General features: G+C 71.9%; 92 protein-coding genes and 1 pseudogene. 54 read left to right on the forward strand and 39 right to left on the reverse strand.

The genetic code is table 11. From position 1 onward, the window contains the following. Window positions 1-709 precede the first annotated feature (709 nt). Entirely contained in the window at window positions 710-1,132 is a 423-nt protein-coding gene (locus LB823_RS09875; RefSeq protein ID WP_224646826.1) for a DoxX family protein, read from the forward strand. 15 nt (window positions 1,133-1,147) lie between these two features. On the opposite strand, the gene LB823_RS09880 is transcribed toward LB823_RS09875, so the two are convergent. Further along, window positions 1,148-1,522 carry a YccF domain-containing protein gene (locus LB823_RS09880; protein ID WP_224646827.1) on the reverse strand — a complete coding sequence of 125 codons (375 nt, stop codon included), beginning with the start codon at window positions 1,520-1,522 and terminating at the stop codon, window positions 1,148-1,150. A gap of 34 nt (window positions 1,523-1,556) precedes the next feature. Between LB823_RS09880 and LB823_RS09885 the strand changes: the two genes are divergently transcribed. Further along, window positions 1,557-1,892, forward strand: coding sequence for a hypothetical protein (locus tag LB823_RS09885; protein ID WP_224646828.1), 336 nt, complete (start codon window positions 1,557-1,559; stop codon window positions 1,890-1,892). A gap of 9 nt (window positions 1,893-1,901) precedes the next feature. Here the strand turns inward: LB823_RS09885 and LB823_RS09890 are convergent, their stop codons facing one another. Further along, on the reverse strand, window positions 1,902-2,756 hold the full coding sequence (locus LB823_RS09890) for an amidohydrolase (protein WP_224646829.1): 855 nt from the start codon (window positions 2,754-2,756) through the stop codon (window positions 1,902-1,904). Then, a complete protein-coding gene (locus tag LB823_RS09895; protein WP_224646830.1) occupies window positions 2,729-3,070 on the reverse strand; it encodes an L-rhamnose mutarotase in 342 nt (113 codons plus the stop codon). Before LB823_RS09895 ends, LB823_RS09890 begins: the two co-directional genes overlap by 28 nt. Window positions 3,071-3,245: 175 nt before the next feature. Between LB823_RS09895 and LB823_RS09900 the strand changes: the two genes are divergently transcribed. The 5 genes from LB823_RS09900 to LB823_RS09920 all read left to right on the forward strand — a co-directional run bounded on the left by LB823_RS09900 (window position 3,246) and on the right by LB823_RS09920 (window position 7,923). Then, a complete protein-coding gene (locus LB823_RS09900; protein ID WP_224646831.1) occupies window positions 3,246-4,097 on the forward strand; it encodes a fumarylacetoacetate hydrolase family protein in 852 nt (283 codons plus the stop codon). A gap of 1 nt (window position 4,098) precedes the next feature. Beyond that, window positions 4,099-5,406 (forward strand): enolase C-terminal domain-like protein, encoded by a 1,308-nt coding sequence (locus LB823_RS09905; RefSeq protein WP_224646832.1) that lies wholly within the window; start codon window positions 4,099-4,101, stop codon window positions 5,404-5,406. Further along, window positions 5,403-6,164 (forward strand): SDR family NAD(P)-dependent oxidoreductase, encoded by a 762-nt coding sequence (locus LB823_RS09910; protein ID WP_224646833.1) that lies wholly within the window; start codon window positions 5,403-5,405, stop codon window positions 6,162-6,164. The genes LB823_RS09905 and LB823_RS09910 overlap by 4 nt, the downstream gene beginning before the upstream one ends. Before the next feature lie 62 nt (window positions 6,165-6,226). Further along, window positions 6,227-7,174 (forward strand): aldo/keto reductase, encoded by a 948-nt coding sequence (locus LB823_RS09915; protein WP_224646834.1) that lies wholly within the window; start codon window positions 6,227-6,229, stop codon window positions 7,172-7,174. A 35-nt stretch (window positions 7,175-7,209) separates the two neighbouring features. After that, entirely contained in the window at window positions 7,210-7,923 is a 714-nt protein-coding gene (locus LB823_RS09920) for a FadR/GntR family transcriptional regulator (RefSeq protein ID WP_224646835.1), read from the forward strand. Here the strand turns inward: LB823_RS09920 and LB823_RS09925 are convergent. Next, window positions 7,920-8,837 carry a YafY family protein gene (locus LB823_RS09925; protein WP_224646836.1) on the reverse strand — a complete coding sequence of 306 codons (918 nt, stop codon included), beginning with the start codon at window positions 8,835-8,837 and terminating at the stop codon, window positions 7,920-7,922. The genes LB823_RS09920 and LB823_RS09925 overlap by 4 nt on opposite strands. Window positions 8,838-8,900: 63 nt before the next feature. Between LB823_RS09925 and LB823_RS09930 the strand changes: the two genes are divergently transcribed. The 3 genes from LB823_RS09930 to LB823_RS09940 all read left to right on the forward strand — a co-directional run bounded on the left by LB823_RS09930 (window position 8,901) and on the right by LB823_RS09940 (window position 10,566). Next, window positions 8,901-9,479, forward strand: coding sequence for a TIGR03086 family metal-binding protein (locus tag LB823_RS09930; RefSeq protein ID WP_224646837.1), 579 nt, complete (start codon window positions 8,901-8,903; stop codon window positions 9,477-9,479). 55 nt (window positions 9,480-9,534) lie between these two features. Next, window positions 9,535-10,122, forward strand: a complete 588-nt coding sequence (locus LB823_RS09935; protein ID WP_224646838.1) for a TIGR03086 family metal-binding protein — start codon at window positions 9,535-9,537, stop codon at window positions 10,120-10,122. A gap of 69 nt (window positions 10,123-10,191) precedes the next feature. Further along, window positions 10,192-10,566, forward strand: coding sequence for a VOC family protein (locus LB823_RS09940; protein ID WP_224646839.1), 375 nt, complete (start codon window positions 10,192-10,194; stop codon window positions 10,564-10,566). A 360-nt stretch (window positions 10,567-10,926) separates the two neighbouring features. Here LB823_RS09940 and LB823_RS09945 read toward each other — a convergent pair whose 3' ends face one another. Together LB823_RS09945 and LB823_RS09950 are read right to left on the reverse strand one after the other, a co-directional pair. Beyond that, window positions 10,927-14,160 carry a DEAD/DEAH box helicase gene (locus LB823_RS09945; RefSeq protein WP_224646841.1) on the reverse strand — a complete coding sequence of 1,078 codons (3,234 nt, stop codon included), beginning with the start codon at window positions 14,158-14,160 and terminating at the stop codon, window positions 10,927-10,929. 38 nt (window positions 14,161-14,198) lie between these two features. Further along, complete coding sequence (locus LB823_RS09950) at window positions 14,199-15,116, reverse strand: LysR family transcriptional regulator (RefSeq protein WP_224646843.1); 918 nt, start codon at window positions 15,114-15,116, stop codon at window positions 14,199-14,201. A gap of 121 nt (window positions 15,117-15,237) precedes the next feature. On the opposite strand from LB823_RS09950, the gene LB823_RS09955 reads away from it, so the two are divergent. From LB823_RS09955 to LB823_RS09965, 3 genes are all read left to right on the forward strand, one after another. Beyond that, window positions 15,238-16,599 (forward strand): MFS transporter, encoded by a 1,362-nt coding sequence (locus LB823_RS09955; RefSeq protein WP_224646845.1) that lies wholly within the window; start codon window positions 15,238-15,240, stop codon window positions 16,597-16,599. A gap of 5 nt (window positions 16,600-16,604) precedes the next feature. Further along, window positions 16,605-17,324, forward strand: a complete 720-nt coding sequence (locus tag LB823_RS09960) for a 3-hydroxybutyrate dehydrogenase (RefSeq protein ID WP_224646931.1) — start codon at window positions 16,605-16,607, stop codon at window positions 17,322-17,324. 117 nt (window positions 17,325-17,441) lie between these two features. After that, on the forward strand, window positions 17,442-18,893 hold the full coding sequence (locus tag LB823_RS09965) for an acyltransferase (protein WP_224646846.1): 1,452 nt from the start codon (window positions 17,442-17,444) through the stop codon (window positions 18,891-18,893). On the opposite strand, the gene mftR is transcribed toward LB823_RS09965, so the two are convergent. After that, entirely contained in the window at window positions 18,890-19,516 is a 627-nt protein-coding gene (gene mftR, locus LB823_RS09970; RefSeq protein WP_224646847.1) for a mycofactocin system transcriptional regulator, read from the reverse strand. The two genes, LB823_RS09965 and mftR, sit on opposite strands and share 4 nt — an antisense overlap. 153 nt (window positions 19,517-19,669) lie before the next feature. Between mftR and mftA the strand changes: the two genes are divergently transcribed. The 7 genes from mftA to mftG are packed head-to-tail and all read left to right on the forward strand — an operon-like array spanning window position 19,670 to window position 25,990. Continuing rightward, the gene (gene mftA / locus LB823_RS09975) at window positions 19,670-19,762 is read left to right on the forward strand and encodes a mycofactocin precursor MftA (RefSeq protein ID WP_114515824.1); all 93 of its coding nucleotides are present in this window, start codon (window positions 19,670-19,672) and stop codon (window positions 19,760-19,762) included. Then, window positions 19,762-20,103 (forward strand): mycofactocin biosynthesis chaperone MftB, encoded by a 342-nt coding sequence (gene mftB, locus LB823_RS09980; RefSeq protein ID WP_224646848.1) that lies wholly within the window; start codon window positions 19,762-19,764, stop codon window positions 20,101-20,103. Before mftA ends, mftB begins: the two co-directional genes overlap by 1 nt. Before the next feature lie 5 nt (window positions 20,104-20,108). Continuing rightward, window positions 20,109-21,347: a mycofactocin radical SAM maturase gene (gene mftC / locus LB823_RS09985; RefSeq protein ID WP_224646849.1), complete on the forward strand. Its 1,239-nt coding sequence runs from the start codon at window positions 20,109-20,111 to the stop codon at window positions 21,345-21,347. Between the two features lie 18 nt (window positions 21,348-21,365). Beyond that, a complete protein-coding gene (gene mftD / locus LB823_RS09990) occupies window positions 21,366-22,583 on the forward strand; it encodes a pre-mycofactocin synthase MftD (RefSeq protein ID WP_224646850.1) in 1,218 nt (405 codons plus the stop codon). Further along, window positions 22,580-23,308, forward strand: a complete 729-nt coding sequence (gene mftE, locus LB823_RS09995) for a mycofactocin biosynthesis peptidyl-dipeptidase MftE (RefSeq protein WP_224646932.1) — start codon at window positions 22,580-22,582, stop codon at window positions 23,306-23,308. Before mftD ends, mftE begins: the two co-directional genes overlap by 4 nt. Further along, entirely contained in the window at window positions 23,305-24,717 is a 1,413-nt protein-coding gene (mftF, locus tag LB823_RS10000; RefSeq protein WP_224646851.1) for a mycofactocin biosynthesis glycosyltransferase MftF, read from the forward strand. The genes mftE and mftF overlap by 4 nt, the downstream gene beginning before the upstream one ends. Before the next feature lies 1 nt (window position 24,718). Then, entirely contained in the window at window positions 24,719-25,990 is a 1,272-nt protein-coding gene (gene mftG / locus LB823_RS10005) for a mycofactocin system GMC family oxidoreductase MftG (protein WP_224646852.1), read from the forward strand. 16 nt (window positions 25,991-26,006) lie between these two features. On the opposite strand, the gene LB823_RS10010 is transcribed toward mftG, so the two are convergent. Genes LB823_RS10010 through LB823_RS10020 form a run of 3 tightly spaced genes read right to left on the reverse strand, consistent with a single transcriptional unit; the run spans window position 26,007 to window position 28,545 of the window. Next, window positions 26,007-27,641 (reverse strand): dihydroxyacetone kinase family protein, encoded by a 1,635-nt coding sequence (locus tag LB823_RS10010; RefSeq protein WP_224646853.1) that lies wholly within the window; start codon window positions 27,639-27,641, stop codon window positions 26,007-26,009. Window positions 27,642-27,650: 9 nt separating this feature from the next. Beyond that, on the reverse strand, window positions 27,651-28,082 hold the full coding sequence (locus LB823_RS10015) for a histidine phosphatase family protein (RefSeq protein WP_224646854.1): 432 nt from the start codon (window positions 28,080-28,082) through the stop codon (window positions 27,651-27,653). Between the two features lie 10 nt (window positions 28,083-28,092). Next, window positions 28,093-28,545, reverse strand: coding sequence for a histidine phosphatase family protein (locus tag LB823_RS10020; RefSeq protein WP_224646855.1), 453 nt, complete (start codon window positions 28,543-28,545; stop codon window positions 28,093-28,095). Between the two features lie 40 nt (window positions 28,546-28,585). Here LB823_RS10020 and LB823_RS10025 point away from each other — a divergent pair, with 40 nt between their 5' ends. Genes LB823_RS10025 through LB823_RS10035 form a run of 3 tightly spaced genes read left to right on the forward strand, consistent with a single transcriptional unit; the run spans window position 28,586 to window position 29,693 of the window. Beyond that, window positions 28,586-28,798, forward strand: a complete 213-nt coding sequence (locus LB823_RS10025) for a hypothetical protein (RefSeq protein ID WP_068524038.1) — start codon at window positions 28,586-28,588, stop codon at window positions 28,796-28,798. Between the two features lie 2 nt (window positions 28,799-28,800). Then, complete coding sequence (locus LB823_RS10030; RefSeq protein WP_224646856.1) at window positions 28,801-29,157, forward strand: RNA-binding S4 domain-containing protein; 357 nt, start codon at window positions 28,801-28,803, stop codon at window positions 29,155-29,157. 8 nt (window positions 29,158-29,165) lie between these two features. Continuing rightward, window positions 29,166-29,693 (forward strand): GNAT family N-acetyltransferase, encoded by a 528-nt coding sequence (locus LB823_RS10035; protein ID WP_224646858.1) that lies wholly within the window; start codon window positions 29,166-29,168, stop codon window positions 29,691-29,693. Here the strand turns inward: LB823_RS10035 and LB823_RS10040 are convergent. Genes LB823_RS10040 through LB823_RS10055 form a run of 4 tightly spaced genes read right to left on the reverse strand, consistent with a single transcriptional unit; the run spans window position 29,588 to window position 32,865 of the window. Then, complete coding sequence (locus LB823_RS10040; protein WP_224646860.1) at window positions 29,588-31,213, reverse strand: adenylate/guanylate cyclase domain-containing protein; 1,626 nt, start codon at window positions 31,211-31,213, stop codon at window positions 29,588-29,590. The genes LB823_RS10035 and LB823_RS10040 overlap by 106 nt on opposite strands. 20 nt (window positions 31,214-31,233) lie before the next feature. Beyond that, entirely contained in the window at window positions 31,234-32,007 is a 774-nt protein-coding gene (locus LB823_RS10045) for an enoyl-CoA hydratase (RefSeq protein ID WP_224646861.1), read from the reverse strand. Between the two features lie 16 nt (window positions 32,008-32,023). Then, window positions 32,024-32,509, reverse strand: coding sequence for an SRPBCC family protein (locus tag LB823_RS10050; RefSeq protein ID WP_224646862.1), 486 nt, complete (start codon window positions 32,507-32,509; stop codon window positions 32,024-32,026). Continuing rightward, complete coding sequence (locus LB823_RS10055) at window positions 32,506-32,865, reverse strand: helix-turn-helix transcriptional regulator (protein WP_224646933.1); 360 nt, start codon at window positions 32,863-32,865, stop codon at window positions 32,506-32,508. The genes LB823_RS10050 and LB823_RS10055 overlap by 4 nt, the downstream gene beginning before the upstream one ends. A 152-nt stretch (window positions 32,866-33,017) precedes the next feature. On the opposite strand from LB823_RS10055, the gene LB823_RS10060 reads away from it, so the two are divergent. Genes LB823_RS10060 through LB823_RS10075 form a run of 4 tightly spaced genes read left to right on the forward strand, consistent with a single transcriptional unit; the run spans window position 33,018 to window position 36,736 of the window. Then, a complete protein-coding gene (locus tag LB823_RS10060; RefSeq protein ID WP_224646863.1) occupies window positions 33,018-34,466 on the forward strand; it encodes an ABC transporter substrate-binding protein/permease in 1,449 nt (482 codons plus the stop codon). Further along, window positions 34,463-35,218 carry an amino acid ABC transporter ATP-binding protein gene (locus tag LB823_RS10065; RefSeq protein WP_304941276.1) on the forward strand — a complete coding sequence of 252 codons (756 nt, stop codon included), beginning with the start codon at window positions 34,463-34,465 and terminating at the stop codon, window positions 35,216-35,218. Before LB823_RS10060 ends, LB823_RS10065 begins: the two co-directional genes overlap by 4 nt. A gap of 50 nt (window positions 35,219-35,268) precedes the next feature. Then, entirely contained in the window at window positions 35,269-35,901 is a 633-nt protein-coding gene (locus tag LB823_RS10070; protein WP_224646864.1) for an MSMEG_1061 family FMN-dependent PPOX-type flavoprotein, read from the forward strand. Window positions 35,902-35,905: 4 nt separating this feature from the next. Beyond that, the gene (locus LB823_RS10075) at window positions 35,906-36,736 is read left to right on the forward strand and encodes a PhzF family phenazine biosynthesis protein (RefSeq protein WP_224646937.1); all 831 of its coding nucleotides are present in this window, start codon (window positions 35,906-35,908) and stop codon (window positions 36,734-36,736) included. Here LB823_RS10075 and LB823_RS10080 read toward each other — a convergent pair whose 3' ends face one another. Genes LB823_RS10080 through LB823_RS10095 form a run of 4 tightly spaced genes read right to left on the reverse strand, consistent with a single transcriptional unit; the run spans window position 36,737 to window position 39,832 of the window. Beyond that, on the reverse strand, window positions 36,737-37,159 hold the full coding sequence (locus tag LB823_RS10080) for a PIN domain-containing protein (protein ID WP_224646865.1): 423 nt from the start codon (window positions 37,157-37,159) through the stop codon (window positions 36,737-36,739). Further along, window positions 37,147-37,416, reverse strand: coding sequence for a hypothetical protein (locus tag LB823_RS10085; RefSeq protein ID WP_224646866.1), 270 nt, complete (start codon window positions 37,414-37,416; stop codon window positions 37,147-37,149). The genes LB823_RS10080 and LB823_RS10085 overlap by 13 nt, the downstream gene beginning before the upstream one ends. A 29-nt stretch (window positions 37,417-37,445) precedes the next feature. Continuing rightward, the gene (locus LB823_RS10090) at window positions 37,446-38,600 is read right to left on the reverse strand and encodes an N-acetylglucosamine-6-phosphate deacetylase (RefSeq protein ID WP_224646867.1); all 1,155 of its coding nucleotides are present in this window, start codon (window positions 38,598-38,600) and stop codon (window positions 37,446-37,448) included. After that, window positions 38,597-39,832: a PTS transporter subunit EIIC gene (locus LB823_RS10095; RefSeq protein ID WP_224646868.1), complete on the reverse strand. Its 1,236-nt coding sequence runs from the start codon at window positions 39,830-39,832 to the stop codon at window positions 38,597-38,599. Before LB823_RS10095 ends, LB823_RS10090 begins: the two co-directional genes overlap by 4 nt. 105 nt (window positions 39,833-39,937) lie before the next feature. Here LB823_RS10095 and LB823_RS10100 point away from each other — a divergent pair, with 105 nt between their 5' ends. The 4 genes from LB823_RS10100 to LB823_RS24035 all read left to right on the forward strand — a co-directional run bounded on the left by LB823_RS10100 (window position 39,938) and on the right by LB823_RS24035 (window position 42,878). After that, window positions 39,938-40,165 (forward strand): PTS transporter subunit EIIB, encoded by a 228-nt coding sequence (locus LB823_RS10100; protein ID WP_068524062.1) that lies wholly within the window; start codon window positions 39,938-39,940, stop codon window positions 40,163-40,165. Further along, window positions 40,162-40,617 (forward strand): PTS glucose transporter subunit IIA, encoded by a 456-nt coding sequence (locus LB823_RS10105; protein WP_224646869.1) that lies wholly within the window; start codon window positions 40,162-40,164, stop codon window positions 40,615-40,617. Before LB823_RS10100 ends, LB823_RS10105 begins: the two co-directional genes overlap by 4 nt. Before the next feature lie 159 nt (window positions 40,618-40,776). After that, a complete protein-coding gene (locus tag LB823_RS10110) occupies window positions 40,777-42,051 on the forward strand; it encodes a DUF445 domain-containing protein (RefSeq protein ID WP_102101145.1) in 1,275 nt (424 codons plus the stop codon). Beyond that, window positions 42,048-42,878, forward strand: coding sequence for an Abi-alpha family protein (locus LB823_RS24035; protein ID WP_224646871.1), 831 nt, complete (start codon window positions 42,048-42,050; stop codon window positions 42,876-42,878). Before LB823_RS10110 ends, LB823_RS24035 begins: the two co-directional genes overlap by 4 nt. Here the strand turns inward: LB823_RS24035 and LB823_RS10120 are convergent. After that, window positions 42,875-43,762: a MurR/RpiR family transcriptional regulator gene (locus LB823_RS10120; RefSeq protein ID WP_224646873.1), complete on the reverse strand. Its 888-nt coding sequence runs from the start codon at window positions 43,760-43,762 to the stop codon at window positions 42,875-42,877. The genes LB823_RS24035 and LB823_RS10120 overlap by 4 nt on opposite strands. A 110-nt stretch (window positions 43,763-43,872) precedes the next feature. Between LB823_RS10120 and murQ the strand changes: the two genes are divergently transcribed. From murQ to LB823_RS10135, 3 genes are read left to right on the forward strand one after another with little or no spacing between them, the layout of a single operon-like run. Further along, window positions 43,873-44,772, forward strand: a complete 900-nt coding sequence (murQ, locus tag LB823_RS10125; protein ID WP_224646875.1) for an N-acetylmuramic acid 6-phosphate etherase — start codon at window positions 43,873-43,875, stop codon at window positions 44,770-44,772. A 21-nt stretch (window positions 44,773-44,793) separates the two neighbouring features. Continuing rightward, a complete protein-coding gene (locus tag LB823_RS10130) occupies window positions 44,794-46,275 on the forward strand; it encodes a PTS transporter subunit EIIC (RefSeq protein WP_224646877.1) in 1,482 nt (493 codons plus the stop codon). A gap of 22 nt (window positions 46,276-46,297) precedes the next feature. Next, window positions 46,298-47,341: a MupG family TIM beta-alpha barrel fold protein gene (locus tag LB823_RS10135; RefSeq protein WP_224646879.1), complete on the forward strand. Its 1,044-nt coding sequence runs from the start codon at window positions 46,298-46,300 to the stop codon at window positions 47,339-47,341. Between the two features lie 6 nt (window positions 47,342-47,347). Here the strand turns inward: LB823_RS10135 and LB823_RS10140 are convergent, their stop codons facing one another. Further along, window positions 47,348-48,559, reverse strand: a complete 1,212-nt coding sequence (locus LB823_RS10140) for a DUF418 domain-containing protein (RefSeq protein WP_224646880.1) — start codon at window positions 48,557-48,559, stop codon at window positions 47,348-47,350. Between the two features lie 54 nt (window positions 48,560-48,613). On the opposite strand from LB823_RS10140, the gene LB823_RS10145 reads away from it, so the two are divergent. Continuing rightward, a complete protein-coding gene (locus LB823_RS10145) occupies window positions 48,614-49,318 on the forward strand; it encodes a MerR family transcriptional regulator (RefSeq protein WP_224646881.1) in 705 nt (234 codons plus the stop codon). 9 nt (window positions 49,319-49,327) lie between these two features. Here the strand turns inward: LB823_RS10145 and LB823_RS10150 are convergent, their stop codons facing one another. Continuing rightward, window positions 49,328-50,053, reverse strand: coding sequence for a GntR family transcriptional regulator (locus tag LB823_RS10150; protein WP_224646882.1), 726 nt, complete (start codon window positions 50,051-50,053; stop codon window positions 49,328-49,330). A 37-nt stretch (window positions 50,054-50,090) separates the two neighbouring features. Further along, entirely contained in the window at window positions 50,091-50,684 is a 594-nt protein-coding gene (locus LB823_RS10155; protein ID WP_224646883.1) for an alpha-ketoglutarate-dependent dioxygenase AlkB, read from the reverse strand. Window positions 50,685-50,745: 61 nt separating this feature from the next. Here LB823_RS10155 and LB823_RS10160 point away from each other — a divergent pair, with 61 nt between their 5' ends. Beyond that, window positions 50,746-51,732 carry an LLM class F420-dependent oxidoreductase gene (locus LB823_RS10160; protein WP_224646884.1) on the forward strand — a complete coding sequence of 329 codons (987 nt, stop codon included), beginning with the start codon at window positions 50,746-50,748 and terminating at the stop codon, window positions 51,730-51,732. 13 nt (window positions 51,733-51,745) lie between these two features. Here LB823_RS10160 and LB823_RS10165 read toward each other — a convergent pair whose 3' ends face one another. Beyond that, entirely contained in the window at window positions 51,746-52,903 is a 1,158-nt protein-coding gene (locus LB823_RS10165) for a pyridoxal phosphate-dependent aminotransferase (RefSeq protein ID WP_224646886.1), read from the reverse strand. Window positions 52,904-52,941: 38 nt separating this feature from the next. On the opposite strand from LB823_RS10165, the gene LB823_RS10170 reads away from it, so the two are divergent. Together LB823_RS10170 and LB823_RS10175 are read left to right on the forward strand one after the other, a co-directional pair. Beyond that, entirely contained in the window at window positions 52,942-54,255 is a 1,314-nt protein-coding gene (locus LB823_RS10170) for an NAD(P)/FAD-dependent oxidoreductase (RefSeq protein ID WP_224646888.1), read from the forward strand. A 146-nt stretch (window positions 54,256-54,401) separates the two neighbouring features. Then, on the forward strand, window positions 54,402-56,168 hold the full coding sequence (locus LB823_RS10175; protein ID WP_224646890.1) for a GAF domain-containing protein: 1,767 nt from the start codon (window positions 54,402-54,404) through the stop codon (window positions 56,166-56,168). A gap of 11 nt (window positions 56,169-56,179) precedes the next feature. Here the strand turns inward: LB823_RS10175 and LB823_RS10180 are convergent, their stop codons facing one another. The 3 genes from LB823_RS10180 to LB823_RS10190 form a co-directional block, all read right to left on the reverse strand. Beyond that, on the reverse strand, window positions 56,180-56,692 hold the full coding sequence (locus LB823_RS10180) for a hypothetical protein (protein ID WP_224646892.1): 513 nt from the start codon (window positions 56,690-56,692) through the stop codon (window positions 56,180-56,182). 74 nt (window positions 56,693-56,766) lie between these two features. After that, window positions 56,767-57,732 carry a S9 family peptidase gene (locus tag LB823_RS10185; RefSeq protein WP_224646893.1) on the reverse strand — a complete coding sequence of 322 codons (966 nt, stop codon included), beginning with the start codon at window positions 57,730-57,732 and terminating at the stop codon, window positions 56,767-56,769. Window positions 57,733-57,896: 164 nt separating this feature from the next. Continuing rightward, window positions 57,897-58,472, reverse strand: a complete 576-nt coding sequence (locus LB823_RS10190) for a TetR/AcrR family transcriptional regulator (protein WP_224646894.1) — start codon at window positions 58,470-58,472, stop codon at window positions 57,897-57,899. 119 nt (window positions 58,473-58,591) lie between these two features. Here LB823_RS10190 and LB823_RS10195 point away from each other — a divergent pair, with 119 nt between their 5' ends. Next, window positions 58,592-59,368 (forward strand): SDR family oxidoreductase, encoded by a 777-nt coding sequence (locus LB823_RS10195; protein ID WP_224646895.1) that lies wholly within the window; start codon window positions 58,592-58,594, stop codon window positions 59,366-59,368. Beyond that, window positions 59,361-59,759 carry a heme-binding protein gene (locus LB823_RS10200; protein WP_224646896.1) on the forward strand — a complete coding sequence of 133 codons (399 nt, stop codon included), beginning with the start codon at window positions 59,361-59,363 and terminating at the stop codon, window positions 59,757-59,759. Before LB823_RS10195 ends, LB823_RS10200 begins: the two co-directional genes overlap by 8 nt. A gap of 5 nt (window positions 59,760-59,764) precedes the next feature. Here the strand turns inward: LB823_RS10200 and LB823_RS10205 are convergent, their stop codons facing one another. From LB823_RS10205 to LB823_RS10225, 5 genes are read right to left on the reverse strand one after another with little or no spacing between them, the layout of a single operon-like run. After that, window positions 59,765-60,733 (reverse strand): biotin-dependent carboxyltransferase family protein, encoded by a 969-nt coding sequence (locus LB823_RS10205; protein WP_224646897.1) that lies wholly within the window; start codon window positions 60,731-60,733, stop codon window positions 59,765-59,767. After that, window positions 60,730-61,599 (reverse strand): carboxyltransferase domain-containing protein, encoded by an 870-nt coding sequence (locus LB823_RS10210; RefSeq protein ID WP_224646898.1) that lies wholly within the window; start codon window positions 61,597-61,599, stop codon window positions 60,730-60,732. The genes LB823_RS10205 and LB823_RS10210 overlap by 4 nt, the downstream gene beginning before the upstream one ends. After that, a complete protein-coding gene (locus tag LB823_RS10215; RefSeq protein ID WP_224646899.1) occupies window positions 61,596-62,948 on the reverse strand; it encodes an acetyl-CoA carboxylase biotin carboxylase subunit in 1,353 nt (450 codons plus the stop codon). The genes LB823_RS10210 and LB823_RS10215 overlap by 4 nt, the downstream gene beginning before the upstream one ends. Further along, window positions 62,948-63,196, reverse strand: a complete 249-nt coding sequence (locus LB823_RS10220) for an acetyl-CoA carboxylase (RefSeq protein ID WP_211132844.1) — start codon at window positions 63,194-63,196, stop codon at window positions 62,948-62,950. The genes LB823_RS10215 and LB823_RS10220 overlap by 1 nt, the downstream gene beginning before the upstream one ends. 30 nt (window positions 63,197-63,226) lie before the next feature. Further along, window positions 63,227-64,003 (reverse strand): 5-oxoprolinase subunit PxpA, encoded by a 777-nt coding sequence (locus LB823_RS10225; protein WP_224646901.1) that lies wholly within the window; start codon window positions 64,001-64,003, stop codon window positions 63,227-63,229. A 109-nt stretch (window positions 64,004-64,112) separates the two neighbouring features. Here LB823_RS10225 and LB823_RS10230 point away from each other — a divergent pair, with 109 nt between their 5' ends. Genes LB823_RS10230 through LB823_RS10240 form a run of 3 tightly spaced genes read left to right on the forward strand, consistent with a single transcriptional unit; the run spans window position 64,113 to window position 65,893 of the window. After that, window positions 64,113-65,015 (forward strand): LysR family transcriptional regulator, encoded by a 903-nt coding sequence (locus LB823_RS10230; RefSeq protein ID WP_224646903.1) that lies wholly within the window; start codon window positions 64,113-64,115, stop codon window positions 65,013-65,015. 54 nt (window positions 65,016-65,069) lie between these two features. Beyond that, window positions 65,070-65,351 carry a helix-turn-helix transcriptional regulator gene (locus LB823_RS10235; RefSeq protein WP_224646905.1) on the forward strand — a complete coding sequence of 94 codons (282 nt, stop codon included), beginning with the start codon at window positions 65,070-65,072 and terminating at the stop codon, window positions 65,349-65,351. Then, entirely contained in the window at window positions 65,348-65,893 is a 546-nt protein-coding gene (locus LB823_RS10240; protein ID WP_224646907.1) for a hypothetical protein, read from the forward strand. The genes LB823_RS10235 and LB823_RS10240 overlap by 4 nt, the downstream gene beginning before the upstream one ends. A gap of 1 nt (window position 65,894) precedes the next feature. On the opposite strand, the gene LB823_RS10245 is transcribed toward LB823_RS10240, so the two are convergent. Beyond that, entirely contained in the window at window positions 65,895-66,269 is a 375-nt protein-coding gene (locus tag LB823_RS10245; RefSeq protein WP_224646908.1) for a hypothetical protein, read from the reverse strand. A 165-nt stretch (window positions 66,270-66,434) separates the two neighbouring features. On the opposite strand from LB823_RS10245, the gene LB823_RS10250 reads away from it, so the two are divergent. The 4 genes from LB823_RS10250 (at window position 66,435) to LB823_RS10265 (ending at window position 69,988) form a co-directional block, all read left to right on the forward strand. Beyond that, complete coding sequence (locus LB823_RS10250) at window positions 66,435-66,716, forward strand: hypothetical protein (RefSeq protein ID WP_224646909.1); 282 nt, start codon at window positions 66,435-66,437, stop codon at window positions 66,714-66,716. A gap of 26 nt (window positions 66,717-66,742) precedes the next feature. Next, a complete protein-coding gene (locus LB823_RS10255; RefSeq protein WP_224646910.1) occupies window positions 66,743-67,327 on the forward strand; it encodes a TetR/AcrR family transcriptional regulator in 585 nt (194 codons plus the stop codon). After that, complete coding sequence (locus LB823_RS10260) at window positions 67,324-68,694, forward strand: MFS transporter (RefSeq protein ID WP_224646911.1); 1,371 nt, start codon at window positions 67,324-67,326, stop codon at window positions 68,692-68,694. Before LB823_RS10255 ends, LB823_RS10260 begins: the two co-directional genes overlap by 4 nt. A 142-nt stretch (window positions 68,695-68,836) precedes the next feature. After that, on the forward strand, window positions 68,837-69,988 hold the full coding sequence (locus LB823_RS10265; RefSeq protein ID WP_308011433.1) for a DUF222 domain-containing protein: 1,152 nt from the start codon (window positions 68,837-68,839) through the stop codon (window positions 69,986-69,988). A gap of 9 nt (window positions 69,989-69,997) precedes the next feature. Here the strand turns inward: LB823_RS10265 and LB823_RS24040 are convergent, their stop codons facing one another. Further along, window positions 69,998-70,642, reverse strand: a complete 645-nt coding sequence (locus LB823_RS24040; RefSeq protein ID WP_224646913.1) for a TetR/AcrR family transcriptional regulator — start codon at window positions 70,640-70,642, stop codon at window positions 69,998-70,000. Window positions 70,643-70,680: 38 nt separating this feature from the next. Here LB823_RS24040 and LB823_RS10275 point away from each other — a divergent pair, with 38 nt between their 5' ends. Then, window positions 70,681-71,232, forward strand: coding sequence for a DUF1772 domain-containing protein (locus LB823_RS10275; protein WP_224646914.1), 552 nt, complete (start codon window positions 70,681-70,683; stop codon window positions 71,230-71,232). 1 nt (window position 71,233) lies between these two features. On the opposite strand, the gene LB823_RS10280 is transcribed toward LB823_RS10275, so the two are convergent. The 4 genes from LB823_RS10280 to LB823_RS10295 are packed head-to-tail and all read right to left on the reverse strand — an operon-like array spanning window position 71,234 to window position 74,633. Then, the gene (locus tag LB823_RS10280; RefSeq protein ID WP_224646915.1) at window positions 71,234-72,901 is read right to left on the reverse strand and encodes a DNA repair helicase XPB; all 1,668 of its coding nucleotides are present in this window, start codon (window positions 72,899-72,901) and stop codon (window positions 71,234-71,236) included. Next, window positions 72,902-73,603, reverse strand: a complete 702-nt coding sequence (locus tag LB823_RS10285; protein WP_224646916.1) for a hypothetical protein — start codon at window positions 73,601-73,603, stop codon at window positions 72,902-72,904. Next, window positions 73,600-74,181, reverse strand: coding sequence for a TetR/AcrR family transcriptional regulator (locus tag LB823_RS10290; protein WP_224646918.1), 582 nt, complete (start codon window positions 74,179-74,181; stop codon window positions 73,600-73,602). Before LB823_RS10290 ends, LB823_RS10285 begins: the two co-directional genes overlap by 4 nt. Before the next feature lie 35 nt (window positions 74,182-74,216). After that, complete coding sequence (locus tag LB823_RS10295; RefSeq protein ID WP_224646920.1) at window positions 74,217-74,633, reverse strand: DUF6069 family protein; 417 nt, start codon at window positions 74,631-74,633, stop codon at window positions 74,217-74,219. 190 nt (window positions 74,634-74,823) lie between these two features. Here LB823_RS10295 and LB823_RS10300 point away from each other — a divergent pair, with 190 nt between their 5' ends. Beyond that, complete coding sequence (locus tag LB823_RS10300; RefSeq protein WP_224646922.1) at window positions 74,824-75,186, forward strand: YciI family protein; 363 nt, start codon at window positions 74,824-74,826, stop codon at window positions 75,184-75,186. Beyond that, a complete protein-coding gene (locus LB823_RS10305) occupies window positions 75,183-76,394 on the forward strand; it encodes an RNA polymerase sigma factor (RefSeq protein ID WP_224646924.1) in 1,212 nt (403 codons plus the stop codon). Before LB823_RS10300 ends, LB823_RS10305 begins: the two co-directional genes overlap by 4 nt. 1 nt (window position 76,395) lies before the next feature. On the opposite strand, the gene LB823_RS10310 is transcribed toward LB823_RS10305, so the two are convergent. Continuing rightward, the gene (locus LB823_RS10310) at window positions 76,396-78,573 is read right to left on the reverse strand and encodes a helicase-associated domain-containing protein (protein ID WP_224646926.1); all 2,178 of its coding nucleotides are present in this window, start codon (window positions 78,571-78,573) and stop codon (window positions 76,396-76,398) included. A 39-nt stretch (window positions 78,574-78,612) separates the two neighbouring features. Between LB823_RS10310 and LB823_RS10315 the strand changes: the two genes are divergently transcribed. Genes LB823_RS10315 through LB823_RS10330 form a run of 4 tightly spaced genes read left to right on the forward strand, consistent with a single transcriptional unit; the run spans window position 78,613 to window position 80,209 of the window. Beyond that, window positions 78,613-78,807, forward strand: a complete 195-nt coding sequence (locus LB823_RS10315; protein ID WP_224646928.1) for a hypothetical protein — start codon at window positions 78,613-78,615, stop codon at window positions 78,805-78,807. Window positions 78,808-78,848: 41 nt separating this feature from the next. Continuing rightward, entirely contained in the window at window positions 78,849-79,283 is a 435-nt protein-coding gene (gene moaC / locus LB823_RS10320; RefSeq protein ID WP_255603337.1) for a cyclic pyranopterin monophosphate synthase MoaC, read from the forward strand. Then, entirely contained in the window at window positions 79,276-79,776 is a 501-nt protein-coding gene (locus LB823_RS10325) for a molybdenum cofactor biosynthesis protein B (RefSeq protein ID WP_224646929.1), read from the forward strand. Before moaC ends, LB823_RS10325 begins: the two co-directional genes overlap by 8 nt. Next, window positions 79,769-80,209 carry a molybdenum cofactor biosynthesis protein MoaE gene (locus tag LB823_RS10330; RefSeq protein WP_224646930.1) on the forward strand — a complete coding sequence of 147 codons (441 nt, stop codon included), beginning with the start codon at window positions 79,769-79,771 and terminating at the stop codon, window positions 80,207-80,209. The genes LB823_RS10325 and LB823_RS10330 overlap by 8 nt, the downstream gene beginning before the upstream one ends. Before the next feature lie 124 nt (window positions 80,210-80,333). Here the strand turns inward: LB823_RS10330 and LB823_RS10335 are convergent. Further along, window positions 80,334-80,833: pseudogene (locus LB823_RS10335) on the reverse strand (hypothetical protein); the annotation flags it as partial.

Raw genomic sequence — 80,833 nt, forward strand, 5'->3', positions numbered from 1 at the left:
GGCTGGGGTGGGAGGCCGCTGCTCACTAGGCTTCGCCCCGCTTCGCTAGCGCTTCGGGGGCTGCAGAATCGTTCGCAGCGTCCTCCCACCCCATCCCTCCTAGGCAGTCGGCGCCCGACACCGCCGATTGACTGTCGGCGCTGCCCATGACTGCCGGCGCTGCCGGTAGTCGGCAGCGTTCGCGAGTATCGGCAGTGAGTACCTCCGGCGTGCGCAAATTCGGCGCGATTGTTTGCGGTCTCGGTGGCGGCGACCTGCGAATCGTCCGCCGAACCCGCTGGGAACCGGAGTCGCCGGCGTCGTCCCCCGCGCGGCGTCGACGGGGCGTGGGGGAGAGTCGGTCCCCCATGAGACGGCCGGCTTCCCATGGGGGAGGCGTCGTCCCCCACGCGGCGTGTTCGTCCCCCGCGCCGCATTCCGTCCCCCGCTCCGCACCGATTCGCGGCCCCGGCGGTCCGTCCCCTCCATGAGGCGCCGTTCGTGCGGTGGGGGAGGCGTCGTCCCCCTCGCGGCGCCCATTCCCCCATGAGGAGCCGGCTCTCCCAAACGGAACGCCGATTCCCCCACGAGGAGCCGGCTCTCCCACACCGGACGCCGATTCCCACACCGCACACCGCACCGCCGACCTATTGACGCAACCGATCGGTTGTGTGTACGGTGTGAACATTGCTGATGTTCACGCCGTGAACACCGAACCGAGGAGCCTCTCATGACCGCCGACGTCGCACCCGCAACCGCAGATTCCGCCGCGCAGGGCCGCTCGAAGTCCTGGATCGCGGGCATGGTGATCACCGTGCTGGTCTGGGCCTTCCTCGTCTTCGACGTCGTCGGCAAGCTGACGAAGCCGCAGGCCGTCATCGACGGCACGCTGAAGCTCGGCTTCCAGGAGAAGCACATCCTGGTCATCGGGCTGGTGCTGCTCGTGGGCGTCGTCCTGTGGACGATCCCGCGCACCGCGGTGATCGGCGCGATCTATCTCACCGGCTACCTCGGCGGCGCCGTCGCGATCAACCTGCGTGCGGAGCAGCCGATCGCGGGCTTCGTTCTCTCCGGCGTCTACGTGGGTCTGCTGATCTGGCTCGCGATGATCCTCCGCCGCCCCGACCTGCGCCGCGCGATCCTCGGCCGCTGACCACGGCCTCCGGGGCTACGAGGTCGGCACGATCTCCGAGCCCAAGGGAAGCAGCGACAGCCGGATCATCTTGAAGTTCGCGACGGCCAGCGGGATGCCGATGATGGTCAGGCACAGTGCGATTCCGGTCAGGATGTGCCCGATCGCGAGCCAGATGCCCGCGACGAGCAGCCAGATGATGTTCCCCACCAGCGACGCCGCGCCGGCGCCGGGGCGATCGACGACGGTCCGCCCGAACGGCCACAGCGCGTAGTTGGCGATGCGGAACGACGCCAGCCCGAACGGGATCGTCACGATGAGAAGGCAGCAGATGATCCCGGCGACGGCGTACCCGACGGCCATCCAGAACCCGCAGAGCACCAGCCAGATGATGTTGAGGATCAGCTTCACCACCCCAGTATGCCGACGCGGCTACCGTGGTGTCATGAACCTCTTCCAACGCGGAGCCAAGCTGTTCAACACCGCTTTCACGCCGCTGCTGTCCCTGCCGGTCGTCGGGCCGGCGCTGGGCAAGTCGATGGTCACCATCAGCTATACCGGCCGCAAGTCCGGCAAGCCCTTCTCGCTGCCGGTCGCGTACCAGCGCAAGGGCGACGAGGTCGTCATCGGCGTCGCCATGCCGGAGCAGAAGCAGTGGTGGCGCAACTTCCTCGGCGAGGGCGCCGACCTCACGCTCCACTTCGCCGACGGTGACCGCGCGGGCCGCGCCGTCGCCACCAGCGGGGACAAGGGCACCGTCGTCCGGGTCGCCCTGGCCTGACGGGCCGGGTCACGCCAGCCGGTACACCCGCCGCGCGGTCCCGCCGAGCACCGCGTCGCGCTCGGCGGGCGACGCACCGTCGAGCAGTTCGACGGTGAGCCCGAGCACCTCGGCGTACGAGGCCTGCAGCAGGCAGACCGGCCAGTCGGAGCCGAACATCACGCGGTCCGCGCCGAACGAGGCGAGTACGTGCCGCGCGTAGGGCTCGATGAGCGATCGGCTCCACGGCCGAGGCGGGCACTCGGTCACCAGCCCCGACAGCTTGCACACGACGTTGGGGAGCGCCGCCATGGCGGTGATCCAGGCCGCCCACGGCTCCCATTCGCCCGCACCGATGTTCGGCTTCCCCGCGTGGTCGATCACGAACGACGCGTCGGGCAGCCGGCGGGTCGCCTCGAGTGCCGCGGCGCGCTGCGGTCCGCGCACCAGGAGGTCGACGGCGAAGCGACGGTCAGCGGCGGCGGCGAGTCCGCGGAGCACGGACGGGCGGACGAGCCACCCCGGGTCGGGCTCGTCCTGCACGAGGTGCCGGAGGCCGCGCAGTCGGCTGCCGCCGGGGGCGGCGGCGAGCTCGTCCAGGCGCGTACCGCACCGCGACGAGATCAGGTCCACCCATCCGACGACTGCGCCCACCGGTGCGGCGGCGGCGAGCAGGTCGTAGGTCTCCGCCGACGAGTTCAGGGTCTGCACGGCGACCGTGGTTCGCACCTCGCCCGCGGCGGCCGCGGCGAGGTCGGTGGCAGTGAAGTCCCGCCGGATCGCCTCCAGCCCTGGCGTGTCCAGCCAACGGTGGTCGTGCCGCGCGCGGTCCCACAGGTGGTGGTGGGCGTCGACGATCATGCGGGCCCGAGGGGGAGTGCCCACACCAGCGGGATGCCGCGGTCGTCACCGGAGTAGTCGTCGGGTACGTCCAGCAGTTCCGCCATTCGCGCCTGCCAGGGCACGTTCGCAGGGTGCTCGGCCAGCCGTTGTCGCATGGCGCGGTAGTCGTCGACCTCGACGAGGTGGAAGAGCTCTCGCCCGTCGCGCCAGATCCGCCATGTGCGTACGCCGGCGTCGCGGAGCGCGCCGTCCAGCTCGGCGGGTATCACGGCGTGCAGCCGGTCGTACTCCTCCTCGGCGCCCGCCTTGAGGCGCGTGTGCAGGGCGATGATCTCCGGCACCATTCCTCCGATCACTACTCGGGAACCTTCGGTCAGTCTAGGTCACGGTGGGCCACGATGCGACTAGTTGACCGCAAGACCTCCGATGTTTACAGTCGATAGGTGTGACTCATGACACAGCGCTCAGGCGCGGTCGTGGGAGGTGTCCGACACCGGTCGGACCCATCGCTATGAATGCGGAAGGAAGCCGATGAGACTGCGGCGAGTCGGGGAGGCGGGCGCCGAGCGTCCGATCGTGTCCACGGGCGACGGGCGGTGGTACGACGCATCGTCGGTCGTCGCCGACTACCACCCGGGCACGCTGGGCGACGCGCAGCGGCTGCTCGCGGACGCCCTCGGGGCGGGCCGGCTGCCGGAGTTCGACCCCACGGGGCTCCGGGTCGGCGCCCCGGTCGCCCGGCCGGGCAAGGTCGTCTGCATCGGCGTGAACTACCTCGCCCACGCGCAGGAGACGCAGCACGAGGAGCCCGCGGAGCCGGTGATGTTCCTCAAGACCTCGGGCACGATCGTCGGCCCGCACGATGAGGTGCTGATCCCGCGCGGCTCGGTCGCGACGGACTACGAGGTGGAGCTCGCCGTCGTGATCGGAAGCACCGCACGGTATCTCGACGATGCCGCTCAGGGTCTCGCGTGCGTCGCCGGCTACACCGTCTCCGACGACGTCTCCGAACGCGACTTCCAGATGAACCGCGGCGGCACCTGGGACAAGGGCAAGAACTGCGAGACCTTCAACCCGCTCGGCCCGGAGCTGGTCACCGCCGACGAGGTACCCGACCCGCAGCGCCTCGACATCCGGCTCACTGTCAACGGCGAGGTCCGCCAGGAGGCCAACACGGCGCAGATGATCTTCGGGGTCGGTGAGATCATCCGCTACCTCAGTCATTTCATGGTCCTCGAGCCCGGCGACGTGGTGAACACCGGAACGCCCGCGGGCGTGGCCTTCGGCTATCCGGACCCCAAGCCTTACCTGCGCCGCGGCGACGTGATCGAGACGCACATCGATCTGCTCGGCGGTCATCGCTCCGTCCTCGGGGAGGCCTGAGATGTCCGGTGTGTTCACGGAGTTCCGCACGCTCGACGTGCGTTTCCCGACCTCGGCCGAGCTCGACGGTTCCGACGCGATGAACGTCGACCCCGACTACTCGGCCGCTTACTTGATCCTCGGCACCGACGCCGGCGACGGCCTCGAGGGGCACGGCTTCGTCTTCACCATCGGCCGCGGCAACGACGTCCAGCGCGCCGCGATCGAAGCCCTCACGCCGTACGTGCTCGGACGCGGGGTCGACGCCGTCCTCGGCGACCTCGGCGGCGTCTACCGCGAACTGGTCTACGACGCCCAGCTGCGGTGGCTCGGCCCCGAGAAGGGCGTCATGCACATGGCGATCGGTGCCGTGGTGAACGCGCTGTGGGACCTGCGCGCCAAGCGCGCCGGCCTGCCCCTGTGGCAGCTGCTCGCCGAGCTGAGCCCACGGGAGATCGTCGACCTCGTCGACTTCCGTTACCTCACAGACGCTCTCACGCCCGACGATGCCCTCGCCCTGCTCACGGCGGCGGAGCCGGGCCGGGCGGAACGCGCCGTGGCGCTGCGCGCGAACGGCTACCCCGCCTACACGACCTCGCCCGGTTGGCTCGGCTACTCGGACGAGAAGATGACGCGGCTCGCGAAAGAGGCGGTGGCCGAGGGCTTCACGCAGATCAAGCTCAAGGTCGGCGCGGATGTCGACGACGACGTCCGGCGGTTCGCCCTCGCCCGCGCGGTGGTGGGCGACGAGGTGCGGATCGCCGTCGATGCGAACCAGCGGTGGGACGTCGACGACGCGGTCGCGGCGATCGAGCGGCTGCGCGAGTTCGATCCGTGGTGGGTCGAGGAACCCACCGCCCCCGACGACGTCCTCGCCCACGCCGCCATCCGGCGCCGGGTGTCGCCGGTGCGCATCGCCACCGGCGAGCACGCCCACAGCCGGGTGCTGGTCAAGCAGTTCCTCCAGGCGGAGGCGATCGACGTCGTCCAGCTGGACTCCACCCGCGTCGCCGGCGTCAACGAGAACATCGCGATCCTGTTGCTGGCGGCCAAGTTCGGCATCCCCGTGTGCCCGCACGCGGGTGGGGTCGGCCTGTGCGAACTGGTGCAGCATCTCGCCATGTTCGATTTCGTTGCGGTCTCGGGAACCCTCGCGGACCGGAACATCGAGTACGTCGATCATCTCCACGAGCACTTCCTCGACCCGGTGCGCATCGTGAACGGGGCGTACGCGGCCCCCGCGAAGCCCGGCTTCTCGGCGCAGATCCGGCCGGAGACGCTCGTGCGGTTCGGCTTCCCCGACGGGGAGGCATGGAAGGGAGCACAATGAGCAACGCAGACGCATTCGCCGGATTCCGAGCCATCGTGACGGGCGGCGCTTCGGGGATCGGCCGCAGGACGACGGAGGAACTCATGGTGCGCGGAGCGGTCGTCGCCGTGCTCGACCTGCAGCCCGACGAGGCGCCGCCCGACTCGCTCGGCATCGCGTGCGACGTCGCCGACGATGATTCGGTGGCCGCCGCCGTCGCCACCGCGGCCGAGTACCTGGGCGGGATCGACGGCCTGGTGAACAACGCGGGGATCGGCGCCCAGGGCACCGTCGAGGCGGGGGCGCTCGACGACTGGCGGAAGGTTCTCGACGTCAACGTCCTCGGCACGGTGCGGGTCACCCGCGCGGCGCTGCCCCACCTGCGCGGCTCGACGAATCCCGCCGTGGTCAACACGTGCTCGATCGCCGCTACCGCCGGCCTGCCGGGCCGGGCGCTCTACAGCGCCTCGAAGGGAGCGGTCGAGGCGATGACGCGTGCCATGGCAGCCGACCATGTGCGCGAGGGCATCCGGTTCAACTGCGTCAATCCCGGCACCGTCGACACCCCGTGGGTGCGACGCCTGCTGGACGCGGCCGCGGATCCGGAGGCCGAGGCCGAACAGCTGCGGCAGCGGCAGCCCACCGGCCGTCTGGTGACGGATGCCGAAGTGGCGGACGCGATCTGCTACCTGCTCAGCCCCGCGGCCTCCGCCACCACGGGCACCTCGCTCGCCGTCGACGGCGGGATGAGCGGCCTTCGACTACCGCCCCGGCGGTGACCGTGTCCGGCGACGACGCGTCCCTCGCTCCCGCCCGACCGTTCGGGCGCGGGGGCTTGAAGGTGGCGCCATTGTCCTTCGGCGCCGCGGCGATCGGGAACCTGTTCACCGCGGTCGACGACGCGGAGGCGACGGCCGCCGTGCGTACCGCGGCCGCCGCGGGCGTCGACTACTTCGACACCGCCCCGCACTACGGGCTGGGCCTCTCCGAGCGCAGGCTCGGTGCGGCACTGGGCGACCGCACCGGCGTGGTGCTCTCGACCAAAGTGGGCCGCCTCCTCCGCCCCGCCTCCGACCGGCCGAAGACGGACAGCGGTGCGCCCGTCGACACCGAGGGCGCCGACGCGGAGGGTTTCGCCGTGTCCGCCGACGTGGAGCGCGTCTGGGACTTCAGCCGCGACGGCGTGCTGCGCTCGATCGAATCGAGCCTGGAGCGGCTGGGCCGGGACCGCGTGGACGTCGTCTACGTGCACGACCCCGACGATCACTTCGCGGAGGCGATGGACGGCGCCTTCCCGGCGTTGGACGAGCTGCGCCGACAGGGCGTCATCGCGTCGTACGGCGCCGGGATGAACCGGTCGGCGATGCTGACCCGGTTCGTCCGGGAGACCGATCTCGACGTGGTGCTCGTCGCCGGCCGCTACACGGTGCTCGACCGCAGCGCCGCCGACGATCTGCTGCCGGCGTGCCTGGAACGCGACGTCTCCGTCGCCGCGGGCGGCGTCTTCAACTCGGGCATCACCGTCTCCGCGGATCCGCGGCCCGGCGCCACCTACGACTACGCGCCGGCCACGCTCGCGGTGCTCGACCGGGCGCGCCGGCTCGCGGCGGTCTGCCGGGCCCACGGCACCACGCTGCCGCACGCCGCGGTGCACTTCCCGCTGCGCCACCCCGCTGTGCGGACGGTGCTCCTGGGCATGCGGTCCGCCGACGAGGTCCGAGCCGACCTCGCGCTGCTGGCGGCGCCGCCCCCCGATGCGCTGTGGCCCGATCTCGAGGCCGCGTTGTGAGGCCGTCCGAACCGTCCCGCCGCTAGGATTGACCGATGCCGACCAACGAGGGTGCCGGGCGGATCTCGCGGACGGACGACGCGATCCTCAAGCTCAAGGCGATGATCACCGACGGGGAGCTGCCCGCCGGGAGCCGGCTGCCGCGCGAGGTCGACCTCGCGGCGCGACTCGGGCTCTCCCGCAACTCCCTCCGCGAGGCGATCCGCGCGCTCGCGATGCTGCGGATCCTCGACGTCCGCCAGGGCGACGGCACCTACGTCACGAGCCTCGAACCCACCCTGCTGCTCGACACGATGGGCTTCGTCGTCGACTTCCAGCAGGAGGATTCGGTGCTGCACTTCTTCGAGGTGCGCCGCATCCTCGAGCCGGCGGCCACCGCGATGGCGACGCACCGCATCACCCCCGAGGGGCTCGCGATCCTGGAGGAGACGCTGTCGCTCGGCGGGCCCGACGCCTCCGTGGAAACGCTGGTGCAGCAGGACATCCTGTTCCACCAGACCATCGCGGAGGCGTCCGGGAACCCCGTGCTGCGGGCGCTCATCGCGGGTCTCTCGGCGCCCACCCTGCGCGCCCGGATCTGGCGCGGCACCGAGCAGGAGGACGCGCGCGCCCGCACCATCGCGGAGCACCGGCAGATCTACGAGGCCCTGGTCGCCGGGCAGGCCGACGTCGCCTGCGCGTGCGCGACGGTGCACATCGCGGGCGTCGAGGGCTGGATCCGGCGGGCGATGGCCGACGACGCGTCCTAGCCGATTCCGAGCGCCGCGGCCGCCTCGGCGAGCCGGGACGCCAGCGCGGCGCGGACCGCGGGCGGGCCCGTCACCTCGATGTGCGGCAGCGCGCCCCAGAGCGTCCACACCGCGCGCCCGAAGTCGCTGAAGCCGAGCGTGCCGGCACCGTCGGGCCCGGGCGGCGTGACCACCGTCCCGAACCCGGACAGCTTGGTCCAGCCGTACTCGTCGGCGCGCACCTCGACGACCACCGCGTCGTGCCCGGAGCGGAAGGACGCGCGCGAGTCCTCGAACTCGGCCGCCAGGTCCACCGTCTCCGGGCGGTGCGCGGCCTCGTCGAGCACCGTCACCGCGCAGAACCGCGAGGTGCGGTAGGTGCGCCGCTCGCCGTTCCGCAGGGCCATCAGGTACCAGGCCTGACCCGCGTGGATCAGACCGACGGGGTCGAGCGTCCGCTCGGTGGCGTCGCCCCCGCGCGGCCGGTACGTCGCCCGCACCCGCAGCCCGTCGATGACGGCGCGCTGCAGCTCGCCGAGGTGCGGGTCGGGCTCGGGCGCGCGGGCGAAACCGTCGGGGCGCACGTGGATCCGCTGCGCGGCCGCCGCCGCTTCCCGACGGTGCGCCTCCGGCAGCGCCGCCGCCACCTTCCGCATGGCGCCCGCGAAGGCGGGGGAGTCGGGCGCCCCGGCGAGCAGGGCTTTCGCCTCGTCGAGGGTGAGGCCCGTGAGGTCGGTGCGGTAGCCGGGGAGCAGGCGGATGCCGCCGCCGCGCCCGCGATCGGTGTAGACGGGGACGCCCGCGACCCCGAGCGCCTCGACGTCGCGCAGCACGGTGCGGGTGGAGACCTCGAGCTCCGCGGCGATCTGCGCGGCCGTCATGGTGCCGCGGTGCCGCAGCAGCATGAGGACGGACAGGAGGCGGTCGGCGCGCATGGATCTCAGAATGCCAGGAGAACATGACAGAAGGTGTCATGTTAGGCCGGTTGAATCGCTCCCATGACCAACACAGCCACTGATCCCCGCCCCTCCTACGCCGCCGCCACCGCCTGGGTGCAGTCCCTGCTCGCCACTGTCACCGAGGAGCAGCTCGCGCTGCCGACGCCGTGCGACGAGTTCGACGTCCGCGCCCTCGGTGAACACCTCATCGCCGTCGTGATGCGCGCCGAGGCGCTGGCGACCGTCGCCACGGTCGAGGGGCAGCCCTTCCGCGCCGAGGAGCACGACGCCGCCACGTACGGCGCGATCCGCGAGCGGGCGCTCGCGGCGTGGGACGTCGCCCCGCTCGAGCGCGAGGTCGCCGTCCCCTGGGGCGTCGTGCCGGGCTTCGCGGCGCTCGGCATGTACGTCAACGAGACCCTCGTGCACGGCTGGGACCTCGCCGTGGCCACGGGCCAGACCGCCGAGTTCCCCGAGCCGGCGCTGCCGGAGGGCGTGCTCGCGGTCGTCAAGAGCGTGCTCCCCGCGGACTTCCGCGGGGGCGACGTGCCCTTCGGCCCCGTCGTCGAGCCGCGAGAGGGCGCCGGCCCCACCGAGCGCCTCGCCAACTGGAACGGCCACCACTGGCCCGCGGCCTGACGTCGCGGCGTATTGAGGTCAGGAACTGGCATCTGGGGCGGATTGACTGGCGGGCATGACCGACATCGCCCTTGATCCCCGTCCCGCCTACTCCGCCGCCACGGCGTGGGTGCAGTCCCTGCTGGAAGGTCTCACCGCCGACCAGCTCGGACGGCCCACGCCGTCCGGCGAGCTCGACGTCCGCGCGTTGGCCGGGCACCTGACCGCTCACTGCCTGCAGGTGATCGCGCTCGCGGAGAGCAGCACCGTCGCCGGCCTGCCGAACCTCGTGCCCGAGCACGACGCCGCGACCTACGCCGACGCCCGCGCGCGGGGCCTCGCCGCGTGGGCCGGCGCCCCGCTCGACGGGGTGGTGACCGCGCCGTGGGGCGAGGCGTCCGGCTCCGAGGCCCTCGCCACCTACGTCAACGAAGCGCTGGTGCACGGGTGGGACATCGCCGTCGCCACCGGGCAGCCGGCCGAGATCCCCGACGGTGCGGTCGCCGTGGCCGCCCTCGAGGTGGCGCGGGTCGCGATCCCGGCGGAACTGCGTGCGATGCCGGAGTTCCCGTTCGGCCCCGTCGTGGAGCCCCGCGAAGGCACGGGCCCCACCGAACGCCTCGCCAACTGGAACGGCCGCAGCGCGATCGGCTGGGGCGCATGAGCACCGTCGGCGCCGCGTGGGTCGTGAGCCATTGACATGAACGCCGGTTGAGGTCCTACCGTCGAAAACATGAGCATCGAACTGAACCACACCATCGTCGCCGCCACCGACAACCTCGAGACCGCGCGGTTCCTCACCGAACTGCTCGGTCTCGAGGCTCCGGTGGACGTGGGCGGCGGCCACTTCCAGCAGGTCCGCCTGGCCAACGCCGTGGTGCTCGACGTCATGACCGTGCCCGGGCCCGTCCACCCGCAGCACTACGCCTTCCTCGTCTCCGAGCAGGAGTTCGACGAGATCTTCGCGCGCATCACCGCGCGCGGCCTCGGCTTCTACGCCCAGCCCGACGGCTCCGGCGTCGGGGAGATCAACCACCGCTTCGGCGGGCGCGGCGTCTACTTCCGCTCGCCCGACGGCCACGCCCTCGAGGCCCTCACCGCCGCCTGACCCCGCGGAAATCCGTTGCCCGCCGCTGTCCGCGCGCGCATGGGGAGTCGGTGTCTGGTGGGGGATTCGGCGCCGCGCGGGGGACGACCGAGCCCTCATGAGGAGCACGGCGTGCCGTGGGGGAGCGAACGCCGGAGCCGCGGTTCGGGGCGGCGCGGGGGACGAACGCTCACATGTGGTCGCGAGCCCCGCCGCCGCGCGAGCTCGGGGTATGCGGTTCTTGCATGGGTGATCGCTCGAATATCGCCTCTGACCTGCGTGTTCATGGGTATTCGTGACACGCATGGCTGTTCGGAGCGAAGATCGCCCCGCAGCCGCAGCCGCAGCCGCAGCCGCAGCCGCAGCCGCAGCCGCAGCCGCTCAGTCCTCGAACAGCGCGCGGATGTCGGAGGCGGCCAGGCGCGCGTCGAAGCCGCCCTCGCCGCCGACGACGGACTCGAACAGCGCTGCCTTGCGCTCCTTGAGCGCCATCACCTTGTCCTCGATGGTGTCGGCGGACACCAGCCGGTAGACCATCACGCTGCGGGTCTGCCCGATGCGGTGCGCGCGGTCGATGGCCTGCGCCTCGGCGGCAGGGTTCCACCACGGGTCCAGCAGGAAGCAGTAGTCGGCCTGCACCAGGTTGAGGCCGAAGCCGCCGGCCTTGAGCGAGATGAGGAAGACCTGGACCTCGCCGGAGGTGAACTTCTCGATCGCCGCGGGCCGGTCCGTGGTCGATCCGTCGAGGTAGGCGTACTCGACGCCCTCCTCGTCGAGCCGCTCGGCGGCCTTGCGCAGGAAGCCGGTGAACTGGCTGAACACCAGCACGGCGTGCTTCTCCTCGAGCAGCTCGTCGAGCTTCTCCACCAGGAAGTCGAGCTTGGCGACGTCCTCCACCGCCAGCTCCTCGTCCACCAGCGACGGGTCGAGCGCGAGGCGCCGCAGCATGGTCAGCGACCGCAGGATCTCGAACCGGTTGCCCTCGAAGTCGTCCAGCAGGCCCAGCAACTTCGCCCGCTGATCGGCGAGCACGCGGTCGTAGGTGTGCCGGTGCTCCTCCGAGAGCTCCACCTGCACCACGGATTCCGTCTTCTCCGGCAGGTCCTTCGCGACCAGGTCCTTGGTGCGCCGCAGCATGAACGGCCGCACGCGGCGCCGCAGCCGGGCCAGGCGGTCGTCGTCGCCGCCGCGCTCGATGGGCCGCCGGTACTCCTCCGCGAACCACGACCGCCCGGGGAACAGTCCCGGGACCGTCAGCGCGGTGAGTGCCCACAGCTCCTCGAGGTGGTTCTCCATCGGGGTGCCGGTCACGGCCAGGGTGAACGGCCGGTCCAGCAGCGTCACCGCGGCGAAGGCCTTCGACCGCGGGTTCTTCACGAACTGCGCCTCGTCGAGGATCACGCCCGCCCACGACACGGCGGCGTACTCCTCGGCGTCCAGCCGCAGCAGCGTGTACGAGGTCAGCACCAGGTCCGCGCCGGCGACCACCGAGCTGATCGAGGTGCCCGACTTCCGCGAGGTCTCGGAGACCACCGCCACCGACAGGTGCGGCGCGAACCGCTTGCACTCGGCGGCCCAGTTGCCCACCACCGACGTCGGCGCCACCACCAGGAACGGCCCGGGCCGCCCCGGCGCGCGCTCGTGCGCCCGGCAGATCAGCGCGAGCGTCTGCACCGTCTTGCCGAGGCCCATGTCGTCGGCGAGGATGCCGCCGAAATCGTTGTCGTACAGGAAGGACAGCCAGTCCAGGCCGTCGCGCTGGTAGGGCCGGAGCTCGGCGCGCAGGGTCGACGGTGCCTCCTGCCGCGCCAGGTCGCCCGCGGTCAGGGCGCCCACCCTGCGGGACCAGTCACCGTCGAAGTCGGTGGCGTCCGCGAGGTCGGCGAGGTCGTCGACCAGGCCCGCCTGGAACCGGCTGATCCGCAGCCCGCGGTCGTCGGAGCCTGCGCCGGTCCGTGCCGCGCGGCGCGCGCCCCGCGCCGGCAGGTCCCGCGCCTCGCCGATCAGTTCCCGCAGCCGGTCGAAGCGCTCGCCGTCGATGCGGGCCAACACGCCGCCGGGCGTGACGAGGGTGTCGTGGCCCGCGGCGACGGCCGTGAAGACGTCCCGGAACGGGACCTCCTCGCCGTCGACCTCCACGGCGACCTCGAGGTCGAACCAGTCCGTCGACGGGTTGTCGGAGTCGCCGCGCACCCGCACGGACACCGACGCCGAGCCCTGCGCCCAGCGGAACCCGGGGTCGTCGCTGACCTCCACGACGACCGACGGCACCGACCGCAGCACGGGCGCGACCTCGGCCAGCCACACCGCGGCCTCGGTGCCCCGGTAGAAGCCCTGCGAGTGGTCCACGCCGACGGCCGCCTCGCGCAGCGCCACGGCCATCGCGCGGGTGACCCGCTGCTGCCCGACGGCGTCGGCGAGGCCGGCCGGCTCGCGGCCGAGGACGAAGTCGCGGGTCTCGCCGCCGACGGTGTAGCGCCACTTCCAGTCGACCTCGAGCTCGGCGGCCTCGGGGAAGTAGCGGGCGGTGCACAGCAGCTCGGGGCCCAGCACCTCGACCTCGCCGACCAGCTGGTCCGGGTCGCGGACGGGCGCGACGGCCGCCAGGTAGGGCAGGTACTTCTCGCGCAGCTCGGGCACCGCCTCGGCGGGCACCTGCACCGGGGTGAACCGGCGCAGCGCGGTGGTGTGCTGCGCGGACAGCGGCGGATCGAGCGGCGCGAGGCGCAGCACGTCGCCGTCCTGCTGGAAGACGCCGAGGGCGCGGTGCGCGCCGAGCAATCCCCCGGTGAAGGTCCGCGGACCGTCGCCGAAATCGACCTCCCGGTCCAGCTCCACGCTCCCGTCCACCGAGCGGGTGACGAGCCCGAGTCGCGTCGGCGGGCCGAGGACCACGGTGCCGCGCGCCTTCTTGCTCAGCAGCGGCACGCCCGCGTCGCGGACGGCGCGCAACTGGTCCCACAACAGCGGGGTGTCCACCATCCCGAGATCGGCCCAGGCGTCCACGCCGTACAGCGACCAGGTGATGAGCTGCGCCAGCGGCGCCAGGACGTCGCGCTGCGCGGGCGCGACCCGCGGCGCGGTGGCGATGGTGCGCCACCGCACGTCGCCCGCGACCCACGAGCCGTCGCGCATGCCGGGCGTCGCGAGTCGCACCTGCAGGCGCTGTCCGGAGACGACGCCGCGCTCGTCGACCTCGAACTGCAGCGCCACGGGCAGCACGGCGGCGCTCGCCCGCGGGGCCTCCGGCAGCAGGGCGGCGAGCTGCCGCTCCCACGGGTCCGGCTGCGGGGCGTCGCTCTCCTCGATGTCCTCCGCGGTGAGCTCGAGCAGCAGGGCCGCGCCGTGCTTGCAGTTGAGGGCGACGGGGCAGGTGCACAGGCTGCGCACGGGCCGCCAGCCGGAGCCGCCCGGCTCGATCCACACCTGCGTGTCGTACTCGCGGGATCCGGCGACGACGCCCGTGACGAGGCGCTTCTCGTCGTCCCACTCGAGGTCGCCGATGAGGCCGGTGCCCACGTACTCGCCCGCGCGACGCACGGTCGGCCCCCCGAAGAAGCCGATCAGGTCCTCGGGGGTGAACGAGGGCCCTCCGCCGGCAGTCGATGCGCTCATGGTCAAGCGGACAGTCTAGCGCGGCTCGGTGAACGCCGTCAGGGTCGTGCGCCGGGTCCGGGAACGCCCAGGAGGACGCCGCGCATCGAGTCCACCTGCGCGCGCAGCGCCGTGACGACCGCGGCCACCTCCCGCCGCTGCGCGGCCTCGGGCCGCACCACCATCCAGTACTCCAGCTGCACGGAGACGTCGTCGGGCAGCACCCGCACCAGGTCGGGCCGGGCGTCGGCGAGGAAGCAGGGGAGCAGGCCCAGCCCGGCGCCGGCGCAGGTGGCCTCGACGTGGACGAGCACGTTCGTCGAGCTGAGCCGGTCGGTCATGTCGGGCACCAGCACCCGCGCGAGGTCCAAGTCGTCGACGGTGAGCATCGAGTCGATGAAGTAGACGAGCGGCCGCCCGGCCAGGTCGCGGGGTCGCTGCGGTGCCCCGTCGGCGGCGAGGTACTGCCGCGAGCCGTACAGGCCGAGCCGGTAGGGCGCCAGCAGCTCGGGTTCCACCCGGTAGGTCTCGGGCCGTCCTACGACGACCTCGACGTCCACGCCCGAGCGGGTCGACGGTGCGCGGCGCGTCACCGTCAGCAGGTCGACGGACAGCCGCGGGTGCGCCCGCCCCAGCTGCGCGATCGCGGGCGCGACGACGCGGGCGCTGAAGCCGTCGGTCGCGGCGATGCGGACCTTGCCGTGCAGGTCGTCGGCGGTGTCGGCGTCGAGGCCGTGCAGCACCGCCTCGATCCGCTCGGCGGCGCTCACCCCCGCTCGGCCCAGTTCGGTGAGCTCCCAGCCGGCCGCGCCGCGGGCGAGCAGCGGCCCGCCGAGCGCCTGCTCGAGGGCCGCGACCCGGCGCGAGGCGGTGGTGTGGTTGATGCCCAGCAGGTCGGCCGCGGCGGTGTACCGGCCGGTCCGCGCGACGGCCAGCAGGGTGAGCAGGCCGTCGGCGCTCGGCTCAGGAGTGTGCATGGATGCAGATCCGATCCGCGGATGTGGGCATTGTGTGTGCGATTTTATCCATACATACTGCGTTGAGCATGGCGTGCGTCACATCCGTTCGGCGCCGTGATCCGTCGCACAAGGAGTGGATATGACGCAGACCGACCTGGAGCAGCCGCGCGGGCTCCGGAAGATCGTCGCCGCGTCGATGGCCGGCACGGTCGTCGAGTGGTACGAGTTCTTCCTCTACGGCATCGCCGCCACGGTGGTGTTCAACAAGATCTTCTTCAAGGCCGGCGCGAGCGAGTACGACGCGATCATCGCCGCCTTCGTCACCTACGCCGTGGGCTTCGCGGCCCGCCCGGTCGGCGGCATCGTCTTCGGCCACCTCGGCGACAAGCTGGGCCGCAAGAAGCTCCTGCAGGTCTCGATCCTCATGGTCGGCGTCGCGACCTTCCTCATGGGCTGCCTGCCCACCTTCGACCAGATCGGCTACTGGGCGCCCTTCCTGCTCGTGGTCCTGCGCTTCATCCAGGGCTTTGCGGTCGGCGGCGAGTGGGGCGGCGCGGTGCTGCTCGTCGCGGAGCACAGCCCGAACAAGTCCCGCGGCTTCTGGGCGTCGTGGCCGCAGGCCGGCGTTCCGGGCGGCAACCTGGCCGCCACCGTCGTGCTGCTGATCCTGACCAACGCGCTGTCCGAGGCGGACTTCCTCGCGTGGGGCTGGCGCGTCGCGTTCTGGCTGTCGGCCGTGATCGTGCTGGTGGGCTACTACATCCGCACGCAGGTCGACGAGTCGCCGCTGTTCAAGGAGGCCCAGCAGGAGATCGCGAAGGAGAAGGCCGTCTCGTACGGCGTCGTCGAGGTCGTCAAGCGTTACCCCCGCGGCGTGCTCTCGGCGATGGGCCTGCGCTTCGGCGAGAACATCTTCTACTACCTCGTGGTCACCTTCTCGATCACCTACCTCAAGACCGTCGTGAAGATGGACACCTCCGACATCCTGATGTGGCTGCTCATCGCGCACGCCGTGCACTTCGCGGTCATGCCGCTGGCGGGCGCGCTCACCGACCGCGTCGGCCGTCGCCCCGTGTACTGGGTCGGCGCCGCCCTCGCCGCCACCTGGGGCTTCTTCGCCTTCCCGATGTTCGACACCGGCCACGGCGTGGTCGTGGTCGCCGCGGTCACGATCGGCCTGATGTTCCACGCCCTGATGTACGCGCCGCAGCCCGCGATCATGGCGGAGTCCTTCCCCACCCGGATGCGCTACTCGGGCGTCTCGGTCGCGGCGCAGGTCACCTCGGTCGTCGCCGGCTCGCTGGCGCCGATCATCGCGACCAAGCTGCTCAAGGACTTCGGCTCGTCGGTGCCCGTCGCGGTGTACCTCGCGCTCGCGTGCGGCATCACCTTCCTCGCGGTCTTCTTCGTCCGCGAGACCAAGGGCATCGACCTCGCCACGATCGACGAGGAGGACCGGGCGGCCCTGCAGGCCGAGCAGGCCACCGGGGCCCGCGCGTGAAGGCGATGGTGACCGGCGGCGCGGCGGGGATCGGGGCCGCCGTCGCGCGCCGCCTCGCCGCCGACGGTGCCGCCGTCACCGTCGTCGATCGCGACGGCGCCGCCGCGGCGGCGCTGGCCGCGGAGATCGGCGGCACCGCGCTCGAGCTCGACCTCACCGACCCGGCCGCCCTCGCGGACCTGAGCCTCGACGTCGACGTGCTCGTCAACAACGCGGGCGTGCAGCACGTCGCGCCGATCGAGGACTTCGACCCGGCGTGGTTCCACCGGATCCTCACGCTGATGCTGGAGGCGCCCTTCCTGCTGACCCGCGCGGCGCTGCCGGGCATGTACGAGCGCGGCTTCGGCCGGATCGTGCACGTCTCCTCGGTGCACGGGCTGCGGGCCTCGAAGTACAAGGCGGCCTACGTCGCGGCCAAGCACGGCGTGGAGGGCCTGTCCAAGGTCACTGCGCTCGAGGGCGGCGAGCACGGCGTCACCAGCAACTGTGTGAACCCGGGCTACGTGCGCACCGCACTGGTCGCGAAGCAGATCGCCGAGCAGGCCGCCGCGCACGGCATCACCGAGCAGCAGGTCACCGACGAGGTCTTCCTCGCGCGCCCCGCGATCAAGCGGCTCATCGAGCCCGACGAGGTAGCGGGCCTGGTCGCGTGGCTGTGCTCGCCCGGCGCCGCCATGGTCACCGGCGCCGCCTACACGATGGACGGCGGCTGGACCGCGAACTGATCCCCTGGCAGTCTCCTGGGAGTGCGCTCCTCGAGTTGGAGTGGCGCAGTCGCAACGGCTACCGTACGAAGGGCCTGTGACCAGGTATTGCTGTGGTGTAGTCAGGATTGTTGATCAGTGGGTGTGGACCAGACGATGAGCGAACGCGGCGTCGAGCCGACGCCTGAGCCCGTGGCGGCGACGCCCGCGCCCGAGCGGCCCGAGCCCCCAGCGGCACCGTCGAAGCCCAAGCGCGCCGGCGGGCACCTCTTCGAGCTCGACATCGTGCGCATCGTGACCTTCGCGGGCGTCATCTTCGACCACTGCGTCTCGGGCACGACGTTCCCGTTCAGCGTCGCCTCGAACGCGATCCAGACGATCTTCCACTACACCCGCAACGCCTTCTTCGCGCTCACCGGCTTCGTGCTGGTGTACCAGTACCGCGACCGCAAGCTGGACCCGATCGACTTCTGGCGCCGCCGGTACAAGGCGGTGGGCCTGCCCTTCCTGACCTGGAGCATCTTCTACTGGCTCTATCACATGTACGTGATGTGGCCGCCGGCGTTCTCGAACATCTCGCGCACCTTCGAGACCTGGGAGTCGACGAAGGCCGCGCTCAAGGTGCTGGCGTACGACCTGTTCACCGGCGACGCCTGGTACCACCTCTACTTCGTCTTCGTGACGATGCAGGTGTACCTGATCTTCCCGTTCCTGCTGAAGTTCCTGCGCTGGACCATGGGCTATCACAAGTACGTCCTCGCGGCGAGCTTCGTCTTCCACCTGATCCTGCTGCACTACATGACCACCGCGCGCCCGGAGATGTTCAACTTCGGGCTCCTCGCGAAGCTGTGGAACCACCTGCCGGCGACGATCTTCCCGTACCAGTTCTTCACGCTGCTCGGCTGCATCGCGGCCATGCACATCGAGGAGGTGCGGGCCTGGTTCTCGCGCTTCCGCGGTCGCGTCATCACGATCGCGATCGGCGTCGTCATCGTCACGCTGATCGCGTACGGCTACAAGACCAGCATGGAGGGGATGTTCCCCACCGACGCGGCGAACGTCTTCCGCCCCTACGCCGCGGTGATGTTCGTGATGATCATCCTGGCTCTCTACGCGGCCGGCACCTACTGGTCCGACTACCGGACCGCGGGCTCCTTCTGGGACAAGTTCCTCAAGACCGCCTCCGACCGGTCCTTCGGCATCTTCCTGGTGCACGCCTTCGCGCTACAGGAGCTGGCGCCCACGATCCAGCGCTTCCGGTTCGACGTCTACGCGCCGATCCTCACCATCTGCACGTTCATCGTGACCGCGTTCTTCACCGTGGCGATCAGCGAGGTGCTGCGCCGCACGCCCGTCAGCCTGTGGACCACGGGGCGCAAGATGATCCCGATGGCGAAGCAGAGCCTGAACGTGTCGATCGGCATCGGCGTCGCGATGATCGTGATCGGCGCGCTCTTCTACTGGCCGCTCGACGTGCCCGCCGGCGCGGTCTCGGTGACCCTGGGCGCGGTGCTGCTGGTCTGGCAGGGCCTCGGCCGCACGGTCTTCGCCGGCCCCGCGGGCGCGCGCCCGCTGCCCGCGAAGGTCTAGCGCTCGGCCCCGCCGGTTCCCGCTGAGGAATCGGCGGCGACGATGAGCAGCTCGCCGCCCGTGCGCAGGAGCGCTTCGAGATCGGCGTCGGGCCGCTGCAGCCACTGGTCATAGGCGGCGAGCGCGACGCCGAGCGCCATCCACGCGATGGTCTGCGGCGTGTGGTCTCCGGGTGCCAGCCCGAGTCGCCGTGCAGCGTGCTCCGCGATCACCTGCCGCCAGTCGGCGTACATGATCATCGAATGCGCCTGCAGCGCGGGCACGGTCAGCAGCAGGTGCATCCGGCGGCGATGGTGCTCGCGCTCGGACTCCGGCACCTGGTTGAAGGCGACGATGGCGTCGCGCAGCTCGGTGCCGAGCGTGCCCGTGCCGGCCGCCTCGTCCAGCAGCCCGCGCAAGCCCTCCAGATGGTCGTCGAACTCGCCCCAGGCGAGCGAGTTCTTCGACGGATAGTAGCGGAAGAGCGTGCGCCGGGCGATGCCCGCCGCGGCGGCGATGTCGTCGACGCTGGTCTCGTCGAAGCCGTTCTCGATGAACAGGTCGATCGCGACGCCGCTCAGGTGGCCCCGGGTGGTCGCGGAGGGGCGCCCGCCGAGCGGTCCGCTGCGTCCGCGAGGGGGCATCGTCGCCTGCCTTCTTCTCGTGAGTTCCCGCCGGTCGGGGGCTGTGCGCGATCGTACGTCAGGACCGATTCCGTCGAATCCCTATGATTTTGCACCGAGTGCCATTACTGTGTGACGGGAACCACAACGGCAAGCATGAGGAGGTTGGTTCACATGTCCGACAAGGAGACTGCGACGCAGGACGAGCTCGTGACGGAATCGTTGGTGGAGGAAGTATCCATCGACGGCATGTGCGGCGTGTACTGATGACCACCGCGCACGCGCCGGCTCCCGGCGGCCTCACGGCCGCCGGGGCCGACGCCCCCACCGTGTCCTTCGATCCCGGCGCCCCCTGGGCGATCAACCCCCGCGTCGCGGTCCGGCCCGAGCCCTTCGGCGCGCTGCTCTACGACTTCGGCACCCGGAAGCTGTCCTTCCTCAAGAACCTCGTCGTCGTCGACGTGGTGCGGTCCCTGCACGAGCACCCGAGCGCCGCAGCCGCGCTCGACGCCGCGGGCATCGCCGCCGACGACCGCCCCCTGTACCTCCACGCGCTCGGCGCGCTCGCCCGCTCCGGGATGATCGTCCCGGCCACCGACCAGGAGTGAGAGACATGACCACCCTCGAACGGCCCCGCCCCGCCCCGGTCGGGCGCCTCGTCGACCAGTTCGAACGCGGCCTCGACGCCCCCATCTGCCTGACCTGGGAGCTCACCTACGCGTGCAACCTCGCCTGCGTGCACTGCCTTTCCAGCTCCGGCAAGCGCGACCCCCGCGAGCTCAGCACCGAGCAGTGCAAGGCCATCATCGACGAGCTGCAGCGCATGCAGGTCTTCTACGTCAACATCGGCGGCGGCGAGCCCACGGTGCGCCCCGACTTCTGGGAGCTCGTGGACTACGCGACCGCGCACCAGGTGGGCGTGAAGTTCTCCACCAACGGCCTGCGGATCAACGCGGAGGTCGCCCAGCGCCTCGCGGCCTCCGACTACGTCGACGTGCAGATCTCGCTCGACGGCGCCACCGCCGAGGTGAACGACGCCGTGCGCGGCGCCGGCTCCTTCGCCATGGCGATCACGGCCCTCGAGAACCTCTCCGCGGCGGGCTTCCGCGACGCGAAGATCAGCGTCGTGATGACCCGGCAGAACGTGGCGCAGCTCGACGAGTTCAAGGCCCTCGCCGACCGGTACGGCGCCACCCTGCGCATCACGCGCCTGCGCCCGTCGGGCCGCGGCGCCGACGTCTGGGACGACCTGCACCCCCTGCCCGAGCAGCAGCGCGAGCTGTACGACTGGCTCGTCGCGCACGGCGACGGCGTGCTCACCGGGGACTCCTTCTTCCATCTCTCCGCGTTCGGCGGGAACGACGGTGCCGGTGCCCTGCCCGGCCTCAACCTCTGCGGCGCGGGCCGCGTCGTGTGCCTCATCGATCCCGTCGGAGACGTCTACGCCTGCCCCTTCGCGATCCACGAGAACTTCCTGGCGGGCAACGTCACCGGCGACGGCGGCTTCCAGGAGGTGTGGCAGCGCTCCGAGCTGTTCCGCTCCCTGCGCGAGCCGCAGAGCGCCGGCGCGTGCACGCAGTGCAGCTTCTTCGACTCCTGCCGCGGCGGCTGCATGGCCGCGAAGTTCTTCACCGGCCTGCCGATGGACGGGCCGGACCCGGAATGCGTGCAGGGCTACGGCGAATCGCTGCTGGCGGGGGAGCGCACGAAACCCACTGCCAACAAGGACCACTCGCGCGGCGTGCCGCTCACGCTGATGACCCGGCCGCCGTCGCGCGACTGCGACGAGAACCCGCTCGCCGGATTCGCCCCCACCACCGCCACCGGCTGTTCAGCCACCGGCTGCTCCTGAAACCCGAGGAACACCATCATGTCCCGACTCTCCGCACTCGCCGAGCGCAACCCGTGGCGCCGCAATCCCTGGTTCGAGACCGTCCACGAGGCGCAGAACCGCGCCCGCAAGCGCCTGCCGCGCACGGTCTACTCGTCCCTCGTGGCGGGTACCCAGGGCGGCGTCACCGTCACCGACAACACTGAGGCCTTCGAGGAACTGGGCTTCGCCCCGCACGTCGTGGGAGCCAAGGCCGAGCGCAACCTCACCACCAAGGTGATGGGGCAGGAGCTGTCCTTCCCGGTGATGATCTCCCCGACGGGCGTCCAGGCCGTCGACCCCGACGGCGAGGTCGCCGTGGCCCGCGCCGCCGCCGCCCGTGGCACCGCGATGGGCCTGTCCAGCTTCGCCAGCAAGCCGGTGGAGGAGGTGACGGAGGTCAACGGGCAGATCTTCTTCCAGATCTACTGGCTCGGCAGCCGCGACGACATCCTGGCCCGCGCGCAGCGGGCCAAGGAGGCGGGGTGTCAGGGGCTCATCGTCACCACTGATTGGGTGTTCAACACCGGTCGCGACTGGGGCAGCCCCGAGATCCCGGAGAAAGTGGACCTCAAGGCCCTCGCGCGGCTCGCCCCAGAGATCGCCACGAGGCCGCGCTACGCCCTCGACTGGATCCGCGACGGCCGGATCATCGTGCCCGACCTCACCGCGCCCAACCTGGTCGATCGTGGCGAGACCGGTCCCACGTTCTTCGGCGCCTACTACCAGTGGATGAACACCCCGCCGCCCACCTGGGAGGACCTGGAGTGGCTGCGCGAGCAGTGGGGCGGCGAGTTCATGGTCAAGGGCGTCACCCGGCTCGACGACGCGAAGCGCGCCGTCGACATCGGCGCCACCGCCATCTCCGTCTCCAACCACGGCGGCAACAACCTCGACGGAACGCCCGCCACCATCCGCGTGCTCGGCCCGATCGCCGACGCCGTCGGGGCCGACGTCGACGTGCTGCTCGACGGCGGCATCCGCCGCGGCGCCGACGTGGTCAAGGCCCTCGCCCTTGGGGCCAAGGCCGTGATGATCGGCCGCGCCTACCTGTTCGGCCTCGCGGCCAACGGCCAGGCGGGCGTCGAGAACGTGCTCGACCTGCTCCGTATGGGCGTCGACTCGACGATGATGGGGCTCGGCCGCGCCGACGTCGCCGAGCTCAGCCGCGACGATCTCATCATCCCCGAGGGCTTCGAGCGCTCCTTCGGCGGCTGAGACCCGTGGCGACCGAGCTGAATTCGCTGACCTGGCCGGAGGTTCCGCCGGCCGGGTCGGTGCTCGTCGTCCCGGTCGGCTCCGTCGAACAGCACGGCCCGCACCTGCCGCTCGACACCGACACCCGCGTCGCCGCCGTGATCGCGCGGCGCGCCGTCGAGCGGATCGCCTCCGCACCCGGGCCCGACGGTGCCGTCGTCCTCGCCCCCGCGCTGCCCTACGGCGCGTCCGGCGAGCACGAGGACTTCCCGGGCACGGTCTCGATCGGCACGGCCGCACTGGAACTCGTGCTGGTGGAGCTGGGGCGCAGCGCGTCCCGCTGGGCGGCGCGCATCGCCTTCGTCAACGGGCACGGCGGGAACCTCGACGCGCTGCGCGCCGCGACGGCGCTGCTGCGCTACGAGGGCCGCGACGCCGCGTGGTTCCCGTGCGTCTTCCCGGGCGGTGACGCCCACGCGGGGGAGACGGAGACCTCGGTGCTGCTCGCGCACGCCCCGGCGACGGTGCGCGGGGACCGGATCGAGCCGGGGGAGACGGCGCCGATCGGTGCGCTCCTGGACCGGCTGCGCGCCGGCGGCGTGGCGGCGGTCGTGCCGAACGGCGTGCTCGGCGACCCGACCGCGGCCACCGCCGCGCGCGGCGCGGAGTTGCTCGACGGCGCGGTCGACCGTCTCGTCGGCGCGCTCGGCCGGTGGACCGTCGGCGCCGACGGGCGGTTGCGGTGACCGGCCCCGGATCCGCGCTCCTGCCGGACGGTTTCGCCGTCCGGCTCGACCCGGGGTGCCTGCGCCCCGGCCCGCGGCACCTGCTCGGCGGATCGCCGATGCGGCTGCTGACCCTGTCGTCCGGCGCCGCCGGGTTGATCGACGACCACGGCACCGTCACCGTCGGCGACGCCGCGACCGCGGGTCTCGCCCGGCGGCTGCTGGATTCCGGTGTCGCCGCGCCGATCGCCGCCGCCGAGGAGGGGGCCGGGGAGATCACCGTCGTGGTCCCGGTCCGCGATGATCAGGCCGGCGTCGACCGCCTGCTGCGCGCACTGCCCGGCCTGCCGGTCGTGGTCGTCGACGACGGCTCCACGGTCCCGATCCGCGTGCCCGGCGACCCCGCCGTGCGGCTCCTCCGCCTCGAGGAGAACCGCGGACCCGCGCACGCCCGCAACCGCGGCGCCGCACTCGTCGCCACCGCACTCGTCGCCTTCCTCGACGCCGACACCGCGCCCTGGCCCGGCTGGGCCGACGTGCTCCGCGCCCGGCTCGCCGACCCGACGGTGGCCGTGGCCGCGCCCCGCGTCGTCGGCCTCGAGCGTGCGCCGTGGACGCGACCCGTCGCGCGGTACGCGGGCCTGCACTCCAGCCTGGACATGGGGCCGCGGCCCGGCGCGGCACGGCCGGGGAACCCCGTCGCCTACGTGCCGTCGGCGGCGATGCTGGTCCGGCGCACCGCCTTCGAGGCCGTCGGCGGGTTCGACGACGACCTCCGGGTCGCCGAGGACGTGGACCTGTGCTGGCGCCTCGCCGCCGCCGGGCGGACGGTGCGGTACGAGCCCGCCGCGCGGGTGGGGCACGACCACCGGACCACGGCGCGGGCGCTGCTCGGCCGGCGCCGCTTCTACGGCACCGGCGCCGCGGAGCTGGCCCGCAGGCACGGCGCACACGCCGCGCCGGTGGTCACCTCGGTCCCGGCGGCGCTCGCGGCCGTCGGCGTCCTGTCGGGGACCCGGACGGGGCTCGCGGGCGCCGCGGCGATCCACGGCTGGACCTTCGTGCGCCTGCGCGGCCGCTTGCGCGAGGTCCCCCGCGCCGACGCGGTCGCCGCGCGGATCACCGCCCGCGCCGCGTACTTCGGCGCCCAGCAGGGGCTCGCGGCGCTGCTCCGGCACTACTGGCCGGCGACCGCGGCGGCGGCGCTCCTCTCGCGGCGGTTCCGGCGGCGAGTGCTGATCGCGGCCGCGGTGGAACCCGTCGTGACGTGGGCGGCCGCGGTGCGCCGGGAACCGTCGGCCCCGCACCCAGACCCCGTCACGTGGGCCGTGCTGCACCGCCTCGACGACCTCGCCTACGGCCTCGGCGTCTGGCAGGGGGCCGTGGCGCGCGGCGAGATCGGGGCCCTGCGGCCCAGGATCACGCGCTGACATGGCCGGCGGCGCGCGGCTCACCGCGGACACGGTCGTCGTGGGGGCGGGCAGCGCCGGCCTGGTGATCGCGCAGGCCCTGAGCGGCGACCGGGATGTCGTGCTGCTCGAGGGCGGGCCGATCGCCGCGCCCGCCGCCGCCACGCGGCGTCTCACCGCTCTGCCCCTCGGCGGTGACCGCGTCCGGCGGTACCGCGAGTCCCGCGGTCGGGACGTGGTGCGCGGCAGGGGGCTGGGTGGTTCGGCCGTCGTCAACGGCGGCTACTTCCTGCGCGGTCACCGGAGCGACTACGCGGCGTGGCCGTGGCCGCAGGAGGGGATCGCCGTGGCGTTCGACCGCGTCGACGGCGGCGCCGCCGGAGGCGGCTTCATGCGGGTCTCGGAGTTCGCGGACGCCGAACTGGGAGCGGTGGCGAAGCGCTTCGAATCCTACTGGCGCGCGCAGGGTCTCGATTCGTCGTCGGCTGCGCCGTGGCCGGGGACCGGGCTCAACCGCGTCCGGTCCAATCGGCACGACGGCGGTCGCTGGACCGCGGCCGACGCGCTGCCGCCGTCGGCGAGCGGTACCACGCTCCTTCGCGCCACCGCGACCGCGCTGATCGAAGCCCGCGGTGCGATCGTGGGAGTGCACACGACGGCGGGGCGGATCGATGCCGCCGAGATCGTTCTCGCGGCGGGCACGCTGGGGTCGGGCGCCCTGCTGTCGCCGTGGACGGGGCCCCTGGGAACGTTCGAGCATCCCGAGCGCATCGTCCGGTTCACCCCGCGTGCGCCCCTGCGGCGGGTCCCGCTCCTGCAGACGGTCCTCCACACCGCGGACGGACTCGAACTCCGCTGCTACGGCGACGACTTCGCGTCCTACATCCCGGGCGTGGGGCGCCGCGGGGTGCCGATCGGGGTCGCCGACATGAGCCGCCCGATCCGGGGCGTGCTCGCGCCGAGCGGCGCACTCGACCTCGGCGAGCCCGGCGCGGAGTCCCGGGCGCGGATGGCGCGCGGCGTGGACCAGGTCGTCGCCATGCTCGGCTCGCCCGCGTTCGCGGACGTCGTGGCGCCGGGCTCGATCGTCGTCGATCCGGTCGTCGGCGTGTCCTCGCACGCCTGGGGCACGCTGCCGCTCGGGGAGCGCGTCGATGCCGGGGGACGGATCGACGGCGTCGACGGGGTGCGGGTCGTCGACGGCTCGGTCCTGCCCGTGCTCCTGCGGAGCGGCCCGCACGCGAGCATCCTCGCCGCGGCGTCGCTGATCGCCGGGACGATCCGCGCCGAATGATCAAGGAGCGGGGAAGCTACCGGCCGGCGGCCGCCGCCTCGAACAGCCAGGACATCACCAGCGCACCGGGATCCGGCACGCCGATCACGGCGTCGCCGAGGTAGCTGGCCCGGCCGCGCGAGGCGGTGCTGTCCGCCGTCGCCGCCACGCCCTGCGCCGCCGCGGCCGCCGCGTCGGCGAGCGAGCCGCCGGCGTCGAGCACATCGGCGGCGGGGGAGATCGCATCCACCACCGTCTTGTCGCCGACCCGTGCGCCGCCCAGTTCGACCACCGCGTCGAGCCCGGCGCGCACGCCGCGCGCGAAGCCGGCACCGTCGGCCTGCAGGGCCCGGCCGAGCTCGGTGAAGAAGGTCCCGAAGACGGCGCCCGAGGTGCCGCCCGCGCGCACCAGGTACGACGTGGACATGGCGTCGAGGACCTCGCCGTCGGTACCGCGCAGGGGGAGCGGGAAATGGCCGAGCGCGGCGGCCATGTTGGTGCCGAAGTCGCCGTCGCCGGCCTTGCGGTCCAGCTCCGTCAGCTCGTCCACCGACCGCTGCACTCGGTCGACGAAGTCCGACAGCCAGACGTTCGGCTCGCCGGTGTCGGCGGAGTCGTCCGGCCGGGACTGCGCGAGCGGGTCCAGGTACGACGGCGCCGTGGCCGCGTTCGGCCAGCCCGGCGCGGACGTGGGCGCGTCCCACAGCGCGACGAGCTCGTCGTCGAGGGGGACCACCGTGAGGGAGGCGCCGGCCATGTCGAGGGCGGTGACGAGGCGCCCGACCAGCGAGCGCGCGACCTCGATCCCGCGCTCGCCGAGCTGTTTGACCGCCTCGGCGAAGATCACGCCGGTCTCCAGGTCGGTGACCGCGCCCAGGTTGTTGACCACGACCAGCGCGCGGTCGCCGGAGCCGAGGCCGGTGCCGGGCAGGATCCGCGCCAGCAGGTCGGTGACGATCTCCTCGGCGGCGGTCGCGGGCCGCTCGTCGCGGGCGCGCTCGCCGTGGATGCCGACGCCGAAGGCCATGTGCCCGGCGGGCAGGTCGAACGACGGGGCGTCGGAGCCCGGCACGTTGCAGGCGGAGAAGGAGACGGCCATGGAGCGGGCGCGGGCCGCGGCCCGGCGGCCGACCGCGGCCACCTCCGCGAGCGACGATCCCCGGTCGGCGGCCGCGCCGCAGATCTTCTCCACGATGACCGTGGCCGCGGTGCCGCGCCGCCCGGGGCCGGAGGTGTCCTCGGTGGCGACGTCGTCGTCGACCAGCACGAACTCGGTGGCGACGGCCGGCGCGTCGCCGTCGGGGGCGCCGACGAGGCGGCGGGCGACGGCGAAGTTCATCACGTCGCCGGTGTAGTTCTTCACCACGTGCACGACGCCGGCGCCGGTGTCCACCGCGCGGGTCGCGGCCGCCACCTGCACGGCGTTGGGGGAGGTGAAGATCAGGCCCGGGCAGGCCGCGTCGAGCATGCCCGCGCCGATCAGCCCCACGTGCATCGGCTCGTGCCCGGAGCCGCCGCCGGAGACCACGGCGACGCCGGAGGCCCGGGGCGTGCGGCGGGCGACGAAGCCCGCGTCGTGCCAGGCCGCGTCGGGGTGGGCTGCGAGGACGCCCCGCAGCCCGTCGGTGAAGAGGGATCCGGCGGAGTTCTCGAAGCGCGCGCGATGGGTCACGGCTTCACGTTAGCGAGGTATGTGCAACTCCGCGTGGCCTTCCCGGATGACCGTGAACGCCGACGTGGGGAACTTGGCGAAGGTGAAGGTGGGGTCGAGGATCTGCGCCGCCTCGGCGAGCCCGGGGTCGTGGCCCACCACGAGCACCGTCGTCGCGTCGCCCCGTTCCGCCTCCACGATGTCGAGGATCTCGGCGCCCGTCGCCCCGTACAGCGCGGGCAGGTGGCGCACCGGCGCGTCGACGGCGGCCCGCTCCAGCGTCGCCTGCGCGCGCTCGGCGGTCGAGCACAGCACCAGGTCCACGTCGTGCCCGTACCGGCGGATCGCCTTGCCGGCGAGCCCGGCCTGCCGGACGCCGCGCGGCGCGAGCGGGCGGTCGTGATCCTTCACCTTGTCGGGGTACGCGGACTTGCCGTGCCGCAGCAGGATCAGGGTGTCCATATCGGACACCCTACGGGGTGAACCAGGACAGCATCCGTCCCGAACCGGGCGCCGCCGGGCCGTCGTCGAGGTCCAGCAGCACGACGGTGCCCGGCGCGAAGCCCGGGAGCTCCGCGCCCGGGTCGAGTTGCGCCGCCGCCTCGGGGAGGCCGGGGAAGTGCGCCACCACCAGCAGCACGTCGACGTCCCCGGGGACGCCGTTGATCTCGTCCAGCACGCGGCGGCCCGGGCACTCGTAGAGCTCCTCGGTCGCCGTCATCGGGCAGCGCAGGTCCATCGCGTGGAAGGTCTCGACGGTGCGCCGCGCGGACGAGACGAGCGCGTGACCGGGTTCGAGGCCCTGCTCGGCGAGCCAGGCCGCGGACCGTCGGGCCTGGTCGCGACCGTTCGCGCTGATCGGGCGGGCCTCGTCGGGGATCGACACGCCCGACTCGCCGTGTCGCATGAGCGCCAGCACCGTCATGCCCCGATCTTGCCCTGCCGGGAATGCGTACATTGGTGACATGGCTGGAAAAGAGCTCGATCCCGCGCGCAAGAAGGCCGCGCTGGACGTCGTGAAGCAGCACCCGGGGATGGTCGCGGCGATGGCCGCGCCCGCGCTGGTGGTCGTCGCCGTCGGCTGGTTCATCGGTGGTGCGGGCCTCGGCCTGCTCCTGCTGGTGGCGTTCGGCGTGCTCGGCGCCGTCGGCCTGTCGCGGCTGCTGCGCGCCCGGTAGTCGTGCGGGTCGACGCCTGGCTGTGGGCGGTGCGGCTGACCAAGACTCGGTCGGCCGCCGCCACGGCTTGCCGTGGCGGGCACGTGCGCGTCAACGGCGCCACCGCCAAACCGGCTCAGCACATCGTGGTGGGCGACGAGGTGCGGCTGCGGCTCGCCGGACGGGAGCGGATCGTCGAGGTCGCGACCCTCATCCCCAAGCGGGTCGGCGCGCCCGTCGCCGCCACCTGCTACCTCGACCACAGCCCGCCGCCCCCGCCCCGGGAGATCGTGCTGTCCATGCCGCAGCGCGATCGGGGTGCGGGACGCCCCACCAAGCGCGAGCGGCGCGAGACCGACCGGCTGCTGGGGCGCGAATGACGGCGCCGATGCAGGAGCGCGTGCGTCGCGCGGCGCCCGGCGACGCCGGCGCCGTGGCCGCGCTCGCGGCACGCACCTTCCCGCTGGCGTGCCCGCCCACGCTGGCGCGCGAGCACGTCGCGGACTTCGTGGCGACGCACCTCAGCGAGGCCGAGTTCGACCGCCACCTGGCCGATCCCGACCACCGGGTCCTCGTGGTCGACGGTGCCGACGGCCCCGTCGGGTACGTCCTGGTGCTGCACGGCGCGCACGACGAGGGGCCCGCGGCGCTGCGCGGCGCACCGTCGGCCTACCTGTCCAAGCTCTACGTGGACCCGGACCACCACGGCGGCGGGGTCGCCCGCGCCCTGCTCGACGCCGTCCGCGCCGACGCCGCGGGCCTGCCCGTGTGGCTCGGCGTGAACGCCGACAACGCCCGGGCCAAGCGGTTCTACGCCAAGTCGGGGTTCGTGACGGCGGGGGTGCGCGAGTTCACCGTCGGCGGAACGACCTTCGTCGACGACGTGCTCGTCCTCGAGGACTCCCTGGGGGAGTAGAGGCGGGTGTTCTCGTCGCGGCCGCGCAGCTCCAGCTCGTCCGTGAACCGCCAGTGCTGCGACTCGGCCTCGCGGGCGCCCATGATCGCCGGCTCGGACGCCACCGGCAGCGAGGTGTCGCGCTTGGCGACCTCGGACAGGCGCGCCGACTCGTTGACCGGGTCGCCGATCACGGTGTACTCGTAGCGTTCGATCGCGCCGACGTTGCCCGCCACGACCACGCCGTAGGAGACCCCGATCCCGGCCCGCAGGTCCGGCACCGCCGCGGGCAGGCGGTCCGCGATGAGCCGCGAGGTGCGCAGGGCCCCGCCCGCCGGATCCGGGTGCGGCAGCGGCGCGCCGAAGACCGCGAGCACCGCGTCGCCCTCGAACTTGTTGACCAGGCCGTCGTTCTCCTCGACGGCGGTCACGATGACCTCGAAGAACCGGTTGAGCAGCTCGACCACCTCGGTCGCGGGCCGCTGCCGTGCCAGCGTCGTCGAGCCCACGACGTCGATGAAGAGCACGCCGACGACCTCCTCGGAACCGCCGAGCTGGACGCCCCAGCCGAGCGCCGCTTCCGCGACGTCGCGGCCCACGTGCCGGCCGAACAGGTCCCGCAGCCGCTCCCGCTCGGCGAGGCCGGTGGTCATCTCGTTGAACCCGGCCTGCAGCTCGCCCATGTCGGAGCCGTCGAAGATGCGCACGGCTACGTCGGTCTCGCCGTCGCGGACGCGGCGGATCGCGCCGCCGAGGACGCGCAGGGGCGCGATCAGGGCGTCGATGTTGAGCAGGCTGATGAGCGGTCCGGTGAGCAGCGCGATCGCGGCCAGTGCCGCGACGGCGACGAAGATGTCGAGCTTGGTGGTGTCGTCGCGGAAGGTGCCGAACAGCACCACGAGGAAGATGCCCAGGATCGGCACGCCCGAGCCGATCGCCCAGGCGGTGGCGGCCCGCATCCGCAGCCGGCCCTTGCGCGGTGCGCGGTACCCGGCCTCCAGCGCCGCCGCGGCCGCGGGGCGCAGCGCGAACTCCGTGATCTGGTACGAGATGGCGCACACGACGACCCCGGACAGGCCCGTGACCAGCGCGATCTTGGGGATCAGGTCGGGGTTGATGGCGCCGTAGCCGACGGTCATCACGACGGTGCCGACGCCCCACAGCAGCGCCTCCAGGGCGGTCAGGCGCCACGGCCCGACGATCGCCGCCTTCGCCTGCGCCGCGTTCGGCTCCTCGCGGCGGATCGACCAGCGCAGCGACCGGACCAGCCGGACGGTGCCGATCGTCGCGCCGAGCACGAAGGCGATCCCGATGTACAGCGGCACCACCAGGTAGTTCATCCACCAGGCGTCCCACGGGATCGACGGCTCCGGGATGCCGACGGTGGCCAGCGCGATGGCCAGGCCGACGCCGATGAGGTTGGCGACAACCACGCCGATGGTGATCACCAGCTGCACCCGGACGCGGGTCAGGCGGGAGCTGTCGTCGGCCGACCCCAGGAGGATCGAACCGTAGTCGGCGCGGAGCCGGGGCAGCTTCATGCTGCTAAGTTACCGGGTCATCACCGCCAGACGGGGGCGCGTTTCTCCAGGAACGCCGTCATACCCTCCTGCGCGTCCGGGATCATCGCGTTGGTCGCCATCACCTCGGACATGGCGGCGTAGGCGTCCGGCTCGGTCCGATCGATCTGGTCGTAGAAGGCGCGCTTGCCGATCGCCAGCGTTGCGCCGCTGGATTCCGCGATGCGGTGCGCCAGGCCGGTGACGGTCGCCTCGAGCTGGTCGGCGGGGACGGCGGCGTTGATCAGGCCCCACTCGACCGCGGTCTCGGCGTTGATCATCTCGCCGGTCAGCAGCATCTGCATCGCGCGCTTGCGGCCGACGGCCCGGGTGAGCGGGATCATCGGCGTCGAGCAGAACAGCCCGATCTTCACGCCGGGCGTCGAGAACCGCGCGTCGGAGGTCGCGATCGCCAGGTCGCAGGTCGCCACGAGCTGGCAGCCGGCGGCCAGCGCCATGCCCTGCACCTGCGCGATCACGGGCTGCCGCACGCGGTGCACCGCGGCCATGAGGTCGGTGCAGGCGGCGAAGATCTCGCGCTCCTCGTCGAGGGTGCGGCCGACCATCTCGCTCAGGTCGTGGCCCGCCGAGAACGCCGGCCCCTCGGCGCGGATCACGATGACCCGCACCGCGGGGTCGGCGTCGAAGCCGTCGAGCGCGGCGGTGGCCGCCCGCATCGTGGCGAGCGAGAGGGGGTTGCGCCGCCCGGCGGCCCCGAGGGTGAGGACCCCCAGGCCGTCGGCGACGTGCGTGCGAATCGGTGCGGCGTCCGTCATCCCTCGACGGTAACCACTACACCTCGCCGTCCGCGAGGAGTCGGTCGAGCTTGGCGTAGCCGTCGACGATGCCGACCTCCATGCCGCTGGCCAGCATGCCGTCGCGGCTCTCGAAGCTGTCGAGCAGCGAGACGGCGCGCAGCCGCGTGCGCCCGTCGCCGAGGTCCTCGAAGGTCATGGTCTCCAGCGACACCCCGTCGGGCATGTCGTCGTAGGTGAAGGTCTGCACGATCCGGTCCTCTCGAACGTCGTGGAAGCTGCCGTGGAAGGCGTACCGCTCGTCGCCGCGCTTGCTGACGTAGGACCAGCTGCCGCCGGTGCGCGCGTCCCAGTGCTCGATCTCGGTGTCGATGTCCGACGGTCCCACCCAGCGGGTGTAGATCTCGGGGTCGGTGTGGGCCCGGAACAACTGCGCCGGCGTCGCCTGGAAGTCTCGGGTGATGGTGACCGTGGGGAGGGTGGTGGAGGCCTCGATGCCGGCCTCGGCGTTGACGATGGTCATGATGCTGCTCCTTGTTCGGTGGTGTCGGTGGGGTTCTCTTGTGCGTTCAATTCGGCCAGCACCGCGTCGAGGCGCTGGTAGCGCTGTTCGGCGCGGCGGCGGTACCGCTCGATCCACCCGTTCATGAGGTCGAAGACCTCCGCCTCCAGGTGGGCGGGCCGCGCCTGGGCGCGGCGGGTCCTGCTGATCAGGCCGGCGTTCTCGAGCACGGTGAGGTGTTTCGAGACGGCCTGGATGCTCACGTCGTAGCGCTCCGCGATCTCCGTGAGCGTGGCGTCGCCGTCCGAGAGGCGGGCGACGATGTCGCGGCGCGTGGGGTCCGCGAGTGCCGCGAACGCCTTGGACAGGTCGTCGATGTCGTCGTTCGTGGTGCACCTCCTTCGTGTTCAACCAATCTGTTGAATACGACGGTACGCCCTCTCCTCCCGTTGTTCAACCCCTGAGTTGAAAAAGGTTCGACATGACGGTCCGCGGCGCGCCGGGCCGATGCCGGTGCTAAGAACGACGCATGCGATCAGCCGTCCGCACCGCGCCCCGCGTCCTCCTCGTGCTGATCGCGATGCTGCTCGTCGTCGCGCCGCTGCCGGCGCAGGCCGACCCGGTGCCGCCGTCGGGCGGGGTGCTGCGGGTGGGCACCGAGGGCGTCTACCAGGTGTACAGCTACCACGACGATGCCGGGAAGCTCACGGGCTACGACGTCGAGATGATCACCGCCATCGCCGATAAGGCCGGGATGCGGGTGGAGTTCGTGGAGACGCCCTGGGACTCGATGTTCTCCGCGCTGGAGGCGAACCGGCTGGACCTGGTGGCGAACCAGGTCGCCGCGAGTCCCGCCCGCGCCGCCAAGTACGACCTGTCCGACTCGTACAGCACGGCGAGCGGATCGATCCTGGTCCGCAAGGACGACGATGCGGTGAAGTCCCTGGACGACATCCGCGGCAGGCTCGCCGCCCAGAGCTCCACGAGCAGCTGGTCCGGCGTCGCGGAGAAGGCGGGCGCGCGGATCGAGCCGGTCGCGGGATTCACCGAAGCGGCGACGTTGCTCGCGCAGGGCCGCGTGGACGTGGTGGTCAACGACACGGGCGTGATCCGCAACTACCTCGCGGTCAACCACACGGCGCCGGTGAAGATCGCCGCCGAGACCCCCGACAAGTCCGAGTCGGTGTTCGCGGCCCGCAAGGGATCCGGGCTCATGCCGGCGATCAACCGCGGCCTCGCCGAGATCCGAGCCGACGGCACCGCCGAACGGATCTCGCAGAAGTACTTCGGCGCGGACAGTGCCGCGCCGAAGCAGTCCACCACCTGGGACCTGGTGCGGCGCAGCCTGGTTCCGCTACTGGAGGCCATGGTCACGAAGACCCTGCCGCTCACCGCGATCAGCTTCGCGATCGGACTCGTCCTCGCGCTGGCCGTCGCGCTCGCGCGGATGTCCGCCCGGCGTCTGCCCCGCGCGCTGGCGACGGTCTACATCTCGGTGATCCGCGGCACGCCGCTGCTGGTGCAGCTGGTGATCATCTTCTACGGCCTGCCCGCGCTCGGCCTGGTCTTCGATCCCTTCTTCGCGGCGGTGATCGCCTTCTCGCTCAACGTGGGCGGCTACGCGGCGGAGATCATCCGCGCCGCGATCGGCGCGGTGCCGCGCGGGCAGTGGGAGGCGGCCACCACGATCGGTATGGACTACAGCACCGCGCTGCGCCGGATCATCCTGCCGCAGGCCGCCCGCACCGCGACCCCGCCGCTCGCGAACACGCTGCTCTCGCTCGTCAAGGACACCTCGCTGGCGTCCACCATCCTCGTGACCGAGGTGTTCCGGCAGGCGCAGATCGCCGCGGCACCCACGTTCGACTTCCTCGTCATGTACGTGGTCGCCGCCTGCTACTACTGGGTGGTCTGCCAGCTGCTGAGCGTGCTGCAGTCGCACCTCGAGAACCGATTCGAAAGGTACGTGGCGCGATGACCGACCTGATCTCGGTGCGCGGTCTGACCAAGTCCTTCGGCGAGGTGGAGGTGCTGCGTGGCATCGACTTCGCGGTCCCGGAGGGCACGGTCACGGTCATCATCGGGCCGTCCGGATCCGGGAAGACGACGGTGCTCCGCTCGCTCAATGCGCTCGAGCTGCCGGACGGGGGCACCGTCACCGTCGGCGACGCGACGGTGGACTTCGGGGCCGGCACGCCCGGCAAGGCCGAACTGTCGCGCTACCGCGCGCAGAGCGCGATGGTCTTCCAGTCGCACAACCTCTTCCCGCACTTCACCGCGCTGCGGAACGTGACCGAGGGGCCCGTCGTCGTGCAGAAGCGCCCGGCGGCCGAGGTCGAGGCGGAGGCACGGGAGCTGCTCGCGCGGGTCGGGCTGAAGGACCACGCCGACAAGTACCCGCACCAACTCTCGGGCGGGCAGCAGCAGCGCGTCGGGATCGCGCGGGCCCTCGCGCTGCGGCCACGGGTCGTGCTGTTCGACGAGCCCACCTCGGCGCTCGACCCCGAGCTGGTCGGCGACGTCCTCACCGTGATGCGCGACCTGGCGACCGAGGGCCGCACGATGGTGGTGGTGACGCACGAGATGGCCTTCGCCCGCGAGGTCGCCGACCAGGTGCTGTTCGTCGACCGCGGCACCGTCCTCGAGGCGGGCCGCCCCGCCGACGTGATCGGCGCCCCGCAGCACGCGCGCACGCGGGAGTTCCTCGACCGCATCCTGCGCCCGCTGTAGGGCGGAAACCGGGTCGCGGGCGCACCGCGCGGGTCTCTACGCTCGACGACATGGCGCATGCACGCAGACCGGTGACCACCGAGGCGGAGCTCCGGGCCGTGGTGCCCGAGCCGATCCCGCGGATCCGCGACAAGGCCCGCCCCGAACTGCACGAGGTGCACCGGCTGTTCCTCGCGGCCGCGCGGCTCTACTTCGTCGCCACGTCGGGCCCGGGTGGGCTCGACGTCTCGCCGAAGGGCGATCCGGCGGGCGGCGTCCTCGTGCTGGACGACCGGACGATCGCGCTGCCCGACCGGCCGGGGAACCGCCGCGTGGACGGCCTGCGGAACCTCCTCGTCGATCCGCGCATCGCGCTCGAGTTCGTCATCCCCGGACGCGGCGACACGCTGCGCGTCAACGGGACCGCGGCGGTGCTCGCCGATGCGCCCTACGCACCCCGGATGGCGGTGGGGGAGAAGCTGCCCCAGCTCATCGTCGAGGTCGCGATCGACGAGGCCTTCTTCCACTGCAGCAAGGCCTTCCTCCGCTCGGAGGCGTGGGAACCGTCGTCCTGGGCGACGACGGACGACGACCGCGGCGTGCCCAGGCGCGCCGTCATCGCCAAAACGTTGGAGCGGCCGGAGGACTCGCTCGAAGAACTGGACCGCTACTACGGCGAGGGATACGGCCGTGAGCTCTACTGAACGCATGCACCGCTTCCGCCAGGTCGACGTCTTCTCCTCCGAACCGTTGCTGGGCAACCCGGTGGCGGTGGTGCACGACGCCGACGACCTCGCCGACGAGCAGATGGCGGCGTTCGCACGCTGGACGAACCTCAGCGAGACCACCTTCCTGCTCCGCCCGACGGACCCGGCGGCCGACTACCGGCTCCGGATCTTCACACCCGGCGGCGAGCTGCCCTTCGCCGGGCACCCGACGCTGGGCAGTGCCCACGCGTGGCTGGAGGACGGCGGCGTCCCGGCGACGGCCGGCACCGTCGTGCAGGAGTGCGGCGCCGGCCTGGTGCGCCTGCGCCGCGGGTCGACGCTCGCCTTCGCCGCGCCGCCGCTCGTCCGCAGTGGCCCCGCGGACGCGGACACCGTCGACCGGATCGCCGCGGGCCTGCGAGTCCCGGCCGGAGAGGTCGTCGCCGCCGAATGGGTGGACAACGGCCCCGGCTGGGTGGCCGCGCGGCTGCGGAACGCGGACGCGGTCCTCGCCGTGCGGCCCGACTTCGCGGCGATGGGGGAGCTCAACGTCGGTGTGGTGGGCCGGTATCCGGCGGGCGGCGACGCGGACGTCGAGGTCCGCGCCTTCTGCCCGTCGCTCGCGGTGCCCGAGGACCCGGTGACGGGCTCGCTCAACGCCGGTCTGGCGCAGTGGCTGATCGGCACCGGTGAGCTGCCGGAGCGCTACACCGCGTCCCAGGGCACCGCGCTCGGCCGCCGCGGCCGCGTGCACGTCGAGCGGGACGGCGACACGATCTGGATCGGCGGCGCCACGAGCACCACGATCCGCGGCGAGCTCAATCTGGCGTGATCAATCCTCGATCGCCGAGCCGATGCCGTACGTCGCCGCCCCGGCGCGCAGCCGGGCGTCGAAGGTCGCCACGGCCACCGCGCCGGTCCCGTCCTCTGCCGCGTCGACGGCGGTGAGGATCACCGCGGCGTCGGGGAGTTTCACGCGCGCGTCGTGCCGGATCCGCGCCAGGCGCGGGGCGAAGGACGGGGGAAGGTCACGTCGTCGGAGACCGAGATCCGCGAGTTCCGTTTCGGCGCTGCCCACCTCGCCGCTGCCGACTGCGCCCACGAGGTACTCGGCCACGGTCAACTCGCTCGCGGCGATCTCGTCGCCCCGGCCGATCGCGCCGAGCACCACAGCGGATGCCTTGCCGTGGAAAGGATCGTCGTCCTTGAAGAACGCGATGAGCACGCTCGCGTCGAGGACGACTACTCCGGCCACTCGGACCTCAGCTCCTCGAGGTAGCCGTCCGGGAACCATTTCGTGCGACTGCCCGCGAGTCGCGTCGCGACCGCGAGGCGCCGCTCGATCTCGCTGTCCGACGACTCCTCGACGGCCTCCGCACCTGCGGCGATCAGCTCGCGCAGCAGGCGCGACGGGCTCTCGGCGTGCGCCGGCCACCGCCGTCGGGCGATCTCCAGCGCGCGCGTGACCTCGGGGGTCTCCGTGATCGCGTGGCGCGGCCGGGTCGTGGGCATACCCGAGTGTAACACCGGAGAACGAGGTGTTACACCTGCTCGCCGCCGCGGAGCACCCGGAGGAGCTCCAGGCCGGCGGAGAGCTCCACCACGTCGGCACGCAGGCCGGCGGCGAGCTCGCCGCGGTCCTTGAGGCCCAGCAGCCGGGCGGGCGTGGTCGCCCCGGCGCGCGCGGCGTCGGCGAGCGACACCCCCGAGTGCCGGACGGCGCGCACCACCACGTCGAGCACCGACGAGGTGCCGCCGGCGATGGCGCCCGGCGTCCCGTCGGGCGTGGTCAGGCGCGCGACGCCACCCCCGACGGTGACCTCCAGCGGCCCGAGCGAGTACTGGCCGTCGGGCATCCCGGCGGCCTGCATGGCGTCGGACACCAGCGCGATGTGGTCCGGCCCGACGGTCGCGAAGACCATCGCGACGGTGCCGGCGGCGAGGTGCACCCCGTCGCCGATGATCTCCGCGACCGCGTGGCCCTCGCCCGCCGCCTGCAGCGCGGCACCCACGGCGCCGGGGTGCCGGTGGTGCATCGGGTGCATGCCGTTGAACAGGTGCGTGATGCTGACCGGGCCGTCCGGGGTGCCGAGCGCGGCGGCCACGGTGTCGTAGTCGCCGGCGGTGTGCCCGACGGATACGACGGCGCCGGCCGCGGAGAGCTGCCGCGCCAGGTCGGCGAAGTGCGCGGTCTCGGCGGCGACGGTCATCGAGGAGATCCGGCCGCCCGCGGCGTCGAGCAGCGCCGCGAGCAGCGCCGGGTCGCCGTCGATGATGTACCGCGGGTCCTGCGCGCCGCACACCTCCTGCGCGAGGAAGGGGCCCTCCAGGTGCAGCCCGGCGACGGTGCCGTCGTCCACGAGCGGCGCGAGCGTCGCGATCCGCTCGAGCAGCTTCTCCGGCGCCGCGGAGACCAGCGAGGCGAGCAGTGTCGTCGTGCCGCGGCCGAGGTGGTGCGCGGCGGCCGCGCGGGCACCGTCGGCGTCCGAGTCCGGGAAGCCGAAGCCCCCGCCCCCGTGGCAGTGCACGTCGATCATGCCGGGCAGGTAGACGCGCTCCGACGATGCCGGCAGCGTCGCGGCCGGGAAGGCGGACGCGGGTCCGACCTCCGCGATCCGGCCGTCCGCGAGGGCCAGGACACCGTCGTCGATCGCCCCGGAGGGCGTGACGACGGTGCCGCGCAGGAGCTCGCTCAAGCCGTGGCCTCCGCTTCCATGTCCTCGTCCTCGCGACCGGGGGTCTTGAGGTTGCGCCGCTTGATGATGAAGCTGAACGAGAAGTAGTAGATCACGGCGTAGACCAGGCCCATCGGGATGAGCAGCAGCGGTTTGTTCGCCAGCCCGAAGTTGAGCACGTAGTCGATGGCGCCGGCGGAGAACGTGAAGCCGTGGTGGATGTCCAGCCAGTTCGCGATGAGGAGCGAACTGCCGGTGAGCAGCGCGTGGAGCAGCAGCAGCGGCCAGGCCACGAAGATGAAGGAGAACTCGAGCGGCTCGGTGATGCCGGTGATGAAGCTGGTGAGCGCGACGGACAGCATGATGCCGCCGACCACCTTGCGGTTCTCGGGCTTGGCGCAGCGGTAGATGGCGAACGCCGCGGCGGGCAGGCCGAACATCATGATGGGGAAGAAGCCGGTCATGAACGTGCCCGCGGTGGGATCGCCCTGCATGAACCGGGCGATGTCGCCGTGCACCACGGTGCCGTTCGCGCCCTGGTAGTCGCCGAGGACGAACCAGACCACGGAGTTGATGATGTGGTGCAGGCCGAGCGGTAGCAGCAGGCGGTTGACGGTGCCGTACACGCCGCCGCCGACCACGGAGTGTTCGGCGACCCAGTTGGCGAGACTGGTCAGGCCGGCGTTGAACAGCGGGTAGGCGAAGGACATGAGCACGCCGACGACGATCGCGCCCGAGGCGGTGAGGATCGGGACCAGGCGGCGGCCGGAGAAGAAGCCGATGTAGTCGGGCAGCTTCGTCTTGTAGTACTTCTGCCAGAGCATCGCCGACATGATGCCGATGACGATGCCGCCCAGCACGCCGTACTCGACGAGGGCCTGCTTGCCGTCCTTGTCGAGCTTGCCCGCGAGCACCACGGGCGACATGGCCTTCTCGACGGCCTGGAACGACAGGTATCCGACGAGTGCGGCGAGCGCGGTGGAACCGTCGGCCTTCTTGGCCCAGCCGATCGCGATGCCGACCGCGAACAACATGCCGAGGTTGGCGAACAGCGCGTTGCCCGCGCCGCCGATGACCGCGGCGACGGTCTTCATGGAGTCGAATCTGCCGAGGAGGTCGTCCTGGCCGAGGCGCAGCAGGATGCCCGCCGCGGGCAGCACCGCGATGGGCAGCATGAGGCTGCGCCCGAGTTTCTGGAGACCGCTCAGATCGAGCCGTCGTGCTGATATACCGGATCCGGATGAGGAACTCATTTTTCGCTCCTGTCGAGGGACGAGTCCACTAGGCTGACGACAGGTTATAACCAGTTCGGCCCGGCGTGAGTCGGTTTCCCCGAACCTCTCCGAAAGGCGGCAGGAATGTCGAAGGCGCAGGACATCGTGAACGGGCTCGGCGGGGCCGACAACATCGAAGAGGTGGAGGGCTGCATCACCCGCCTCCGCTGTGAGGTCAAGGACACCGGCCTCGTGGACCAGGCCGCGCTCAAGAAGCTCTCGCACGGCGTGATGGTCGCCGGCTCGGCCGTGCAGGTCGTCGTGGGCCCGACCGCGGACGCGCTCGCCGAGGAAGTGCAGGACCTCCTGTGACCGAGGTGCTGGCACCGGTCGCCGGGCGGCTCGTGCCGCTCTCGGCCGTGCCGGATCAGGTCTTCGCCGGCGAGATGGTGGGCTCGGGGGTCGCCATCGAGCCGGCCGTGCCCGCCGACGGTGCCGAGGCCGTCGTCGTCTCGCCGGTGGCGGGGACGGTGCTCAAGCTGCATCCGCACGCCGCGATCGTGCTCGCGGACGGGGGTATCGGCGTCCTGGTGCATGTCGGAATCGACACCGTGAATCTGAATGGTGAGGGATTCACGCTGCTGGCTGCGGAGAAGGCCAAGGTGGCAGCCGGGGATCCGTTGATTTCGTTCTCCCCGTCGGGTATTCGCGACCGAGGACTGAGTGCGATCTGCCCCGTCGTGGTGATGGATTCCCAACCCGGGTCCATTGCGAATCTTGAAGAACGTGATGTGGCCGCGGGGGATTGGATCTTTACTGTGTGAATGACACGTCGCTCGGGCGTGTTCATCTGGTCACAGTGATCGAATGGAGGCGTAATCCTCTCACTATCTTGAGTACCGTGAGCGCGAATGTTGTCGGTTGGGGAAAGGTGGATGGCCTGTGGTGAGCTCGACGGGACGCCTCGCTGAGGGAGGCGTGCGATGGATGCGAACCTGATCCAGCACCTCATCACCGTTCCGCTATTCACCGGCATCATCGGCTACATCACCAACTGGACCGGCATCCTCATGCTGTTCGAGCCGAAGAAGTTCTACGGCGTCAAGGTGCCCGGGATGGCGACCCTGTATCCGCTGCTGCCGCGCCGGGTCCAGGTGATCCCCGCGATCATGCCCGACGGCCGCGTCGGCTGGCAGGGGATCGTGCCCTCGCGGGCGGAGAAGATGGCGAGCATCGCCGTCGACAAGTCGCTCAACAAGGTGGGCAGCATCGCCGAGTTCTACGAGGTGATGGATCCGGAACACGTCTCCGAGGTGCTCACTCGGGCGTCGCTGCCGATGATCCCGTCGATCGTGGAATCCGTGATGCAGCGCGAGAACCCGCGCCTGTGGTACTCGCTCCCCGAGGACGTCAAGCTGCTGGTCTTCCGCCGCGTGTCCGCCTCGCTGCCCAAGGACGTCCGGAAGATCACGTCGACCATCGGCGAGAACATCGACGACTACATCGACGCCAAGCTGCTGGTGATCCGGTACCTCACGAACAATCCCTCGGTACTGAAGGACATCTTCTACAACATGGGCCGCAAGGAGCTGAAGTTCATGCAGAACTTCGGCTTCTACTTCGGCTTCCCCATGGGCTTCCTGCTCGTGGCGCTGCTGCACTTCTTCCCGTATTGGTGGCTGCTCCCGCTGGGCGGGATCGTGATCGGCTACGTGGTGAACTACATCGGCATCCTGATGATCTTCGAGCCGATCCACCCCACCTGGTGGGTGCCGTGGAAGCAGGGCCTGTTCCTCAAGCGGAAGAAGGAGATCGGCGAGCAGTACGCCATCGTCATGGCGGACAAGGTCATCACGATCGAGAACATCTGCGACGAGCTGCTGCACGGCCCGCGGTCCGACCGCACGCGCGCCACCGTCGAGTCGGTGCTGCGCGATTCGATCGACAACGCGGCCGGGTGGGCCCGCGGCTTCGTCAAGCTGTCGGTGGGGTCCGAGGCCTACGACCGGGTGCCGCAACTGGTGGGCGCCGAGGCGCTCAAGGTCGCGCAGGCGACGGTCAGCGAGCCGAAGTTCGTCGCCGAGCAGCAGTCGAAGGTGCGCGAGTTCGTGATCGAGCGGATGAGCAAGCTCAGCCCGGAGGACCTCAGCGAGCTGCTCCGATCGGCGATCAAGCAGGATGAGTGGCTGCTGTTCCTGCACGGCGCGGTGCTCGGCTCGTTCGCCGGGTTCCTCCATCTAGCGATATTCGGGGTGTGACAGACGTGAGTGAGAAGTCCCGTTCCTCCGCGGCCTCCGGCGACGAGGTCGTCGACGAGAACCGTGAGCTCGCGGTCCGCGACGGCGGCGAGGTCGCCGCGGCGGAGAAGCAGGAGTCCGGCGGGCTCCTCGGCCGGCTGGGGCGCGTCTCGAACTCCGCCTTCAGCGTGACCCGCGAGCTCGGCGGCTCGGCGCAGCGCCTCACGCAGCAGTTCGTGAGCGAGGCCGGCCATCTCGTGGACGTCGCGCTGACCACCGAGGTCGCGCCGCGCATCGTCGTGCACGGGGAGGTCGTGGACGAGCTGCTCGAGCAGGCCCCCGAGCCCGTCGCTACTCCCGACGAGCTCCGCCGCACGGGCGATCGGCTCCTCGCGCAGTCCGCCGAGCCCGCGGGCGCGCAGACGCCGCACCCCGCGTACGAGCACCTCCTGCAGGAGCTGTGCCCGGACGAGGCCCGCATCCTGCGGCTGCTGTTCAACGACGGTGCCCAGCCCGCCATCGACGTGCGCACGAACCGCCCGTTCGGCGTGGGCGCCGAGACGGTGGCCGCCGGCGTGTCGATGATCCCCGAGGTCGCCGGCTGCCGGAACCCCGACCGGATCGCCGAGTACCTCGGCAACCTGCACCGCCTGGGCCTGATCTGGTTCTCCAAGGAGCAGGTCGACGTGCGGCGCTACGAGTTGCTGCAGGTGCAGCCCCAGCTGCTCGACGCGCTGAGCAGCGCGGGCCGGTATGCGAAGACCGTTCGCCGCCGGATCGAGATCACGCCCTTCGGCCGCGCCTTCTACACCACCTGCTTCTCCCCGTCGTCCGGCTTCGCGGACTAGGTCGCGCGGGCTCCGCTCGTCGGCGGCAGGTGCTGGGGATGGACGGCCTCCCGGGTGATCGCGAGAGCCGATTCGAGGTCGCCGTAGCGCAGTTGGGCGACGCGGACGAACAGGAAGTCGACCACGGCGAGCTGTGTGAGACGGCTGGCGAGGGCCGCCGCCCGCAGCGGTGACTCCTGCGCGACGGTGAGCAGGAGGCGGTCGGCCGCCCGCCCCAGGGGGGACTCGGGGGCGTTGGTCACGGCGACGCCGAGGGCTCCGCGCTGGGTCGCGAGCTGCAGGGCGCGGTGCACCTCGACGGTGGTCCCGCTGAACGAGACGGCGACGGCGACGGAGTCCGGAGTCGCGAGCGCCGCGTGGACGAGCTGCATGTGCGTGTCCGGCGAGTACTGGCAGGACAGGCCGATGCGCTGCAGCTTCTGGGAGAGGTCGAGCGCCGCGAGGCCGCTGGCCCCGACGCCGAAGGCGTGGCACCGTCCGTGCTCGGCGATCGCCTGTGCCACGGTCTCGAGGGCGTCGTGGTCGATCAGGCGGGCGGTCTGCTCGAGGGAGCGGGCCTCGTGGAAGGCGATCTTGGCGACGACGGTGGCGAGGTCGTCCGCGTCGTTGATGGCGCCCTCGGCGATGTCGGACCGTTCGAGTTCGACTTGGCGGCGGGACAGCTCCTGCGCCAGGGCGATCCGCAGATCGGGGTAGCCGCCGAACCCCAGCGCGCGGGCGAACCGGACGACGCTGGCCTGCGATGCGCCGGCGGCCTCCGCCAGCTCGGTGATCGTCGCGGCGACCGCGCGCTCGGGGTCGCCGATCACCGTCGCGGCGACCTTGGCCTCTGCCGGGCGCAAGGTCGGAACGACGGATCGTATGCGGTCGATGGTGCCGTCCACAGCTCCCCCTCCAGCGTCTCGGCGAGTATTCCACAGCAGTTCTGAAAATTATCTTCGCATGAGCTCGTTCGTGTGTAATCTTTCGTCATCGCCGGAGCGGAAGGGATGCCGTGCACGAGATCGCCACGACGGAGAGCCGGAACAGCCGGACCATGGAGCTCGACGAGTTCACGGTCGAACAGCTGCTCACGGCCATGAACGACGAGGACCGGCTCGTCCCCGACGCGGTGCGCCGCGTCCTCCCGGAGGTCGAGCGCGCCGTCGAGCTCGCGGTGACGGCGCTGCGGTCCGGCGGCAGGCTCATCTACCAGGGCGCCGGCACCAGCGGCCGGCTCGGCGTGCTCGACGCGGCGGAGTGCCCCCCGACGTTCGGCGTCCCGCCGGGCGTGGTCGTCGGGGTCCTCGCCGGCGGCGACGCGGCGATGTTCCGGTCCGAGGAGGGCGCCGAGGACTCCCCCGAACGCGGCCGGGACGATCTCGTCGCGCTCGGCGTGACCCCCGCCGACGTCGTGATCGGCATCGCGGCGTCCGGCCGAACGCCGTACGTCATCGGGGGCCTGGACCACGCGCGGGCGGTCGGGGCGTCGACGGTGGCCCTCTCCTGCAACCCCGGTGCCGCGATCTCCGCGCACGCGCAGGTCGCCATCGAGGTCGACAACGGCCCCGAGGTGCTCACCGGCTCCACCCGCCTCAAGGCCGGTACCAGCCAGAAGCTGATCCTCAACATGATCTCGACGGCCGCGATGGTGCGGACGGGCAAGGCCTATTCGAACCTGATGGTCGACGTGGCGCCCAGCAACGTCAAGCTGGCGGGCCGCGTGGTCCGCATCATCCGCGAGGCCACGGGCGCCGACGAGGCCGCCGCCCGCGCGGCCTCCGCCGCGGCGGACGGACACGCCAAGACCGCGATCGTGATGATCCTCGCCGACGTCGACGCCCCGACCGCCCGCCGGCGCCTCGCCGACGCGGACGGCCTCGTCCGCGTCGCCATCCGCTCCACCGAATCCTGATCCGTAGGGAGGACTGCTCTGATGGACTACACCGAACTCGGCGAGAAGGTTCTGCGGCTCGTCGGCGGAACCGGCAATGTCGCCTCGCACACCAATTGCATGACGCGCCTGCGGATCAACGTCGAGGACCAGGCGGCCGTCGACGTCGCCGGCATCCGCGCCCTCGACGGCGTGCAGGGCGTCGTCGACGGCCCCCAGCTGCAGATCGTCGTGGGCCCGGGCCACGCCGAACGCCTGCGGGAGGGCTTCGGGGACGTGCTCGCCGCGGCTCGGGCCGCGGAGTCCGGTTCGGAGTCCGACGTCGTCGTGGCGCTCGACAAGGTGGCCGACGACGTGCGCGAGGCCGAGCTGGACTCCCTGGCGACCCGCACGCAGGCGAAGGTGAAGGCACGGCAGACGAGCCGCCTGCAGGTCGCGCTCAAGCACGTCGGCAACATCTTCATCCCGCTCTTCCCGGGCTTCATCGCCTGCGGCATCATCGCGGCGATCGCCAACATCTGGAAGCTGATCGACCCCTCGGTGACGGGCAATCCGTGGTTCCTGGTGTTCGCGGCCATGGGAACGCTCCTCATCGGCAGTCTGAACCTGATCGTCGGCCTGAACACGGCCAAGGAGTTCGGGGGCTCGCCGGTGCTCGGCTTCGTCGCCGGCGGCCTGCCCTACCTGCCCGCGCTCGCGGGCATCGCGGCGAACCCCAAGACCGGCGCCGAAGCGGTCCCGCTGACGATCCCCGTGGTCGGCCAGCTGAGCCCCGGTCTCGGCGGCGTGATCGGCGTGATGGCCACGGCGTGGTTGTTCGCGGCGATCGAGAAGCGGCTGCGCGCACGCGTTCCCGCGAGCCTGGACCTGTTCGTGGTGCCCGTGTTCACCGTGCTGGTGGGCGCGGTGGTGAGCCTGTTCGTGATCATGCCGATCGCGGCGCTCGTGATGCGCGGGGTCACCTGGTTCCTCGTCGACTTCGCGCTCGAGCAGGGCGGCGTCTTCGGCGGCTTCCTGATGTCGGCGCTGTTCCTGCCGCTGGTGATGCTCGGCCTGCACCACGGGCTGACGCCGGTGCACGTGCAGCTGATCGCGGACCTCGGCTACACGCCGCTGCTGCCCATCCTGGCCATGGCCGGCGCGGGGCAGGACGGCGCGGCCATCGCGATCTGGCTCAAGACCCGCAACCCGAAGCTCAAGCGGATCATCAAGGGCGCGTTGCCGCTCGGCCTGGTCGGCATCGGCGAGCCGCTCATCTACGGCGTCTCGCTCCCGCTGTTCTATCCCTTCATCACGGCCTGTCTCGGTGCCGGTTTCGGTGGTGCCTTCGTGGCCTGGGGGATGGAGGTCAGCGGCGGATTCGGTGCCCAGACCATCGGGCTGTCGGGGGTTCTGATGACGGGCGTGATCTCGGCGGGCGGGTGGCTCTGGTACCTCGGGGGCATCGCCGTCGGAGCGCTGGCCGGCTTCGTGCTCACCTACCTGTTCGGCTTCAAGGAATCGATGGAATCGCGCCTGGCCTGAGCCGCGCACCGGAGGGACGACCATGCTGCACTCGCTCTATCCCACGGACGATCCCGCGCTGCGCCGGAGCGTGGCCCTGGCCGCCGCCCGCGCCGGCCGGGGGCTCGTGTTCACCTCTCTGCACATCCCCGAGAGCTCGGGGTTGCGGGCGTTCGGCGCGGAGCTCGCGGGCCTGCACCGCGAGCTCGGCATCGAGTTCTGCGCCGACGTCTCGCCGAAGGCCCTCGCTCTGCTCGGGGTGGATCTCGCGGGGCTGGGGATGCTCCGGGCCTGGGGCGTCACGACGGTCCGCATCGACTTCGGCTTCTCCCCGGACGAGGTGCGCGCCATCGCGGCCGCCGGGCCCTTCCGGATCGCCGTCAACGCCAGCACGGTGACGCCGGAGGAACTGGATGAGCTCGCCGGCCTCGACCCGGTGGGCTGGCACAACTACTACCCGCGTCCGGAGACCGGCCTCTCCGAGGACTTCTTCGCCGGCCAGAATGCGCTGCTGCGCGGGCGGGGTCACGACGTGGTGACGTTCATCCCGGGGGAGCGCGAGTTCCGGGCGCCGCTGCAGCTGGGGCTGCCGACGCTCGAATCGCACCGGCACGCCAACGCCTACGTCAACCACGCACGGGTGCTCGCGGCCTGCCCGGACACCGAGGTGGCCTGCGCCGAGGGGACGGTGCTGCCGCAGCACGAGGAGTGGATCGAACGCCGTGAGCGGCACGGCGAGATCGTGGTACCGCTCGCTTCGGTCCCCGGGGCGATGCGGCACCTGCTCGACGGTCCGCTGCGTCTCCGGCCGGAGGGGACCGCGGCATCGCATCGCATCGAGGGCACGCGCGGCGGCCCCGTCCCGCCGGACGCGGTCAACGGGACGCGGCGATCACGAGGCAGTCTTCAGGTGGACGTCGCGTCCATGGGGCGGTACCGCGGCGAGGTGCACCTGATGCGAGAGGACCTGCCGCTGACCGCCGCGCAGGTCCGGGTCGCCGAGATCGCCGGGCCCTACACCGATCTCGTCGACCTGCTGCGGCCCGGTCAGACCATCCGCTTCGTCGTCGCGCCCGCGGTGGAGTGATCGCGCCTACCGCGGGTACGCCAGGCGCCGGAGCAGGGTCTCGGCGGGGCCGCGCCTGCCCGCGCGTTCGAGCCGCACGGCGATCATGACGGTCGCGACCCAGACGGTGACCGCCAGCAGCGTCGCCGACCAACTGGACAGGTACTGGCCGAGACCCAGCCCCCACGCCGCGAGGAGCGGCGAGAAGACGACCGACTGCGCGAGGTAGCCGCTCATCGACCGCTTGCCCAGCGCCTGCACCGCGGTCGCGAACGCCCCGGCGCCGCCCCGTTCCAGGCGGATCGCGAGCAGGCCGAACACTGCCACGTACCCGAGCCCGCCGAACAGCCCGCCCAGCGTGTGCAGGGCCAGCAGGACCCAGTCCGCCGTCGGGCCGAACGGAAGGGCGTCCAGGTTCTGCAGGGCGAGGAGGAGTCCCGTGCCCCAGCCGATCGCGAGGCCCACCACGGCGCACCGCCGGAGGAGGGCGGCATGCGCGGCGGGGGCGTCGAGGACGCGGTGCCGGGCGGCCAGCATGCCGAGCAGGACCGCGGCGGGCACGATGAATCCGAACACCACCGTCGGGATCATGATCTCGGCCCACGTCGTGACGCGCTCGGCCATCGCAGCTCCGTACTCCGGGATCGCGTTCGCGTCGGTGGTCGCGGCCGCCGTGCCGCCCGAATCCACCGATGCCGCAGCTACCACTGTGAGAACGGAGAATGCGCCGGAGAGCAGGACCAGGACGGACGCCCAGATCGCGAGGGCCCGGTCCGATCGGCGGAGGAACAGCCACACGAGGACGAGGCCGGTGATCGCGTAGGCGCCGAGGATGTCGCCGTACCAGAGCAGCGCGGCGTGGACGAAGCCGAACGCCAGCATCCACCAGTGCCGCCGCCGCAGGATCCGGCGGGCGACGCGTTGCTCCGTGCCCGCCGCGAGCTGGCGGGTGTACAGCTGGACGATGCCGTAGCCGAAGAGGAAGGCGAACATCGGGTACACGCGGCTGTCGATGCCGGTGATCGCGACGGTCTGTACGACGCGATCGGCGACGGAACCGTCGGCGCTGTGCGCACCGGTGCCCGTCGGCCGGCCCCACAGGAAGTACGGCACGTTCGCGACGGCGATGAGGACCAGCATGACGCCGCGTGCGAGGTCGGGAGCGATGCTCCGGCGGCCGGTGACGGAGGTGGGAGCGGCGACGGGCGAGGGGGAGTCGGTGCCCGGGGACGTGGTCATGATGCGACCGTAAACGTTGCCCCAAGGGCACGGTCAAGCCGTACGCTCGAGCGCATGCCCTGGAGCACGCGTGAGCTGGCCGAACTGGCCGGGACCACGGTCAAGGCGGTCCGTCACTACCACGAGATCGGCCTGCTCGACGAGCCCGAACGCCGGTCCAACGGCTACAAGCAGTACGGCGTCGCGCACCTCGTCCGGCTGCTGCGGATCACCCGCCTCAAGGAGCTGGGCGTCCCGCTCGCCGCGATGCACACCGGCGCCGCGGAGGACCTGCCGACCGCGATCCGCGCGCTGGACGGCGAACTCGCGGAGCGGATCGCGCGGCTGCAGCACATCCGGGCGGAGCTCGCGACGGCCCTGGAGCACAACGCCCCGCTCGACACCCCCGCGGCCTTCCACGCCGTGGCCGAATCCTTCTCCGATCGCGACCGCGCCCTCGCGACGGTGCTCGGCGGCGTCTTCGACGACGCCGCCCTCGGCGACCTCGGTGCGCTCATGGCGGAGTCGTCCGACGCCGACGAGCTCTTCGATGCGTTGCCGCCCGACGCCGAGGACGCGGCGATCGAGGACTTGGCCCGCCGGCTCGCGGCGACGATCCGGGAGCAGCACGCGCGGTTCCCGTGGATGGCCGACCCGAATGCGGCGTCCGTCCGCGGGCGGAACGCCGCGGAGCGGGCCCTGGGCGCCGCGTTCCTCGAGCTGTACAACCCGGCGCAGATGCGCGCCCTGGCCCGCGCCGCGGCGCTGCTGGACGAGTGACCCGCGCGGCTACGGCGCGTCGGCGGTCTCGGTGACCGTCATCTGCACCTGATAGCGGTCGGAGCGGTACCAGGAGTAGCTGTGTTCGACGCGCGTGCCTGCTGCGAAGGCGACGCGGTCGAAGGCGAGAATCGGCGTGCCGGGGGAGATGCCGAGCACGCGGGCCAGCTCGCCGTCGGAGGAGATGGCGCCGATGGACTGTTCGGCCCGGTCGATGGCCTGGCCGTACTCGGTGCGCAGCAGGGTGTAGATCGACTGCGTGAGGTCGTGCGCGTCCAGGCCGGGCGCGATCGCCTGCGGGTACCAGGCGTCGTCGACGGAGATCGGCACGCCGTCGGCGAGCCGCAGTCGTTTCACGTGGTACGCCTTGTCGGCCGCGCGGATCTGCAGCGCGGAGGTGGTCGACGGCGGCGGCACCCTCAGTTCGGTCTGCAGGACCACGGTCGACGGGTTTCGGCCCAGGCGCCGCATGTCCTCGTGGAACGAGGCGAGGTGCAGCCGTGAGCGGGCGGGCCGGTCGGCGACGAAGGTGCCCTTGCCGCGGATCCGTACGAGCGTGCCCTCGGCGACGAGCTGGCGCAGGGCCTCGCGCACCGTGATGCGGGAGACGCCGTACTCCTCGCAGAGCTGCCGCTCACTGGGAAGCGCAGAACCGGGCTCGAGCCCGTCCGTACAGCGCTGTTCGAGGAGCGCCCGCAGCTGCTCGTGTTTCGGAATCGGGCCGTCCGCGATCATCGACCCATCTTGTCACACCAGGTCATGACCAGTGGGGCTATCGGACCCCGGAGGCGCGGAACTGCACGCTGATCCGCGGCCCGGCGTGCGGCACCTTCGGCACCGCGTGCTCCCAGGTGCGCTGCGCGGAACCGCCCATCGCGAGCAGATCGCCATGGCCCACCGTGAGTTTCGTGGACGCGCCGCCGCCGCGCGGGCGCATCAGGAACGGGCGGGCGGCGCCGAGGGAGACGATGGCGACGATCGTGTCGTGCGTGCCGCCGCGGCCGATGGTGTCGCCGTGCCAGGCCACCGAGTCCGCGCCGTCGCGGTACAGGCACAGCCCCACCGAGGTGAAGGGCTCGCGCAGGTCCGGCCAGTACAGCTCCGTGAGCTGTGTCATCGCCGCGCCCAGTGCAGGGTGCGGGAGGGCGGCGCCGTCGCCGTAGTAGCGCAGCAGCCGCGGCACCGGCAGCGTGCGCTCGTACATGCGGCGGCGCTCCTCGACCCACGGCACGTCGCGCGCCAGCGCGGCGAACAGCTCGTCCGCGCCGGATTGCCACCCCGCGCGCACGTCGAGCCACGCACCGTCGGACAGCTCCCGGCGGTGCGGGGCCAGCGGTGCGGCATCGTCGAACAGCGAATCCTGCATCGCCCGCGACGATACGAGGACCGACTGACAAGTTCGGCGCGGTCTCCGTAGGGTTGGAGGCGTGCGATTCGGACTCTTCCTCCCGCAAGGCTGGCGCTTCGACCTCGTCGGCATCGATCCGGCGGACCACTGGTCCGTCATGAACGGCCTCGCCCAGCGGGCCGACGCCGGCCCCTGGGACTCGGTGTGGGTGTACGACCACTTCCACACCACCCCGGTCCCGAGCCGCGAGGCCACGCACGAGGCGTGGACGCTGATGTCCGCCCTCGCCGCGACCACGAGCCGGGTGAAGCTGGGCCAGATGTGCACGGCCATGGGCTACCGCAACCCGGCCTACCTGGCCAAGGTCGCGGCCACCGTCGACCTGATCTCCGGCGGCCGCACGCAGATGGGCATCGGCGGCGGTTGGTACGAGCACGAGTGGCGGGCCTACGGCTACGGCTTCCCGTCGGCCGGGGAGCGGCTGGGCCGCCTCGACGAGGGCGTGCAGATCCTCCAGCAGGCGTGGACCGAGGGCTCGGCCACGCTCGACGGGAAGTACTACCAGGTCGACGGGGCCATCTGCGAGCCCCGGCCGCTGCAGGACGGCGGCATCCCGCTGTGGGTCGCGGGCGGCGGCGAGAAGAAGACGCTGCGGATCGCGGCGAAGTACGCGCAGTACACCAACTTCGACGGCACCTTCGAGGGCTTCGCCCACAAGTCGGACGTGCTCCGCAAGCACTGCGCCGACGTGGGCACCGACTTCGACGCCATCACCCGCTCGGCCAACTACAACATCGTGATCGGCGAGGCCGCCCGCGACGTGCAGACCCGCCTCGACGAGACCCGCAACCGGCTGCTCGAGCACGTGCCGGAGGCAGGGGTCGACGCCGAGATGGGCGCCTACCTCGGCATGCCGGGCGTGGGCACGCCGGGCGACATCGTCGCCAACCTCAAGCGACTCGAGGCCGAGGGCATGACCTACGCCGTGTGCTACTTCCCCGAGATCGCCTACGACACCTCGGGACTCGAGCTCTTCGAGCGCGAGGTGATCCCGGCGTTCTCCTGAGCCCGCCGCGGAGTCATCGCAATCCGGCGAGCCTCCGTGCACCCTCGACCAGTACCGACTCCTCCTTGCTGAAGGCGAAGCGCAGGAGGTGCCCCCACCGCGCCTGATCGTCGGCGAGGGCGCTGACGGGCACCGCGGCCACGCCGATCCGGGCGGGCATCTCCCGGCAGAGGGCGCCGGCGTCGTCGAAGCCCAGACCCCGGGCGTCTGCGACGACGAAGTAGGTGCCCTCCGACGGGTGCACGGTGAACCCCGTCTCCACCAGGGCGTCGGTGAGCAGGTCCCGCTTGGCCTGCAGGTCAGGTGCGAGCTTCTCGAGCCACGACGACTCGTGCTCCAGCGCGTGCGCCACCGCGTGCTGCAGCGGCGCGGCGCCCGTGAAGGTGAGCCACTGCTTCGCGGCGCGGCAGGCGTCGGCCAGCTCGCGCGGCGCGGTGATCCAGCCGACCTTCCAGCCCGTCACGTTGAAGGCCTTGGCGGCGCCGGAGATCCGGACCGTGCGCTCCCGCATGCCGTCGAAGGCGGCGAGCGGCCGATGCGCGCGGCCGTCGAAGAGCAGGTACTCGTAGACCTCGTCGGTGAAGCAGAGCAGGTCCCGCTCGACGCACACGTCGACGATGAGCTGCAGATCGGCGTCGGAGAGCACCGTGCCGGTGGGGTTGTGGGGCGAGTTCACGATGATCGCCGCGGTCCGCTCCGTGACCGCGGCGCGCAGCAGGTCGGGGTCGAGGGCGTACCGTCCGCCGTCTTCGACGAGCGGCACGACGACCCGCTGCGCCCCCGCCATCGCCACGGTCGCGGCGTAGGAGTCGTAGAAGGGCTCGATGAGGATCACCTCACGGCCGGGCTCGACGAGACCCAGCACCGCGGCCGCGATCCCCTCGGAGGCGCCGACGGTGACCAGTACCTCGCCGTCGGGGTCGTAGCGCAGGCCGTAGTCCCGCTCGACCTGGTCCGCTACCGCCCGGCGGAGGGAGGGCAGGCCGTCGCCGGGCGGGTACTGGTTGAGGCCGCCGTCGATGGCGGCCTTGGCGGCCAGCAGCATGCCGGCGGGTCCGTCGGTGTCCGGGAAGCCCTGCCCCAGGTTGACGGCGTCGTGCGCCACGGCGAGGGCCGAGATCTCCGCGAAGATCGTCGACGTGAAGGGCTGAAGGCGTCGGACGGTGCGCATCCCCGCAGCCTAGTGGCCCGCGCGGCTACGGTGGGGGTATGACCTCCGCCGTCGTCGTCGGATCCGGCCCCAACGGGCTCACCGCCGCCGCGTCGCTGGCCCGCGCGGGCCTCGACGTGACGGTGCTCGAGGCCGAGACCACCCTCGGCGGCGCCTGCCGCTCGGACACGCTGCGCGGCACCGTCGTGGACCGGTTCTCGACGGGGCACCCCCTCGCGTACGCCTCGCCCGCGCTGCGGGACGTCGGCGTCGACATCGACTGGGGGACCGCGCCGATCGACGTGGGGCACCCGCTCTCGCCGGACCCCGCGGACGCGATCGGGACCCTGGCGGACGTGCCGGACTGCGGACCCGAGGTGATGCCGGCGTTCTTCGGCCCCATGACGGACGTGCCGCGGCATCCGGTGGTCGCGACGCGGTGGGGCCCGCGGTTCGCGCTCCCGGCATCGGTCACCGCCGCTGCGCTCGGGCGGACCGGTGGCGCCGTCTTCGCCGGGGTCGCAGCGCATTCCATCTCCCCACAGCACCTGCCGATGACGTCGTCGATCGGGTACCTGCTCTCCGGTGTGCGGCCCTGGCCCGTGCCGATCGGCGGCTCCCAGCGGATCTCGGACGCCCTCGCCGCGGTCGTCGGGTCGCACGGTGGGCGGATCCGCACGGGGGAGCGCGTGACGACGCTCCCGGACGCCGACCTCGTGGTGCTCGATACCGGCCTGCCCGCGGCGCGGGACCTGCTCGGCGATCGCGCCCCCGCGTGGCTGCGGCGTCGCGCCCGGCAGTGGCGGTTCGGGCCCGCCGCGTTCAAGGTGGACCTCGTGGTCGACGGCGGGATTCCCTGGGCCCATGAGGAACTCCGACGGTCCGCGTTCGTTCACCTGGGCGGCACGGCGCGGGAGATCGCGCGCAAGGAGCTCATGGTGAATCGCGGGCGGATGCCCGAGCGGCCCGTGATCATCCTATCGCAGCAGTATCTGGCGGACCCGTCGCGTTGCGCCGGTTCGCTGGCGCCGGTGTCCATGTACGCCCACTGCCCCAACGGTTTCCCCGGCGATCTCACCGAATCGATCGTGGCCGAGGTGGAGCGGCACGCGCCCGGGGTGCGGGAGCGGATCATCGAGACGCGGTCCGTCGGCCCCGCGGGGCTGCAGGCGGTGAACGCCAACCTCGTCGGAGGCGACATCGCCGCCGGCGCCGCCGTGCCCGCGCAGTTGGTGCGGCGGCCGAAGCTGGTGGACCCGTACCGCCTCACCGACCGCGTCTATCTGTGCTCCTCCGCCGCAGGCGCTCCGGGTGTGCACGGCATGGTCGGGTGGCACGCCGCGGCGTCGGCGCTGCGCTCGCTGGGGCGGTGACGCGCGCCCGCAGAGTAGCCCCGTCGCACAACAAGTGGTGAATACTGCCACCGGATCCCCGTCGTGGTGGTGGAATCGGACGATGCCCTGATGCGACTTCCGTCCTACGCTCCGGGACGGACGCGGAGTGAGCGGGGGGATGAGTGGTGACACGGCAGGTGGACAGCGGCGCGCGACGCATCGCGACGCTGGGGGCGCTCGTCGACGCCGTCCGCGAGGTGAGCGCCGCCGAAGGCGTCGACGACGCATGCCGTGCCCTCGTCAAGGCCGCGGCCCGCGCGGTCCCGCGAGCGGAGATCGTCTTCGTCGCGCTGGCCTCGGTGGAGACGGGCGACCTCGCGATCGCGGCGTCGACGGGGCTGATCTCGCCGGAGTTCCGGTACGGCCGCGCGCCGCACGGGCACGGCCTCTGGGGACGAGCGGCGGAACAGTTCCTTCCGGTCCGCACCGGCGACTACGCCGCGGACCGGTCCTTCGAGCACGACGAGCTCCTCGACGGCGCGTGCCGGGCGGACGGCGTCGTTTCCGCGATGTGCGCCCCACTCGTGGCCGGGGGAAGGGCGATCGGTGCGGTGTTCACCAACGGCCGCGCGAGGGACATGTTCGACGAGGGCGACATGACCAGACTGGCGGAGATCGCCCACGCCACTGCACCGGTGATCCGGCGCGCCGTGTCCCACGCGGAACTGGAGGCGGCGCTGTCCGGTGTCGCGGCCGCCCGGAACCGGCTGGCGCGCGCCGTCGCTGCGCACGACCACCTGCTCACGCGGATCCTCGACGGCGCCGGCCGGACAGAGGTGGTCGACGCGATCGTCGGGACCTGCGACGGCGTCGTGGCCGCGCTCGGCGTGGACGTCGGCGACCGGGCGGTCGCGGCAGCCCCGGAGGGGTCGGATCTGGATCCCCTCCGGGACCGGTGGATCCTGGACGGCATCGCCGACGTACGCAGGACTGAGGAGCACCGCATCGTCGAGCACGGCGACGGCTTCGCGCTCTTCGTTCCCGCCGTCGCGGGGGGCCGGTACCTGGGGGCGGTGCTCGCCCTCTTCGATCGCCCTGCCGACGAGGCGGACGTCCGTGCGATCCACCGGCTGGTGACCCTGTTCGCGCTCGTCGCCGTGCGCCCGCCGGCGCGCGTCGATGCCCTCGCCGAGGGCGTCGACGCCTTCCAGCTCCGCGGCCTCCTGACCGCAGATGGGCCGCTGAACGACGACGCGCGGGTGCGTTTCGCGCGGATGGGGTTCGACCTCTCGGCCGACCAGGTGGTCACGGTCGCGGCACTGCCACCCCGGAGTGACCCGGAGCGGGTCGCGGGCGCGCTGCGCGCCGGCCGTCCGCCGAGCGACCCCGTCCTGGTGGTCGACGACCGGCTGGTGACGATCACCGCCGGCGAGGAGACGAAGCGGGCCGCCGAAGAGGTGATGGGCACCGCGCGGCGCCGGACGGGCATCGCGCTGCTGGTCTGTGCCTCGATCGTGCGCGATCCCCTCGCCGGTGGGCTCGCAGACGCGTACCGCACGGCAGACGCCGCACTCGGGCTGCTGCAGTCACTCGGCCGGACGAGCGGTGCCTTCGACGTCGATGAGTTCCCCTCGCACCTACCACTCTTGCGATCCGTGACAGTCGATTCGGTGGTGCGCTTCCTCGACGACACCATCGGACCGGTCGTCGAGTTCGACTGCCAGGGATCGTCGGAGCTGGTTCGAACGATGAGCGTCTTCTTCGCCGAGAACATGAACACAGCGGCGACGGCGCGGGCGCTGGATCTTCACCCCAACACCATCATCAAGCGACTCCGGCGCGTCACCGACCTGCTCGGGCCGAGGTGGCAGGGCGATCCGGATTCGCTCGCGATCCGGATCGCCCTGAACCTCCACGGCCTCGCCCGTGGCGGCGCCGACGGGGGCCGCTGAGCGCCCGGGAGTCAGCCGATCTGACAGACCCAACTGTTGGTGTCGTCGGAGTAGACGTAGGTCCCGGCCACACCCATGCCCGTGGTGCAGGGCTTTCCGCCCGGATCGTCGTCGCGGACCTTCGGGGTGGTCGTCGGTGCCGTGCCGTTCTCGTTCGGGTCGTCGCCGGCGCCGTGGTTCGGGTTGGTGCAGACGGTGCCCTGATCGGGGCCGGTGCACGGAACGTCGTACGTGCCGCCGTTGTCGGGTGTCCCCGGCTTGGCCGGGGCGGGCTTGGTGACCGTGTGCGCCGGTCCGGGGGGCTGGGTGACGGTTCTCGTCGGACCGGCGTTGCCGCCGTTGCCCGTCACCGGTTTCCCCGGCTGTCCTGTCGCGGGGGCCTGGTGATGCGTCGCGGCCGCCGAACTCGACGGTGTCGCGGAGGACGTCGTCGAGGCCGGGTTCGAATCGTTCGAGCAGCCGGCGCTGACGAGGACGAGTGCAGCGATGCTCGCGATCATCGCGGTGGAGTGCTTGCGCACCATGGTGTTCCCTTCGATGGTTCGGATCTGTGCTGTGGATCGGTGACGGACTCGATGACCACCTACTCCCGCCGGAATCAGGCGCCCGTGCCGGCGGGCACTGCCCGCGGGCCGTGCTCGGCCACGGTGGCGATCGCGCTCGCGATCATGGGCCACCACGCGTTGTGGACGTCGACGAGCTCCCCGTGCCCGGTCTGCGGGATCTCGATCAGGGCTGTGCTGCCGCCATTCCGGCGGAGGGCCTCGACGTACTCCGCCGCCTCGCGGGGTGGCACGACTGTGTCGTCGGTGCCGGTGATCGCCACGACCGGGACTCGCGGATCCATCCGCTCGAGCGGATCGACCAGCAGGTAGCGATCGGGGAACTGTTCGGGAGTGCCGCCCATGACCCGCAGGACGTGGTCGTTCTTCGTGAGGGAGAGCCGCATGTCGAGCACGCCGGCGAGGGAGACGACGGCGTGGGGCCGGACCGTCGGTCGTGCTCCGGGAGCGCCGTCGGGAAGGGTTCCGCGGCCCGCTGTCCACGCCGCGAGCTGTCCGCCCGCGGAGTGCCCCACGACCGTGACGCGGCTCAGGTCGATCTCCGGTACCGACTCCTGGAGGCGGGCCAGATGATCGACGCCTGCAGCCAGATCGGTGAAGGTGACCGGCCAGCCGCCACCGTCGCCCGCGCGGCGGTAGTTCAGGCTCCACACCACGAAACCACGTGCGGCGAGCGCTTGCGCCGCGGGGCGCACGTACTCGGCAGTCGCGCCTTTGATCCATCCGCCGCCGTGGATCAGGACGATCGTGGGTCGCGCCCCGTTCATAGCCTCGGACGACGGACGGAACAAGAAGCCGCTCAGCGTTTCCGGATCGACGTCGGGAACGCTGAGATACTGGTGCGTCGACACGGAGGCGCGGCCGGTGGGGACGGGGGAGTCGGTGTCACCGGCGGTGCGGCCCCGCAGCGCCACCACTGCGGCGGCGACGAGGATCAGGGCGACGATGATCGCCGCCGCCCAGCGTCGACGACCGACCGAAGTGTGTGGAGGGGGCGGCATTACGCTCCGTTTCGTGTGTCGAGCGGCTCGGATCGCTTCATGCTAACCGCCGCGGTAGTCCCACCCGCCATCGCGAGACATATTGTGCTGGTGCAAATTTCGTGAGTAGCGCAGGCGCACACTGCGCAACGGTCCGGGTGGTGGATCAGACCACCCGCGGCCGTCTACGGTGAATCCGTTGCCCGGTGGACGGCCGTCGTGGCCGCCGCGGTCGCCGCGACGACGATCGCTCGGCGCGTCTCGGCGGCGCCCACGGCGGCGTCGTCGGCAGCGGCGAGGGAGGTCAGTGCGGGGGAGGCGGCGAGCCACGCAGTGACCAGACCCAGTGTGAGTACGAGCGCGTCGACGGCGCCGTCGCCATAGCGCGGCCGCAGTGCGTCGACCTTCTCGCGGTATGTGGTGCCCTCGTCGTCCGTGGCCGACGGTCGTTCGAGGTTCGCCCACGTCGAGAGCCGCAGAGTGGAGGGCTCGGCGAGCAGGTAGTCGTACAGCCGGCCCGCGTAACCGGGCAGGTCGTCGGCGTCGAACCGGACCGCGTCGGCCATGGTGCGGAGGGCGTCCACGACGATCAGGTCGAACAGGTCCTCCTTGGGGCCGAAGTGCACGTAGATCGAGCGCTTGTTCGCGGACGCCTGCTCGGCGATGCGGTCGATACGTGCCCCGGCCAGCCCGAACTCGGCGAACTCCCGGCGCGCTGCGTCGAGGATCCGCCGCTTCGTCTCCGTCGCGTCGGGTGGCACAGGAGGAGAGTACCGCCCTCTCGGTACGTACGTAACTAACTGGTTATTGACAAACGATGGACGGTGCTGCACTCTCGGAGACGATGCCCGCGGCGTGTGGGTGGAACGAAGGAGAGACGATGCCGAAGAAGATTCTGATCACCGGGGCCAGTTCGGGTTTCGGTGCCGGCGCAGCCCTCGAGCTGGCGCGGCAGGGACACGAGGTGGTCGCCGCCGCGGAGACCTGGCCGCAGGTGCGGAGCCTGCGCGCCGCCGCGGCCGAGGCGGGCGTGCGGCTGGAGGTGATCAAGCTGAACCTGACCGACGAGATCGACATCGCGCATGCCGCGACCTACGACCCCGACGTGCTGGTGCTCAACGCCGGCGTGATGGAGGGCGGATCGATGGTCGACGTTCCCCTGGCCCGAGTGCGGGAGTCGTTCGAGATCAACATCTTCGGTCACCTCGCGCTGGTGCAGGCGATCGTGCCGAAGATGGTCGCGCGGAAGTCGGGCAAGGTCGTGTGGACCTCCTCGATGGGCGGGATCCTCGTGGTTCCGTTCCTCGGTGCCTACTGCGCGACGAAGCACGCCATCGAGGCGATCGCCGGCTCGATGAAGGCGGAGCTCGCGCCGCACGGCGTCCAGGTGGCGACCGTCAACCCCGGCGTCTTCGGTACCGGCTTCAACGACACCGGGGCCGAGAGTTATGTGCAGTGGTACGACGCCGAGAGCGCGGTCGTGCCGATGCCCGATTTCGGCGACAGCCTCGCCGACCAGGCCGATCCGCAGGAGATGATCGACGCCATGGTCGAGATCATTCCCGCCGACGAGCACCTGTACCGCACCATGCGGCCGCTCGCGACCATCGACGCCGCGAAGCAGTGGCAGGACACGGAGTGGACGCAGAATGCCTGACATCACACTCGCGCACGCACAGGAACTCATCGCCGGCGCCGATCGCGCCGCCCGGGAGGCGGGCGTCAAGGCCGTCTTCGCAGTGCTCGACAAGGGCGCGAACCTGGTCGCCTTCGCCCGCACCGACGGGGCGTGGCTCGCGTCCAACGAGCTCGCCGTCGCCAAGGCCAGGACCTCGGTGATGTTCGAGGCCCCGACGGCCGGGCTCGCCGCGCCGATCCAGATCGGGCAACCGGCGCTGCACTTCGACCACATCCACGCCGGAGGCCTGCTCCTCGTGGGCGGTGGCGTGCCGATCGTCGACGCCGACGGCCGGCTGATCGGCGGGTTGGGCGTCTCCGGCGGTGCCCCGGAGCAGGATGCCGCGATCGCGGAGGCCGCGGTCGCCTGAGGCGGCTACAGCGCGCGGATCGCGTCGAGGCGCCGTGCCCGGTCTGCCCGGGCGGCGAGCGCGTCGTCGAGGGTGACGGCGTCGAAGCGCACCTTGGTGTTCGGCGGCATCTGCCCGATCAGGTCCATGTCCGCGCTGATCACCGTGCCGATCATCATGTAGCCGCCGCCGGAGACCGCGTCCCGGTGCAGGACGATGGGCTCCTGGCCGGACGGGACCTGGATCGAGCCGATGGGGTAGCACGCGTCGACGATGTTCGACGGGTCGTCGCCCGCGCCGAAGGGCGGCTCCCGGTCGACGAACTCCAGCGGCGTCCCGCCCTTGAGGCGGTAGCCGATGCGATCGGCCTCCGAGCCCACGGTCCAGGTCTCGGCGAGGAAGGTCGCCATGGAGTCCGGGGTGACGCGGTAGTCGTACAGCCCCGGGACCATCCGGAGGACGTGTTCCTTCGCGAGCGGCACCCGCAGCTCGGCCGGCAGCTCGCGGCCCGCTCGCGGGGCCGGCCGGGCCGTGCCGATCGGCAGCACGTCGCCCGGCTCGAGCTTGCGACCGGCGAGGCCGCCGAGTGCGCCGAGCGCGTAGGTGGAGCGGCTGCCGAGGCGCTCGGGGACGTCGATCCCGCCCGCGATCGCCAGGTAGGCGCGGGCGCCCGCGGTCGCGAACCCGAAGGACAGGGTTTGCCCGGCCTGTACCGCCACCACGGCGTTGAGCGGCTGGTCGACACCGTCGAGCTTGGGCGTCATGGCCGCGCCCGTCACCGCGATGTGGGAGTTCTCGCCGAACCGGAGTTCGGGCCCCATCAGGGCGCATTCGAGGACGGCGGCCGTCTCCTCGTTGTCGAGCAGGAGGTTCGCGGCGCGGAAGGACTGCTGGTCCATCGCGCCCGACGGCGGGATGCCCAGGTGGTAGTAGCCGCTGCGGCCCTGGTCCTGGACTGAGCTGAGCAGGCCGGGCTTGATGACCTCGATCGTCACGGGAGGGCCTCCAGGAGCGTTGCGGGGTAGCCGGTGGGGTCGGTGGTGAACTCGGCGAGGGAGAACCGGATCGGCGCGGTGGGCGGCGCGTACCGCCCGGCGTCGACCTCGGTGAGGATCGCGTCGTACTCGGCGCGATCGACGGGCCGGAACTTCACGACGTCGCCGGGCTTGAAGAAGATCATGAAGTCGCGCAGGTGCGGAGCACGCTGATCCGGGTCGTAGATGGGAACGGGTGTGACACCGAACATCTGGTAGCCGCCTGCACCACGGACCGAGTAGACGCAGGAGAACGCCCCGCCGTAGCCGAGCGTGCCCTTGGGCGTGTCGGTGCGGGGGCGGAGGTACTTGGGCACCTGGATCTGCCGTTCCCGCTCCACCATCTGGTACATGAAGGGCAGGCCCGCCACGAAGCCCACCATGGACACGAACCACGGTGTGCCGGAGTGGGCCTCGATGAACCGCTCGACGTCGTGGTAGCCGTTGATCCGCGCCGCGTACTCGATGTCGGTCGAGTCCGGATCCTGATGTCGATCGCGGAAGCGCATCAGGGTCTCGTGCGTCCATGGATCGTTGTACAGCACAGGGATCTCGACGATGCGGGTGTCCAGCACCGGATCCCGGGCGCCGAGGCCCGCCTCGATCGACTCCAACTCCGCGCGCAGATCGGCGACCGGCAGCACGTCGGGGTCGAAACGCACCTGGAAGGACGCGTTGGCCGGGCAGATCTCGGTGACACCGGGGAGGGCGCGCTCGGCGAGCTCCTGCGTGATGAGGATGCCGCGGAAGAAGGCGTCCAGGGACATCGATTCGGATAGCTCGACGAACAGATGCTCGTCGCCGCCCAGGGTGTAGCGAGTGCTCACTGGTTCTCCGTCCGCTGTTCGATCCAGGTGGTGTGCAGGGCGTTGCGCCGCACGTCGTCCTCCGCGAGGAGCTCCTCGAAAAAGGGCAGTGTGGTGGCGGGTGCGACGATCTCGGTCTCGCGCAGCGCGCGCTCCAGCCGGGACAGCGCCTGTTCCCGCGTCTCCGCCCACACGATCAGCTTCCCGATCAGCGAGTCGTAGAACGGCGGGATCCGATAGCCGGAGTAGGCCATCGAGTCGACGCGGACGCCCGGACCCTGCGCCCAGGAGACGGTCTCGACGGTGCCCGGGGCCGGACGGAATCCCTGGGCCGGATCCTCGGCGTTGATCCGCACCTCGATGGCGTGGCCCCGTCGGACGATGTCGTCCTGGCGATAGGGCAGCGGATCGCCCTGGCACACCTCGATCATGGCGCGGATCAGGTCGACGCCGCAGATCTCCTCGGTGATCGGGTGCTCCACCTGGATCCGCGTGTTCATCTCGATGAAGTAGAACGCGCGGGTATCGGGATCGTAGAGGTACTCGATCGTCCCGGCTCCGACGTAGCCCACTGCCCGGGTCAGGGCGACGGCGGACTCGCAGAGGGCGCGCCGCGTCGCCTCGTCGAGGATGGCGGCCGGTGCCTCCTCCCAGACCTTCTGGCGGCGGCGCTGCAGCGAGCAGTCACGTTCGAAGAAGTGGACGGCGTCAGTGCCGTCCCCGAGGATCTGGACCTCGATGTGGCGCGCGCGGGAGATGAACTTCTCCAGGTAGATCCCGCCGTCGCCGAACGCGGCCTCGGCCTCCTGCCGGGCGTCGGCGAAGGCCTGCGCCACTTCCTCGTCCGTGCCGGCGATGCGGATGCCGCGGCCCCCGCCGCCGGCCGCGGCCTTGAGCAACACCGGGTAGCCGATCGCTCCTGCGACCGCCACGGCTTCGTCGGCGCTGGTCAGCAGCCCGTCGCTGCCCGGCACCACGGGGACTCCCGCGGCGCGGGCGGTGGCGATGGCCTGCGCCTTGTGACCCATCCGCTCGATCGTCCCGGCGTCGGGTCCGATCCACACCAGTCCCGCATCGGTGACGGCCCGCGCGAACTCGGCGTTCTCGGAGAGGAAGCCGTAGCCGGGGTGCACGGCATCGGCGCCGGTGCTCTTCGCGGCCTCGAGCAGGGCCACGGCGTTCAGGTAGCTCTTCTTCGCGTGCGCGCCACCGATGTTGACGGCCTCGTCGGCGATGCGGACCGCGAGCGAGGACTCGTCGGCGTCGCTGTACGCGGCGATGGCGACGATGCCCATCTCCTGCGCCGCGCGGATCACGCGGACGGCGATCTCGCCGCGGTTGGCGACGAGGAGTCGCTTGATCTCCGGCATCAGTCGGCCACCTCGATCCGGAGCAGCACGTCGCCCACGTCGACGGGATCCTCAGCGCCGACCAGGATCTCGACCACGGTCCCGGCCACCTCGGCGGTGATCGGATTGAACATCTTCATCACTTCGATGAGCCCGATCTGGTCGCCGACGGCCACCGCCTCGCCGACCGAGACGAAGGGCGGGCTACTGGGGGATTCCCGCGGGTAGAAGGTCCCGGGAAGCGGTGCGGGGACGTCGTGGATGGTCATGGTGGGGGCTCTCTTTCGTGTCCGGGATCGTCAGTCGGTGGGCTGGTCCGCGAAGGACCGGACGGTGATGTGGGCGCCGTCGAGGGCGGCGCGGGCGCTGGTCATCAGATCGATCGCGCCGCGGGTGTCGCTGTGGATGCAGATGGACTCGAACGGGACGGTGACGACGGTCCCGTCGACCGCGACGACGGTGCCCTCGCGGCAGGCACGCAGCACCTTGGCGGCGACGTCGTCGGGCGACAGGGCGCCCACGTTCCGGGTGAAGACGATCTGGCCGTCGGGACCGTAGTGCCGGTCGGCGTAGAACTCGCGGATCACGGGCCGTTCCCGGTCCCGGGCGACCGCCTCGATGACCGAGCCCGACATCACGAGGATGGGGAGCTCGGGGTCGATCCGCTGCAGGGTGTCGATGAGCAGCTCGGCGAAGGCGGCGTCGCGCGCCGCGTGCATGTAGAGGGCGCCGTGCAGTTTGAAGTGCTGCAGTGCGAGCCCGTGGAGCGCGATGAACTCGCGGACCGCCCCCAGCTGGTAGACGCAGTCGTTCACCAGCTCCTGCGGTGAGGCGTCGATGTGGCGCCGGCCGAATCCGACGAGGTCCCGGAATCCGGGGTGGACGCCGATGCCGACGCCGTGCTCATGGGCGAGGCGCACCGTGCGATCGATGGTCGAGGGATCGCCGGCGTGGAAGCCCGCTGCGACGTTGATCGAGCTCACGAGCGGCATCATCGTCGCGTCCACGTCGTCGCCGAACATCCAGGCGCCGAAGCCCTCGCTCATATCGCAGTTGATATCGGTCGTGGTCGTCACGGCTCTCCTTCGTGTGATCTCCGTCATGACGCTACGAGCCGATTCCGGTATTGGGAAGTACAAACATGCGATGCTTGAATATCGGGTAGATCGATAATTGGAGGCGATCGTGGGCTTGTCGGTACGACAGTTGCGGTACTTCGTCGCGGTGGCCGAGGCCGGGCAGGTCAGCGCCGCAGCGCGCGAGCTGTTCGTCTCCCAATCGTCGGTGACTACGGCGATGCAGCAGATCGAACAGCAGCTCGGCACGGCGGTCCTCCATCGGACCTCGCGCGGTGTGGCGCTGACATCTGCGGGGGAGGCCCTCCTGCCGAAGGCGCGCCAGATCCTCGACCTGCTGGAGGAGGCCGAGTCGGTGACCGCGGCGGACTCGCACGTCGAGGGGGTGGTCCGGGTGGGGGTCTCGTACACCGTGATGGGCTATTTTCTGCCGCAGCACGTCCAGCGCCTCGCAGTGCTGCATCCCGGGCTCAAGGTGGACTGGCGCGAGGTCGATCGTGCGGAGATCGAGGAGGGCGTCGTCGCGGGCGATCTCGACTTCGGGCTGCTGCTCACGTCGAACGTCGCCGACGACGAACGGCTCGAGCACGAGACCTTCGTGCATTCGCGGCGCCGGTTGTGGATGGCTCCCACGCACCCGCTCGCGGGGCGCGACCGCGTCCGGCTCGCGGACGTCGAGCAGTACCCGTACGCGCTGCTCACCGTCGACGAGGCCGACGTGACGACCCGTGCCTACTGGGGCGATCGCCCGATGGACGTGCTGATCCGGACCTCGTCCATCGAGGCGATCCGCAGCGTGGTCGCGAACGGCAACGCCGTGACGGTGCTGTCCGACATGGTCTACCGTCCGTGGTCCCTGGAGGGGCGGAGGATCGACACGATGCTGCTGCGGGATCCGGTGCCGGACATGCGGATCGGACTGGCGTGGGCGCGGGGCCGGGAGTTCTCCCCAGGCATGACGGCGCTGCATGCCTACTTCTACCGGCTGTTCTGCACGCCGGCGCTCGGCTAGCTCTTCGAGTAGGCCTGCTTGACAGATTGTTGGGTTTTCCCAACAATGAATTGCATGAGTCCGGTGAAGCGGGAGGGTTCGCTCCCCATCTTCAATCGCATCGGCGTCCTGCGCGCCGAGCGCCGGATGAGCCGGAAGGAGCTGGCGGCGGCGATCGACGTCAACCCGCAGACGGTGGGCGCGCTCGAGCGCGGGGATCATTACCCGAGCCTCGATCTCGCCTTCCGTCTCTGCGCGGTCTTCGACCTGCCGGTGGAGGCGGTGTTCTCCCGCAGTGAATTCGGGCCCCTGTCGGCGGAGCTGTACGGACGCAACGAGAGAGGCGGAGCACGATGACGACCACGAGCATGATCACCCGCTACCAGGAGCGCCGCGCCCGGAAGTTCCGGGAGGACGAGGAGCGCTTCTCGACCCTGCTGCCGTCGTGGCGCACGAGGCCCCGGCGACGAATGCTGGTCGCCGCGTTGCTCGTCGACTATCTCTTCATGTTCGTCGTCGCGGTCCTCTGCCACTTCGACGTGCCTAACGCACCGCTGCTCTGGCTGCCCGCGTGCCTGCTGCTCTTCCCGATCTGGATCACGGTTCAGATCGTCTCGGGCAGGCAGGGTGACGCGCCCGCCGCGGCGCTCGACGAGTGGGAGGTCGAGCAGCGCAACGAGGCACGGTCCATCGGCTTCTCGGTCACCTCGGGCCTGGTGCTCCTGGCTGTCGCGTACACGGTGATCACCTCCGTGGTCGCGCAGCCGGACGGGAACACGGCGTGGCACTACGCGTCGGGCCTGTTCACACTGGTCGCGCTGCTCATCGGCATGACGACGCCCGCGATGATCCTCGCCTGGACTCGGCCCGATGCGGACGCGGAGGACGTCGCCGCGTAGTTCAGCGGGGCTTCGTCGTGGTCGGGACCGCAGTGCCGGTGCCGTAGGGATCGCCGGCCCCGTGGTTGGGGTTGGTGCAGATCGTGCCCTCGTCGGGTCCGCCGGTGCACGTCACGTCGTACTCGCTGCCCGGGCCAGTCGGCTTGGTGGGGCGCGGCGCCGTCGTCGGAACGGGGCGGGTGGGCGGCGCGGTGACGGTGTTCGTCGGCCGCACCGTCTGCGCGGGCGGGTTCTGCTCGTGCGTGGACGATTCCGTGACGGTCATGGTCGACGGCGTCGTGGGCGCGGACCCGGCCCCGTCGTCGGCGCAACCCGCGGCGGCGGCGAGGAGGGCGACGGTTCCCGCCGCGCTCGCCATCGATCGACTGAACAACATGGTGTGTCTTCTCCCTTCTGGGGGTTCCCTGCTCGGGTGGACGCCCCCAGGGTAGACCGTTCAGTAACGCCACCGGATGGCGGTAGAAATACTCGCTGGACCAACCGGGCGCCGTCGCCGAGGATCGTGGGAGATGCTGCGATCGAGTGAAAAAGGCGGGTGACCATGCGATTCCACGACTACCTGGCAGCGCTGGCTGCGCGGTTCGGCGAGTTCCGGCGGAACCACGTCGAGATGTACGAGCGGCACCAGATCCTGCTCGAGCCGTGGACGCACGACATCCTGCACTGGGGCGCCGACGGGACGTTGCACGGCAGCATCGTGGCCGGCCGCGCCCGTCCGCCCGTGACCCGAGGCGGCTGGTGCCCCTGTCGCCCGCTGGACGTGGTCGGGGAGGCCGGCGACGTCCGCGTGGTCGGCGATCCGTGTCCGAAGGGTTGTGATTAGTAGTTAGTAACTACTAATCTGGCCGGGTGAGCACCCGGATGAGCGGACCAGAACGCAGGGCGCAGATACTCGGCATCGCCGCGCGCGAGTTCGGCGCGCACGGCCTCCACGGTGCGTCGATCGACGAGATCGCCCGGGAGGCGGGGATCACGCAGGCCTACGTCTTCCGAATGTTCGGCACGAAGAAGGCTCTGTTCCTCGAACTCGTCACCGGCGCTTTCGCCGGCCTCGTCGACGCGATGGCGAAAGCGGGGGAGGGCACCGTCGGGATCGAGGCGCTCGCGCGGATGGGCGCCGAGTACTACGAGAACCTCGCCGACGACACGGCGCTCCGCCTCCAGTTGCAGGGTTTCGCCGCGTGCGGGGACTCCGAGGTCCGGGACGTCGTGCGCGGCTGCTTCGCACGCCTGTGGGGCGCCACCGCGGACGGCACCGGGCTCGATCCCGTCACCGTCAAGACCTTCTTGGCGTTCGGCATGCTGCTCAACGCCGGGGCCGCGCTGGACGTGGCCGAGATCGACGAACCATGGGCCGACGGGGTCCGCACCCTGATCCGGCCCGGGTTGTTCGAGCACGTCACCACCGCGACGAACCGGCCGGCGTCGTCGTGAACCGGCTGTCCTGCGCGCTGGTCACCGTCGCCCTCTGCGCGGCAGTGATCGGGAGCGTGGGCGCGCCGCTCATCACCGCGGTCGCGCGCTCGGAGGACGTGCCGCTGGGCGCCGCGCAATGGACGCTGACGATCACGCTGTTCACGGGCGCCATCGCCGGGCCGGTGCTCGGCCGGCTCGGCGCCGGTCCACTGCGCAGGCGCACGATCCTCGGCGCGTTGGGCGTGGTCGCGGTCGGTGGGGTGCTGACGGTGCTCCCCCTGCCGTTCGCCGCGCTCCTCGTCGGGCGCGCGCTGCAGGGCGTGGGTATCGCACTGGTGCCGCTGCTGGTCAGCGTGGCGCGCAGCACGCTCCAGCAGGATCGGGCGGCGAGCACCATCGCCTCCCTGTCGGTCGCCTCCACCGTCGGCATCGGCGTGGGGTACCCGTTGATCGGTCTCGTGGACCAGGTGCTCGGCCTCCGCGCCGCCTACGGGACCGGCCTCGCGATCACGCTGGTCGCGCTCGCGGTCGCATGGGGTGCGATCCCCGTCGACGAGCCCGGTCCGCGCCCGCGGATCGATGTGCCCGGGGCGCTGCTTCTCGGCGTGGGCACACTCGGCCTCCTGTTCCTGGTCGCGGAACCCGCGCTGTGGGGGCTGCCGGCCGCGGTGGTCGGCGTGCTCGCCGGTACAGTCACGGTGCTCGCGGCGTGGGTGATCGTCGAACTGCGGGTCGACGAGCCCCTCGTTGATCTGCGGCTCGTGGCGCGCCCGACGGTGGCGGTCGCGAACCTCGCGATGCTGGTCGCCGGTATCGGAATGTATCTCCTGTTCAGCGATCTCACGCGGTACGTCCAGGTGCCCGACGGCGCGCCGTACGGCTTCGCGCTCCCCGGCGTCGCCGCCGGCGCCGCACTCATCCCGTTCTCCGTGCTCGGTTTCGTTGCGGGGAAAGTGGTTCCGCGAAGTGTGGTCCGGCTCGGTCCGCGTGGGACTTTCGCGGCGTCGTCGGGTCTGGTCGTGGCGGCCGCGGTGGTGTTCGCGGTCGGTCGGGACGATCTGGTCGCGGTGTTGGTCGCGCTGGCCGTGCTGGGGCTCGGCGTCGGCGGTGCCTCCGCCGTGATGCCGAGGCTCGTGCTCGACGGGACGCCGCAGTCCGAGACCGCGAGCGTGATGGCGGTCAACCAGATCGCTAGGGCTGTAGGCTTTTCCATCGGCAGTGCCCTCGCCGGGTTCCTCCTCGCGCGCGCCACGCCCGACGGTGCGCTCCTGCCCGCGCAGGGCGGGTACGTCGCCGTCGCGCTGTGGTCGACGGTGCCGGCGGTGGCGAGTGCAGTGATCCTGATGAGTGCACGCAGAGGAGCTGTTTCGGTGCGCGCGGCGTGACTCTTCTCGATCATCGTTCGATGTGCCGTTGCGATATCGAAAACTTGTCGGTGGGTCGGCGTAGCGTGAGTTCATGGACCAAGACGTTGGTGTAGATGGTGATCGGCCGCCTGATGGTGGTGTTGCGGAGCGTTTGCGTTCGATGGAGCGGCAGCGTTGCCGGACGGTGTTCGAGCAGTACCGGTTGGCGGCGGAGTTGCTGCGGGAGCGGGTGTGCGAGCGGGTGGCGGCGGGGTTGCCGCAGGACCGGTGGCAGCAGGGCGTGGCGGCGGAGGTCGGGTTGGCCATGCATTTGTCGCCGAACACAGCCGCGAGGTTTGTGAATCGGGCGGTCGAGCTGGAGAAGACGATGCCGAACACCCGCGCCCGGTTGCGGGACGGTGACCTCACGCCGGAGGCGATCCCGGTGATCATCGGCGGCCTTGCGCACCTGGACGCCTCCGATCGCCATAGTGCGGATACGCAGTTGTGCGCCGATCCGGCGACGCTCGCGGGCATGGGCCTCAAGCAACTCGCCGCGAGGGTCGAGCAGGTCGCCTACCGGCTGGACGCACAGGCGACGGTCGATCGGAACGCGTCCGCCGAGAAGGACCGCACCGTCACGATCCGCCCACTCCCCGAAGGGATGGCCAGGGTGTCGGTGCTGCTACCGGTCGCTCAAGGGGTCGGCATCTACGCGGCGCTGCGCAAGCATGCCGCAACGTTGATCGGGATCGGCGCGGACCTGCGGACCCGCGGGCAGATCATGGCCGACACCGCCTTCGCCCGTCTCACCGGGCGCGAGGCCACCGAAGGGCAGCCCGTTATGGTGAACCTGACGATGCCCGCCACCGTCCTCCTCGGTGACCGCCCCGGGACAGCGCACCTCGACGGCGGTGGGACGGTGCCGGCGGAGATCGCCCGCAACCTCATCGGCCGGGCCACCGCCGCCGGCGTCGCCTGGGTCAAACGCCTCTACCTTGCGCCCGAGTCGGGCGCGGTCGTCGGCATGGACTCACGGCAGCGCTGCTTCCCCGACGGGCTCGCGGAGATGATCCGGGCACGGGACCGGTACTGCCGCACCCCGTACTGCGACGCTCCGATCGCGCACACCGACCACATCGTCCCGCACGCGGCCGGCGGCCCCACCAGCTTCGAGAACGGGCAGGGGCTGTGCGCGGCCTGCAACTACGCCAAGGAAGCCACCGGCTGGAGCAGCACTGTCATCGAGGATCCGAGCGGGCGGCACACCGTCGACACCCGAACACAAAGCGGACACACTCACCGGTCCACCGCCCCGGACCAGGCGGCGTAGCCGGCCGGGCTACAGCGCGTCGTCCCGCGGGGCGTGGAGGAGGAGGAACTTCGCGACGGCCTCCGTGGCGCGGCGATCGATCGCGGCCTTGGTTGGCGGCTTCTCGCCGAGGAGAACCCGGATCTGGGTGTCGCGGACGGTCAGTCCGTAGAGCTCTCCGAACGCCACGGTCGGGTCGGGTGCGTCGATGATCCCGGCGGTATGTGCGGCCTTGAGGAACTGCTCGACGGCGGGGCCCGCGCGATGTCGTCCGCCGTACAACAGTGTTCGGGAGAGTCGTTCGTTGCCCATGGCGGCGCGATTCAGTGCGACGGAGCTTGGGCTGGTCAGCAAGGTGAGGAGCGCTCGGGCGTAGGACGTGAGCGCCTCACGCGTGCCGTTCGGTGACGCGGCGCTCGACAGGACGCCGACGAGCGTCCCGACACTCGCATCGGCGTTGCGCTCGATGATCGCGGCGAAGAGGCCGTCCCGGTCGTCGAACCACCGGTAGAGGGTCTCCTTCGACCCGCGTACCCGTTCGGCCACTGCCTGCATGGTGACGGCTGCGTAGCCGCGCTCGATCAGCAGAGCGAGAGCCGCGTCGAGGACGGCCTCTCGGCGGGCGGGAGCGGTGCCGCTGGGCGGTCGGCCGCGCCGGGGTGTCGGGGTTGTCACCCATTGACAATAGAACGCATCAGTTCGAATATTGGCTCATGAATAACGTACTTGTTGGTTCGATTATTTCGTCGCGACCACGGAGGGTCGAGCTGGGTGCTGCGTGGGCCACGATTCTGCTGGCGGGGGCGATCTTCGGCTTCTTCTTCGCTTGGGTCTGCTCCACGATGTGGGGCCTCGACGACGCGGACCCGCGGGTCGCGATCGCAGCGATGCAGGCCATGAACGCGTCCGTCCGGAACGCGGTGTTCTTCCCCGCGTTCTTCCTCACACCTGTGGTTGCGCTCGTCACGGCGGGCTTCGCCCTGGCGGTCGGTTCGCGCAGGGCGGCGACGATGTTCGCGCTGGCCGCACTGGTCTACGGCCTGGGCGGCCTGGCCGTGACGCTCGCAGTGAGTGTGCCGATGAACGAGGCGCTGGCGGCGGTCGACGTGCCGACGGATCGCGCTGCGGCGGGGGAGGTCTGGCGCGAGTATTCGCCGCGCTGGCAGGCCTACAACCAGGCCCGCACCGTCGCGAGCGGGCTCGCACTCCTGTTGTGCGCCGCGGGGCTCACCGCGCTCGCCGGCGGTCGCGGCCGTCCGGGGTGAGTCAGCCGGCCTCGCCGATGGCGGGGCCGAGGATGTCGTCGGCGTCGACGATGCGGTAGGCGTAGCCCTGCTCGGCCAGGAAGCGCTGGCGGTGCGCGGCGTAGTCGGCGTCGAGGGTGTCCCGGGAGACGACGGAGTAGAAGTGCGCCGTGCCGCCGTCGTGCTTGGGGCGCAGGAGCCGGCCTAGGCGCTGCGCCTCCTCCTGTCGCGAGCCGAACGTGCCCGAGACCTGCACGGCGACGGAGGCCTCCGGCAGGTCGATGGAGAAGTTCGCGACCTTGCTCACCACCAGCGTGGAGATCTCGCCCGAGCGGAACCGGTCGAACAGGGCTTCGCGCTCCTTGTTCTTCACCGAACCGGTGATGACGGGGGCGTCCAGCTCGCGGCCCAGCTGCTCCAGCTGATCCAGGTAGGCGCCGATCACGAGCGTCGGGGCGCCCTTGTGCCGCTCCAGGATCGACTTCACCACCGCGACCTTCGTCGGGGCGGTGGATGCCATTTGATACCGCTCGTCGGGCTCGGCGGTCGCGTACTGCATGCGCTGGTTCTCGGTGAGGGTCACGCGCACCTCCACGCAGTCGGCGGGCGCGATCCAGCCCTGCGCCTCGATGTCCTTCCACGGCGCGTCGTAGCGCTTCGGCCCGATCAGAGAGAAGACGTCGCCCTCGCGGCCGTCCTCGCGCACCAGGGTCGCGGTGAGACCGAGGCGCCGGCGGGACTGCAGGTCGGCGGTCATCCGGAAGACCGGTGCGGGCAGCAGGTGCACCTCGTCGTAGATCATCAGGCCCCAGTCGCGCGAGTCGAACAGGTCGAGATTCTTGTACTCGCCCTTCGACTTCCGCGTGAGCACCTGGTACGTGGCGATGGTGACCGGTCGGATCTCCTTCTTCTCGCCCGAGTACTCGCCGATCTCCTCCTCGGTGAGCGAGGTGCGCGCCAGGAGTTCCCGCTTCCACTGCCGCCCCGCGACGGTGTTGGTCACGAGGATCAGCGTCGTGGCCTGCGCCCGCGCCATCGCGGCGGCGCCGACCATCGTCTTGCCCGCGCCGCAGGGCAGCACGACGACGCCGGAACCGCCCAACCAGAACGAGTCCGCCGCGACCTTCTGGTAGTCGCGCAGCTCCCACGGGTCGGACTCGGTGTCCAGCGCGATGGGGTGCGACTCGCCGTCCACGTACCCGGCGAGATCTTCGGCGGGCCAGCCCACCTTGAGCAGAAGCTGCTTGAGGTGGCCGCGCTCGGACGGGTGCACCACGACGGTGTCGTCGTCGATGCGGGCGCCGACCATGGGGGCGATCTTCTTGTGCCGCAGCACCTCCTCCAGCACCGCCCGGTCCAGCGAGACCAGGGTGAGGCCGTGCACCGGGCTCTTCACCAGCTGCAGCCGGCCGTACCGGCTCATGGTGTCGACGACGTCGACCAGCAGCGGCTGCGGCACCGGGTAGCGGGAGAAGCTGACGAGGGCGTCCACCACCTGCTCCGCGTCGTGCCCGGCGGCGCGCGCGTTCCACAGCGCCAGCGGCGTCACGCGGTAGGTGTGCACGTGCTCCGGGGCGCGCTCGAGCTCGGCGAAGGGCGCGATCGCGGCGCGCGCGGCGCCCGCCAGCTCGTGGTCGACCTCCAGCAGGAGGGTCTTGTCGGACTGGACGATGAGGGGTCCGTCGGTCATCTATCCATTGTGCCGCGCCGGGCGGAACTCCTGCTCATCGCCGTTGTCGCGAACCACGACGCCGGCCTCGCCGAGGCGCAGCCGCAGGTCGCGGGCGGTGGGCGCCCGCTTCTCGGCCCGGGCCACCGCGCGCTCGCGGAGCAGTGCCACCACCTCGGGCGAGGCCTCGTCGCGGCCATCCACGAAGCGCGTGTACTCGGCCTCGTACGGATCCGTGTCGCCGCGCCACGGATACCCCGCGTCGGTGAGCGCCCGGGCGATCCCTGTCTTGGGCACCCCGTCGGTGCCGGCGGCGGCGAGGAGGCGGCCCCGTCGGTCCAGGAAGGTCAGCTCCCCGCCCCGCCCGAGGAAGGCCTCGCCGATCTCGTCGCGTGCCATCCACCGGCGGTGCCCGCCCGCGGCGAGCTCCACGCGATCGTCGGCGACGGTCAGCGCCGCGACCTCGTGCTGCCACGCCGCGACCAGGATGATGCCGCCGACCAGGCCCACGACGGTGAGGATCCCGGCGGCCACGCCCACCGGCAGCTGGGCGGCGACGCGCAAGGGACCGGGCGAGCTGTCGAGCGTGCGCTCGAGCCAGCCGACGAGGCCGCGGACGATCAGGCCGAGGACGGCGCCGAGGGCTGTGGTGGCGGAGACCGTCGCGAGCTGCAGCGCGCGCGAGACCCCGAGCGTCGTCGTGGGGGCGGCAGTGGTGGTCATGCGTTCTCCGTTCGCAGGTAGGCGAGGGCGGCGCGGCGCACGTCGGGCCGGACGTCGCCGTCCGCAAGGTGCGCGCCGTCGGTCATCGAGACGAGGAAGGCGGCGGCGTGGGCGGGGTCCAGGCCGGGGTCGAAGGCACCGTCCGCCTGGCCCCGTGCGACGAGCTCGGCGAGCGCACCCCGGACCAGGCCGTCCGCGGTGAGGACGATCTCGGCCAGCGCAGGGTCGGCGGGGACGCGGCGGATGACCTCGGCGACGAGGCCGGGCGCGACGGGGTCGACCGCGGACTCGGCCAGCGCGTCGACCACGATCGCGACGCCCGCGCGCGGATCGGGCTCGGCGAGGGCGCGATCACGGATCGCGGTGTTGCGCTCGATGTCGGCGTCGAAGAGCGCGCGGAACAGGCCGGCCTTGTCGGTGAAGTAGTAGAAGACGGTGCCGGAGCTGACTCCGGCGCGGGTCGCGATGTCCGCGGCGCGGGCGCGCTCGAAGCCGGCGGCGGAGAACTCCGCGGCCGCCGCGTCCAGGATGGCGGCGCGGCGGCGGGCGGTGAGCGCGGGGTCGACGGTGCGGGCCATGCCCCGAGGTTATCTATAACTGAGCAATCAGTCAATTAATCGGCGAGCCGCCGGGCGAGCACCTGCACCACGATCGCGGCCGCGACCACGTGCGTGAGGATCAGGACCGCGGCGGACGCGGCGTCGAAGCCGAAGGTCACGTCCGGCACCACGGACAGCACGAGCAGCACCACGCTGGTGCGGACGAACGTCGACCGCGGGTGCCGCGCACGGCGCGCGAGCACCGCGGCGATGCCCGTGGCGATCAGCGAGAAGATCATCGTGAGCTGCGCGAAGCCCAGCAGGGGGATGGAGGAACCGTCGGGCCCGGCGAAGGAGACGCCCGCGGCGGACGCGACCGCGGCGATCGCGGTGGTGGCGACCGACGCGACGACGGCGGCGCCGATGCCGCGCTTCCAGACGGGCAGGCGGTCGGTGCGGGCGGGGGCGGTGGTGGTGGCGGTGGTGCTCATGGCGTGCTCCTCAGCGGTGGTGACGGTGCCCGGGCTGGGCGCGTCCTACCCCTTCCACGAACGGGGCCGACGGATTTCGACATCGGCGCTGCGAAGACTTTCCGGGGGTGGTGTCGTATCGGTACGCCTGCGTTCGTAGTGAGGGTGAAGGGCGGCCACCGGGGCCGCCCGACGACCGAGAGGAACCACCATGACGCACTACCTGCTCTCCGTGCACGGCCCCGTCGAGCGGAGCGAGTTCGGCGACTACGGCACCAAGGAGGCGATGGAGGAGGCCTTCGCGCGGACCGACGCCTTCAACGAGCAGCTCAAGGCCGACGGCTACTGGGTGTTCGCGGGCGGGCTCGCCGAGGCGACCACCGCCACCGTCGTCGACGGCCGCGGCGACAAGCCGATCATCACCGACGGCCCGTACCTCGAGTCGAAGGAGCTCATCGGCGGCTTCTGGGTCGTCGACGCCCCCGACCTCGACGTCGCGCTGCGGCTCGCCGCCGAGGGCTCCAAGGCCTGCGGCGGCACCGTCGAGGTCCGCGCCTTCGACGGGCTGGCGTGACCGACGCCGGCACCGCGCTCGACCGGGTCTTCCGCGAGGAGTACGGCCGGGTCATCGCCTCGCTCGTCCGCCGCTTCGGCGACATCACGATCGCCGAGGAGGCGGCGGGCGAGGCGATCCTCGCCGCCGCCGAGAGGTGGCCCGAGTCCGGCATCCCGCCGAACCCCGGCGCCTGGCTCACCACCACCGCGGGCAACCGCGCGATCGACCGGATCCGGCGCGAGAGCCGGCGCGACGCCAAACACAGGGCGGCCGAGATGATCCACGACGACTCCGACCCCGAACCCACCGGCGCGGTCGAGGACGACCGGCTGCGGCTGATCTTCACCTGCTGCCATCCGGCGCTCGCCCCCGAGGCGCGGGTCGCCCTCACCCTGCGCCTGCTCGGCGGCCTGACGGTGCCGGAGATCGCGCGCGCCTTCCTCGTGCCCGAGACCACGATGGGCCAGCGCATCACCCGCGCCAAGAAGAAGATCGCCGCCGCCCGCATCCCGTACCGCGTGCCGGCCGCCGCCGACCTGCCCGACCGCGTCGACGGGGTGTTGACGGTGCTGTTCCTCGTCTTCAACGAGGGCTACCTCGCCACCGGCGAGGGCGAGCCGATCCGCGCGGAGCTGACCGGGGAGGCGATCCGGCTCGCCCGGCTCCTGCGGGCGTTGCTGCCCGAGGACCCCGAGGTCACCGGCCTGCTCGCGCTTATGCTGCTCACCGAGGCCCGCCGCGCGGCGCGGGTCCGCGGCGGGCAACTCGTGCCGCTCGACGAGCAGGACCGCGCCGGCTGGGACCGCGCCGCCATCGCCGAGGGGCACGGTCTGGTCCGCGAGTGCCTCGCGATCAACCGGCCCGGCCGGTACCAGATCCTCGCCGCGATCGGCGCCGTGCACACCGACGCCCCGAGCGCCGACACCGTCGACTACGCGCAGGTCGTGGCGCTGTACGACCAGCTGCTGATGGTCGACGCATCCCCGATCGTGCGACTCAACCGGGCGATCGCCGTTGCCGAGCTCGACGGGCCCGAGGTCGCGCTGGCGCTGGTCGATCCGCTGCGGCTGGACGGATACCACGCCTGGCACGCGACCCGCGCGCACCTGCTGCGGAAGCTCGGGCGCACCGCCGAGGCCAAGGGCGCCTACGACGCGGCGATCGCGGCCACCGGCAACTCCGCCGAGCGCGCGTACCTCACCCGCAAGCGCGGCGAGCTGGTCTGAGCTACTCCACCGGCTCCGCGGTGGTCACGCGGTGCAGGGCGAACCGGCGGGTCGCGTCACCGTCGAGCGCGGCGAGCTGCCCGTGCCGCACGGACTCGGGCACCACGACGTGCCGCGTGAACACCCCGTTCGCGTCGACGTACCCCAGCCGCACCGGTGTGCCCTCGCCCGCCGCGGACTGCAGCAGCGCCATCAGCTCCGGGCCGGACGTGCGGGGACCGTCGTTCGACGGGGCGTCCTGCCGCCGGATCTGCACCGCCGCGTCGGCGAGCTGATCGAGCGTGGGCTGTGCGGCCGGGGGACGGGGGCGCGGCGAAGGCAGGCGGATCGCGGCGGGCCGCAGGTCGACGACGACGCCCCGCGAGTCCTCGGCGGCGGCGTTGAAACCGGCGGCCGCGAGCCCTGCGACCAGATCCGACAGCGGGACCTGGGCGATGAGCACCGTCGGCGCGACGGCCCGCAGCGCGAGTGCCTCCGCGGCAGGGGAGGAGAGGACCGCGGCGACGAGCGCCGGATCGTCGGAGCGCAGGAAGGAACCGGCGACGCCCGCCCGGAGCGCGCCGTGCCGCCGCGCGACGTCGTCGACCAGGTACGTCAGGCCCTGCGGCACGGGCGTCACCGAGTGCGCGACGAAGAAGGCGTGCACCTCCGCCGACGTGCGGCCGGCGTCGAGCGCGCGGCGCACCGAGGCGTCCGTGACGCGGTACACGGCGGCGCCGCCCGCCGACTCGAGGTCCGCGACCAGGGCGACCGCCGCCGCGAAGTCGTGCGTCGTGGGCCCGGGGATGGTCAGCGTCAGGTCGGCCTGGAGCAGGAACTCCTCGACGGGCTTCGGCAGCGCCGCGGCCATGGCCTGCGCGGGGTCGGTGGTGCGGGCCGCGCGGCCGGCGTACGTGAGGGCGCCGCCGGCGACCAGGCCCACCACCTGCGCCTGCGCGACGATGTCGGCGACCGCGTCCAGCGTGAGCCGGCGGTACCAGGACGGGTGCGCGAACCTCGCCGCCGCGTGCAGGTCCGGGAGGGTGGGCGCGGTTCCCGCCGGGGCCTGGGCCAGGGCGTTGAGCACGGCCGCGCGGTCCTGCGGGGCGACGGTGCTGCGCGCCGCCCGGTGCAGCGGCCCGACGATGCCCTCCTCGCCGCGGGTGCCGATCAGCGCGGGCTGCCGGCGCAGTTCCAACCAGGTCCGGGCGAGCAGGGCCCAGCGGTCGGCGGGCGCGGCGCGCAGCCACTCGTCGACGGCGACCGTCGGGGCGAAGACGGAATCCTCCTCGCCGTCGAGCTCGCCCTCCGCGATCAGCGCGGCCGCCGCGAGCAGTTCGAGGAGCAGCGCGGCGCGGTCCTCCGCGAGGCCCGCCGCCTTCGCGACGCGGCGCAGCTCGCGGATGCCGATGCCGCCGGCCTTCACCCGCTGCGCCGGGACCGCGCCCAGCACGTCGAGCACGTCGTCGGCGTGCCGCAACAGCTCCAGCGCCGCGACCGCGCCGGCTCCGTCGGCGCCGGGGACGGGCGGACCGTCGAGCACGGGCGGCTTGAGGGAAGCACCCAGGGGGAGCTCGCCCCGCAAGCGAGTGCGGACCTCCCACGGCAGCTCGACGGTCTGGTGGTCGACGCGGGCGAGCAGGCCGGAGGCGAGCATGCGCTGCACCGGGTGGTCGGGGGAGGTGCCGGGGCCCGCCGCGGCGGTGCGGCCCAGCGGAGAGCCCTCGGCCAGGCGGTCCAGCAGGGCGCGCTCGTCGGGGCCCGCGGCGGCCAGGGCGGCGTCGATGGCGTCGAGGTCCGGCGGCGTCGTGAGCTGGGTCGAGCGCCACGGCAGCGCCTCGCGGGCGGCGGCCGTGGTGTGCAGGACGTCGTCGCCCCAGGCCAGCGCCAGGCCGCGGAGCTTGTCCGCCGACGCCAGCACCTGCTTCTTCAGCGCGCGGCCACGGAGGCGGCGGGCGAGGGCGTCGGCGTCGAGCGGCTCGGCGAGGAGCAGCTCGAGGACGGCCAGGTCCGGCAGGGTGAGGCGCTCGGCGACGCGGCCCAGCGACGACGGGCTGTTCAGGCGGCTCGCCAGCACGGCGAAACCGGCGGGGACGGGCGTCGCGACGTCGCGCCGGGCGTCGAGCAGCGCCGCGATCTCGGCGTCGGTGCGCTCGCGCAGCCACGCCGCGGGCCCCGTCGACGACGTATTACTGCTCACCGATACAGCCTAGACACCGGGGCATGTCAGAATAGCGGCGTGTCTGAGACCTCGAATGCGAAGAAGCCCGGCTACGTCGACAACGGCTGGCCGCAGGCCGCCGACGGCCACGCCGAGCACGCCGTGAACGAGCTGGCCGCCCCGGTGGTCGGCGCGATGTCGCCGTTCGGCGAGCTGGAGTTCCCCCAGCAGCACATCCCGTACGTGCACCCGTCGACCCGGATCAACCGCTGACCGACAAGCTGACACACGTCGACGATGCGGGTGCCGCCCGCATGGTCGACGTGTCCGGCAAGGCCGTCACCGCCCGCACGGCGGTCGCGGCCGGGACCTTCCGTACCACCGAGGCCGTCGTCGTGGCGATCGCCGACGGTGCGGTCCCCAAGGGCGACGTGCTCGCCACCGCCCGCATCGCGGGCATCATGGCGGTCAAGCGCACGGCCGACCTGATCCCGCTGTGCCATCCGCTGCCGATCTCCGGCGTGACCGTCGACCTGGAGCCGTCGGGCGCGGAGATCGCCGTCACCGCCACCGTGCGCTGCACCGGCCGGACGGGCGTCGAGATGGAGGCGCTCACGGCCGTCGCGGTGGCCGGGCTGACCCTGCACGACATGGTCAAGGCCCTCGACCCCGCCGCCGTCATGACGGACGTCCGCGTGCTCACCAAGGACGGCGGCAAGACCGGCCACTGGGAGAGATCAGATGACTGAACCGCTCCGCCCGTCCCGCGACCGCTGCGCCACCGTCGTGGTCGCCTCCACCCGCGCCGCCCTCGGCGAACGCGCGGACACCACCGGGCCCGCCATCGCGGCGTGGCTCGGCGAGCGCGGCTTCGAGGTCTACGGGCCCGTCGTGGTGCCCGACGGCGAGGAGGTGGGCGCCGCGATCCGCTCCGCCGTCCGCCGCGGCGACGCCGTCGTTCTCACCACCGGCGGCACCGGGCTCACGCCCTCCGACCGCACCCCCGAGGAGACGCGCGGGGCGCTCACGTTCGAGATCCCGGGCCTCGCCAACGCGATCCGCACGTCGGGCCTGCCGGACGTACCGACGACGGTGCTCAGCCGCGGGCTCGCGGGCGTCGCCGGCTCGTCGCTGGTGGTGAACCTGCCGGGCTCGTCGGGCGGGGTCCGCGACGGCCTCGCCGTGCTCGACGGCGTCCTGGCGCACGCGCTGGACCAGATCCGCGGCGGCGACCATGGCTGACAAGCCCGCGGCAGAGGTCGTCTTCGCGCGGGTGACCGAGGAGCCGATCGACCTGGCCGCCCACGAGGCGGCCGTGACGCGGCACGAGGCCGGCGCGGTCGTGGGCTTCATCGGCGCTGTGCGCGATCACGACGGCGGCCGTGGCGTGACGGGCCTGGAGTACTCGGCGCACCCCACCGCGGAGCGCGTCATCGCGGAGGTCGTGGCGCGCGAGGCGGACGCCGCCGAGGGTGTGCGGGCGGTCGCGGTGTCGCACCGCGTGGGTCCGCTCGCGATCGGCGATGCGGCGCTCGTCGTCGCGGTGTCGGCCGATCACCGCGCGGCGGCGTTCGCGACCTGCGCGCGGGTCGTCGACGCGGTCAAGGAGGCGCTGCCCGTGTGGAAACACCAGCTGTTCCGGGACGGAACAGACGAGTGGGTCGGCAGCGCGTAGCCGCCGACCCACTCGGTGCCGGTTCTCGTTATGTGGTCACCGGATCCGGGCCCGCGGTGACCTTTGTGGGGCCGCACGAGCTCGGGTGATCAGGGGCGCCGAGGCGCCCGGGGCGACCGGCGGGCTACCGCCGGTGCGTCGCGGGGACGACGGGGCGGACCGGCGTGACGCCGGAGCCCGGGACGATGATGCCGGGGATGCCGACCGCGGCCGTCAGGCCCTGCGCGCCGATGCCGTTCGTGCCGACGCCCGCCGCGCTGCCGATGCCGCGCGCTCCCGCGCCCGTGCCGACGCCGTTCGTGCCGACGCCCGCCGCGCTGCCCACGCCGCGCGCGCCCGCGCCGTTCGTGGTGACGCCGCCGGTGCTGCCGATGCCGTTCGCCGTGGCGATAGGGAAGCCCGTGCCGCCGACGACCGGGATCGCTGTGCCGCCGATGCCAGCGGGGATGGCAGTGCCGCCGACGACCGGGATCGCTGCGCCGCCGATGCCAGCGGGGACGGCCGCGCCACCGATGCCGGCGGGGACGGCCGCGCCACCGATGCCGGTGGGGACGGGGACGCCGCCCACGCGACCCGTGGGGACGTTCGCAGCGCCGGTGCCCGCGGGAACGGCCGCGGCGCCGG

Origin of the sequence: Tsukamurella sp. M9C (assembly GCF_020169415.1) — a bacterium.
Classification (GTDB): Bacteria; Actinomycetota; Actinomycetes; order Mycobacteriales; family Mycobacteriaceae; genus Tsukamurella.

Bases quoted from the DNA above. Each gene is read 5' to 3' on its own strand.
- LB823_RS09875 (WP_224646826.1), top strand. From the start codon at position 710: ATGACCGCCGACGTCGCACCCGCAACCGCAGATTCCGCCGCGCAGGGC.
- LB823_RS09885 (WP_224646828.1), top strand. From the start codon at position 1,557: ATGAACCTCTTCCAACGCGGAGCCAAGCTGTTCAACACCGCTTTCACG.
- LB823_RS09900 (WP_224646831.1), top strand. From the start codon at position 3,246: ATGAGACTGCGGCGAGTCGGGGAGGCGGGCGCCGAGCGTCCGATCGTG.
- LB823_RS09905 (WP_224646832.1), top strand. From the start codon at position 4,099: ATGTCCGGTGTGTTCACGGAGTTCCGCACGCTCGACGTGCGTTTCCCG.
- LB823_RS09910 (WP_224646833.1), top strand. From the start codon at position 5,403: ATGAGCAACGCAGACGCATTCGCCGGATTCCGAGCCATCGTGACGGGC.
- LB823_RS09920 (WP_224646835.1), top strand. From the start codon at position 7,210: ATGCCGACCAACGAGGGTGCCGGGCGGATCTCGCGGACGGACGACGCG.
- LB823_RS09925 (WP_224646836.1), bottom strand. From the start codon at position 8,837: ATGCGCGCCGACCGCCTCCTGTCCGTCCTCATGCTGCTGCGGCACCGC.
- LB823_RS09930 (WP_224646837.1), top strand. From the start codon at position 8,901: ATGACCAACACAGCCACTGATCCCCGCCCCTCCTACGCCGCCGCCACC.
- LB823_RS09935 (WP_224646838.1), top strand. From the start codon at position 9,535: ATGACCGACATCGCCCTTGATCCCCGTCCCGCCTACTCCGCCGCCACG.
- LB823_RS09940 (WP_224646839.1), top strand. From the start codon at position 10,192: ATGAGCATCGAACTGAACCACACCATCGTCGCCGCCACCGACAACCTC.
- LB823_RS09945 (WP_224646841.1), bottom strand. From the start codon at position 14,160: ATGAGCGCATCGACTGCCGGCGGAGGGCCCTCGTTCACCCCCGAGGAC.
- LB823_RS09950 (WP_224646843.1), bottom strand. From the start codon at position 15,116: ATGCACACTCCTGAGCCGAGCGCCGACGGCCTGCTCACCCTGCTGGCC.
- LB823_RS09955 (WP_224646845.1), top strand. From the start codon at position 15,238: ATGACGCAGACCGACCTGGAGCAGCCGCGCGGGCTCCGGAAGATCGTC.
- LB823_RS09960 (WP_224646931.1), top strand. From the start codon at position 16,605: ATGGTGACCGGCGGCGCGGCGGGGATCGGGGCCGCCGTCGCGCGCCGC.
- mftR (WP_224646847.1), bottom strand. From the start codon at position 19,516: ATGCCCCCTCGCGGACGCAGCGGACCGCTCGGCGGGCGCCCCTCCGCG.
- mftA (WP_114515824.1), top strand. From the start codon at position 19,670: ATGTCCGACAAGGAGACTGCGACGCAGGACGAGCTCGTGACGGAATCG.
- mftB (WP_224646848.1), top strand. From the start codon at position 19,762: ATGACCACCGCGCACGCGCCGGCTCCCGGCGGCCTCACGGCCGCCGGG.
- mftC (WP_224646849.1), top strand. From the start codon at position 20,109: ATGACCACCCTCGAACGGCCCCGCCCCGCCCCGGTCGGGCGCCTCGTC.
- mftD (WP_224646850.1), top strand. From the start codon at position 21,366: ATGTCCCGACTCTCCGCACTCGCCGAGCGCAACCCGTGGCGCCGCAAT.
- mftG (WP_224646852.1), top strand. From the start codon at position 24,719: ATGGCCGGCGGCGCGCGGCTCACCGCGGACACGGTCGTCGTGGGGGCG.
- LB823_RS10015 (WP_224646854.1), bottom strand. From the start codon at position 28,082: ATGGACACCCTGATCCTGCTGCGGCACGGCAAGTCCGCGTACCCCGAC.
- LB823_RS10020 (WP_224646855.1), bottom strand. From the start codon at position 28,545: ATGACGGTGCTGGCGCTCATGCGACACGGCGAGTCGGGCGTGTCGATC.
- LB823_RS10025 (WP_068524038.1), top strand. From the start codon at position 28,586: ATGGCTGGAAAAGAGCTCGATCCCGCGCGCAAGAAGGCCGCGCTGGAC.
- LB823_RS10035 (WP_224646858.1), top strand. From the start codon at position 29,166: ATGCAGGAGCGCGTGCGTCGCGCGGCGCCCGGCGACGCCGGCGCCGTG.
- LB823_RS10040 (WP_224646860.1), bottom strand. From the start codon at position 31,213: ATGAAGCTGCCCCGGCTCCGCGCCGACTACGGTTCGATCCTCCTGGGG.
- LB823_RS10045 (WP_224646861.1), bottom strand. From the start codon at position 32,007: ATGACGGACGCCGCACCGATTCGCACGCACGTCGCCGACGGCCTGGGG.
- LB823_RS10050 (WP_224646862.1), bottom strand. From the start codon at position 32,509: ATGACCATCGTCAACGCCGAGGCCGGCATCGAGGCCTCCACCACCCTC.
- LB823_RS10060 (WP_224646863.1), top strand. From the start codon at position 33,018: ATGCGATCAGCCGTCCGCACCGCGCCCCGCGTCCTCCTCGTGCTGATC.
- LB823_RS10065 (WP_304941276.1), top strand. From the start codon at position 34,463: ATGACCGACCTGATCTCGGTGCGCGGTCTGACCAAGTCCTTCGGCGAG.
- LB823_RS10070 (WP_224646864.1), top strand. From the start codon at position 35,269: ATGGCGCATGCACGCAGACCGGTGACCACCGAGGCGGAGCTCCGGGCC.
- LB823_RS10075 (WP_224646937.1), top strand. From the start codon at position 35,906: ATGCACCGCTTCCGCCAGGTCGACGTCTTCTCCTCCGAACCGTTGCTG.
- LB823_RS10085 (WP_224646866.1), bottom strand. From the start codon at position 37,416: ATGCCCACGACCCGGCCGCGCCACGCGATCACGGAGACCCCCGAGGTC.
- LB823_RS10095 (WP_224646868.1), bottom strand. From the start codon at position 39,832: ATGAGTTCCTCATCCGGATCCGGTATATCAGCACGACGGCTCGATCTG.
- LB823_RS10100 (WP_068524062.1), top strand. From the start codon at position 39,938: ATGTCGAAGGCGCAGGACATCGTGAACGGGCTCGGCGGGGCCGACAAC.
- LB823_RS10110 (WP_102101145.1), top strand. From the start codon at position 40,777: ATGGATGCGAACCTGATCCAGCACCTCATCACCGTTCCGCTATTCACC.
- LB823_RS10130 (WP_224646877.1), top strand. From the start codon at position 44,794: ATGGACTACACCGAACTCGGCGAGAAGGTTCTGCGGCTCGTCGGCGGA.
- LB823_RS10135 (WP_224646879.1), top strand. From the start codon at position 46,298: ATGCTGCACTCGCTCTATCCCACGGACGATCCCGCGCTGCGCCGGAGC.
- LB823_RS10140 (WP_224646880.1), bottom strand. From the start codon at position 48,559: ATGACCACGTCCCCGGGCACCGACTCCCCCTCGCCCGTCGCCGCTCCC.
- LB823_RS10145 (WP_224646881.1), top strand. From the start codon at position 48,614: ATGCCCTGGAGCACGCGTGAGCTGGCCGAACTGGCCGGGACCACGGTC.
- LB823_RS10150 (WP_224646882.1), bottom strand. From the start codon at position 50,053: ATGATCGCGGACGGCCCGATTCCGAAACACGAGCAGCTGCGGGCGCTC.
- LB823_RS10155 (WP_224646883.1), bottom strand. From the start codon at position 50,684: ATGCAGGATTCGCTGTTCGACGATGCCGCACCGCTGGCCCCGCACCGC.
- LB823_RS10165 (WP_224646886.1), bottom strand. From the start codon at position 52,903: ATGCGCACCGTCCGACGCCTTCAGCCCTTCACGTCGACGATCTTCGCG.
- LB823_RS10170 (WP_224646888.1), top strand. From the start codon at position 52,942: ATGACCTCCGCCGTCGTCGTCGGATCCGGCCCCAACGGGCTCACCGCC.
- LB823_RS10180 (WP_224646892.1), bottom strand. From the start codon at position 56,692: ATGGTGCGCAAGCACTCCACCGCGATGATCGCGAGCATCGCTGCACTC.
- LB823_RS10185 (WP_224646893.1), bottom strand. From the start codon at position 57,732: ATGCCGCCCCCTCCACACACTTCGGTCGGTCGTCGACGCTGGGCGGCG.
- LB823_RS10195 (WP_224646895.1), top strand. From the start codon at position 58,592: ATGCCGAAGAAGATTCTGATCACCGGGGCCAGTTCGGGTTTCGGTGCC.
- LB823_RS10200 (WP_224646896.1), top strand. From the start codon at position 59,361: ATGCCTGACATCACACTCGCGCACGCACAGGAACTCATCGCCGGCGCC.
- LB823_RS10215 (WP_224646899.1), bottom strand. From the start codon at position 62,948: ATGCCGGAGATCAAGCGACTCCTCGTCGCCAACCGCGGCGAGATCGCC.
- LB823_RS10220 (WP_211132844.1), bottom strand. From the start codon at position 63,196: ATGACCATCCACGACGTCCCCGCACCGCTTCCCGGGACCTTCTACCCG.
- LB823_RS10235 (WP_224646905.1), top strand. From the start codon at position 65,070: ATGAGTCCGGTGAAGCGGGAGGGTTCGCTCCCCATCTTCAATCGCATC.
- LB823_RS10240 (WP_224646907.1), top strand. From the start codon at position 65,348: ATGACGACCACGAGCATGATCACCCGCTACCAGGAGCGCCGCGCCCGG.
- LB823_RS10245 (WP_224646908.1), bottom strand. From the start codon at position 66,269: ATGTTGTTCAGTCGATCGATGGCGAGCGCGGCGGGAACCGTCGCCCTC.
- LB823_RS10250 (WP_224646909.1), top strand. From the start codon at position 66,435: ATGCGATTCCACGACTACCTGGCAGCGCTGGCTGCGCGGTTCGGCGAG.
- LB823_RS10265 (WP_308011433.1), top strand. From the start codon at position 68,837: ATGGAGCGGCAGCGTTGCCGGACGGTGTTCGAGCAGTACCGGTTGGCG.
- LB823_RS10275 (WP_224646914.1), top strand. From the start codon at position 70,681: ATGAATAACGTACTTGTTGGTTCGATTATTTCGTCGCGACCACGGAGG.
- LB823_RS10280 (WP_224646915.1), bottom strand. From the start codon at position 72,901: ATGACCGACGGACCCCTCATCGTCCAGTCCGACAAGACCCTCCTGCTG.
- LB823_RS10285 (WP_224646916.1), bottom strand. From the start codon at position 73,603: ATGACCACCACTGCCGCCCCCACGACGACGCTCGGGGTCTCGCGCGCG.
- LB823_RS10290 (WP_224646918.1), bottom strand. From the start codon at position 74,181: ATGGCCCGCACCGTCGACCCCGCGCTCACCGCCCGCCGCCGCGCCGCC.
- LB823_RS10295 (WP_224646920.1), bottom strand. From the start codon at position 74,633: ATGAGCACCACCGCCACCACCACCGCCCCCGCCCGCACCGACCGCCTG.
- LB823_RS10300 (WP_224646922.1), top strand. From the start codon at position 74,824: ATGACGCACTACCTGCTCTCCGTGCACGGCCCCGTCGAGCGGAGCGAG.
- moaC (WP_255603337.1), top strand. From the start codon at position 78,849: ATGGTCGACGTGTCCGGCAAGGCCGTCACCGCCCGCACGGCGGTCGCG.
- LB823_RS10325 (WP_224646929.1), top strand. From the start codon at position 79,276: ATGACTGAACCGCTCCGCCCGTCCCGCGACCGCTGCGCCACCGTCGTG.
- LB823_RS10330 (WP_224646930.1), top strand. From the start codon at position 79,769: ATGGCTGACAAGCCCGCGGCAGAGGTCGTCTTCGCGCGGGTGACCGAG.